The organism is Terrimonas ginsenosidimutans (genome assembly GCF_022012415.1).
GTDB lineage: Bacteria > Bacteroidota > Bacteroidia > Chitinophagales > Chitinophagaceae > Terrimonas_A > Terrimonas_A ginsenosidimutans.
The window spans coordinates 1-115,343 of record NZ_JAKLTR010000008.1; the positions used below are offsets into that span (position 1 = coordinate 1).

Annotated in this window: 75 protein-coding genes (1 of these 75 running past the window's edge); 31 read left to right on the top strand and 44 right to left on the bottom strand. The window is 46.5% G+C overall.

Features of this window, described 5'->3' with window-relative positions:
- Window positions 1-572: 572 nt before the first annotated feature.
- Entirely contained in the window at window positions 573-1,049 is a 477-nt protein-coding gene (locus LZZ85_RS13350) for an FKBP-type peptidyl-prolyl cis-trans isomerase (RefSeq protein WP_237872490.1), read from the bottom strand.
- 80 nt (window positions 1,050-1,129) lie between these two features.
- On the bottom strand, window positions 1,130-1,444 hold the full coding sequence (locus tag LZZ85_RS13355; RefSeq protein ID WP_237872492.1) for a hypothetical protein: 315 nt from the start codon (window positions 1,442-1,444) through the stop codon (window positions 1,130-1,132).
- An 86-nt stretch (window positions 1,445-1,530) separates the two neighbouring features.
- Here LZZ85_RS13355 and LZZ85_RS13360 point away from each other — a divergent pair, with 86 nt between their 5' ends.
- Both LZZ85_RS13360 and LZZ85_RS13365 read left to right on the top strand, forming a co-directional pair.
- Entirely contained in the window at window positions 1,531-2,457 is a 927-nt protein-coding gene (locus LZZ85_RS13360) for a hypothetical protein (protein WP_237872494.1), read from the top strand.
- On the top strand, window positions 2,457-2,966 hold the full coding sequence (locus LZZ85_RS13365; protein WP_237872497.1) for a cupin domain-containing protein: 510 nt from the start codon (window positions 2,457-2,459) through the stop codon (window positions 2,964-2,966). Before LZZ85_RS13360 ends, LZZ85_RS13365 begins: the two co-directional genes overlap by 1 nt.
- A 113-nt stretch (window positions 2,967-3,079) precedes the next feature.
- Here LZZ85_RS13365 and LZZ85_RS13370 read toward each other — a convergent pair whose 3' ends face one another.
- Window positions 3,080-5,623, bottom strand: a complete 2,544-nt coding sequence (locus LZZ85_RS13370; RefSeq protein WP_237872499.1) for a phosphocholine-specific phospholipase C — start codon at window positions 5,621-5,623, stop codon at window positions 3,080-3,082.
- A 359-nt stretch (window positions 5,624-5,982) separates the two neighbouring features.
- Here LZZ85_RS13370 and LZZ85_RS13375 point away from each other — a divergent pair, with 359 nt between their 5' ends.
- From LZZ85_RS13375 to LZZ85_RS13390, 4 genes are read left to right on the top strand one after another with little or no spacing between them, the layout of a single operon-like run.
- Entirely contained in the window at window positions 5,983-6,246 is a 264-nt protein-coding gene (locus LZZ85_RS13375) for a DUF2024 family protein (RefSeq protein WP_237872501.1), read from the top strand.
- Window positions 6,247-6,270: 24 nt separating this feature from the next.
- The gene (locus LZZ85_RS13380; RefSeq protein ID WP_237872503.1) at window positions 6,271-6,525 is read left to right on the top strand and encodes a hypothetical protein; all 255 of its coding nucleotides are present in this window, start codon (window positions 6,271-6,273) and stop codon (window positions 6,523-6,525) included.
- A gap of 3 nt (window positions 6,526-6,528) precedes the next feature.
- Window positions 6,529-6,915 (top strand): group III truncated hemoglobin, encoded by a 387-nt coding sequence (locus tag LZZ85_RS13385; RefSeq protein WP_237872505.1) that lies wholly within the window; start codon window positions 6,529-6,531, stop codon window positions 6,913-6,915.
- 16 nt (window positions 6,916-6,931) lie between these two features.
- Complete coding sequence (locus LZZ85_RS13390; protein ID WP_237872506.1) at window positions 6,932-7,555, top strand: MarR family winged helix-turn-helix transcriptional regulator; 624 nt, start codon at window positions 6,932-6,934, stop codon at window positions 7,553-7,555.
- 132 nt (window positions 7,556-7,687) lie between these two features.
- Here LZZ85_RS13390 and LZZ85_RS13395 read toward each other — a convergent pair whose 3' ends face one another.
- From LZZ85_RS13395 to LZZ85_RS13405, 3 genes are all read right to left on the bottom strand, one after another.
- On the bottom strand, window positions 7,688-8,491 hold the full coding sequence (locus tag LZZ85_RS13395) for a TIGR00266 family protein (RefSeq protein ID WP_237872508.1): 804 nt from the start codon (window positions 8,489-8,491) through the stop codon (window positions 7,688-7,690).
- A gap of 121 nt (window positions 8,492-8,612) precedes the next feature.
- The gene (locus LZZ85_RS13400) at window positions 8,613-14,828 is read right to left on the bottom strand and encodes an alpha-2-macroglobulin family protein (protein ID WP_237872510.1); all 6,216 of its coding nucleotides are present in this window, start codon (window positions 14,826-14,828) and stop codon (window positions 8,613-8,615) included.
- Between the two features lie 133 nt (window positions 14,829-14,961).
- Window positions 14,962-17,325: an ABC transporter permease gene (locus LZZ85_RS13405; protein WP_237872512.1), complete on the bottom strand. Its 2,364-nt coding sequence runs from the start codon at window positions 17,323-17,325 to the stop codon at window positions 14,962-14,964.
- A gap of 310 nt (window positions 17,326-17,635) precedes the next feature.
- On the opposite strand from LZZ85_RS13405, the gene LZZ85_RS13410 reads away from it, so the two are divergent.
- Window positions 17,636-18,511 (top strand): AraC family transcriptional regulator, encoded by an 876-nt coding sequence (locus tag LZZ85_RS13410; protein ID WP_237872514.1) that lies wholly within the window; start codon window positions 17,636-17,638, stop codon window positions 18,509-18,511.
- A 188-nt stretch (window positions 18,512-18,699) separates the two neighbouring features.
- On the opposite strand, the gene LZZ85_RS13415 is transcribed toward LZZ85_RS13410, so the two are convergent.
- Window positions 18,700-20,472 carry a DUF885 family protein gene (locus tag LZZ85_RS13415; protein WP_237872516.1) on the bottom strand — a complete coding sequence of 591 codons (1,773 nt, stop codon included), beginning with the start codon at window positions 20,470-20,472 and terminating at the stop codon, window positions 18,700-18,702.
- 187 nt (window positions 20,473-20,659) lie between these two features.
- On the opposite strand from LZZ85_RS13415, the gene LZZ85_RS13420 reads away from it, so the two are divergent.
- Complete coding sequence (locus tag LZZ85_RS13420) at window positions 20,660-22,333, top strand: M1 family metallopeptidase (RefSeq protein WP_237872517.1); 1,674 nt, start codon at window positions 20,660-20,662, stop codon at window positions 22,331-22,333.
- 150 nt (window positions 22,334-22,483) lie between these two features.
- Here the strand turns inward: LZZ85_RS13420 and LZZ85_RS13425 are convergent, their stop codons facing one another.
- Window positions 22,484-22,927: a hypothetical protein gene (locus LZZ85_RS13425; protein WP_237872519.1), complete on the bottom strand. Its 444-nt coding sequence runs from the start codon at window positions 22,925-22,927 to the stop codon at window positions 22,484-22,486.
- A gap of 251 nt (window positions 22,928-23,178) precedes the next feature.
- Here LZZ85_RS13425 and LZZ85_RS13430 point away from each other — a divergent pair, with 251 nt between their 5' ends.
- On the top strand, window positions 23,179-23,376 hold the full coding sequence (locus LZZ85_RS13430) for a hypothetical protein (protein WP_237872521.1): 198 nt from the start codon (window positions 23,179-23,181) through the stop codon (window positions 23,374-23,376).
- A gap of 51 nt (window positions 23,377-23,427) precedes the next feature.
- On the opposite strand, the gene xth is transcribed toward LZZ85_RS13430, so the two are convergent.
- The 4 genes from xth to LZZ85_RS13450 form a co-directional block, all read right to left on the bottom strand.
- Window positions 23,428-24,204: an exodeoxyribonuclease III gene (gene xth, locus LZZ85_RS13435; RefSeq protein ID WP_237872522.1), complete on the bottom strand. Its 777-nt coding sequence runs from the start codon at window positions 24,202-24,204 to the stop codon at window positions 23,428-23,430.
- Window positions 24,205-24,304: 100 nt separating this feature from the next.
- Window positions 24,305-26,284 (bottom strand): alpha-L-arabinofuranosidase C-terminal domain-containing protein, encoded by a 1,980-nt coding sequence (locus LZZ85_RS13440; RefSeq protein WP_237872524.1) that lies wholly within the window; start codon window positions 26,282-26,284, stop codon window positions 24,305-24,307.
- Between the two features lie 107 nt (window positions 26,285-26,391).
- Window positions 26,392-27,102 (bottom strand): NUDIX hydrolase, encoded by a 711-nt coding sequence (locus LZZ85_RS13445; protein ID WP_237872526.1) that lies wholly within the window; start codon window positions 27,100-27,102, stop codon window positions 26,392-26,394.
- Window positions 27,103-27,358: 256 nt separating this feature from the next.
- Entirely contained in the window at window positions 27,359-28,663 is a 1,305-nt protein-coding gene (locus LZZ85_RS13450) for a hypothetical protein (protein ID WP_237872528.1), read from the bottom strand.
- Window positions 28,664-28,917: 254 nt separating this feature from the next.
- Between LZZ85_RS13450 and LZZ85_RS13455 the strand changes: the two genes are divergently transcribed.
- The gene (locus tag LZZ85_RS13455) at window positions 28,918-29,415 is read left to right on the top strand and encodes a DinB family protein (RefSeq protein WP_237872530.1); all 498 of its coding nucleotides are present in this window, start codon (window positions 28,918-28,920) and stop codon (window positions 29,413-29,415) included.
- 39 nt (window positions 29,416-29,454) lie between these two features.
- Here the strand turns inward: LZZ85_RS13455 and LZZ85_RS13460 are convergent, their stop codons facing one another.
- On the bottom strand, window positions 29,455-30,696 hold the full coding sequence (locus LZZ85_RS13460) for a glycoside hydrolase family 27 protein (RefSeq protein ID WP_237872532.1): 1,242 nt from the start codon (window positions 30,694-30,696) through the stop codon (window positions 29,455-29,457).
- A gap of 170 nt (window positions 30,697-30,866) precedes the next feature.
- On the opposite strand from LZZ85_RS13460, the gene LZZ85_RS13465 reads away from it, so the two are divergent.
- From LZZ85_RS13465 to LZZ85_RS13495, 7 genes are all read left to right on the top strand, one after another.
- Window positions 30,867-31,445 carry a putative glycolipid-binding domain-containing protein gene (locus tag LZZ85_RS13465; protein WP_237872533.1) on the top strand — a complete coding sequence of 193 codons (579 nt, stop codon included), beginning with the start codon at window positions 30,867-30,869 and terminating at the stop codon, window positions 31,443-31,445.
- 286 nt (window positions 31,446-31,731) lie between these two features.
- A complete protein-coding gene (locus tag LZZ85_RS13470; RefSeq protein ID WP_237872535.1) occupies window positions 31,732-34,848 on the top strand; it encodes a SusC/RagA family TonB-linked outer membrane protein in 3,117 nt (1,038 codons plus the stop codon).
- Window positions 34,849-34,851: 3 nt separating this feature from the next.
- Entirely contained in the window at window positions 34,852-36,414 is a 1,563-nt protein-coding gene (locus tag LZZ85_RS13475) for a RagB/SusD family nutrient uptake outer membrane protein (RefSeq protein ID WP_237872537.1), read from the top strand.
- A 200-nt stretch (window positions 36,415-36,614) separates the two neighbouring features.
- Entirely contained in the window at window positions 36,615-37,862 is a 1,248-nt protein-coding gene (locus LZZ85_RS13480; RefSeq protein ID WP_237872539.1) for a ribulose-bisphosphate carboxylase large subunit family protein, read from the top strand.
- Window positions 37,859-39,169, top strand: a complete 1,311-nt coding sequence (locus LZZ85_RS13485) for a four-carbon acid sugar kinase family protein (RefSeq protein ID WP_237872541.1) — start codon at window positions 37,859-37,861, stop codon at window positions 39,167-39,169. The genes LZZ85_RS13480 and LZZ85_RS13485 overlap by 4 nt, the downstream gene beginning before the upstream one ends.
- Window positions 39,170-39,187: 18 nt before the next feature.
- Entirely contained in the window at window positions 39,188-39,847 is a 660-nt protein-coding gene (locus LZZ85_RS13490; RefSeq protein ID WP_237872542.1) for an aspartate/glutamate racemase family protein, read from the top strand.
- 11 nt (window positions 39,848-39,858) lie between these two features.
- Window positions 39,859-41,187, top strand: coding sequence for a bile acid:sodium symporter family protein (locus LZZ85_RS13495; protein WP_237872544.1), 1,329 nt, complete (start codon window positions 39,859-39,861; stop codon window positions 41,185-41,187).
- Window positions 41,188-42,608: 1,421 nt separating this feature from the next.
- Here the strand turns inward: LZZ85_RS13495 and LZZ85_RS13500 are convergent.
- From LZZ85_RS13500 to LZZ85_RS13520, 5 genes are all read right to left on the bottom strand, one after another.
- On the bottom strand, window positions 42,609-44,552 hold the full coding sequence (locus tag LZZ85_RS13500; RefSeq protein ID WP_237872546.1) for a sialate O-acetylesterase: 1,944 nt from the start codon (window positions 44,550-44,552) through the stop codon (window positions 42,609-42,611).
- Window positions 44,553-44,566: 14 nt separating this feature from the next.
- Window positions 44,567-46,435: a heparinase II/III domain-containing protein gene (locus LZZ85_RS13505; RefSeq protein ID WP_237872549.1), complete on the bottom strand. Its 1,869-nt coding sequence runs from the start codon at window positions 46,433-46,435 to the stop codon at window positions 44,567-44,569.
- Between the two features lie 28 nt (window positions 46,436-46,463).
- Window positions 46,464-47,870: a glycoside hydrolase family protein gene (locus tag LZZ85_RS13510; protein ID WP_237872551.1), complete on the bottom strand. Its 1,407-nt coding sequence runs from the start codon at window positions 47,868-47,870 to the stop codon at window positions 46,464-46,466.
- 172 nt (window positions 47,871-48,042) lie between these two features.
- A complete protein-coding gene (locus tag LZZ85_RS13515) occupies window positions 48,043-49,545 on the bottom strand; it encodes a RagB/SusD family nutrient uptake outer membrane protein (protein ID WP_237872553.1) in 1,503 nt (500 codons plus the stop codon).
- An 18-nt stretch (window positions 49,546-49,563) separates the two neighbouring features.
- A complete protein-coding gene (locus LZZ85_RS13520) occupies window positions 49,564-52,710 on the bottom strand; it encodes a SusC/RagA family TonB-linked outer membrane protein (protein ID WP_237872555.1) in 3,147 nt (1,048 codons plus the stop codon).
- A 579-nt stretch (window positions 52,711-53,289) separates the two neighbouring features.
- Here LZZ85_RS13520 and LZZ85_RS13525 point away from each other — a divergent pair.
- Complete coding sequence (locus LZZ85_RS13525; protein WP_237872557.1) at window positions 53,290-57,324, top strand: hybrid sensor histidine kinase/response regulator transcription factor; 4,035 nt, start codon at window positions 53,290-53,292, stop codon at window positions 57,322-57,324.
- A 63-nt stretch (window positions 57,325-57,387) separates the two neighbouring features.
- Here LZZ85_RS13525 and LZZ85_RS13530 read toward each other — a convergent pair whose 3' ends face one another.
- Entirely contained in the window at window positions 57,388-58,248 is an 861-nt protein-coding gene (locus tag LZZ85_RS13530) for a helix-turn-helix domain-containing protein (RefSeq protein ID WP_237872559.1), read from the bottom strand.
- Window positions 58,249-58,374: 126 nt separating this feature from the next.
- On the opposite strand from LZZ85_RS13530, the gene LZZ85_RS13535 reads away from it, so the two are divergent.
- Window positions 58,375-59,310, top strand: a complete 936-nt coding sequence (locus tag LZZ85_RS13535; protein WP_237872561.1) for an NADP-dependent oxidoreductase — start codon at window positions 58,375-58,377, stop codon at window positions 59,308-59,310.
- A 110-nt stretch (window positions 59,311-59,420) separates the two neighbouring features.
- Here LZZ85_RS13535 and LZZ85_RS13540 read toward each other — a convergent pair whose 3' ends face one another.
- Window positions 59,421-59,852: a hypothetical protein gene (locus LZZ85_RS13540; protein ID WP_237872563.1), complete on the bottom strand. Its 432-nt coding sequence runs from the start codon at window positions 59,850-59,852 to the stop codon at window positions 59,421-59,423.
- Window positions 59,853-60,180: 328 nt separating this feature from the next.
- Between LZZ85_RS13540 and LZZ85_RS13545 the strand changes: the two genes are divergently transcribed.
- Window positions 60,181-60,861, top strand: a complete 681-nt coding sequence (locus tag LZZ85_RS13545; protein WP_237872565.1) for a metal-dependent hydrolase — start codon at window positions 60,181-60,183, stop codon at window positions 60,859-60,861.
- A gap of 186 nt (window positions 60,862-61,047) precedes the next feature.
- On the opposite strand, the gene LZZ85_RS13550 is transcribed toward LZZ85_RS13545, so the two are convergent.
- The 20 genes from LZZ85_RS13550 to LZZ85_RS13645 all read right to left on the bottom strand — a co-directional run bounded on the left by LZZ85_RS13550 (window position 61,048) and on the right by LZZ85_RS13645 (window position 90,191).
- The gene (locus tag LZZ85_RS13550; protein ID WP_237872567.1) at window positions 61,048-63,060 is read right to left on the bottom strand and encodes a beta-mannosidase; all 2,013 of its coding nucleotides are present in this window, start codon (window positions 63,058-63,060) and stop codon (window positions 61,048-61,050) included.
- A 2-nt stretch (window positions 63,061-63,062) separates the two neighbouring features.
- Window positions 63,063-64,490, bottom strand: coding sequence for a glycoside hydrolase family 125 protein (locus LZZ85_RS13555; RefSeq protein WP_237872569.1), 1,428 nt, complete (start codon window positions 64,488-64,490; stop codon window positions 63,063-63,065).
- Between the two features lie 90 nt (window positions 64,491-64,580).
- Window positions 64,581-66,848, bottom strand: a complete 2,268-nt coding sequence (locus tag LZZ85_RS13560) for a GH92 family glycosyl hydrolase (RefSeq protein WP_237872571.1) — start codon at window positions 66,846-66,848, stop codon at window positions 64,581-64,583.
- A gap of 32 nt (window positions 66,849-66,880) precedes the next feature.
- Window positions 66,881-69,052: a glycoside hydrolase family 3 C-terminal domain-containing protein gene (locus tag LZZ85_RS13565; RefSeq protein WP_237872573.1), complete on the bottom strand. Its 2,172-nt coding sequence runs from the start codon at window positions 69,050-69,052 to the stop codon at window positions 66,881-66,883.
- Between the two features lie 359 nt (window positions 69,053-69,411).
- Window positions 69,412-70,428 (bottom strand): discoidin domain-containing protein, encoded by a 1,017-nt coding sequence (locus LZZ85_RS13570; protein ID WP_237872575.1) that lies wholly within the window; start codon window positions 70,426-70,428, stop codon window positions 69,412-69,414.
- Between the two features lie 50 nt (window positions 70,429-70,478).
- On the bottom strand, window positions 70,479-71,630 hold the full coding sequence (locus LZZ85_RS13575; protein ID WP_237872577.1) for a DUF1735 and LamG domain-containing protein: 1,152 nt from the start codon (window positions 71,628-71,630) through the stop codon (window positions 70,479-70,481).
- Between the two features lie 40 nt (window positions 71,631-71,670).
- A complete protein-coding gene (locus LZZ85_RS13580) occupies window positions 71,671-72,639 on the bottom strand; it encodes a glycoside hydrolase family 18 (RefSeq protein WP_237872579.1) in 969 nt (322 codons plus the stop codon).
- A 47-nt stretch (window positions 72,640-72,686) separates the two neighbouring features.
- Window positions 72,687-74,306, bottom strand: a complete 1,620-nt coding sequence (locus LZZ85_RS13585; protein WP_237872581.1) for a RagB/SusD family nutrient uptake outer membrane protein — start codon at window positions 74,304-74,306, stop codon at window positions 72,687-72,689.
- 19 nt (window positions 74,307-74,325) lie between these two features.
- Window positions 74,326-77,733, bottom strand: coding sequence for a SusC/RagA family TonB-linked outer membrane protein (locus LZZ85_RS13590; protein WP_237872584.1), 3,408 nt, complete (start codon window positions 77,731-77,733; stop codon window positions 74,326-74,328).
- A 193-nt stretch (window positions 77,734-77,926) separates the two neighbouring features.
- Window positions 77,927-79,117, bottom strand: coding sequence for a FecR family protein (locus LZZ85_RS13595; RefSeq protein WP_237872587.1), 1,191 nt, complete (start codon window positions 79,115-79,117; stop codon window positions 77,927-77,929).
- A 104-nt stretch (window positions 79,118-79,221) separates the two neighbouring features.
- Complete coding sequence (locus tag LZZ85_RS13600; RefSeq protein ID WP_237872589.1) at window positions 79,222-79,815, bottom strand: RNA polymerase sigma factor; 594 nt, start codon at window positions 79,813-79,815, stop codon at window positions 79,222-79,224.
- Window positions 79,816-79,999: 184 nt separating this feature from the next.
- On the bottom strand, window positions 80,000-80,893 hold the full coding sequence (locus LZZ85_RS13605; RefSeq protein WP_237872591.1) for a bestrophin family protein: 894 nt from the start codon (window positions 80,891-80,893) through the stop codon (window positions 80,000-80,002).
- Between the two features lie 148 nt (window positions 80,894-81,041).
- Window positions 81,042-81,743 (bottom strand): sulfite exporter TauE/SafE family protein, encoded by a 702-nt coding sequence (locus LZZ85_RS13610; protein WP_237872593.1) that lies wholly within the window; start codon window positions 81,741-81,743, stop codon window positions 81,042-81,044.
- A gap of 5 nt (window positions 81,744-81,748) precedes the next feature.
- Window positions 81,749-82,186 (bottom strand): FixH family protein, encoded by a 438-nt coding sequence (locus LZZ85_RS13615; RefSeq protein ID WP_237872595.1) that lies wholly within the window; start codon window positions 82,184-82,186, stop codon window positions 81,749-81,751.
- A gap of 54 nt (window positions 82,187-82,240) precedes the next feature.
- Window positions 82,241-83,644, bottom strand: coding sequence for a cytochrome c oxidase accessory protein CcoG (gene ccoG, locus LZZ85_RS13620; RefSeq protein WP_237872597.1), 1,404 nt, complete (start codon window positions 83,642-83,644; stop codon window positions 82,241-82,243).
- 174 nt (window positions 83,645-83,818) lie between these two features.
- Complete coding sequence (locus tag LZZ85_RS13625) at window positions 83,819-84,979, bottom strand: cbb3-type cytochrome c oxidase N-terminal domain-containing protein (RefSeq protein WP_237872599.1); 1,161 nt, start codon at window positions 84,977-84,979, stop codon at window positions 83,819-83,821.
- Between the two features lie 11 nt (window positions 84,980-84,990).
- Complete coding sequence (locus LZZ85_RS13630; RefSeq protein WP_237872601.1) at window positions 84,991-85,152, bottom strand: CcoQ/FixQ family Cbb3-type cytochrome c oxidase assembly chaperone; 162 nt, start codon at window positions 85,150-85,152, stop codon at window positions 84,991-84,993.
- 10 nt (window positions 85,153-85,162) lie between these two features.
- Window positions 85,163-87,301, bottom strand: coding sequence for a cytochrome-c oxidase, cbb3-type subunit I (gene ccoN, locus LZZ85_RS13635; protein WP_237872603.1), 2,139 nt, complete (start codon window positions 87,299-87,301; stop codon window positions 85,163-85,165).
- 12 nt (window positions 87,302-87,313) lie between these two features.
- Entirely contained in the window at window positions 87,314-87,487 is a 174-nt protein-coding gene (gene ccoS, locus LZZ85_RS13640; protein ID WP_237872605.1) for a cbb3-type cytochrome oxidase assembly protein CcoS, read from the bottom strand.
- A gap of 298 nt (window positions 87,488-87,785) precedes the next feature.
- A complete protein-coding gene (locus tag LZZ85_RS13645; RefSeq protein WP_237872607.1) occupies window positions 87,786-90,191 on the bottom strand; it encodes a heavy metal translocating P-type ATPase in 2,406 nt (801 codons plus the stop codon).
- A 300-nt stretch (window positions 90,192-90,491) separates the two neighbouring features.
- Here LZZ85_RS13645 and LZZ85_RS13650 point away from each other — a divergent pair, with 300 nt between their 5' ends.
- Genes LZZ85_RS13650 through LZZ85_RS13660 form a run of 3 tightly spaced genes read left to right on the top strand, consistent with a single transcriptional unit; the run spans window position 90,492 to window position 93,591 of the window.
- Window positions 90,492-91,253 (top strand): DUF542 domain-containing protein, encoded by a 762-nt coding sequence (locus LZZ85_RS13650; RefSeq protein ID WP_237872608.1) that lies wholly within the window; start codon window positions 90,492-90,494, stop codon window positions 91,251-91,253.
- Between the two features lie 40 nt (window positions 91,254-91,293).
- Entirely contained in the window at window positions 91,294-92,532 is a 1,239-nt protein-coding gene (locus tag LZZ85_RS13655) for a PAS domain-containing sensor histidine kinase (protein WP_237872610.1), read from the top strand.
- A gap of 3 nt (window positions 92,533-92,535) precedes the next feature.
- Entirely contained in the window at window positions 92,536-93,591 is a 1,056-nt protein-coding gene (locus LZZ85_RS13660; RefSeq protein ID WP_237872612.1) for a response regulator, read from the top strand.
- Here LZZ85_RS13660 and LZZ85_RS13665 read toward each other — a convergent pair.
- Complete coding sequence (locus LZZ85_RS13665; protein ID WP_237872614.1) at window positions 93,585-94,010, bottom strand: hypothetical protein; 426 nt, start codon at window positions 94,008-94,010, stop codon at window positions 93,585-93,587. The two genes, LZZ85_RS13660 and LZZ85_RS13665, sit on opposite strands and share 7 nt — an antisense overlap.
- Window positions 94,011-94,405: 395 nt before the next feature.
- Here LZZ85_RS13665 and LZZ85_RS13670 point away from each other — a divergent pair, with 395 nt between their 5' ends.
- The gene (locus LZZ85_RS13670; protein ID WP_237872616.1) at window positions 94,406-94,678 is read left to right on the top strand and encodes a CBU_0592 family membrane protein; all 273 of its coding nucleotides are present in this window, start codon (window positions 94,406-94,408) and stop codon (window positions 94,676-94,678) included.
- Here the strand turns inward: LZZ85_RS13670 and LZZ85_RS13675 are convergent.
- Entirely contained in the window at window positions 94,644-95,261 is a 618-nt protein-coding gene (locus LZZ85_RS13675; protein ID WP_237872619.1) for a TetR family transcriptional regulator C-terminal domain-containing protein, read from the bottom strand. The genes LZZ85_RS13670 and LZZ85_RS13675 overlap by 35 nt on opposite strands.
- A 249-nt stretch (window positions 95,262-95,510) precedes the next feature.
- On the opposite strand from LZZ85_RS13675, the gene LZZ85_RS13680 reads away from it, so the two are divergent.
- The 3 genes from LZZ85_RS13680 (at window position 95,511) to LZZ85_RS13690 (ending at window position 101,589) form a co-directional block, all read left to right on the top strand.
- Window positions 95,511-98,621, top strand: a complete 3,111-nt coding sequence (locus tag LZZ85_RS13680; RefSeq protein ID WP_237872620.1) for a SusC/RagA family TonB-linked outer membrane protein — start codon at window positions 95,511-95,513, stop codon at window positions 98,619-98,621.
- Window positions 98,622-98,655: 34 nt separating this feature from the next.
- The gene (locus LZZ85_RS13685; protein WP_237872622.1) at window positions 98,656-100,134 is read left to right on the top strand and encodes a SusD/RagB family nutrient-binding outer membrane lipoprotein; all 1,479 of its coding nucleotides are present in this window, start codon (window positions 98,656-98,658) and stop codon (window positions 100,132-100,134) included.
- Between the two features lie 231 nt (window positions 100,135-100,365).
- Window positions 100,366-101,589 (top strand): alkaline phosphatase family protein, encoded by a 1,224-nt coding sequence (locus LZZ85_RS13690; protein ID WP_237872624.1) that lies wholly within the window; start codon window positions 100,366-100,368, stop codon window positions 101,587-101,589.
- A 52-nt stretch (window positions 101,590-101,641) separates the two neighbouring features.
- Here the strand turns inward: LZZ85_RS13690 and LZZ85_RS13695 are convergent, their stop codons facing one another.
- Entirely contained in the window at window positions 101,642-102,235 is a 594-nt protein-coding gene (locus LZZ85_RS13695) for a hypothetical protein (RefSeq protein ID WP_237872626.1), read from the bottom strand.
- A gap of 342 nt (window positions 102,236-102,577) precedes the next feature.
- On the opposite strand from LZZ85_RS13695, the gene LZZ85_RS13700 reads away from it, so the two are divergent.
- The 3 genes from LZZ85_RS13700 to LZZ85_RS13710 all read left to right on the top strand — a co-directional run bounded on the left by LZZ85_RS13700 (window position 102,578) and on the right by LZZ85_RS13710 (window position 108,808).
- Window positions 102,578-105,118: a cation-translocating P-type ATPase gene (locus tag LZZ85_RS13700; RefSeq protein WP_237872628.1), complete on the top strand. Its 2,541-nt coding sequence runs from the start codon at window positions 102,578-102,580 to the stop codon at window positions 105,116-105,118.
- A 360-nt stretch (window positions 105,119-105,478) separates the two neighbouring features.
- Window positions 105,479-106,894, top strand: a complete 1,416-nt coding sequence (locus tag LZZ85_RS13705) for a hypothetical protein (protein ID WP_237872630.1) — start codon at window positions 105,479-105,481, stop codon at window positions 106,892-106,894.
- A 519-nt stretch (window positions 106,895-107,413) separates the two neighbouring features.
- A complete protein-coding gene (locus LZZ85_RS13710; protein WP_237872632.1) occupies window positions 107,414-108,808 on the top strand; it encodes an alpha/beta fold hydrolase in 1,395 nt (464 codons plus the stop codon).
- Window positions 108,809-108,858: 50 nt separating this feature from the next.
- Here LZZ85_RS13710 and LZZ85_RS13715 read toward each other — a convergent pair whose 3' ends face one another.
- The gene (locus tag LZZ85_RS13715; RefSeq protein WP_237872634.1) at window positions 108,859-113,919 is read right to left on the bottom strand and encodes a DUF8693 domain-containing protein; all 5,061 of its coding nucleotides are present in this window, start codon (window positions 113,917-113,919) and stop codon (window positions 108,859-108,861) included.
- A gap of 351 nt (window positions 113,920-114,270) precedes the next feature.
- Between LZZ85_RS13715 and LZZ85_RS13720 the strand changes: the two genes are divergently transcribed.
- Window positions 114,271-115,343 carry the start of a hypothetical protein gene (locus tag LZZ85_RS13720; protein WP_237872636.1) on the top strand. 1,672 nt of this gene lie beyond the right edge of the window, so 1,073 of the gene's 2,745 nt are visible here — the first part of the coding sequence; the start codon lies at window positions 114,271-114,273; its stop codon lies off the right edge, out of view.

Here is a 115,343-nt window from a genome sequence, read left to right on the forward strand (position 1 = left end):
GTGGGCGACGACAGTCAAACGCAGCAATGCGGTTGCTGTCGTATGCCCATTTCTGGCCTGCGCGCGCGGCGAACGAATGGATAGTAGCGCGCGAAGGGTATATTAGCCCCCCGAACGTCAGAGCTCCCAGGACTTACCAAACCTTTTGCGGGATATCAACCCAATGTCGTTTAGTTTAGTAGCCCCGGCGTACCTCAATACACGTCAGCTTACGGTTTACCCGGTGTATAAGTAACGCGGCGGAAGCAGCGATACGCCGCGGACGCAGCGAAAACAGCTATAGAACGTCTTGTATTGTCGCCGCGTCCACCGAGTTCCTTCGGGACTGCTAAACTAAAGGACATTGGATATCAACCTCTGAAACTTTTAGACTTGTAAACCTTTCAACCTTCGACATCCCTCCCCCTACTTTTACTCCTGGCCCCCTTCGCGCTTCCCGGGCATTCGCGAAAATAAAAAAGCCTTGCACCGAAGTACAAGGCCGTTATGCAGGCGGTATTGGTTGACAGATTTGAAATGCCCGGCTAAAATAGGACAATAGATTAGAATAATCTTAAAATACCTGAAAAGCTTTATTGTACATCAAGCAGGTCAATTTCAAAAATAATGATCGAGTTGGCAGGAATTGAGCCGCTTGCGCGGTTTCCGTACCCAAGGCTTGGGGGAATATACAATACGATACGACCACCGGCTTTAATAGTAGGCAACACGCTTCTCCATCCACTGATCAATTCACCGAGACCGAAGGCGACAGGGTTGACAGCCTGGTCGAATACACTGCCATTCGTCAGATACCCTTTATATTTAATTAATATATTAGAACAGGGAGTTGGATTTTTACCGGTACCGGCAACTTCCACAGTGTAAAATACCCCACTACAATGCCTTTCAGCAGTGATCCCTTTGGAAGTAATGTGACTTTGTACTGCAGCGATCTCGCTTTCCGGCGCAACAATGCCACAAACATCATATTTACATTCGTTATCATCTTTACTACAACCGGCGAATAACAGTGAAAACACAAGAACCAGAGCCAAAATTTTCCTCATATCTGATAGATTAGCGCAAATATATAGGTACTTACGATATAAAGACCACTCAGGCGAATAAATGCTGCGCTGGAATTAAATTAATTCGCATCTTTCTTCCCTTTCAGTTCGTGATATCGCTGTTCATTAAGATCCCACTTATGTTTTGCGGAAAATACCGTGGTAAAGATCACAATGCCGATCGCTGCGATCAGCAAAACAACGATGAGGGAGGAGTTGGAACGGATCTCCATATCTGCCCGCTTGTACCAGCCGGAAAAGAAATTAACGAAGATCGCAACCACCAGTACTACGGCCATCGGTAAACCGACAGATAGCTGGCGGATGAGTTTCTTCTTCCGTAAACGGTCAACTTCCCAGGATGCAATAAATTTCTTTTCGTCTTCTGTCAGCATAATAGGTCAAAATTATAACTTATGGCATTTCAATGCTTGGAACAGCCATTTGAATTATATATATTGTGCAGATAAATCCAAAGGCTGTGAAAATAACATCCTTATTATCCCAATACCTGTACACACATCATCGGCTCGATTTGCCGGGTATTGGCACCTTCTTATTAGATCCTTCCGCCATACAGGCGCTTGAGAATGTCAAGCAGCGTGCTGCTGTACTTGAAGGTATCAGTTTTCAGAACAATCCGTCGATCAAAGAATCGCCTGAACTTGTCGCTTACATCTCTGCCCAAACCGGAAAGATGAAGCCGCTTGCCGCATCCGATCTTGAATCGTTCATCGAAATTGCGCAGCAATTCCTTAATATCGGGAAGCCGTACACGCTCGACGGGATCGGAACACTGGTCAAAACCAATCTCAAAGATTTTGAATTTATTCCTATCGCGATCTCGGCAGAGAAGGTGAAGGAACAACTCGCAACTCCCAAAGAAATAGCGGCCAAAGCTTCCGCAATACGCGAAGAAGCACAGGCATCTGCTGCACCCGCTCCTCAATACGAATCATTTCTCACCGATGCTCCGGCAAAAAAAGGCTGGAAAAAACCGGCGATAGCGTTGGCTCTCATTGCAGGTCTTGGTCTGACGATCTGGGGAGGCTATGCTATCTCTAAAAATATGGCTGCTGAAAAAGCTTCTACTTCCGTTGTACAGGAGGAACCTGCACCACAGGTTGACTCTTCCGCTTTGCTCGCTGTGACACCCGATACGCTTGCAAACGAAACGCCTGTGATCGCGGACAACTATAAGTATGTACTGGAAGAAGCGCCAAAACAACGGATCATCAAACGTTATAACCAGCTTCGCACAAACCTCTGGGATGTCAAACTGGAAACAACAGATTCTGTCCGCTTCAAATTATACCTGATATTACCGGCACATAATGATACTACCCGTGTGCTTGACTCGCTGACCGCAATGACGGGCAGAAGAGTGTATATTGAGCATCAAAACTAATGGCCAATCAAGCTGTAGAAACCTGGATCAAACACCTGCAACTGAACCGCCACGTAGAAGGCGGTTGGTATAGCGAAGTGTACCGTTCTGCATTGACGATCCCGGGTCAAGCGCTGTCACCTGTATTCCCCGGTGACAGATCAGCCTGCACGCATATATACTTCCTGCTGGAAAAAGAAAACTTCTCCGCATTCCACCGCATCAGATCCGATGAGATCTGGCACTTCTATCATGGAGATGCCATCATCGTATATGAGATTGACGGAGCCGGAAGTCTGACGGAACATCTTCTCGGAAATGATCCCTCTAAAGGACATTCGCTTTGCTGCGTCATCAAAGCCGGTAACTGGTTTGCATCAAGAGTTGCAGACGGCGGAGAATACGGGCTTGCCGGATGCACCGTTGCACCCGGATTTGACTTCAATGACTTTGAACTGGCGTTCAAAGAACAACTTTCAAAAGAATATCCTGAACAGAAGGAACTGATCAATTCGATGTGCCGCCAGTGATCCTGCTCAATGCAACCTTGACCATCCATTCTTTTTCTCATTCAATGTGGCAATAATTGATATTTACTTTCGGAGATAAGGAACCACCCGTTGTCTGATCAACTTACGCCAGCTCACAATCCTGCCATTGCAGGATCGGTCTTACTCACCTTCCCCGTTTCAACGTGACCTGCATATCGCTGAATAAAATCAGGTTCGCCTTCCATGGACAGCGTGAGATCATACCAGCCAAAACTGCGTGTAAGATTGATCAGCACTTCTTTTTTCCCCGTATTCAATGAGATCTTTCGTGGCGCTGATCTGTAAGCATTATCGCGGATCACCAGGTTGACGGGCTTACCAGTCTGCAATGATTCAAGTTGAAGTATTACATTCCCTGAAAAGGTATTTCCGGAGTTGAGTTTTTCATAAACAAGCCTCGCTTTGATAGCATGATGTTTTGCACTTCCAGCAAACTCGCGGAAGAAACCGTTTGGCCCATGAACCTTCAGATGATAACGGTCACTCTCAAATTTATCCAATGGCCAGATATCCGCTAATTGATCACCAGCAGCTACGGTGAAGTTCCAGTTGCGTCCTTTCTCCAGCGTATTGGCCTGTTTATCGCCATACCTGCCAGCCGCATACACGGTGAACGGGCTTCCGGATGCAGCTTCTTTGAACATTTTTTTTGCCGCAGAAAATTCAATCCTGAAACCTTTTTTATCATCGGTCAGATGGCCATCAACATATAATTCATAGGGAATTGGACAGGCAGGCCGGACACCTTTCTCCTGCTTCGGCATGATGGATGACTGGCTACGCTGATTGACGGCTTTCTTTTCAGCATCCGTTAAAACTTTATATCCAAACGGGTCTTTAGTGAACTGTGCCTTATGTATGGATTGAATAACCCCTTCCTGTTTCAGGAACGCGGGCAGCTTGATCTTTTCCCCGTTATACGGTTGAAACACGGAACTCAGGTCTCCGCAAACCGTTCTTCGCCATGCACTGATATTTGTTTCCTTTACTTCCTTACCTTTTTTGTGTGTAAAAATATTCTCCAGCAATTGCACGATCGATGTATGATCAAACACTTCCGAACACACGGCGCCTCCCCTGCTCCACGGCGAAGCGATCACCAGTGGCACGCGATATCCCAGTCCGATAGCACTGGCCCTGGCCTGCTCCGGTTTGCGTCCGGCCTGATCCTGCGCAAGCGTGACCTGTTCAACCGAAACATCGATTCCTTCAGAAGCCATCCCCGAGCCCGGCACCGCCGGATCATGCGGGACGAATGGCGGCACGTGATCGAAGTATCCATCATTCTCGTCGTAACACAGGACAAAGATGGTCTTCTTCCACACTTCAGGATTCTTTGTCAGAATATCCATTACCTCTGAAACATACCAGGCACCATACCACGGTGCACCAGGATGATCAGAGAAATTCTCCGGAGCCACCACCCAGGATACAGCAGGCAATTTCCCCTTTCCAACATCTTTTCTGAACTGATCCAGCACATCTCCTTTCGGCATTCTCACTTCACGTGCCACGCCGTTATCATCATAACGCAATGTTTCCAGCTCGCGGTAATGCGGGTCATTCACATTTGTTGTAAAGGCTTTCAGATGAAGATTCTTGTCATGATCAGACAGCTTTGCAAATGTTTCATCATTATACAACTCCTTTTCTTTCTTTGCCATTTCCAGCCAGTCATGCTTGCGGGCAAGCTCCCGCTTCGCCCGTTCCAACGCATCACCTTCCAGTTTACCTTCCTGCAATTGTTTTTCGAGCATTACAATTTGCGCAGGCAATTCGTCAATACTTTTTATCACAAAAGCACGGCGGGTCTTGGAAAAGCGGACCCTGTACTGAGAGAACCATTCAATGGGATTATCTGTAAAATTTGAAAGCCAGGAATCTTCTTCACCTTCCAACCCTGTTGAAAGGCTTATTTCGTTCTGATATATTTTCCAGGAGATCCCATTCTCTTCCAGACGTTCAGGAAAGGTTTTCCAGCTCACTTCCTTATGATAGTCGAGATCTTCGTTTCGCACATTTGCATGCACATCACCACTATCTTTTTCACGGAGTGAACCGGTCCATAGATATAAACGGTTTGGTGTAGTTCCGGTCAATGAAGAACAGAAGTTTTGATCACAGACTGTAAATGCATCAGCCAGTGCATAATAAAAAGGAATGTCTTCGCGGTTATAATATCCCAATGTAAGAGGAGCACTGGCATATGCCTTATTTCCGTGAGGTTTCGCAATGATCCACTTGTCGTATTTACCGTTATTGCGCGCATCTACCTGGTTGGTCCAGGAATGCGGGAGGGAGCCGATCCAGGTCGACTTTGTATTTTTTATATCGAGCCGGAAAGGAACAAAGGCTTCGCCTGCGGCATTCTTCTGCAACCATACAAGATCACCGTCAGGAAGATCAATAGCACGCGGATCATTGAACCCGCGTACACCCTGCAATGCACCGTAGCAATGATCAAAAGACCGGTTTTCCTGCATGAGGATCACAACGTGTTCTGCATCGAGATACGTTGTGCCCGTTACAGGGTCAATGGCAAATGCTTTCTGAATTGACTCAGGTATGGCATAAGCGAATCCCATTCCACCTGCAAGTGTTGTAGCTTTTTTGATAAAGTCTCTTCTTGAATCCATAATGGGGCGTGTTGTGATGACTGCAAACTACGTTAATTCAGGAAAGGGGAAGTTAATTATTCATTATGAATATCGCTGACCGCGGGACTTGCACGCTGCCTATCTGAAGATTGCTCAGCGGGCAGGATCGTGGTCTGTTACGGAAGCGGGCAGTTTTCCCGATGTTAACGTCGAGGACAATGCTGATGGCTTGCGCACACTTCCTCTTTCTTTTGGCGATCACGCCGGGACTATTCTATCAAATCCAGGGCTGCCCTATCCGGCATTCTGGAAAGTTTAACACTGACAAATCAATATAGTTAGGAATCCTAACTATATTTGCTTCAGCAATTAAATAGTTAACCAATAAAAATAGTTTTATGAAAGTAGCGGTTTATGACACATATGTTACACGTAAAGACGGAGGTCTTATGCACTTTGACATTCTTGTTCCTGATTCTCTCAGGGATGAGCAGGCAATTCATTCGTTTGGTAAAACCTATCTCTCCCGGAAAGACCAGGACGGCCAACCGCTAACAACCAGCGAATGCCGTTTCTGCCATATCGAGGAAGCAAGTGAAGAAATTGTTCAGGATATACAACAACAGGGCTTTTCTATCATAGAAATGCAGGGATGTAATTAGTAATGAACCCCGTAATTTTGCAATATGAATACCGACACAAGAGAAACCATTCCGAATGGCGCCAGTTTTTTTACTCAATTGGAAACATTGTTCCAATCGAAACAGACGGCGGGATTACTATATGAAGATCATGGTGTAACACGTGCCAATGGAGTGATCTCGGCGTTGTACAAGGATGACGGCCGGGAGTGGCTCGAACTGGAAGGCGGATTAAAGATCGCCGTAGATACGATCTATGCGTTGAACGGAGTGTTCCGCTCAGACTACTCTGAATGCTGATCTATGACTGAATCGAAACACGATATTGAGAGCAGGGAGGACATCGTCATCATGGTAAACACGTTCTACGAACGCGTCCGTCAGGATGAATTGATCGGCCCTGTATTTGAAAGCCGGATCAACGATAATTGGGCGCCGCATCTTGCAACAATGCACGATTTCTGGTATACCCTGCTATTTGGCAAAGAAGCGTATCGCGGTAATCCATTTGCAAAACATATCGGCTTACCCATCCAGGGAGAACACTTCCAGCAATGGCTCCGCTTATTCAATACAACGCTTGACGAATTATTCGAAGGTAGTCGTAAAGAACTGGCAAAGAAAAAAGCTGCCAGTATAGCAGAGGTGTTTCAGGCCAAGCTCAACGGACGATTGATCGGCGGTAAATAATCTGCCAGAAATAGTGATGAAAAAAATAACCTCTCCCTTCAATATAAACCTGCAGCATGAGTCTGTGGATTCTCAGATCATGGCCGCGCTTGAACGCCTGGGAGAATCACTGCGCATCCTCCTCTCAACCGAAGCGAGAGAACACGGGCTTAGCCCGATCCAGGCGCAGGTCATTATTTTTTTACATACACATTCTCCTGAAAAGAACACGCTCAGCTATCTCGCAAAAGAATTCAGCCTAACCAAGGCGACATTAAGTGATGTGATCAAAGTACTGGTGGAAAAAGATCTTGTACAAAGGAAAGAAAGCCCTTCAGATGCGAGATCCCAGACCCTCGCACTTACACCTGCCGGGAAAAAAATAGCCGTTAAATGCGGGCAGTTCGCTACTCCACTCCTTGCTCCTGTCGGCCAACTGAGTCAGCAGCAAAAACTCACGGTGAAGCATTCCCTCTTTACACTAATCCATTCCCTTTATCAGCAGGGCGTTATTACTATCCAACGTATGTGCTACACCTGTGTGCACTTCTCACCCGCCACACCTTCTCCATTTTGCAATCTGTTGAAGATTGATCTGACAGCGGAGAAGCTGAGGCTTGACTGCCCGGAGCATGAAGAGAAAAAGGAACAGAAAGTTTAAAAGTTTAAGCGTTTGAAGGTTTAATAGTGTAAGGCTGAAGCATTAACACCTGCTATACCTGTAAACTATTTAACCTCTGAAGGTTTTGAACCCTTAAACGCTTAAACTTTTAAACTTCCACACTTTCCCGTCCTATTCCCGTCCATCCAGCAAATTCCCCAACCCGCCGAGAATGCTACCTTCTTCCTTCCGCTTCCAGGTCCCGTACTCTACCATTTTACCGGCAAGCCTGCTGATGGGCAGTGATTGGATCCAGACGCGGCCAGGTCCACGCAACCTGGCGAAGAACAGCCCTTCACCACCAAACACGAAGTTGCGGATACCTCGAACGAATTCGATGTCAAAATCCACTGTGGGAGTATATGCCACCAGGCACCCCGTATCCACTTTCAGCACTTCACCCGGGACCAATACCTTTTCAATGATATAACCACCGGCGTGAAGGAAAGCCATACCATCTCCTTCGATCTTTTCCATAATAAAGCCTTCACCACCGAAGATACCGGTGCCGAGTCTCCGTTGAAAATGAATGCCAACACTAACTCCTTTGGCCGCACAGAGGAAAGCATCTTTTTGTGCAATGACCGTTCCGCCGATCTGCATCAGGTCCATCGGAATGATCTTACCGGTGTACGGTGCGGCAAAGCTGACCTTTCTTTTTCCCTGCCCCGAGTTAGTGAACGCTGTCATAAATAAGCTTTCACCTGTAAGCACGCGTTTACCTGCACTCATCAGTTTTCCAAACAGGCCGGTTCCGTGCGACTGAGAGCCATCACCGAAGATCGTTTGCATGGTAATTCCATCTTCCATCATCATCATAGCCCCGCTTTCCGCGATAGCTGTTTCAGATGGATCGAGTTCGATCTCTACAAACTGCAGTTCTTCTCCATATATTTTGTAGTCGATCTCATGATTTGAACGTTGCGAATAAGACATGGTTTATTTTTCACCAAAGATAAAAAGCGGAAGGATACAGGCTGAAGGTTGTCGGTAAACGGCAACCAGCTACCGGCGAGCGGTCAGGAAACACCCGTCGAACCTTCCCGCTTGAGACGGTCTACTCTACCGGCGTGACCTTTACCACGATGTTCCGGGTGTATGCTTTGACCGAAGGTTCATACATGCATTCCAGGCTACCAATCCCGTTTGAAAAAACGCCCTCTTTCGCGGCAGCGATCTCATATTCTATCTCCGAGATCCCGGACGGAATGTCTGTTGCAAAGAACCGGAACCCCTCATCTGTAACGGATCTGTAATAGGAAAACCATTGCCTGTACTCATACCCGCTTAATGCATTCACTGGCTCGAATGCGGCGGCCCGCTTATCTTCGATATAAACATATTGCAGGCGCCTCGGCGTTTCTACCCTGAGCACCACTTTGAGTTTGTCAGCGATCTTAATAACCTCACCCTCCTTAAAAGGCACCCATTTACCCGAAGGCATATCCAGCTTATACAACGTTTTTGACAGTATCACGCCGCTGTTTCCGGTTGGTGGTGTTGCTGTAAAATAGTAATGATTGATCGCGCCGCGCGTTTGACCGGGCTGTGTTGTATGAACCAAAAGCTTTTCGGGAAAGCCCTTCCCATACACGCCATGAAAATCATATGCCCCGCCGCGAAGCAGATCATCGGTCACATTCATGTCCAACGCAGTTGCTTTTACTTTGATCGTATTCGAAGGATTCTTTTCGAAGACCTTAAGACGACCCATCAAAGCTGCAATATCTCCTGTGGCCTTTGTTGTGCTCCACCGGTTACCGTCCTTTGCCAGCTGCAACCATTGAACAATACCATTCACCACAGCCGGATACCTGCCACTTTCTTCAAAAGCTTCCGCAATCTTCACCAGCCATTCCTCTTGTGTAAAAGAAAGATCATCCGAATCTGACAGGCTTTTCCACCTCACTCCTTTCCCGTCCACGATCGCCTGCTGATATATTGACTCCAACATCTCCGAAGCATTTTTATAATGACCAGATCCTTCAGATATCGTCCGGAATAAAACGCTCAGCAACATACCAGCTGTACCAGTTGCCGTATTTTTTGTACCGGATAAGGACTTGCCGATCATTGAATCAAACTTCCCTTTTAGCTCTGCGGCAGGAGCATACTCTTCCCACCAATAGCTTCTCACATAAGCCCATTGTGCGAATAAATCTCCGGAAAGGTCCCTCCTGAACAGGCTATCACAATACATAATCAATCTCCTGACAAGGGTTGCATATTTACCTTCATCAACGATGTTATCGCCGGCAAGCTGTAGCGAATCCCTTTTTGCCTTCCCCAGCGCTCCAAGCAGATACATTGACATATAAGAGCTGCTTGTACCTCCTTTGAACCAACTCATTCCGCCATCTGAATTCTGATTGTCTGCAATCACATCAAAATAAGAACTGATCTTCTGTTTTGCGTTGATCGTATCAAGCAGGCGGAACAGTTCTCGTTGCTGCTTCTCCTTAGCAAATTCCAGCTGAAGCCATGGCGTACTCTCACCTCTGCCTTCAACCAGGGAGTCGAGCATAACGACTTTCTGCTCAGGAGCATTCAGGCTTAAGGTATAAGACGACTGGATCGATGTATCTGTTCTCATCAGCTTTATCGCAAGAAGGTGAGCAAGCATCTTATTGAACGTCTGCTCCGTACAATTAAACCTGTAGCCCGCCAGGTAAGGCAATGCGTTGATCAGCGATGCCGTTCTTTTAGGTTGAATGAATGCGGAAATACCATAAGGAATGGCATCTTCCGGAAGATCTGGTTTTTGAAGAACGGTGTCTCCTGACAAGATCGTTGTTTGGGTTACAAGGATCCGATTCGACAAAACCGGGATGATATGTTCTTCACCATCTGCTATATTATCGCCTGAAGCAATGATGCGTATCCGCAACGGATTGACCATGGTATCAGGGATAACCAGGTTAAAAGACACCGTACTATTTGAATGGGCATTAACCGCAAATGGCTGCCCGGCGGTTTTCAATAGTCTGCCTGAAAGATCGTCGCCAGTCACCACATCTTCTATAGTACATTTAACCATTCCCTTCTTAGCTGTTGAATCGAGATTGATGATGCGGCTTTTCAGCACAAGCTGATCACCCTGATAAAGAAACCGTGGCATATCGGGCTGTATCATCAGAGGCAATTGACTGAAGATGGATTTTTCTTCATAGGCAAACTGACCTGACTTTGTATGAGCCAGCATTTTCCACTTCCACTCCGTAACGCTCTCCGGAATGGTAAAACTGATCGTGAAGCCTCCCCGCCTGTCCGCTTTTAACCGGGGATAAAAAAATGCAGTTTCGGAAAAATTTTTTCTCACAGGAGGGGGTTCTTGTTTTACGGCCGGAATTTCGACAGGCCCCTTTGTACTTAGCAATAACAAGCCATTTGCCGCCCGGCTACCATAGAGAGCTGTTGCATCTTCGCCACGTAGTACAACCGCTGAGGTTATCAGGTTTGGATCAAGCGTGGAAAGGTTGCCTTCATATATTACACCGTCAAGAACAATAAGCGACTTATTATATGCAGAAAACGATGTGGCACCCCGCAGAGTTATAGAAACAGCACCTGTGATACTGGACTTTTTAGATGTACCATAACCAACTACCACCACTTCTGAAAGACCTTCGCCGCCTGCAATGTTCACTCCTGCCACTACACCCTGCAGAACATTTGAAAACGCTGCGTCAGGTCGTTTGTATTCAAAGTCTCCCAACTTCGTGGAGAAAGTATCATTCATCCACCACACAGGTTTCTCTGTGAAATCGATCTTATCCCAACCATCCACAGAAAAAAAACGTCCGCTGGCAACAACAACTTCGTTTCGCTCCCACGCAGTACGCGGATAGTACCATGCATGTCCCGGATTCACCTGCCAGTTATGCGGCTCGATTTTATCTAACGACGCATCATACATCGTTGTCATGAGCTGAGCGGCAACTCCTGCATCCTGTGTCCGTACAGACACTTTAAAGACTTCCGATTCACCTGGCTTAATTTGAGTCCTGTATTTCTCTACAGCAATCACAGGAGCCAATTTTGTTTCTTGCGCCAGGTAAACGATTGCTTCATTTTTTACAAATTCGTTTTTAACAATGTACTGTTGCGTGATCTTGAGATTACCAACCGCATTTACCGGCACCTTGTATTTCCATTCGAACAAACCTGCGGAATGCTTTATTGTTTCGTAAACGTTCTTTATGCGAACGCTCTTACCATGTTTTTCAAAATAGGTAATGTGAAAAATTGAATAGATCCCAGCTCCTGCATTTCCGGAAAACCAGCTCAGGCTTTTCCCGGGCGAAATGACGTTTACCGGTAAGTAGTGAAAGTTACCAATGGCTGTGGGCAGCTTCTTTTTCTTAGAATCAAACACTGTCAGTTGTTTCTTAAGCACACCAACTATCTTATTATTCTCAAAGGCGGTTATCTCTATGGAGTAATACCCTGCGGGCAAAAGCTCTGCGGGCAATTTGAGTTTATCATCACTCCCGGCTGTCAGCGTTGTTTTGAATAGCAGTTCTTCCTGAACTTCATTCTTATCCCTATCGATCCGAAGATCAGGAAACCATGCTTCCAGTTGTCCTTGCTGATGTACCGATGCATCGGTTTCCGGCCAGTTATTTCTTTCAACCCGCCGCCCCACTGGATTTGATCTCATCAGTTTAACTTCTACCCTTTTCTGTAATTGTCCACCGTACTCAGCGGAAGCCGATATATAATATGGCGTGATACTCTTTTGATCTACGACTGCCGGGATCTGCGCCTTCAGTATCACATGCCTGGTTGAAAGAGATATCCGGATATTTGTTTCATGCGATTCTCCGGTATTATCAATTGCTTCAACTTCTACATAATACCCCATCTGCCAATTCTTACTATCATCAAACAGGTATCTGCTTAAGTTCACACTATCTTCAACATGGATCGCTAACTCACCATTAAGATCTGTTCTTCCCGAGGAAGAAAGAATATTTTCCGATCTTGAAATACTTCCTCTGCCAGCATCCGGTAATGATCCACTGGCAACGATGGTATACTTTACCAGCACATCTTCCAGTTTTGAACCTGAGAAAGACCAGACTTTTACACCAACAGAAAAGTTATTGCCCAGCCGGAGTTCGCCCGCAGGTTTTTGTACCATTAATTCAAAAGAGGGGCGTTTATATTCTTCCACTTTAAAAGAACTATTATTTCCATATTCAACATCCGCATACCCTGTTTCAAAATCCCAATCCCCCGTTGCTGCGTTTTTGGGCAGTACAAATATTCCACTGAATGAACCGAATGCATCCGGCCTGATACGAACACTGTCAGCCACTTTTTTAAAGGGATCCTCTATATAAATCAGTATTCCACCTTCGTTCATTTCTTTATAAAAACTCTTAAAAAGATTTGCACGCACATTCTTCTTGTTAAACACCCGCCACTCTCCTGTGTATGGATGCCTGACCATCAGAATCCCCTTATAGTGCACCGTTTGCCCGGGCCTGTAGATAGACCGGTCAGTAAAAAAGCGAACTGATATATTTTCTTCAAAAAACTCCAGCAGATCGTCGAAATCTTCTTTATTATAAATTTCATCGGGAACATAGTCAGGAAAACTATTCATCTCAACATCCAACGTATCCTCACCCCTCATCACTTTAACGGAGGCTTCTTCATGCTTCACGAACACATACCCATTTGAGCGAATACGTGAAAGCCCGCCATCGATCTTCACTTTTGCATTTTTAACGGGCAATCCTGTTTTCCGGTCGAGCACAAAGAGCTTCCTGTCATTATTGATAGCGATCATTCCTGTTATCCTGAAATCCATCGAGGCAGGTTCACCGTCCGATTCCAGATTTTTGCCAGAAAAGAATGCGACATATTCGCCCGGAGCAAACCCATCGAGTTTGATAAATGTACTGTGCCATTGATGATCCTGAAAATCCTGTAGCCGGTATACAGTATCTCTTATGAAAGAGCCCCGGTAATCAGCATAACTTACGCGAACTTTATTGGGCTCCGGTATTTTTCTCTTTGCGATTCTTACATGTATTGTTTCAATATTCCGGTATTTCAAATAAGTTAATACTGGTTCATGTGGCAATTGGTCCTGATCCGTTTCCCATCTGGCATCTGGCTTCATGAAGTTGTTCCTCAATAGAACAAGACGCTGTTTGATCAGTTGAAAGCTGTCGAGCAATAGCATATGCCTGTCAAGCAGCTCTCCTACTTTTACATAATAGTCCTTGTATCGCCCATCAAAATTTCTGGCGGGAAACCCGGAAACCGCAGCAAGATCATACTGCACTTTGGCATAATCGGGATTGTACATATTCGCTTTCCCCACCCAAAGATAGGCAAGCTGTTCAACGGCTGATGCCCTGACAGGACTGTATGGCGAGGAGACCGACTCTTCCACATACTTTTCGAATAGCTGCCTGCTGGCGGAATCACTGACATAGTGCTTATAGAGGAACTTTCGCGCAGCAAACTCTATACTATAAAAAGCGGCTGGATCTTCTTTGCGATGACTTTCTGCCCAATCATGATACACGCAAAAGATCTCCCTCAATCCGGAGCCGGGTTTTGTTTCAAGAGAAATAGTAGCTAAAAAATCTTCCCTCTTCGCAGCGAACAGCTTCCCTGTACTGTCTGACAATGGATCGGGGTCGACATCACGAAATACAGCAATTTTCTCCGCCCACACGAGATCAGCAAAGCCAGGTTTGAAAGAGAACAGTAATGGATTATAAGAAAGCCACAAGATGTCTGCGACTGGTGTATCCTTAAAGTAAGCAGCATATTGCAGTGCTTTATCCAGCGAGCTGCTACAGGCTGAATCGAGCTGCCGGGGAGCCATCCGGCCATAACTAACATGGTCGGAACCCACGAAAAGATGCCGGTTGACACGGTCGTAATATTTATTCCTGAAATACATCAGCCGTTTTCCTTTCAGAAAATACATGAGCCCCCTGATCCGGGGCGACTGACTGCTGGAGATCAGACTATCAATAAAGGAAGAATTATGAAAGAAAACCGTATCCTCTGTCCTCCGGTCGTCAATATGCATGATCAGATACAGGCTTCTGGCAAGGGCGATATCGTTTTTCTGAGCAACTGCATTTTCTTTGATCTGAAGCAGATTATTCCGGATATCAGTCAGCCTGCTCCCTTCGAGGATATTCTTTTCAAGGCTTTTCCACTCCTTCGGGTTCGGAAGCGACTGAGCAACACAGCTAAGACAAAAGGCAAGTAAGCAGCATAGAATGGCGGACCGCATCATCGGGGATCATTTGAAGGATGATGCGGAAGAGCGCGGGATTACACAATTGGAAAGAAGACGGCGAATAATGGGTGAGCCCCTTATCCGCCGTCTTCTTTATGCAAATGCATCATGCGGGCCTAGTTGCCCAAACTTACTCCGTTCTCAGACTCTTCACCGGATTCGATAGCGCCGCCCTGATCGCCTGATAGCTTACGGTAAATAATGCGATCAACACAGATACCATTCCGGCGGATACAAACACCCACCATTGAATAGGCACCCTGTACGGATAATCCTTCAGCCAGGAATACATCATCCACCAGGAGATCGGTGTGGCCAGAACGAATGCAATGATCACCAGCTTGAGAAAATCCTTCGATAACAAGGCTACCAACCCCGAAACAGATGCTCCCAATACTTTCCGAACGCCAATTTCTTTGATACGTGACTCTGCCATGAATATCGCCAGCCCCAACAATCCCAAACAGGAAATGAAAATGGTAAGTCCGGAGAACAATGCCGCCAGTGTTCCAACACGTTGTTCCGCTTTGAACTTCGCCGCGTATTCCTCATCTACAAAATGATAGGCAAATGGATACTCAGCATTATATTTTTTAAAGATCTTTTCTGCCTGTTCCAGGCTTTGTGCAGTTGTCCGGGATGGATTGAGGCGGAACATGATCACATTGAACCATGATTTTGCACCAGAAATGATCATTGGTTTGGTTGGTGCATACGGAGAGGTCATAATAAAATCCTTGATCACTCCAACAATATGCCAGTCGGTGCCATTGCTTTTCACGATCTTACCGATCGGATCTTTGAATTTCATCACTTTCAATGCCGATTCGTTAATGATCATACCAGTCGAATCTGTCGGAAATTTACGCAGATCAAAATCCCGCCCCTGTGTAAACTCAAGACCAGCGGTTTCTTTCAATCCTTCATCTTCGTTGAACAGATAGAAATCAGTTTTATCATTCGGATCTTTTCCTTCCCACTCCTGGCCCCAGCTATCACTCCAGCTCTCCGTGATCGGCGCGCTGGTTTTTGTAACAGAGCTGGCAATGCCCTGTGTGATCAGGTCATTCTTGATCAATACAAAATTCTTTTCAAGATCACCGGTAAATATGTGATACAAAAGATTGTTCTTGTTATAACCCGTTTGACGGTTTTGCGCAAAGTCGATCTGTTGTTTTACGATAATAGTACAGATGATCAGCACGATCGCGAAAGTGAATTGAAGCACTACAAGCACTTTTCTTGGGGTCACAGGAGCCTGCGATTTTTTGAAGGCCCCTTTCAATACTTTAACCGGTTTGAAAGAGGAAAGGAAAAATGCGGGATAACTTCCGGCCAGAAAACCGGTGAACACCACAAAACCTAATCCGTACAACCAGAATATCGGATCTCCATACGGAACGAAGAGCTGCTTATCAGTAAGCCTGTTGAATCCTGCGAGAGAAAGTTGAACAACGATGATAGCAAAGATTCCTGCTATCAGTGAGATCAGAATGGATTCTCCTATGAACTGGGATATAAGGGAAAAACGCCTGGCGCCAACAACCTTGCGGATCCCTACTTCTTTTGCGCGCTTTTCGCTGCGCGCCGTACCAAGGTTCATGAAGTTGATACAGGCGATCAGCAGAATAAAACCGGCCACGATCGCAAATAACTTTACGAATGTAATGCGTCCACTTGCATCTTCGACACCGTTCTCAAAGTTGGAATACAGGTGCCAGCGCTCCATAGGGTAAAGGAACATTTCCCATTTAGGATCATCCTTATCGTACTTTGGCTTCAGCACTTTCATCTTAGCATTGGCAGAAGCGATGCCTGCATTCGGCTTCAATAATACGTATGTGCGGGTGCTGTTATTTCCCCAGTTCTGATCATCATCACCAACCGATCGTTTATATGCCCAAGGAATCAGGTATTCAAATTTAAATCTCGTGTTGTTGGGAAGATCTTTAAGAATGCCGGTCACCGTAAAACTCTCTTTATTATCGATACGGATCATCTTGCCCATTGCCTCTTCACTACCAAACAGGCTTTCAGCCAGCGATTCAGTGATCACGATGGAATGCATATCCTGCAAAACCTGGCCAGGCTGCCCCTTCAACAACGGGAATCCAAACACCTGAAGAAAATTGGAATCCACAATCGTGCCCCGGATCGTCATTCGTTTTTCGCCAATGCTGAACAGGAAATTGGAGTTCCAGTCGACACGTACCGCCTGCTCCACCTCTGGCAGATCCCGCTCCAGCGCGCGGGCCAGTACTTTGGGTGTTGTATTCCAGCAATGCAATTCTCCGCTGAAGCTGGCCCTGTTCCAAGCTTCATAGATCCGGTCCTTCTTATCATGAAACTGGTCATAGCTCACCTCATTCTGGATCCAGAGCAAAATGAGAATGGCACTCGCCATGCCGACGATAAGACCTGTAATATTAATTACGGTAAAGCCTTTACTACGGAGCATATTCCGCCAGGCTATTTTGAAAAAATTCCTGATCATGAGCAGTGGTTAATTATTCTGAAGTACGATCCCGATCGTAAAAGGTTACACTAAAGTGGAAGTTTTTTTGAAAATGTTGCGTGGGGCGCGGGAGGTTTGGGAGTTTTCAGAGGTTTGGGAGGTTCCACAAGTTCCATAGGTTTGACCTGATAAGCTTCATTGGTTCCATATTAGGGTCAAATCAACATCAGCTAGTATACACAACTGTTTGGAACCTATGGAACCTTTGAAACCTCCCACATATTACCCGAAAAACCCTATATTGCCTCCAGATTTGATAATATAGTGCAAAGCTACCTGGTAGTCGTCTATGAAAGTATTACAATTCACCATACCAGTATCAGCGAATGATACAGTGATCATGCAGCAGGATATTCTCCCGCATTTCTACCCTTATCTGCATCGTCATCCGGAGGTTCAGCTAACCTGGGTGCAAAAGGGAGAAGGTACGTTGCTGGCGGGAAACAGTATGCATACATTCGCTCCGAATGAGATCTATTGGCTTGGGCCAAATCAACCCCATCTGTTTAAAAGTGACGCGTCATATTTTTCGAAGAGAAACAAGAAGACAAGCCAAAGCCTTAGTTTGTTTTTCAAACCGGACGGCAGACTTTCGCCGTTACTGGATCTGCCGGAATTAAAAAACGTACAGAAATTCCTGGCGCAATATCCATCGGGGTTCAAACTACCCGAACAACATGTTGCAGAGATCGCAAGCCTGATGATGCAGGTCGGCAAAAGTTCAGGGATCGAAAGGTTTATTGTATTTATCGAGATCTTCAGAAAACTGTTGAGCTATGGAAAACTCATTCCGCTTTCCTCCACCCCTCCGCCAACACGATACAGCGAGCATGATGGCATCAAGATCGGGCAGGTCTACAATTATATCATACAGTATTATAACAAGTCGATCACGCTTGAAGACGTTGCCAAACAGGCACACATGACGCCACAGGCATTCTGCAGGTATTTTAAAAAACACACAAGGCAAACCTTTGTAGCTTTTCTGAATGAAATGCGGATCAACGAAGCCTGCAAGCAATTGATTGAATCTGATTATGACAGCATCGGCACGATCGCTTACAATTGCGGCTTCAACAGCATTACAAATTTCAACCGTGTTTTCAAGTCGGTAACAAAACTAACTCCATCCAGGTATATGGAAAAAGTGAGAAGTTATAATTAGGACGCTCTTTATTAAAGCCCGATAACAACGAAAGGTCTGGCAGCACAGAAGCAACGCAATAAACGCAAAGGGTTATAGCATCGAGCAGAGATCATTTTTATACGGTACATCTCGTTACGTTCTTTGCAGGCCTTTGTGTTCATTGCGCCACTTCTACGCCTATCAAACCTATACGATTGACAGGACCATTATTTCAGATCATAAAAACGCCAGTTCGTTTTAAAGTCCGCCCTGATCTGCTGATTCGTCAGGATTGCCCTAAGCATTTCAATCGGCATTGCATTCTCGCGGAAGATCGCGTCATGAAACTGTTTCAATGTCATTTTCTTACTGTCTACCAATTCCTTTTTCAAACTGTACAACTGCATTCCTCCGATCATGTACGCTAATTGATATAATGGCGGATAACCGCCAACAAAAGAGCGGCGGACCTCACCTTCCGCGTTTGCACGCTCATGCCCTACCCTGTCAACCAGGAAGTCGATACACTGCTGTGGGGTCCAGTTACCCAAATGATAATTCAGCGAAAAAATAACGCGCGCGCAACGATGCATACGCCAGAACAGCATCCCCATGCGATCCTCCGCATGGCGGGGGAATTTAAGATCCCAAAGAAGAAGCTCCCAGTACAGTGAATTCCCTTCGGTCCAGAACGGAGTTCCAAAATTCCGGTAGGTCTTATTCCGGCTGGTCATATACTGCTGCAGATGATGGCCTGCGATAAGTTCATGGTGCACGGTCGCCCTGGAAAAGAACGGGTTATTCCCGCGCATGCTCATCAACTTATCCTCATATTCCATCGTGTTGGTGGGATAAGAGATGATCAGCGACTCTCCTCCAAGAAAAAATGGCGCAACCAGTTGTCTTTCGGGAGACATCATATAAACCCGCCATGTTTCTTCCGCCAGTTCGGGTATCGTAAGCAAATCGTTCTTCTTCAGAAATTCGACTGATTGATTATAAAGATCAAGCATCGCCTCTGGCTGCTTACCTGCCGGAACATAAGCGTTCTTTAGTTTCTCCTGTGCCGCTTTCCAGTCACTGCCAAAGCCCATCTCTTTTGTTGCTTTCAGCAATTCAGCATCACACCAGGCGAACTCTTTATTTGCGATAGCAACCAGTTCCTCCGGGGAATAGGGGATGAATTCGCGTTTTAACTGGCGGATCAGTTCTTCCCGTCCAACGGGATTTCCATTTATCCCGCTCCCGTCATCCTTTTGAGTGGAAGCTGGCGCCTTTCCTTTGCTGCGCAGATCCCCGGCATAAAGATTCAAAACGCTATCAACGGTCGTATACGTTTTAGGAACCCACCAACTGAACATGGGGTCATATCCGTTATAAAAATTGAAATAATTTTTCAACACTCCCTGCAGATCCCTGACAGCTCCGGAAGCTGCGTTTGCAAGAGAAAGATCGATTGTCGGTTCTTTCTTCAGTTCTGTGCGGGCTGTGACCACCTGGTGAAAAATGCCATTCAGTTCTTTTGCAACCTCTTCACCATTTACATTTAACCCGCGACGGCGTGGTTTTTCAAGTGTTGCAATGCGTGATGCGAATGGAAGATATCGGGTAATCTGATCATACACCTTTCCTTCATCGAGTAATCGCTCTTTCTCATCATCGAGATTTCTCATGAAAAGGATGTAATCGACCTTACCATTGATGTTCATTTTATCAAACCCGGCGCGGCCCGTCATTTTCTGGTAATCATCAATGAGTTTCAATAGACGCAGCCTGCGTTCGGGAGAGCTTGTATTCTGACCGTCGCGGCCAAAACCACGGCCTTCCCCGGCCGTTGCATAAAATCTTGTCAGGCTTCCCCGGTCAGCATTATACTGGACCATTATATTGGTCATTTCGCTTGCCTGAGAATAAAGGTCTGTGCTTATCTGAGCACCACCTGTAGCCGTTATAAAGCAGTATCCGGCTGTTATAATCGCTGTTTTAAGAATTGATCGCATAAGCCCTGGTCTTGTGTTTTGTGGTATACAAGGTATCTATGCTAATGGAGAGAAGATCAACGGATATTAACTGATTCGTGCAGAAAATTAACCAACGTAAAAAACAAGATCATCTTTTCAATACCTTGACGATCATTACCGGAGCTGTCAGGGTTCCGGAACATAAAACAACTCATCAGGAAGCATTATGAAAACAAGGTTTCTATCAGCCGCTGCAGTGAGTTTACTGCTCAGTTCAGCTTGTCCGGCACAGCAGTCAAAAGCCTTTACGCGTGCCGATACGTTAAGAGGAACGATCAATGAAGAAAGATCATGGTGGGACGTACAGCGGTATGATCTTAGCGTGCGCCCGGATTATCCGTCCAAAACGATTGCGGCAACAAGCGTGATCACCTACAAAGTCACGGGAAAGCAGACCGTCAATCGTCTGCAGCTGGACCTGCAGGAGCCTTTGATCATAGACAGCATTTTACTCGATAAAAAGCAAAAGGTCAATTTCACAAAAGATGGTAATGCATGGCATGTCGATGTGCCATCTCAACAAAAGAATAGCGAGCATGCTCTGGCCGTTTTCTATCAGGGTAAAGTGCATGAAGCAAAGCGCGCGCCCTGGGATGGCGGCTGGATCTGGGCAACAGATTCACTGGGGCGGCCATGGATGACCGTTGCCTGCCAGGGCCTCGGAGCCTCTGTCTGGTTTCCTTGCAAAGACCACCAGAGCGATGAGCCTGATAAAGGCGCTAGCCTGACGATGACCGTTCCCGACACACTCACAGCCATCGGCAACGGAAGATTGCAAAGCAAAAAGCAGAATAGTGACGGCACTGCGACTTACACCTACGCTGTAACCAACCCGATCAGCACCTATTGCATCATCCCATATATCGGCAAATACGCCAACTTCAAAGAAACATATAAAGGGGAAAAGGGAAACCTCGACATCAATTATTGGGCGCTTGATTACAATCTTGACATTGCAAGATCATATATGCCTAAAGAAGTACACAACATGCTCAATGCCTTTGAATTCTGGTTCGGCCCCTATCCTTTTTATGAAGATGGCTATCAGCTTATAGAAACCTCCCACACTGGCATGGAACATCAGAGTGCGGTTTCCTACGGCAACTGGTACAAACCGGGTTATCGTGGCCGGGACGGAAGCGGCACCGGCATCGGGATGAAATGGGATTTCATTATCATTCATGAAAGCGGACACGAATGGTTCGGCAACAACATTACTACAAAAGATCTCGCGGACATGTGGGTCCATGAAGGTTTTACCAATTACAGCGAAACCATCTTTGTTGACTATGTCTTCGGCAAGGAATCGGGAGATGCTTATAACAAGGGAACCCGCAGAGGGATCCGCAACGATAAGAATATCATTCCTGAATACAATGTCAATGCCCAGGGAAGCGGCGACATGTATCCCAAAGCAGGAAATATGATCCATTCGATCCGTCACGGACTGAACGATGATACATTGTTCAGAAAGATCCTGAGAGGGTTGAACAGCACATTCTATCATCAAACAGTAACCTCAAAGCAAGTGGAGAACTACGTTTCTAAAACGGCGAAGTTCAATTATGCAAAAGTATTCGATCAGTACCTGCGCACAACACAGATCCCAACACTGGAATTCATTGTCGCTCCCAACAAGGAAACTGTCCGCTTACGTTATACCAATTGCATTGCAGGTTTCAACCTTCCAATTACATTGACAAATGGAAAAGACGAGCTCAGGCTTTTACCGACAGACCAGTGGAAAACCGTAAAACTGAAAACAGGTCAGGCCTCGTTAATTACTTCGGAAAACATAGAGAACATGTTCTATGTAAAACCCGTTCAGGTAAAAGAATAATCCCTGATCAGAACAATATAAACAGACAAGAATACCAGTACGACTTCTTGTCGTCCCTTCCGCTTTTACCCGTTTATTTTATCGGTAACACGGAATCGACGGTAAGAAGTCGTCTAAATTTCAAGCGCCGGCACACCGGGATAATGCTCTTCACCAGTTGAGCACTTTGGAGGGATGTTCATGTAACAACCGTTGCCAGTCGACCGAATCAACAGTCAGCACTCCCTGCTCTTCAATTTTGCTACTTGCGAAGAGCATGGTTGCATCGGCGAGCTCGGCCAGCAGGTCATCATCCTCCGGATCGACAAGCTCCTTTGCCTCCAGTAATACATCATGCCTGCGGGCTTCATTAAGCAGCATTTTCATATTACTTTGAATGATCGCGAGATGACTTGAACTGGCATCCCCGGTTGTGTTAAAACTTTCCGCAGCGTCAAGATCGCTTGGAAAGATGTATCCTTCTTTTGGCGCATCAGCTGCATGAACAAAGAGGGCAACAAGCCTGACCTTACTTTGCAAAGCCCAGCTGATCCCGGCTTCCACGACCTCAAAAGAGTATTGAATTCCATTGAAGAGTATATATGCTTTTTCCATGGCTATAAGATGTGCAAAACCGGGGCCGCAACATCGATGACGCATTACCGAATTGTTACGCCAACGTTACTATCATGTTAGTATGCACATAAAACAACACAAGATTCACATTCTGTTCATACTGGTACACTGCTTATCACCATTCCGGGTTAAATTAATGTTGCGAATGACAGGTGTTGAAGTTTTCCACAAAAGAGCGTTGTAAATTAGTGTACCATGCTTGCCAACCCTATAAAAAAGTGTGGATACCCATGAGCAAATTTCTTACCAAAGCAGGAAACAAACTGGTCATTACACTGGCATTGCTCCTAATGCTGCCCATGTATACCTTATTGTACGTGATCAAGAAAATGGAGATCGTAAAAGACCGGTACAGTGTAAAGCAGCGCTATCTGAAACGCCTGAGGCAGGAACGCGAACTGAACAGGGCTTCATCGGCAATGGCCTGAACAACTGGGATCATACTATTTCGTCTCAATACCAGATCGGCCTTGAGACGACTATTTCGTCTTCAGCTCTATCCAAACCGGAGCATGATCACTGGTTTTATCCCAGCCACGAACATGTTTATCTACACCCACAGCCTTCAGCCGGCTGATCAATTGCGGACTTAACAGAAAATGATCAAGACGCAGACCGGCATCACGCCCCCAGGCATTGCGAAGATAATCCCAGAAGGTATAGATCCTCTTATCGGGGTATTTGTAACGGATCGCATCCGTCCAACCCTGCTTCAGCAGTCGTTGATATGCCGCCCTTGTTTCCTTGCGGAATAATGCATCATCAATGTACTTCTCCGGCTTATAAACATCCAGCTCCGTGGGCATTACATTATAATCGCCCACAAGCATTACCGGCACATCATGCGCCAACAGCTTTTTTGCATGTGCGGATAGCCGTTTGAACCATTTCAGTTTGTAATCGAACTTTGGTCCCGGATAAGGATTTCCATTGGGAAGATAGATACACCCGATCACGATCTGATGCGCAATGGCTTCGATGTACCGGCTATTCGTATCTGTCCGGTCGCCGGGCAGTGAGCGCCGCGTTTCATTCAGAGGCTCTTTCCGTGAAAGGATGGCAACACCATTCCAGCTTTTCTGACCATGCCAGATGGCGGAATAGCCGGCGGCATTGATCGCGTTCAATGGAAATTTATCTGAAGTCGTTTTTAATTCCTGCAGGCACACGATAGCTGGCTTTGCTTCTTTGAGCCAGCGAAGCAACACAGGCAGCCTGCCATTGATCCCATTGACATTATAACTGGCGATCTTCATAATGCTTTTCCTGAATACTATCAAAATGCGAACCAGCTGTATCGCATTCCCATAGAAAACGAAAACAGCTGGTTTAAAAGCAATGAAATATGATAATACCCTATCTGACTTTGATCCGGAGCACAGAAAATGATCGTGCAGGCATTTCAAACTGGATCTTCTTACCGGTGATCTTTATTTCTTTCTCTGCCGGAGCAACGTTCAATGGCTGCTCAAAAGAGTTTTCCGCCTCAGGAACATCATGCCGCAACAGGATCAGTTTTCCCCTTTGATCCACCTTCTTTACACCCTCCAACACAATCGGCTTTATCACTGACCGGGAAGATACGTTCACCAGCTTGATCACCACTTCACCCGCAATTGAATCCAGCGCCGCACTTGCATAAAGACTGTCTTTTCCGGCAAGCGTCTCGTTGTTGAAAAGGATCGACAGCACATGGGTGCCTTTATTGGTTGCAAATAGCTTTTGCACATAATAATTTGGCGTGCCGTACGACTGGAGGTTGTTTACCCAGATCAGATCCGGCTTCCATTGCCAGCCTTCCGCATGTGCGAACAGGGGCGCATACGACGCCATTTCCACCACACCGGCATTCCGTTCAAGGCCAGTCATGAATGCCGCTTCCGCTATTGCGCCACGCCAGTTGTTCGTATTATTCGGGCTCGCTCCACGATCGGTCTGCGCAGCATATTCACCCGCAAAGATCTTAGATCCTTCACGCGGGTACTGATCATAGCGACTTGCATTCTGCAGGAACCATTCAGGCCTCCGGTAATAATGTTCATCAATGATCGATGCATTCATATTGCGCAGTTCCTTATCGAGATAATTGAACCGCTCTCCTTCCGGATCAGTTCCCGAACTGTTCACGATCTTAAAACCAGGATATTTTTTCAGGATAGCATCCGTAAATAGTTTCAGGCGTTCGATATATTGCGGTCCCCAGTTCTCATTTCCAATACCCATCATCTTCAGGTTGAACGGAGCTGGATGTCCCATGTCAGCACGCACTTTTCCCCATACTGTTGTTACATCACCGTTGGCAAACTCGATCAGATCCAGCGCATCCTGGATATACGGATCAAGTTCATCCAGAGAGGCGAACTCGGCGGAATTGTATTGACAGGCCATACCGCAGTTGACGATCGGTAACGGTTCTGCACCTATATCTTCAGAAAGCTGGAAGTATTCAAAGAAGCCTAGCCCGAATGACTGAAAATAATCCGGCGTAAGCCTGTGCGCAAATTCGATATTCCAGCGGTTCATGATCAGCTGACGCTGATCAACCGGACCGATAGTGTTCTTCCAGCGATATCGGTTGGCCAGGTCAAACCCTTCCACGATACAGCCTCCCGGGAATCGCACAAAACCTGGCTTCATGTCAGCAAGCCACTGGATCATGTCGGAACGCATACCGCCGGGCCGCGACTTCCAGGTATCAGTTGGAAATAAAGAAACCATATCCATATCCAGCACACCATCTCCTTCTACCCAGATCTTCAGGCGCGCCTTTAATACTGTAGCGCTTGACTCAAATGAAATGCCTTTGGTTGACCACGCAGCCGAAGTAGTGAGTGGGAGCTCCGCGCGGCCAAGCACTTCTGAAGACGAATCTTCCAGTATCACGTGAAGCTTTGCGGTTCCTGTCAGCCTGTATTGTAAAGAAAAATCATACCGAAGCCCTTTCTTAACGCCCATTCCGCGGAAACCTTCATTGAGCAAACCCATATCACCCACCACGGCCTGCTTTGGTTTCAGTCGGAGAAACCGGGGATTTGAAGGCTTTTCCTTTTCCTGGTGAAGGACGGTCACATCTCCTTCCTTTACTTTCTTACCCTGCACTTTCCATCCCATCAGCGGCTTGAAAAATTCAAAGGAACGATTCTTCACCAGTTCAGCATAAATACCACCATCAGCGCCCATATTGATATCCTCAAAGAAGATCCCCCACATATGCGGTTGAATGGTGGCCACCGGGCGGTTTGCCTTTACAATGATATCCTGGGAATTTGCCGGAAGGCAATAAAGTGAAGTTGCGATAGCTGCCAGAACTATGCGTTTTGCTGCAAATAAATTCATAAGCAATCGAATTTAACGATGACGTAAAGAAAGGGATTATTTAATTGTCAACAAAACATTTAATACCCGTCAACCGGTGAGATCCGCGCTATTGTTACCTCCGTCGATCATTTACCGGTGATCTTCCCCGGGTCAGGTACAAGATTCATAAACGAATGAAAATTCGCCTTATACGTTTTTGCATTCACCTTATAATAAAACGCCCCCTTTTTCGAATTCAGCTTATCCTTATCGGGTAATCTTGTAAGAAGATCTGTCGACAGGATCTTCCTGTTGAAATTGCCTTTATCAAATTTCGCGTTGTAAACACTTTCGTAGAGATGCTGCAATTGAGGGATGGTGAATTTAGCGGGCAGCAATTCAAACAACAACGGATGAAGCGCCGCTTTATAGCGCAGTTTTTCTTTAGCCAGTTCAACCATTTCATTATGATCAAATATCAGGTGCGGCAGGTGATTGATCGGGAACCATGCCGGATGGAAGTCTTCGCTAAGTTGCTGCTTGTATTTCTGCAGATCAAGCAAGGCAAAGTAGGCAATGGATACCGTACGTTCCTCGCTATCACGATCGGTACGGCTGAATGTATGCAGCTGCTCCATATATGGCATATCGATGCCGGTAAGATTTTTCAATACACGCCGGGCAGCTTCCTCCGAGGTTTCCTCCTGTTGTACAAATCCGCCGATCAGGCTCCATTCTCCTTTCCATGGCTGAAAGCCGCGCTGGATCACCAGCAATTTGAGCTCCTGGCCGTCATAGCCAAAAATAATACAATCTACAGCCAGCAGGAAACGGGACTGCCTGGAATAATGCCTCATGCGTTGAGTTTGAAGCATGCAATTTACTGTTTGTAGCGGACTATTGTGGAAGAGGTTTGGGAGGTTGATAAATTTGAAAGTTTAATAGTTTAAGAGTTTAATGCTAAAGAGTTGCCGGACAGGGAGTGCCCTCGCCCCGGCAATCTCACCCCTCCAAACGAAAGAGATCAACTGGGTGGCAAGCATAAACTCTTAAACTATTAAACTATTAAACTTTTAAACTTATCACCTCCCCCCTCCCACTCCCTCCATCAACTCATCCCTGCTTTCTGATCTTGAACCTTCCCGAAATTGATTTCTTCACCGTGCTGTTGCAGAAATCAAACCTGAACATGGTACACGTAAATTCACCTTCAAAGTATTTGCCGGCTGTATGGCCTACTGATTTCAGTACAAAAGCGCCCGGCGAGAAAATTGCCTGTCCGTTACCATTGAAACAATCTTCAGCTCTGTATACAATAAATGACCGCTGATCCTGCCCTACCAGCTCCAATGTTGCACTCCCTGCTACGCCATGCATATTATATGGATAACTTGCAACTGCAGATCCGTACGTATAAGCAGAAAGATTATACCCATTGGGAAATCTCGCCGAAAGCTGCACTCCCATTCCTTCAATAAGCGTTGCACTAAAATCAGCTGCTACCATCTCCTCCCCGTCTTCACTGAGTATAAAATAGTCATCATTCTCCAGAACAACCGGTTGCACAAGTTGCATCAGTCTTACAGGATTTCCCTGGTTATCTTTTCCTATGTCTCCTGTAAGCGTTGCGGTAATAACGATCTCTTCCGTTCTGCTGATCTTTGCAGGAGCCTGATACGATGCAATCCTATCGACACTTATTTGCAAAGAACCCTTCTTTGGAGAAAAATCCCATTGAACCGAACTCATTACGGGATCATACAAAGGAGACAACAACTCGTCTATATCATCCTCACCCTCTGACTTTGGCGAAACGTATACATTCACTTTGACCTTCTCACTTTCCCTGAGAAAAACCCTACCACCTTCTTTCCTTCCTCCGTCAATATTAAGGTCATAACGGGAATAAAATGTCCAGTCACTGAAATGCGTGGTTTCGACGGTCAGTGTATGATTATTGAGATCCCCTTTTGTTTTGTTTGCGGAATAATAGTATCCATCCTTATCCTGAAAGGCAAGAAAAAGCATCCTGGGATCAATGCTGCCAATGTCAATCCCCGCATAGCGGTAAGTGACTGTCAAAGGCTTTTTGAAATTTACACCTTCCGGGCGCAGCCGGTATGATCTTGCCCTTGTTTCCAGTGTATTTGTTACTTCCTGAACACTAAAGGCTGTAGGGACATCCACGGCACCGGCCGGCACTGTGATCTTAATAACACCATCCGGGCTTTGAATCACACCACCTGCGGCACCTATTTCTTTCTGAACAGCGCTGCCGACAGGAGCGCCCAAAGGAAGTTTCAGTTTCTGGGAAAGCTCACCTGGCGGTGGCCCTTCCGGATCTTCTTCAGGCTTATCTTTTTTACAGGATGTTAATACACTTAGTATGAGCGCAAGTGTGTAAAAGATCTTTTTCATAATTGTCGGTTTAATGATTAATGAAAGACACGATCATTGCGGGTATCCCCGACTGGCAGCATCTTTATTTTGTTTGTGTAAAAAATTGCCATGATATTTTTTACCTCGTCAGGCATCAATGGCAGCGCTAAACTATTACGTTACAGACCTGAGCAGAATGATTGATGCACTGAATCAACACAGAAGCCGAATGAATTGCCGGAAAGGAGTATTACAGCTTTGGTATGTTAGTTGCTCCTCTTCCGTAAAAACTTATGGAACCTACCATTCAACCTTTCCTCGGGCTATTGCGCGAGATCTATATAGGCGGCGAAGGAAAAGATACATTTGTAATAGACAGAGATCCCGGCCATGGAGTGATCTCCGCTATCAAAACAGTGTCTGCAAGCGATGCATCGACACCTTCTCATGATGGCGGCACCACCATTGCCGCACATACCGGGCATCTTAAATGGAGTCTGGATTATGCGTTTGAGTTCTATAAAGGAAAGATCCCTGAAGGATGGAATTGGGATGATAGCTGGACGCGCTTCTCCGTCAATGATGAGGAATGGGAAATATTACAGGATGAACTGGCGGCATCTTATGAACGTCTGGTAACGACGATTAACAATGTAAAAGACTGGTCGGAGCCCATGCTGCTTAAAGGTACGCTGGCTTTACTGCCACATGCATCCTATCATCTAGGGGCGATCAAGCAACTGATACTCTCAGTAAAAACACCTGAGAAGACCGCAATGGGTTTGCAGTAGTGATGGCTAACTTTATACATCGCTATGCGCTAAGCTCATTTAGCGCATAGCTTTCAACCTTACCACCATTACATCATGTGGCGGAATGGAGATCTTCAATGGAGTGCTGGTATTACCCAGAGAAATCTTTTTCCAGCAATCGAAAACCGAGTAATTTATTTTCCTTGTATCCAGTGTTCTGTCAGCGACAGAATCTACGATAACTTTCTCCTGCCAATTATGGTTAACTGAAATCGTTTTTCCTTTATTACGATTCAAAAATACAACGCCCCAATCACCGCCATTCAACGGCTTCAACCACGTTTCGACGCTATCTTTTATTGAGTACCTGAATCCCTGTATTCCGAGTGGATCCTGATTAATAGCGATCACCTCCTTATTGGTTAATACCCCGATCGTTTGCTCATCCATATTCCGCAGATCATTACCTGCGATTAAAGGGGCGGCAAGCATGGCCCACATGGAAAAATGTGCACGATCCTCTGCCGGTGTAAGCTGACCATTGCCCACTTCCAGCATATCCGGATCATTCCAGTGACCGGGTCCTGCATATTGCCGGAGACCAGCCTGCTTGTCAAGTATCTGCATCACTCCCCAGGCTTTCCAGGTGCCATGATCTTTCACACAGTCGAAGCAATTATAGATATCACCGGTAGTTCTCCAGAGATGTCCAACATTCTGAGCCCATTTCCAGGGCGCGTCTGTGCCCCATTCGCAAATGCTGAGAACCATTGGCCGGCCGGCCTTCTTCAATGCCGCCGTGATGGTTTTATAAGCCCCTTCAGCTTTCAATCCTTCGGTATTACACCAATCATACTTCAGGTAATCAATTCCCCACTCAGCATATTTCAATGCATCCTGAAATTCATATCCCCGGCTACCCGGTCTGCCTCCGCAGGTTTGAGAACCTGCATCAGAATATATCCCAAGCTTCAGCCCCTTTGAATGAACATAATCCGCCAGGACCTTTATCCCGGAAGGAAATCTTTTTGCATCAGGAAAAATAAACCCGAGGCTGTCGCGGCCGCCATGCCAGCAATCATCTATATTGATGTATTCATACCCGGCATCCCGCATACCGGAGGAAACCATTGCGTCAGCCTGCTGCCTGATCATTGCTTCATCCACATTGCAGGCAAACTTGTTCCAGCTGTTCCACCCCATAGGAGGCGTAAGCGCGAGCCCCTGAAACTTTGTATAATCCTGCACATAGTTATTTCCCTGGCCGAAAATAAAAGATGAACACAAAATGACCGTAGCTAAAAAGAGTATTTTTTTCATGGCGTATAGTAAGATCTTCTTTTCAAAAATAAGTCGTACAGGATTCCCTTTCTGATACTTATTTACCTTATGCAAGTACTTTTTATACTCTTCAGGAGAAAATCCGTTCCGGCATAAAAAGGTACGTATCATTACTGGTATAATTTTGGCAAAAAAGGAGAAAACCCTTTATGCAAACCAATATTGTCTGGGCCGGTCTCGAATATCATTCCATTGAAAACTGTCTGATCAATGGGGGCAAGGGGGAAACAGCTATCGTATCAACCATTATCGGATTATACGAAGGCAAGATCTATAAAATCGATTATGCCATAACGGTCAATAACAAATGGGAAACAAAGGAGGTAAGCATCAAAGCCAGACATAGTGATCAGGAGCAGCAGATCCTTTTGACCAGGAACAAAGAAGACGACTGGATCATGAACAATGAAAAAGCTTACACCTTTACGGGTTGTATCGATGTCGACATTGCATTAACTCCCTTCACCAATACATTACCCATTAACCGCCTGAACATGCGCGAAGGAGAAGATCGCATCATCTCCGTTATCTACTTTGATCTGCTGAATTGGGATGTAAAGCCTGTAAAACAATTATACCGGAAGATCTCGGAGAACATTTATCATTATGAAAACATCCCCAACAACTTCAATGCAGACATAACCGTGGATAAGCAGGGATTGGTTATTGAATATCCCGGATTATTCAACCGAACGGCCATATCAACTTCTCAATATAACATACTATAACTATTCGCTGCTTACAGCTTCATTATTGACCTTAGTAACGCAACGGACATAAAGGACCAGACTTTGATCAGGTATACTTTATACTCTTCGCGATCCCCTTGCTCCTTTTGCACTACGCCTTCTCCGTGAATGCTGAAGAAAAACACCATTTACTCTTAGTAAAATCTTCCATCAATTCAGTAATTAAGAACATTGTTTACCGCTCCTGTCAATGGTAAGTTTATCATGTATAACAATGCTGCACTTCACTGCATGAGGTTATTAACCTAAACTCAACGATTGGCATATGAAATCAAACATGCTCGCCATCGGGATAGGACTCGTATTGTCCGGCCCGGTAATGGCTACTCCTATTTATGATATTCCCGATTTTAACTACAACAGATCAGCCTACCAGTTGATCACTGGTAAGGTCACCGGTGAAAGCGGCGAAGCACTCGTGGGCGTGAATGTATCCGCTAAGGGATCAGGCAAGACCGTCACAACCGGACAGGACGGAAGTTTCAGCATAGATGTGGCAGACAATGAAACGGTGCTGATATTCTCCTATGTGGGTCATACTACGCAGGAAGTGAATATTGCCGGACAAACTAATATTTCCGTTCAGCTGAAAGCAGACGCCAAAGCACTGGAAGATGTTGTAGTGGTCGGATATGGCACGCAACGCAAAGCGAACCTGACAGGCGCCGTAGCCACGGTATCCGGGAATACGCTGACCCAGCGACCGGCTCCGAACGCCGCTACGTTATTACAGGGGCGTATCACTGGCCTTCAGGTTACCCAACCATCCGGCGAACCAGGAAGAGACAACCCCAACTTTCTGATCCGCGGCCGTGGCTCGTTTGGCGGTAATACGGCGCCACTTGTGCTGATCGATGGAGTAACAGGCTCTTTCAACAACCTCTCCCCTGACGATATAGAGAACGTAACTGTATTAAAGGACGCCGCATCAGCCTCCATATATGGCGCCCGTGCGGCAAACGGGGTGATCCTTGTCACAACAAAAAAAGGAAGAACAGGCACACCAACGATCAGCTACCGTCTGAATATTGGCCGTCATTCACCAACAGACCTGCCTGATTTCATTTCGGGGTCAGCGGAATACATGACGATGTTCAACACGGCTGCAGCCCGCTCTGGTGTTGCATTCCGTTATCCGCAGGCAGATATCGACCGGTATGCAAGCGGTACAGATCCGAACCGGTATCCCAACTTCAGTGCAACAGACTACTATTTCAAACCCGCACTGGTAACCAATCACAATATTTCCATTTCAGGGGGAACAGACAAGAGCACCTATAATCTTTCGGTAGGATACCTCAACCAGGATGCGATGCTCGATGAATATAAATTCAAACGCTATAACGCGTTACTCAACTACTCTACTAAACTCAGCAAGGCCGTAACCGTCGGATCTATCGTGAACCTCACGTATAAAGACCGCAAAGAACCGCCCTTCACCGGTGAAAATATGGCATTGCTGGTGTATGCTGCAGGTCCGCTTTACGGGCCATTTCTACCTGATGGCAGCGGCAGGATCGTGTCACGCGGATATGAAGCAGAAGGAAGGAACAGGAACCCGCAGGAAGCATATGCAATGGGCTATCAGAACATGAAGGAATACAACTTCAATGGTCAGGCATACATCGATATCAAATTCCTGAAAAAATTCACCTGGTCATCAAAAGCTGCGATCAACTATGTGGATGAATATTATAAAATGTATCAGCATCCATATGAAGCTTACCTGCTGAACGAGATCAATCCTGCAACCAACTACAACCGGATGTCAACATTCGGACCGGATATAGTTGGGGTGACAGATCAGTATGCAAAAACATTAAATCCTACAATTTACAGTACGGTCACCTATGAGAACCGTATTGGCAATCACAACATCAAAGGGCTGGTAGGTTTTGAACAATTATATAACCGCTACCAGACATTGCGCGGAAGAAGGATCAATACCGTATCACCAGCCCTGACAGAACTTGCTGGCTATACCGCCGCTGGCGAAGCGATCAATTTCACACATCCCCGCCTTCCTTCCCTCGCCGGCCCTTCAGAATGGGGCATGCAATCCGGATTCAGCCGCATCAACTATGATTATGATGGTAAGTATTTACTGGAAGTGAATATGCGTTATGACGGTACGTCAAAAGTTTCACCAGACTATCGATGGGGCTTCTTCCCGTCTGTTTCCGCAGGCTGGCTGGTGACAAGAGAAAGCTTTATGGAAAACATCGACTGGTTGAGCTCTCTTAAACTGCGTGGTTCTTATGGTACACTCGGCAATCAGGACATTGCGACCTATGCTTATCAGAACACACTCACTATCGCCAACATCAACTATCCGTTTGGCAACAGCGGCCTCACTCAGGGAGCGGTGCTGAACAGCTATCGCGATCAGAGTATCCGTTGGGAATCTACACGCGTAGTCGACTTCGGTTTTGATGTCGATATCAAAAAAGGATTATTCAGTGCCACCTTCGACTGGTTCACCAAATCGTCTTACGACATCCTAGCCTCCCAACCCGTACCATTGAGCCTGGGACTGGCGTCTCCTACTACCAATAATGGCAAACTGCGCAGTCGCGGTATCGAGATCGAGGTTCGCCACCGAAATAATATCGGAGAGTTTTCTTATGGTGTGTTCGGACAACTATCCACAGCAAAAAACCGTGTAACGGATATCAGGGTTCCAAGCCTTGGATCTTCGATCCGGCAGGTAGATTATGAATACGATGGCCATTACCTGTACATCTGGGATGGCATCTTTCAGGAAGAAGACATCAATGACCCACGTGTTCCTGTCCACGCACTTAACCCAACACCAAAAGCCGGCGATCTGAAAATGAAAGACCTCACTGGCGATGGTCGTGTTGATGCAGCTGACCGGACCTTTGTAAAGGGCGCATATCCTGACTATATCTACTCATTCGGTTTTAATGCAGACTACAAAGGGTTTTCACTCAGTGCATTCTTCCAGGGCGTGGAAGGCGTACAGAACCGTGTAAATAACTGGGGAATTGATCCGTTCATGCAAGGCACGCCACCTACGACCAAATGGAGAGATGCATGGACACCACAGAACCGCAGCAATACCATTCCGGCAATCTATACAGCGGGATATGCCGGTGTTGCAAACTATGTTGCTTCTACTTATTACCTGATGGACGCATCATACCTGAGATTGAAGAATGTGGTCCTTTCCTACAATCTCCCTAAAGCATGGATCTCACGAATGAAGGCAAAAGACCTGTCTGTATTTATTTCCGCAGACAATCTGATCACTTGGACAAAATATGAAGGTGCCGATCCTGAACGCGCAAGCACAACCGGCAATTTCGCACAGTATCCACAGGCTAAGATCTTCAACGCAGGCGTAAACGTTAAATTCTAAACAATGAGAAACATCGTCTATAATATAAGAACTGTTACGATCGGTATAATGGTATGCGGAACAATGACCGCCTGCACCAAAGGTTTTCTTGACCGCAATCCGCCGGATGCTGTTAGTACAGAAATTTTCTGGGCATCAGAAGCGGACACACGCAGCGCACTCGCTGGTGTATATACCCGTTTACAACAAAACTTCCTCGGATATGAAAGAGTATATCTGGACGGATTATCTGACAATGCCTGGCTCTGGGATAATACCAACCAGGCCCAGATGGCCAATATGACCACCGGCAGCATCTCTGCAACAACAGGCGGAGCACTGAACAACTTGTACAGCTCTCCCTTCAGAGCAATTGCCTCCTGCAATTATTTCCTGGATAATATTGATAAAGCGCCTGTCACCGACGCTTTGAAAAACTCCTACAGGGCACAGGTAAGATTTATCCGCGCACTTTGTTACTTCGATCTTGTACAGGGCTGGGGCGGCGTACCGATCTATGACCGTTTCCCTGCTACCCTCACAGAAGCCAATATTGCAAAAAGCACAAAAGAACAGGTGTATACTTTTATCAATGCTGATCTCGATTTTGCCATCGCAAATCTTCCTGATGAAAAATATAATGGCTACGCCGTAAGAGGAAGCGCGCAGGGATTGAAAGCCCGCGTGCTCGTTACCATGCAAAGCTGGCCGGAAGCTGCTGCACTTTGCCAGCAGATCATGACCGGCGCCGCCGGAAAATTCGCTTTGTCAACTAACTATGCCGCCTTGTTCACTACCGCAGGGCAGAACAACGCCGCTGTGAACACCGAGATCATGTTCTCTACCCAATACCTCGGACCGTCAATACCCCAGCGTACAAGCCCCGGTGCCGGCGGAATGGATATCGAACTCGGCTGGTTCTCCCTGATGCAGCCTTACCAGGACCTGGTAAATGCTTACGAAATGACCGACGGGAAATCAATTACCGAATCCCCACTTTACAACCCGGCACAGCCTTATGCAAACCGTGACCCGAGAATGGATATATCGATAAAAGTTCCGGGTGAAACATGGGTGAACCCATCCACCAGTGTTGCCTGGACAGGTAGCTACTCAAGCTTCACAGGCTTCCTCGTGCAGAAATATGTTGACCTTAGCAGAGCTCCGTTCACCAACGCAACAGCTACCTTAACGGACCAGGACTATATCCATATTCGTTATGCAGATATCCTGCTGATGTTTGCAGAAGCAAAGAATGAAGTAAGCGGACCGGACGAATCAGTTTACAATGCCATTGATGCAGTAAGAGGCAGAACAGGGATCGCTATGCCTGCTACTGACCGCGTAAAATACAACACGAAAGAATTGCTGCGCGATTATATCCGTCACGAACGCAGGGTTGAATTTGCATTCGAGGGCCAGCGATATAATGACCTCAAAAGATGGAATATCGCGCACATCAAGCTACCAACACTGGTAACACCGGCAAATATTCCGTTGAAGTTTTCAACGACCAACTATTTGCTACCGTTCCAGCAAAGCGAATTGGATAATAATCCGCAACTTCGGCAGAACGACGGGTATTGATCCATTGGATTTAACTGAATCCGGCTAAAGTGTTCCCGCAGATTACGCAGGTTAGCGTCCAAAAATGGACGCAGATCTGCATAATCTGCGGAACGCATTAACAGATAAATAAAGCAATAGATCTTTCAGATAGCGTGAACTAAAATCGGCGTGATCTTCAGGACATCAAGCCGCCCGAAGAATCAAGTACAAAAATCAATATGGAAAGAATAACAGCAAGCTATTATATAGAAACACCTTTTGATCCCGAAGACGCGGCAAAAGTGCTGGCCGGAGAACAATCCTCCGGCACGTTCGTATCTGTGCCCGGCGAAACAGAAGAACTAAAAGAACGTTTTGCCGCAAAAGTCGAAAGCGTAGAGCTGCTGGAAACCGTTGCGCAACCAGCCATCCCGGGAGCAACTGACAGAGGACGCGGATTCCAACGCGCCAATGTAAAAGTATCGTGGAGTATAGAAAATACCGGGTACAATATCCCTGTACTGATCTCCACGCTTCAGGGAAACCTTTACGAGATCACCCAATTCACAGGTTTGCGATTGATGGATATCCAACTGCCTGCATCGTTCGGCAAACACTATAAAGGCCCTGCGTTCGGAGTAAATGGCTGCAGGGAACTGACTTCCGTAACAGACCGGCCATTGATCGGCACGATCATCAAACCTTCGATCGGGTTAACACCGGAAGACACCGCTTCGCTTGCCGGTACACTTGCAACAGCAGGAATCGACTTTATCAAAGATGACGAATTGCTTTCCAGCTCAGCCAATTCCCCTTTTGAATCCCGCGTGGACGCGATCATGAATGTGATCAACCGGCATGCAGACAAAACGGGAAAGAAGGTAATGTACGCTTTCAACATCACCGGGGAGATTGATGAGATGCTCCGCCGTTATGAAAAGATCGTCAATGCCGGCGGCACCTGTGCGATGCTCAGCGTCAACAGTATTGGATACCCTGGCGTTAAAAAGATCTGTGACCAGCGCGCACTGGCTATCCATGCACATCGTAACGGATGGGGAATGCTTACGCGCCACCCCCTGCTGGGTATTGAATTCAAGGCATACCAGCAATTCTGGCGACTGGCCGGTGTGGATCAGTTACACGTTAATGGCATACAGAATAAATTCTGGGAAACAGATGACAGCGTGGTCAATTCGATCAAAGCATGTCAGCAACAACTGTTTGATCACAAAACGATATTACCGGTCGTTTCATCCGGCCAATGGGGTGGACAGGCTTTTGAAACATGGAGACGTACACAGACCACCGACCTGCTTTATATGGCGGGTGGAGGCATTATGGCGCATCCTATGGGGCCGCAGGCCGGTGTAGTAGCGCTGCAACAAGCCTGGCAGGCTGCAACAGATGGACTGACCCTGCAGCAGGCCGCTACACAGTATAAAGAATTTGCAAAGGCAGTTGAAAAATTCGGAACGAAAAATTGATACAACACAAAAACATACTATTAGCCTTCTACGGAGATGATTTCACCGGATCTACTGATGCGCTGGAATTTATCAGCAATGCCGGCGCAACAGCGATGCTGTTCATAAAACCTCCGACGGCAGCGCAACTGGCGCAGTATCCATCGTTGAATGTGATCGGCATTGCCGGAGCTACACGATCATTGGCTACGCCCGAAATGAAAGATGAATTGCTTCCCGCTTTAGTACAATTAAAAGCTACCGGAGCAAAGCATGTGCATTACAAAGTGTGCTCCACTTTCGACTCATCACCTGCCACAGGAAGTATTGGGAAAGCAATGGACATTGCACAGCAGCTGTTTCCTGACAAGCCAATCCCTGTACTCGGCGGTATGCCTGCCCTGGGAAGATACTGCGTATTCGGAAATCTGTTCGCAAGGATGGGGATCGGAAGCAATGGCACCATCTACAGGCTTGACCGGCATCCATCCATGATGAATCACCCCGTCACACCGGCAGACGAAAGCGACCTTATTCTTCATTTGCAAAAACAAACCAGCAACAGAGGTTGTCTCATCGATATTATACAACAGACCAACCCTGTAAAGGAATGGATGCCGGCGACTGCAGCAGAGTGCGACTTCGTTCTGCTTGATGCATTGCGCGATGATGATCTTGAAAGAACAGGTGAATGGCTAGAGCAGCAGGCACAGCAAAGATCAACATTATTCTCCATCGGATCCTCAGGTATCGAAATGGCTTTAGGGAAGTACTGGAACGCCACGGGAAAGCTGCGGCGGGTACAACAATGGGCTGATCCGGGAATCGCGGATCCGCTGCTCGTGGTATCGGGAAGTTGCTCACCCATTACTACCGGGCAAATCGAATACGCTACACGATCGGGCTTTCAATTAGTGGAACTGAATGCATCAGCCGCTATTGACAGTACGATCGATCTGAAGAAAGTGATTCACCAGGTAAATGATCTCTTGAAAGACAGAAAGCATGTACTCGTACATACCGGTACCCGGAAGGCAAAAAATCTGCCGTCGAAGATACTTGGATCAACGCTTGGCCTGATCGCCAAAGCAGCAGCAGAAGCGGGTGCAACTAAACGCATCATTATCGCAGGGGGTGACACAAGCAGCTATGCCGCCAGGGCAATGGAAATTGATGCAGTATCGATGATCGCTCCGCTTGTAAGCGGAGCTCCGTTGTGCAGGGCATATTCTGCAAATAAAGCGATAGACGGATTAGAAGTAAATTTCAAAGGCGGGCAGGTTGGAGCAGATGATTATTTCGCTCTATGCGTTCGTGGTAAAAAATAATCTTTATAAAAAAACACAATGACACAGAAGACCATCGGCCTCGTTCACACTTCCGCTACACTCGTCCCCGTGTTTGCGGAGCTTTGCAATAAATATCTTCCGCAGGTGAAAGTGTTCAACATTGTTGATGACAGCCTGATCAAGAACACGATCGCCTGTGGTGAACTCACACCATCCACCTCAAAACGCGTGGTGAATTATGCTGATTCTGCACAGGAAGCGGGCGCAGACCTGATCCTGTTCACCTGTTCGTCTATCGGCCCGGCAGTTGAAACGGCAGCCACCCTCAGTAATGTACCTGTACTAAGAGTTGACCAGCCCATGGCAGATATAGCGGTGCAAACGGGAAAACGTATCGGAGTCATCGCAACACTTTCAACTACACTTCAGCCAACCAGCGATCTTGTCAGAAGAAGAGCAATGGTTGCGGGCAAAGAGATCGTCCTGTTATCAAAGCTTTGCGAGGGTGCATTTGACGCGTTGATGAGTGGAGATGCCGCAACACATGATAAGAAAGTTGGTGAAGCGTTGATAGAACTATCAAAAGAAGTGGACGTGATATTGCTGGCACAGGCTTCAATGGCCCGGGTAGTGGATACGCTGGATGAAAAAGACAAGCGCGTACCCATTCTCGCCAGCCCGACGATCGCCATAAAACACATCGCATCCATTCTTTAACCGTTTGCCATATGAAAAGTCTCAACCGGATCAGCCTGCTTATTTCCGGCATTGCCGTGATCACTGTGATTGCAGGTATCGTCTTGCAGAACGCAAACATCTTTCAGCCCGCTTCATTGATCGCAGCCGTTACGCTGGCAATAGGACTGGGCTCTGTTGAATCAATGAAAGGGTACCGGTATACAGCCTGGATCATTGCGGCAGTGGTAGCGGGGATGATGTATCCGCAGGCATTTCTTCGTTGGGGAGATATCAATTTGCGTGACAAAACCCTGATCCTTGTCATTATCCAATTGGTGATGTTTGGTATGGGCACGCACATGAGCCTCCGGGATTTCAAAGGCTTTGCTGCTACAGGAAAAGGCGTATTGATCGGGTTATTCTGTCACTTTTCCATAATGCCGTTAATGGGTTTGCTGCTTATCAACGTCTTTGATTTTGAACCGGAGATAGCCGCCGGAATTATCCTGATCGGTAGTTGCAGCAGTGGTCTGGCCTCTAATGTGATGGTATACCTGGCCCGGGCAAATCTTGTATTATCAGTGATCGTCACCGCCATGGCAACACTTGTTGCTCCATTCCTTACACCCTTGCTGATGAAATTGCTGGCAGGCACCCTGGTGGAAGTAAATTTCATCGAGATGATGATGGAGATCATTAAGATCGTACTGGTGCCGATCGGTGCGGCATTGCTGCATGATTTTCTTAAAACCGCTTCCTCTTCACAAAAGAAAAAGATCTACACCGCAGGTCTTGCCTGTGCAGTCTGGTTAGCGATCCTGCTATCTGGTTTATCAGGCTGGATATCTGCCAATGCATCTGTTCCCATGCAGCAAAGCCTGAGCATGCTTTCTTTCTTTGCCGGAGCCATCATTGCCGGCATCTTATATCACCAGCTTTATAGGCGCTTCCCAAAGATAGACAGCCTGATGCCCTACTTGTCGATGTTCGGGATCATCTACTTCACCACCGTCACCACTGCCGCTGGCAGGGACAACCTGCTCAGAGTCGGTTTCCTTTTATTTGTCGCATCTGTGATCCATAATGCCGCCGGATATTTCTTCGGGTACTGGCTTAGCCGTTTATTTGGAATGGATAAAAATTCCAGCAGAACAATCGCTTTTGAAGTCGGGTTACAAAATGGCGGCATGGCAAGCGGGCTTGCCGGTGCAATGGGAAAACTTGGAACAGTAGGATTGGCGGCGGCAGTCTTCAGTCCGTGGATGAACATCAGCGGAAGCTTGCTGGCAAACTACTGGAGGAAAAGGCCGGTGAAAGAAGAGGAGCTCTTTCATAGCGAAGGGAAGGTGGCGTCAGCGGGTGACGCTGTGAGCGTTTGAGGGAAGTTTGGGGTGTTTTCGACGGGAGCGTCGAAGGGCTCTGTTTTTTTGCCGGGCGGGCAAGGGCGCTTTTTTTCGACGGGAGTGTCGAAAGACTCCGTTTACAATTTTTGCCGGGCAGGCAAGGCGTTTTTTTCGACGGGAGGTCGAAAGACTCCGTTTACTTTTTTTGCCTTGATGCAAAAAAAGTAACAAAAAAAGATCAAGGCTACGCGCAAATGGCTAAAAATTATGGGCTGCACCTGGCACTAAAATAAACTCGCCGGAGGAGGGTTTTGGATTGATTGGCGTGCCGGCTCAGACAATATTTTAGCGCCCTCGCCTTCGGCTCGTCGGTTACGGCCATAATTTTTTTAACGCCATTTGCGCTAGGCCGCCCCCTCTTAAAGCGGGCAGAAGGCCTTGTCATAAATGTAGCTTTACGGTTCTTGCAAGTGTTGTTGTCTTTTATCAGAATAGCAACACGTCAATTTGTGATACCGCAACTGATATACAACGAATCTTCCTCGCAACCGACTCCTCCTCTCTCAACGCCCCCGGCCTTGGAAAAAATGGCGTTAAGAAAATGGGAGGCTGGCACCGTCTGAGCCACACCGCAGGTGTGCGAAGGCGCCAAAAACTGTCTGAGCCAGCACGCCAATCAATTCATCATACTTTCCCGGCGAGTTTTTTTTGGTGCAGGTGACATCCTGCCATTTTTAGCCATTTTTTCCCAGCCTTGATTTTTTTTTGTTACTTTTTTTGCATCAAGGCAAAAAAAGTAAACAGAGTCTTCGAGGCAACCCCTCGAAAAAAAAGCGCCCTTGCCCGCCCGGCAAAATCCGTAAACAACGCCCTCGACCACCATCGAAAAAAGCCCCTTGCCCGCCCGGGCAAACATCCCCTTATCAAAATAATATTGAGGTAGTCCAAACTACCCCAGTATTATTTTTTCCCCCGCAGGCAACGTCCCCTCATAGCCCGCTGTCAGGCAAAGAAAAAGGAATACAGTGCTTGCTTTTGCAAAACAGATTTCTATGCAGGCCTTTATGAAGACCGGGCTGTTTTCGAGATCCGTCTCACAGCCATTATCTGCGATGGCATCAATATAATTTATGATCAGAACGGTAAAGAATTATTCCATTCCGGCAACCGGGATTAGTATGATCAATACAGTGCTAACGTGAATAATTCAACCGTGATCTGGAGCTGCTCAAAGCCAGGTGGCGGACAATAGATCAAAGAAGTTTAGGGTGAGTTGAAGTATACCTCGGGGCTGTGGCGAACAGCCCCTTTTTATTTCCCTTAGCTAAGACGGTGGAGATTTAGGATTACAATGGACACAGTCTATCGTCATAAAATAAAAAAGGAAGGGTAGAAACCCCTCCCGGAACGATTGCTTTTTCGAATTGCAATCTAACTGTAAGTCGCTCAAATATTTTTTAGTTATCCCAGTTATCTGTCCTGAACGGTACCGCAGGTAGACCTTCGACATTATAAAAATTCGCACCTTGCGGATTGTCTGCCCATGCATAACGCACTGCTACCGGAACTTTTACCTTTTCACTCCACACGATCACCTTTCCATTTCTGATCCCGGCCCTGGCCCAGTGAAATACCCTGTCGGCGCCTGCCGTCGCAAAATACATTAATTCGCCGTTTTTGCCTGTTAAACCTTTGCCTTTGTGATCAAATTCCAGCACAACTTTTCCATTTTCCACGGTCATCGATTTATAAACGGGCCCTGAATAAACGGTTTTCTTATCACCATAAACGAGATGGCGAGCCGTAAGCGCCAGCCTTTCGCCGACATCTTTTTTGTTAGCGGGATGAATATCAAATTCTTCTCCGAGATCTATCGCCACGGCCAGGCCTGCATTGGGAATGCTATCCGCGACTTTCGCCTGCGATTCACGCAGCATGGCCCAATTGCTTTTTACAGGCTCAACCGGTGGTTTCATATAATTCGCCAGCTGAACGATCAAAAAAGGAAAATTTCCCTGCCCCCACCGGGTACGCCAGTCATTGATCATTGCCGGAAGCAATGTCCTGTACTCGATCGCCTTTCCTGTATTGGCTTCGCCCTGGTACCAGAGTACGCCTTTGATCCCATAGCCGATCAACGGTTCGATACGCGAATGATACATGATCTCTGGCAGGTATTCGATCCGCGTAAAACTCCCAACCGGCATCGGTCGCATTACGACCCCTGTTTTCAAATTCCATTCTCCTGAAAGATCTATACTGGTTGTACCATTTGTCAGGCGATACCTGCGACCGGCGATCACGCCACCTCTCCCCTCTTTATCCACTATCCTGATCGTGATCATATTCCTTCCCGCACGGATGATCGAATCCGGAATGCGATACCGACGCTCCAGGTATCTGTTATCTTTTGAACCCACCCAATATCCATTAAAGTAAGTACTATCCACATCATCGATCATTCCCAGCTCCAGGTACTTTTCTCCCGGAAGAAATGACGCATCAACCTCAATTTCTTTTTTGATCCATATCACGCCATCCTGCTGCATTCCCTGGTCTTCCCAATAACCCGGCACACTATATTTCCCCCAACCGGAAAGATCAGTGTTATTACTTCCCCATTGCTTCGCAAGCCCTGTATCACCCCGGCGTTGCTCATTCATCCACTCATCGTTTACCCGCTTGTCCCTTGCTTTTACGCTATCGGAATAGCGCTCATTCCTGAAAGGCTTCGCTTTCTCCAAATAATGAGGGAATTGCGCAAGCCCTTCTTCACTCATCCATCCTTCTGCAGCGGTGCCGGGATAGCTTGCATGAATGATCCCTATGGGTATAGTATACTTTTCATAAAGACTTCTCGCGAAGAAATAACCAACCGCACTATACATTAGTACATTGTCAGGAGTAGCGGGCTTCCAGCTCCCGGTTGCGTTTTCGCTTTTCTGAAAACCGTACGGATTCTTTACCGCAAACTCCCTGATCTGATAATTACCTGCGTCTGCAATCTCTTTCGGATACGATTGCTTTGCCTTATACAGCTGATAATCCATGTTCGACTGACCGGAGCATAACCACACATCACCAACCAGGATGTTGCGAACAGTTGTTGTTCTGCCTTCACTGGTGAATGACATTTCAACCGGCACACCCGGCTTTAATGCTGATAATCTGAATTTCCATTTACCGTCTGCAGCTGCGATCGTTTCTGCGGATTTTCCCTGAAATAAAAAATGAACTGTAGCGCCCGGTGTCGCCCATCCCCATAAAGTAAGCGGAAGATCCCGCTGTAACACCATGTTATCACTGATCAGGTTGGGCAGCTTCAGTTGCGCAAAGGATGTTTTCTGCAGCAGCAATCCAACCAGCATTGTTTGCAAAAAATAGGATAATGATCTATTCATTCTGTTTGAAAGATTTACCACTGCGCAAGCGGCAGCAATTTTGTTGCATCGAATTTACCGTTATTGCTTTCGGGAATCAAAGAAACATTGAATGCTATGTTGCTTTTAGCCGGCACAGTGATCTCAAACCCTACCAATACAGTCCCCTTATTCGTCGCATCATAAGGCTTGGGAGGATCGGTTGACCATGTTTTGATCTTTACCTTATCGATTCCTGTAACCTGCATTTTTAATTTATGTTTACCATTGGTCAAAACAGCATCCCCTTCTTTCGTTATTTCAACCGATGCGGGTGTAAGCATTACCCAGCGGATGGTTGCCTGCTGAGCTGAAGTCTCGATCTCATCTCTGACCGTGACTGTCCTGCCATCAAGTATTGCAAGACCGCGATGTACACTTTTCAACTGCCCTTCATAAGCGGAACTGATATCCATCACAGCACGGCGATTCAGACTATCATCAGAAAATTTCACCAATCGTCCGTTGCCTTTTACGTTCTGCAGCTGATCATTCACCGTCAATGTACTATGTGAATAGTTGGCATAACGGAAGACTTTCCAGCGTTGTGATGCCTGCGACATATCCCAGATCTGCAGTCCCGCAGACTCAAGCGAATTGTATTGTTGCATACCGAGATCAGCCGACCAACGAACACCATCTATATCCAGCACAAAAGAACCAACGTCCATGTGTGCATGACTTGTAGCAGGCGACCCGCCTTTAAAGCCTGCATAAATTCCCTTCCCTTTTTCCCAGCTTGTCCGCATGATGGCAACCTGGTGATCTTCTTTTGCGATCCAGATCTTTTTATCGGGCGCCACTACCTTATCCAATGGAAGATCTTTACCCCAGATCACGGCCGCCGGTAAAAAACGACTCGTCTTTACATCGAACAACTGATCCTGTAAATACTGCTTCTCCTGGAATAAAAGCGACGCGTCTTTATTCTTCTGCGCAAACCAGAACATAGCTGGCTGCAACCCTTCATGACCACCACAATCAGAATAATTGAATGGCTTTCCTGACGACTGACTTACCAGGTTCTCATAAAACAAACCGGTCTGCAAAAAGCCCTGCTGAGCAGACAAGCCATGATCGGTTCCAAATATTTTTTCTATCGCATCAATAAAGAATACATTGAAGGATGTTCCGTAACCCCAATAACTATACCCTTCCATGTAATTTCCATCCGGCGCATAGTGCTTCATGGGGATCCTGATGCTCGTCAGGGCACGTTCTATGACCTGCCTCGCAACAACGGGATCATCTTCATAGATCGCGAGAGCACCAAAGCTGATCCCCGCATTACAGACCTGGTTCCAGTTATTGCTGCTTCTCAACCAGCCATTATATTGAGGATCCAGGGAAGTGGCGATCCCCTTTTGCCTGATCGCATCACTGATCGTTTTTTTTGATGCAGGAGACAGACGAGCAAATAACCAGTCGTACCCGATCGCAACCGCCATTGTCATTTCTGCAACGTCCAAAAAATGAGCGGGATTCCAATCTGCGAAAGCCGCTACAGCCAGCATCTCTTTTTCGCAGCGGGTGGCATATTTTTCCTGGCCTGTCATTCTAAAAGCATAAGAAAGGTAGAAGATCCTTCTTAACGCTTCGCGGGAGACCTGCAGCAAACGGCGCCCGATCATTGTACGTTCAACGGGTACAATAGAAATAATCGCATCACATTCCTGCAGTATTTTGAGGTGATAATTATTCCATGAAGAATTCGTTTTCATCTGCGAAAGGATCCCTTTTTCTTCGCCGTCCATCAGCAGAAGACGAGGATGTGCCTTGATCTTCGCGGTGTCGATCTGCTGAGCATAAAGAACATTACTCACAAAAAAGATGGTGGTAATAAAAAGAAAAGAAAGTTTTTTCATAAAGTAAGGCAATGCGTTTTGAACACGCTTATTTACGTTTATCAAAATAATCAGCCAGGTCATATACCTGAGTATTAAGTTCCTTCATCTTATCCAGCAGGGGCTGATAGTTGGAAAAATCCCACCTGACAACGCCCTTGTTTGCATCAAGATTGCTCGGATCAACAGCCGTGTATGTAGGATCGTTGTCCTGGTATTTGAACCAGTGAAACCCCACACAACGTTGTGATTCGATCAAACCAAGCAGGAAATGCTGGTAAAAGATACCACGATCTTCCTGTGTTTTCACATTCCATCCTGCACCCGAATAATTGGGCATCCCGGAGTCTTCTCCTTTCACATAATATTCGGTTATGATAAAAGGCTTGCCCGACCATTTCTCCCAGTTGGCCATATCCGCCTGAACAGGTGTCCAGTGCCTGTAATAATTGATCGCGATCACATCTACATACTTACTCATCGCATTGAATACCTGGCGCACCTTCAATTCATAATTATGCAAACGGCTCCCCAGGTACATGTGATTGGGATCATACTTCTTTATAGCCTTTGCCACTGCGGAATAATATTTCTCTGCTACAAGCCCGAGAAACTCATGCCGGATGCTGTCTGTGATCCCGGCGATCGTCAATCCCCGTTCTTGCAGCCATTTCTTTGCTGCTACCTTTCCGGGATCAGTTGAATCCTTTTTACCAAGATAACGATCAAGCGTCAATCGTTCAAGCGGCAGCTCATTGTCGGAGAAATAGCCGAAAAGATTGGCGTCATCCTTTGTAGCGGTGAGTTGTTTGGCATATTCATCACAAAAGCTTTCCCATTGGGGATCAAATACAAAAGTTGTACGATCCGGATAACCGGTATGCCCGCTTTCCTGGTATGTTCCACCACGCTTCTTACCATAATCACTCATAAAGCTTTTGATAATGGTATAAGAAAATGGTGATTGCAGCCGGGCAGAAGCCGGCTGCATTAGCTTGTTATCCGTCCATGCACCAAATGCGTTGAATCCATAGTCGCGTAATTGCCTGACCGTCGCATCGGCCCAGCCTTCCCTGCTTTTGAATTTTTGCTGCAATGCGGCAACGCTTCTATCCGAACGTCCGGGAGAGATCTCTACCATACCTACGTTGATATAAGGATGTCCCTGCGGATCGATCGTGTACCAGCGGCTGCCGATCTTCTTTGCATAGAAAAAACCGGTAGGTTTTTCTTTAAGATCGTTGCGGCCTCCGTAGCTATCCAGTGCAACAGGTTTGCCCGGTTTGAATCCGTTCAGTGTGGCGATGGATCTTGTCGGATAGTCTTTCCATTCGCTGAAGGTCTTCTTTTCACTGTTGGCAACTCTGACAGGAATGGTAATGGAATACTCGTCAGTTTGGGCAAAGACGCAAACACTTAATAACAAAGCGGAGACTGTGTACGGAATTTTGATCATACTTGTAAAATGTTTTGCGTAGGGTTCCCGCAGAGTACGCAGATTTAGATTCGGATATCCGAAAAGGCGACAGCTTTTTATACTTCTCACAGATCTTGCGGATTTCGGAGATCAGTGTCCGATAGCCTGGGTGTATCTGCGCTATCTGCGGGAACCTTATGCCAGTCCATCATCAATTATATCCCGGGTTTTGTGTTAAGATCGGGTTCGTATTGATCTCATTGATGGGGATCGGGAAAATCAGTTGGAAGGCCTGGATCTGAACGATCGGAGAAGTAGTCGTCACCCTGATCGCATATTTAGTAAAGTGATTGTTCATCACTTCAACCGCTCTCCCCGTTCTCACGAGATCAAACCATCTGTGTCCTTCAAGATTCAGCTCAATGCGTCTTTCCTTTTCAATTGCCAAACGCAGTTGACCTTGCGTTACCGTCAATGGATCAAGCAGCGCGGCGCCGGTAAAGCCTGCCCTTGTACGGATGCGGTTCACAAATGGTACAGCCGTTGCTACGTTCGCTGCACTTTGTTCATTCAGCGCCTCTGCATACAACAGCAGAATGTCTGCATGGCGCAAGACGATCCAGTCGCAGTCTGCATCAAGATCCTGCGCGGGAGTATCACGATACTTGCGTGTGATCCATGCACCGGTGCCGGATGCAACAAATGAGACAGCTGTTCTTTTATCTGCAGCACCCTGTGCTGTCATCGTATCCACCAGGTCTTTCCGGAGCGTATTGAACTGATAACCGGTGCCAACGCCACCCGCTTCAGCAGTTGTGCGGGAGAAATGATTAGGGAATGGACTGCCGGTTGAAGGAACATTTCCTTTTGTGTAGCGGACAGCAAATACGATCTCCGCATTCATTTCATTGGTCGTAAGGAATATGTCTGAATAGTTCGGTAGTAATGAATGGATCGTATTATCATAGGCCGAAACATAACCGCCGAGTTCAGTCACGGCTTCATTGTATTTCTTCTCCGTCAGGTAAACTTTACCCAGCAACCCGCGTACCGCCGCTTTTGTCACACGTCCGAGATCCGCAGGAGCAGCATACCTGTCGGGCAGATTCACATCTGCTTTTGCTTCGTTCAGGTCCTGTTCTATCTGGATATACACTTCTTCAACGGAAGCGCGACCATACTCATACGCTTCTTCGATCGTCCTGATCTCTTTAGTTACAACGGGTACACCACCAAACGTTCTAACCAGGTTGAAATATGTGAGGGCACGGATGAACTTCACTTCGGATTTGTATCTTTCTTTCACTACCGCATTCATGGCAACCGCATCGATCCTTGACAATACAAGATTACATCTTGCGATCACCCGGTAGTTGTAAGTCCATTGTGTTTGCAAGACCTGGTTTGATGAAGTGGCCTGGAAAAACTCAAAATCACCCACACCGCTTCCTTCTACCACTGCTGTTGTGTTATCAGAAGCGATCTCCGCAATAGGATAGATCCCGCGGCTGCCGCTTGCTTTGCCATACACTTCCTGCAATCCCGCATATGCGGCGATCACTGCCGTGGAAATACTGGCCGAATCATTATAGTACCCGTCCGTTTCGATCCGTGTAGGATCCGTAAGGTCGATAAAGTCTTTGGAGCAACCCGCAATAATGAGCGATAGTCCAAGTGTAAACAGGAAGATATATTTATTGATAGTCTGTTTCATAATTCACAATCGTTAAGGTTAAAAACTGATATTGGCTCCAAGTGTAATGGTACGGTTCAGCGGATAAGCACCCTGGTCAACCCCGTAGGTAGGGTTGGTGGAGTTACCATACAGATTTGCTTCCGGGTTATAACCGAAATAGCTGGAGAACGTGTGCAGATTTTGCGCCATTACGTATACGCTTGCATAGCTCAACCCCATTTTCTTCACGAACGGAGAAGGCAGGGTATAACGCACCTGTACATTCCGGATCCGAAGGAAAGACGCATCAAACAACTGGTATGTAGAGAATGCATTGAGCCATGACTGAGCGCCATTCAACACACGCGGCGTCATGCCATCACCCGGTTCATCCTCTGATCGCCAGCGGTTGAGCGCATTCTCACGGGCATTCACACGACCGTAGAAATTATATACATATCGATCTGTACCATTCAGGATCTTACCGCCGTAGCTTCCCTGGATGCTGAAACTGAAGGTGAACTTCTTATAGGTAAAACTGTTTTGTAACCCATAAGAGAACTTAGGGAACGGATTGCCCAGGGGCTGAATATCCGCCGCATCTATCTTCTTATCGTCATTAACATCTTCATATTTGATATCGCCGGGTCTTGAACCGCCCGCAGCCCAGACAGCACTGTTCGCCACATCATTTTCATTCATGTATACACCAACCTGTTTGTAGCCAAAGAAAGTCCCCATAGGCATTCCCGGCACTACACGGATGGCGGATGTATAACCGAATACCGGATCAAACAGGATCTGATCACTTGCGCTTGTCAGCGCGATCACTTTATTATTCATCCAGAAGATATTCGCATTGGTTGTCCACTTGAAATCTTTCTGGTTGATATTGGTCGTTTGCAATTGTATATCCAGACCACGGTTCCTTACTTTACCGACATTGTTCAGCACACGGTTGGCAAAACCAACGAGTGCAGGCACGTTGCGGTTGAGCAGCAGATTGGTTGTATTCCGTTCGTATGCTTCAACAACGAGATAGATCCGGTTGCGCAGCAATCCTAACTCAAGAGCGAGATCTGTCTGCTTATTTGTTTCCCAGGTAAGATTTTTGATCGCCACAGAATTAGGCACAAATCCATAGACACGGTTACCTGCATTGGGTCCGAATATATAATTCGCGGCGGCTCCGTAAGCCTGCCAGTTATAATCACCGATATTGTTATTGCCGGTGATACCATAGCTTGCACGCAGTTTCAGTTCACTGATCTGTTCAAACTTCTTCATAAATTTCTCATCGGCAACACGCCATGCAACAGATACTGAAGGGAATGTCGCATACCGGTTATCAGATCCGAAACGGGAAGAGCCATCTGAACGTACGGATGCCGATACGATATACCTGTCTTTAAAGCTGTAGTTCAATCTTCCGAACACAGACACCAGCGCGTTCGCAGAATAACCTGCCGTGCCAAGTATATTACCGGCCCCTGTAACATACTCCACATCTGTGTTGGTATAAGAGGAAGCCTGGCCACTGACAGAAGAGTTCTCTGTTGTGTTCCGCTGAGCGCCGTAGCCGGCAAGTGCATCTATGCGATGCTCGCCAAACAATGTTCTTGAATAGTTCAGCGTATTCTCCCATACCCAGTTGTAGGTCGTGCTGTTACGTTGCTGTGCATTGATGCCTGCGAGGATGGGGTTGTTAAGATTTGCCGTTGGCGCACTGCCGTTTGCAAGAGTAGCTGGTACATAGAAATTACGGCGATCGGAAAGCATTTCACCTCCGAGGGTTGTTTTAAAGGTCAGATTGCGGATGATCTCATATTCAAGATTACTGATCATCATTCCCTTGAATGAATTGGATTTGTCACGGTAAAGATCCAGTGTAGCGATCGGGTTATACAGACCACCTACGTTCACGGCATTACCGAAGAGCGTGAGCGGTTGTCCATAATTACCATTGTCCGTAAACACCGGAATGATCGGTGGCATCAGCAAAGCCGTGGTCACCACAGCGCCGATATTCGCCTGTCCGCCATTGCTGATAGTGGAGTTATTGAAATTACCCTGGATCGGTTTTGTATCAGTACGGCTGAAGTTCGGTGCGAGTGTAAGGCTGAAGCGCAGTTTTTTCGAAAGCTTTGCTTCATAGTTCGCGCGTAGCAGGATCCTGTCGAAACCTGTATTGTCCACCACTCCGGTTTGCTTGAAATAGTTACCGGTGATATAGAATTTTGCATTCTCGGTTCCGCCGGAAGCTGAGATCTGGTAGTTGCTTTGATAGCCGGTTCTGAAGATCTCATCCTGCCAGTCCGTATTTGCCAGTGCGGAAGGATCTGTGATGCCCGCCGGTGGAGTGAGGCCTGAATTCTTATAGGCTTCCAGCGTATAATCCATGTACTGATCTTTATCCAGCAGCTTGATGGTTTTGCTTACGTTCGAAATACCGCCGTAAACATTCGCCGAGAATTTCGTTTTACCAATCGCGCCCCGTTTTGTTGTAACGAGTACGATCCCGTTACCGCCACGGGAACCATAAATAGCGCAGGCGGCCGCGTCTTTAAGGATCTGGATCGACTGGATATCGGCCGAGTTGATGTTATAAAAGTTGTCATTATTATTAAGCGGGTAACCATCCACCACGAACAGTGGGTTATTCCCGGCACCGATGGAACCCAGTCCACGGATCCTGATGTACGGATTCTGGCCCGGTTCACCACTTGGCGTGGAGATATTGGCTCCCGCTACCTGGCCCACCATCGCTTCTGCCGGAGATGCGACCGGAAGATCTTCCACATCCTTTGCGGTGAGGGTTACAACGGAATTAGATACGAGTTTTTTGGACGTCTTCCCGTAAGCGATCACCACTACATCTTCCATACTCACGCTGCTATCAGCCATAATAACGGAAATATCAGCGCGGGGAGAAGTAAGGGCCAGTTCCTGCGGGATCTTTCCAACAAAGCTGAACACAAGGGTCAGCGCACTGTCTTTACTGGTAATATTGAAGGAGCCGTCTGCCTTCGACTGAACCGTGTTATTGGTACCTTTTTTAGTAACAGTAACGCCTTCTAATGGCTTCAGCGAAGCATCCCTGATGGTGCCCCTGAAGGCAAAAGGATTGGCGGGGTTCTGGGCAGTGGCGGAGAGGCAGAGCAGGTAAAAGACGGATAAAAAGGATAGTCTTTTCAAACAAATCATAGCAATCGTTTTAGGAGTTTGGGAGTGCGGCCGGCTTGTGAACGACGCTGCCGCAACACGTGTAAAGTTTAGAAAGACAGGGGAAAACCGGGGCGGATATCCTAAAAGATAAGCCGGAAATCTTAAAAATTTAGACCACATAAAATGTACAAGATTATGATTGTCAATCAAATTTAAAATTGCCGGCTTTAAAATCGGATATAGGACAGCTCTTTTTTGTCCAGTGTTGGAAGGGTGACAGAGGAACAACGGAGGATGAGTGTAGAAAGGAGCCTTAGATCAGGGTTAATGACAGGATAGTGAAGCCCCGGAGATCTGAGTGGCGTAGGAGCTACGCAAAGGGCGCAAGAGATTCCGCTAAGAGCGAAAAGAAAACTTAAGATTGACTGGCAGACCTGCTGATAACCTCTGAACCGGCACCAATCTGCGCACCTGCACCTGTATCCGCGCAAATCTGCGGGAAACTACTGCGGGCACTATAAGAACATGACATGGGCATCACGCAAGGCAACCAAAGAGCTGAGCGAAGCAGCTTACAATTAATGCACTATTTTCACCGGACGAACGAATTCCCGAAACATGTTAAGGCTTCTCGCATATCTGTTCCTGCTGATAACACCGGTCTGGTCGCTGGCCCAATCCGCGCACTTCCGCCAGTTGACGGTCGACAACGGCCTTTCCAATAATTCCATCCTCAGCATTACCGAAGACCGCCAGGGCTTTATGTGGTATGGAACAAGGTATGGTCTAAACCGCTATGACGGCAGCCGGTTCAAAAGTTATAAGAACATATATGCCGACACCACCAGCATCAGCGATAATATCATCAATGCACTGCTGACTGACAAAAATGGCGTGCTGTGGATCGGCTCCTCGCTCGGATTACTCAAATACAACCCGGAAACCGACTCCTTTGAACGGATGAAATTTGAGGGGCTGAAAACCTGCTATGTAAGCACGCTTTACGAAGACCTGAATGGTGACCTGCTGGCAGGAACGTATCATGGTCTGTTCAAGCCATCCAAAGATTCGGTCAACTATTTCAAAAAAGCATATCCGAAAGTGCCGATGCTGAATACCAGCGGAAACATGGTAAGATCTATTTACAGAGGAAAAGACGGCAAACTCTGGATCGGGAGCTATGCGGGACTTGTTTGCTTCGACCGGAATGAAAAGGTAAAAACGTACAACAAGCAGTCGACACCTAATATTCTTCCCGAAGATTATATCACCAGCGTTGCCGGTGACTCCCGGGGAAACCTATGGATCGGCACTTTTCATGGCGGCCTGCATATAATGGATAGTCTCGGCAATAGCCGCCCCTACCGGACGTCCACCGGAAATGCGCTGAACAATATCCGCAAGATCATCACTACGCGCGACGGAAAGCTCTGGGTAGGATCACAGGATGGTGTACTGGTCGTTGATCCCGTTACGCTGGAATCCACCTTACACAAGCATGATCCGCTTGATCCCTCGAGCCTAAGCAATAATTCGATCCACTCCATCTACCAGGATGCAACAGGCACGGTCTGGATAGGCACCTATCATGGCGGACTGAACTTTATTTATTCAAGAAGCACACCGTTTGAAACGATCGCGGCAAACAGCGCGATCCATATCAGTAACAATATTGTCAGTACGATCTCAAAAGATAAAGACAACCGTCTCTGGATCGGTACAGAAGGTGGCGGCCTGAATTGCCTTGACCCTAGGGCAAATCAGTACACGAACTATAAGAACAACCCGGCTGACCCGCATTCGATCAGCTCCAACCTGATCAAGGTCGTTTATCGCGACCGCCAGGACCGGATCTGGATCGGTCCATCTTATGGCGAAGACCTCAACCTCTATGATGAAAAAACAAACTCCTTCAGAAGATATGCCTTAAGCAGGCAAAACAGGGATGTCATCAACTTTGATGAGATCTTGTGTTTGCTCCAAACCAGCGACAGCACTTTATGGGTGGGAGCGCAAAGCGGGCTTACCATTCTCAAACCGGAAAACGGCAGCCTTCCATCGAAAACATCCAGAACGCCTGTAAACGCGAGACTACCCAATAAAAATATCCGTGTCCTGTTTGAAGATTCACGGAAGTACCTGTGGATCGGAACGAGTGCCGGGCTATGCAGGTATGACCGAAAAACAGATGAACTCAAGGTATTCCGTCGAAAGGACAATGATCCGGCAAGCCTGCAGGGCGACGCGATCAATTCGATCACAGAAGATCATTCAGGAAATATCTGGATCGGCACTTACTATGGGGGGCTAAGCCGATATGATGTAAAAACAGGGAACTTCACAACGTACCTTCTAAAACATGGTCTTCCTAACAACAATATCCTGAGTGTTGCGGAAGATACGGAAGGAAATATCTGGTGTGGAACAGACAAGGGACTGGTAAGATATGATCCGCAGCACGACCGCTTTCTTACTTACACGACCAGCGATGGCGTTGCCAGTAATAAATTCAATGCGAATGCTATTTATAAAGATGCGCTGGGCAAATTGTATCTCGGCGGAAGCAACGGCATCACCACATTCACACCGGGAAACCTCCAGGTCAACGGAGAACGTTCAGCAGTACGATTTACCGGGTTCCGGCTTTTTGGAAATCCGGTACCGATCAACCTGGATAAAGGCATATTAAAAAAAGATATCGACTTTCAGCGGCAGATCACGCTGAACCACGATCAGCAAAACTTTACGATCGAATACGCGTTGCTGAATTTCATCAAGCCTGAAAAAAATGCATACGCATACAAACTGGAAGGCGCTGAAAAAGAATGGAACCATACTACCGCCACCAGCGTAACGTACAACAACCTGTCACCTGGCAGATATACGCTACTGGTAAAGGGCGCTAACAATGATGGCATCTGGATGGATGAACCGGCAAGGCTGGAAATAACCGTTCTGCCGCCTGTCTGGCAGACCTGGTATGCCTATACAGCATACGCACTCATTCTCGCTGCGATCATATTCTTCCTCCTTCGTTTTTTCTGGCTTCGCGAGTTGTTCAAGAAAGAACGGGAGCTGCAGCAGTTCAAACTGAATTTCTTCACAAATGTATCACATGAGATCAGGACACTACTGACACTGATCGGCGGACCTGTTGAAAGATTGCTGCAATTAAACCAGGAGCAGTTGCAACAGCGCCAACTGCAACAGGTAAAAACAAACACAGACCGTCTCTCTCACCTGGTAGAAGAATTGATGGACTTCAGAAAAGCGGAAAGCAATAACCTCCAGCTACAGGTGAGTGAAGAGAATATTGTTGAATTCGCCAGCCATATCTTTCAGGCATTTCAATCGCTGGCGGAAGAAAAAAATATCACGCTTTCATTGACCAGTAGTCAGCCGGATATCAAAGCGTATATCGACAAGCGGCAGATGGAAAAAGTGATCTTCAATCTTCTAACGAACGCGATCAAGTTCACGCCTGCGAATGGTAACGTAAGCCTGCGAATCACCGGGAATAAATCGGATGTACAAATTGATGTGGAGGATAACGGCAAAGGCATTGCGCCGGCATATCTGCCACGGCTGTTTGAGAACTTCTTCCAGGTGAGCGAACATACATCGCAAAATACGGGTTATGGTATTGGCCTCGCTTTGTCAAAAAGTATAGTAGAATTGCACAAAGGGGAATTAAAGGTAGTGAGTGAACGTTCAGAGAATGACAAGCCGGGGAGAACCTGCTTTACGGTATTATTGCGGAAAGGCAACCGTCATTTCAGTGAAGAGCAGTTGGTAGCTCATTCACCGGTAACAACCATGCATTCGAAAGTTTTACCGGATCTGCAGATCACAGTTCCCGATACAAGTGCAGACAGCATACTACCAACGATACTGCTGGTGGAAGACAATGCAGAGCTGAGTGCATTTATCCGGGAGTCGCTTGCGCCGCTGTTCAATATAGTCACTTGTGAAAATGGTTTACTGGGCTGGGAAGCCGCCACACAACAGATCCCTGATCTTGTGATCAGCGATGTGATGATGCCTGAAATGGACGGATTTACGTTATGCCGCCAATTGAAACAGGATCTCCGGACAAGTCATATACCCGTTATCCTGCTGACTGCAAAAGCGGATCATGAGAACCAACTGGAAGGGCTGACCAATGGTGCTGATGCATATGTAACAAAACCGTTCAGCATCCAGTTACTGGAGCTGCAAACCAAAAACCTTGTAGCAGGGCGCGAGGCGATGCGCCGGCAACTGGCCAGACAGCTATCCGCAATCACACAGGAAGCGGAACCCCTGAAACAAGAACCGCTGGCTACGATAAGCGAAGCAGACCGGCAGTTCGTTGAAAAGGCACTGCTTGTTATTGATGAATTAATGGATGACCCGGAGTTCAATGTTAGTACGCTTGCGTATAAAATGAACATGAGTGCTCCTATTCTTTATAAAAAGATAAAAGCACTCACCGGGTTAACGGTTAACGATTTTATTAAATCACTACGATTAAAAAAGGCTGCGGAATTGCTGCTTCAGAAAGACAGGAACGTAGCTGAAGTGGCCTACATGGTTGGCTTCAACAGAAAGCATTTTACAGAGGAGTTTAAAAAAACTTATGGGAAAACTCCTTCGGAGTTTATTAAACAGTAAAGGAGGGCCCGCTCTAAATCTCTCCCTTCGAGGAGATTTAGAGCGGGCCTTACGCAACTCAATTCAAACGCTCTCCCTTCTCGCCCCACCAGGCATTTGTCTCCTGTACTCTCCCGGCGTTTGCCCGAACTGCGCTTTGAAGTACTTATTAAAATGGCTTTCGTCCGTGAAGTTGAATTCGCTCGCAATTTCATTGATACGTTTATCGCTGTGCTGCAGCCTGTGCTGAATGAGCTTTGTTTTGTACCCGGCAATATATTGCTGCATGGTTTCGCCGGTATGCTGCTTGAAGTAGCGGCTCAGATAAGCCGATGAGATGTTAAACTCGCGACTGATATTCTCTCCTCTCAGTTTATTGGGGTCATAAATGTTTGCCTGGATATAATGCAGAATATCCATTGCTTTTTCTTCTGTCTGTTCCGTGACATCCAACTGCTGATAGAGTGCAATATTCCGCGCAACAACGATGATCATTGTATTTACCAGTTGCTGGATCAGTTCCCGGTTGTAGATGTCACGATTAACATACTCCCTGATGATGGCTTCCACCATGGGACGGACAAGCTGCTTGTCTACCTGGTTGCGAAGAATACAACCCGGGCGGTGATTTGCATTCTGTAAAATGAATTCAAGCCGCTGGATATTATCTTTTATCAGCCCGGCATCTTTGAGATAGATATTATTGAAGCGCAGATAAAAGAAAGTAGTAGGCTCGTGCACTTTGAAAGAATGACAATCTTCCGGAGTGATCAGGAACATGTGACCTTCCCGGTAATCAAAATTATTCTTATTGATACATTGCACCCCTTTACCCGAAACGATATACACCAGTTCAAAAAAACTGTGCTGATGCGCGCGCTCGGGACCCTCATTCAGCGTTTCATATGCCACGGAAAAAGGCTCGTAAAGATTTTCTTTCTGCATGTTTTTTGATTGAACAGATGACTATCCGGAAAGATCTGCAATACGCGAAAATACCATTTTTTGTCAAAGTTATACCATAAAATAAACCAATAGACAGTATAATTTTGACCTTATAACTTAATCATCATGAAAGCAATTGTTTTAACAGAACCAGGAGGGACAGACCGTCTCCGCATTGAAGAAATAGCAAAGCCCGCGTTAAATACAGACGAAGTACTAGTGCAGGTGAAAGCCATCAGCATAAATCCGGTTGACGTAAAATCCCGCAGTGGCAAAGGTGTATACGGCCGTATAAAGGAACAGCAACCGCTGATACTTGGCTGGGATATTTCCGGCATTGTAACGGAAAGTCAATCGTCAAAATTCAAGGAAGGTGATGAAGTATTCGGGATGGTCAATTTTCCCGGCCATGGTAAAGCGTATGCCGAATTTGTTGCAGCACCTGCGTCACATCTGGCAATAAAACCGGCAAATATTCCACACGAACAGGCTGCTGCCGCTACACTTGCTGCATTGACGGCCTACCAGGCGCTTACGCATAAGGCAAATGTTCAGGCGGGACAAAAGGTGTTGATCCATGCGGCGGCGGGTGGTGTCGGTCATTTCGCTGTTCAGCTCGCCAAACTTATCGGTGCTCATGTAACGGGCACATCTTCTGCAAAAAACAAATCATTTGTAGTAGGATTGGGGGCAGATGATCATATCGATTATCACGGTTATGACTGGAAGAACAGCGATAAAGAATTTGACTTTATTCTTGACGCTGTTGGCGGCAATAATATTGACAACTCACTGGAAGTTGCAAAACCAGGCGGCATACTCATCAGCATTCCATCCGGACTAAGCGAAGATGTGACTTCAAAAGCAAAGGCGAAAGGGGTGAATGGTTTCTTTTTTATGGTGGAATCAAATGGCGACGACATGAAGGCTATTGCAGGATTACTTGAAACCGGAAAAATCAAAGCACATGTACCGCAAACATTTTCATTTGAGGAAATCGGAAAAGCACATGACCTGGTCGAGTCCGGAAGAACAGTTGGGAAAGTGGTGGTCACTTTGTAACTGAAAATTCAAAAGTAAAAAGTAAAAAAATCAGTTGCGCTGATCGAAACAGATCTCCTGCTTTTAAACCTGATCTTTTCACTTTTTACTTTTGAGCTTTTACTTTTCACTCATTCGCTTCCATTCTGATTACTATCATCCGCCGTATGTTCTCTCGGCTTTTTTTCGACGGTGTTTTCCGGGTTGATCTCGCTTCTGATGGGCAATCCTTCCTTTACATCCTCTGTATCTTCAGCTTTACGCGCATCGCCGGAAGCGTTCTGTCTTTTTTCAGCAAGGGCGGCAAGTTCATCCGACAATTTTTTCTGGGTATTTGTTTTCAGGAGATGTTGTTGCAAAGCCTCATCCCATTTCTGCAAAGCAATTTCCGGCGTGTCGCCACTACCCGAGATCTCCGCTCCCATCTCCGTAGTCCAGGAAGCCAGATAATGGTTCTCCTGCTTCGTCAGCACCGGATGCAACGATTCAGCTGTGGATGGCACACCTGGTCTTGAAAAATCAAAATCCAGTATTTCACCGGATGTATCTGTAGCATGTTTCATGAGATCGTTTTTTTTGTGAATAATCTGCAGATGATCGATACCTACAGGAATACCTGACAAAGTGTACAAAAAGAAGGCCGTTACATTAACGGTATGATTACTGCTCCTTAGTCAGTTTATGATACACTTTATGTGGCGGGAAGTGAATAATATAAGCACGAAGAGGATTTATTTCCACATTAGTGGCGGGCAGATCCGCAGGAACGGATCTGACAAGTTTTTGCACGAACAAAACAACGATCCGCTGCTTTAGCGTAAGAAAGTTTGCTTTATTTGCATCTGCACAAAATTCTCTGAAAGATATCATCTCTAACCTAAAACAGACATTATGCAACTCTCTTATTTTGGCCATTCCTGCTTCTCCGTAAAAGCCGGCGGCAAAACAATCTTATTCGACCCATTCATTACCGGCAACGAACTGGCAAAGGATATAGACATTAATAACATTGAGGCTGATTATATTTTTGTATCTCACGGCCACTTTGATCATATACTGGACGTTGTTGCTATCGCAAAAAGAACGGGCGCACTTGTATTGGGGGTTTGGGAAGTATATGATTATTTCAGTAAACAGGGCTTGCAGAACGTTCAGCCGATCAATCCTGGTGGCATGGCTCAATTTGATTTCGGCAAAGTAAAATGCGTGACCGCCGTTCATTCCAGCAGCTTTCCTGACGGCAGTTATGCCGGTATTGCCTGCGGATACGTGTTTGAAACCAAAGACGGGAGCTTTTACTATAGCGGTGATACGGGACTTACAATGGACATGAAGCTGATCCCTGAATTTATTCAACCCGACTTTGCTGTCTTCCCCATCGGCGACCGTCTGACGATGGGCATACAGGAAGCGATCACAGCCGCAGGTTTCGTAAAAGTGAAGAAAGTGGTTGGTGTACACTATGACACATTCGGCTTCATTAAACTGGATCCTGCAAAAGCAAAACAGGCTTTTGAAAATGCAGGACTGCAACTGTCTCTGCCTGGAATCGGAGAAACTATTGAGATCTGATCGGTCTCCTGCAATTAAAAAAAAGAAAGCTCCTTCAAGAGCTTTCTTTTTTTTAATGTGACGCTTCTCTTTTGGGATCAGAACTCCCTTAAAACAATAAAGACCCCCACGGGGTCTCTATTGTACAATCACGAAGTCGCTTATATGGCACCCTCAAAAGGGTTTATCGCTTCCAAAATCAGCCTGCTACTTCTTCAGCTTTGAAGCCGCTGCACGGACATCATACAGGGTTTTGATCCTGACCGCGGAAGGCTTCGCAGACACTGCACCTTCTACCCGGACCCTCTTTTCAACTCCCGGTTCAAGATCAAAGTAGTTATCGCTCAGCTTTCCTTTCAATCCAGGTATATCCACGAACACATATTTTGCAAATGAAGAGGCCGTCAGCACTAACTCACTACCCACCCATCTCCACTTTACTGCCGGATCTTTAAGCTCAAGATCTTTCGGATAGCCTTTATCTCTTGCTGGCAGATTTGCATCATCATACGTGTGTTTCACCGCATACCATGCAGCTTTGGGTTTACGGTCGTAGTAGTTCGTAATACTCCAACTGGCAACCGGCCAGCAATCATTCAATTGCCAAAGCAGCGTACCCATATTGTAAGGAGACTTGCTGCGGTGCATCAGGATCATATTCTTGAAGCCATAATACTGCACACACTGGGTGAGATACACATAATCTTCTACGCTGAGATGATTGATCACTGCAGAATCGATCATATATTTTTTCAGATACCCTTCCAGTTTTTTGAATCCATTACCGGCGCGTTGATGATTCCGTAACACATCAGAGAAGAGATAACGGTCCTGAGGTTGCGTGATCGCCTCAATACTGCTATAGTCCGGCATGGCCTGCATACCATATTCGCTGATAAAACGCCCCGTATTCTTCTCGAACACTTCAAAGTCTTCACCTCCCCACCAGGTACCCCAGTAATGACTGTCTCCTTCTGTCAGACTCTGAGACTGACTCCAGTGATAGCGGGGCGAGCTGCTGATGTATGGACGGCTCGGATCTACTTCTTTTAACCATTTCGGTATGCTATCCCGGAACATTCTTGTATAATCTTTCCATAATTTCACTGAGTCCGACTTTGAAATGCGGAATGAGCTATGCCATCCCCATTTGAAAAAGGCTTCTTCATCTTCATTATTCCCACACCACAGGACAATGGATTTATGATGACGCAGACGCTTCACCTGTTGAAATACTTCTTCTTTCACATTTTTGAAAAAAGCTTCGTCTCCGGGTATCATTGTTCCGGCAAACATAAAATCCTGCCAGACATAGATCCCTAATGAGTCGCAAAGGTCATAGAAATAATCATTTTCGTAGATACCCCCGCCCCAAACACGCAGCATATTCATGTTGGCATCTTTCGCCATCATCAGCATCTTACGATAGTCATCCCTGGTCATTCTTGTAACAAAAGCGTCAGAAGGAATATAGTTAGCCCCCTTCATATACACAGGCTTACCATCTATTGCAAAATAGAAGGACGTTCCTTTCTCATCCGGCTTTTCCACCAGCTCAACTTTTACTGGAGGAACGAATGGCTTTTCTGCCGGCTTTTCATCAAAGTATTCGAGACGCACATCTTTCCAGATGCCGCAGGTCGTGAACTTTGGTCCCCAATCCCAGCCAAAATGAAACTGGGCTTTACGTACATAAGCGCGGGGATTATCCGGGATCACGTAAGGCAGGTCAGCCTTTGCAAATGAATCGACAATATTCTGTGCGGATCTGAAAACAACACGAAGGTCATTTGCGCCTGCTTTTAATAATGATCTCGCATCAACGCGCCACTGGCGGAACATATTATCCGCAGAAAGAGCCAGCTTTCCGTTAACATACACATCTGCATAGGTATCCAGCCCGTCAAAGACGAGCTCAGCTTGCTTTTTAGACAAAGCAGCCGGAGGCACAACGAACGATGTTTTATACTCCCAGTCCTCCCGCTCTATCCATTGCAATTTCTTTTCATTATCCCTGTAAAAAGGATCGCCGATCAGTTTATTGGCTAAAAGATCTGTGTGTACTTCGCCGGGCACTTTAGCGGGATACCAGCGGGCCTCATCTGCTTCCCGGAATTGCCAGCCTTTTGTGATGGCTATGGAATTTACCTGTGCCGCAGCGGTCAATGCCAGGAAGGTTCCAGCAACAGCAGCGGCTATATTTTTAAGATCAGCTTTCATCCTTATTTATTTAACAGTTGTGGGTGTTTCTGATAGACATTCATGATCAGTTCTCCGAATAATGTATTTGCCCAGGCAAACCATTTACGGGTAAATTTCGCCGGGTCATTTTTATGAAATGATTCATGCATAAATCCTGTTCCGCCATGCGTTGCCTGCAACCAGGTAATGCACTGTTTGATCTCCGCGGGATTGGTAGTTGTCAGCCCGCGCATGATGATGCTCATTGGCCAGATCATGTCCATCCCTGCATGCGGCCCACCGATCCCTTCGCCTGCGCTTCCTTTAAAGAAGAAAGGATTTTCAGATGACCACACATAGCGTCGCGTATTCTGGTAGACCGGATCGCTGGAATTTACTGAACCCAGATAAGGCATCGATAATAATGAAGGAACGTTCGCGTCATCCATCAGGTTAAAACTCCCGTATCCGTTCACTTCAAAGGCGTATATTTTACCAAACTTCGGATGCGTTGCAGTGGCATATTGTTTCAGTGCTGCAGACACTTCTTGCGCCAGTGCAGTGCATTCTTTTGCCAATGCCTGGTCTTTATGGATAGCGTTCAACATTTCTGCCGCTTGTTTCAGGGACACTACCGCAAAGAAATTGGATGGGATCAGGAAGGGAAAGATCGTCGCATCATCACTTGGGCGGAAAATAGAACAGATCAATCCAACCGGCTTCACCGGGTAACCATAGCCACTCAACGGCACACCGTCTGTAGCCCAGAAAGTAGTCCGTTGAAAAGTGTATGGACCATTGCCGTCTTTCCGTTGCTGTTCTTTAAATGTCTTCACCGTTAATACGATCGATTCCTTCCACGCAGCATCGAACGGAATAGTATCGCCTGTGATCTTCCAGTAGTGATATGCCAGGCGGATCGGATAACAAAGTGAATCGATCTCCCACTTGCGCTCATGTACACCCGGCTTCATATCCGTGATATCGGTATGCTTCCATTCACTCACCTGCGAGCCATCTTTATAAAACGCATTGGTGTACGGATCAAGGTGGATATTCTTTACCTGGCGGTTGATCACTCCTGCGACCAACTGCTGCAACTTCGGATCAGTTTTCATCAATGGCAGGTAAGGCCACACCTGCGCCGTGCTGTCGCGCAGCCACATCGCATCTATATCTCCGGTGATAACATACGTATCAGGCTTGCCGTTCTGTACAGAAAAATCAACTGTTGTATCCAATGTATTGGGAAAACAGTTTTCAAACAACCAACCCAGTTCGGGGTTGCTGATCCCCGATTTGATCTTTTTGATCATTGCCTCCACCGCTTCGCTCGTAAAATGTCTTTGTGCAAGCGGTGGTCGTTTTGATTCGAATTCATTGGAAGCCGCCCACAGCTTTGACGGTTGCGCTACTGCTACGGTAGTCAGCAACCCCATCTGCTGAATAAATGTTTTTCTTGTAGTCATATGAACAATTGATGTGGTTGTTAAGTCGGTTTTGTTTGTAACTATAGGGTTCGCTCCTTAGGTTCCTCTCAAACTTCCCCCATCTCCCGCCTACTCAACAGACGAAGTAGGCCAGTAAGACGGAGCAACACCCCAAACCGTGGAAGGTGTCGGCCCCATTTCTATGACCAGCTTTCCGCCATTCATCATGTCGCGGTAGCTCATCCAGGAACGTTCATAAGGTTTGTCATTCCACTGGATCGACTGAATATATTTATTGACCGGGCTATTGTTCTTCACTTCGATCCGGAGAGTAGTATTCTTTCCTGTCTGAATGATCGCTTCGTCCATTACCGGGCTACCAAATACAAACTTTCCATTGGAAGGATTCACCTGGTAAAAGCCAAGAGAAGATAACACATACCATGCAGACATTTGGCCAACGTCTTCATTACCGCAAAGACCATCGTATTTATCAGAATAGAGACTGTCGACAATATACCTGATACGATCAGCCGTTTTCCATGGCTGGCCGGTGTACATTGACAGATAAGCAACATGATGACTTGGTTCATTACCATGCGCATACTGGCCGATCAGGCCTGTGATATCTGCGGAAGCATGTTGCCCCATGTCTCCTTTAAGCGTGAACAGGGAATCAAGCTTGTTATTGAACGCGTCTACACCGCCCATCAGGCGGACCAGTCCTTCCACATCATGCGGGATCATCCAGGAATACTGCCAGGAGTTTCCCTCTGCAAAATCATCACGCATGTGGCGGGCTTCCAGCGGGCTGAATGGCGTACGCCATTTATCTGCAGAAACACGGCCTCTTACAAAACGGATCGATGTATCAAAATACTTCTCATAGTTCAATGCACGTATGCTGAAGTATTGATAATCTTTTTCGAGGCCCATTTTCTTTGCCATTTGTGCAACACCCCAATCACTGATCGCATATTCGAGTCCCATTGCGACAGATTCAACAATGCTGTCTGCCGGGATGTATCCATTCTTTTTCACAAATGACATTCCGCGGGCGTCCTGCATTTGCGTTGCTTTCACCGCCTCCCATGCGAGCATTGTATCAAATCCCCGGAACCCTTTCAGATAGGCATCAGCCACTACCTGCACGGAACTGTTTCCGGGCATAGTATTCGTTTCATTTCCCACCAGATGCCATACCGGCAATCGCCCCTGCTGCTGATAGATCGCAAGCATGGAACTGATCATATCATTTACCCGGTCAGGCTGCATCAATGTATACAAAGGATTTGCCGCGCGATAGGTATCCCACAAAGAAAAGGTAGTAAGGTTAGTAAAACCAGCCGCTTTATAGATCTTACCATCGGTCCCCCTGTAATCACCATTATGATCATTGAAGGTAGACGGTGCGATCATTGTATGATACAAAGACGTATAGAAAGTACGAAGGCGTGCAGTGTCTTTTGTCTTTACTTTTATCCTTGCCAGTTCATTTTCCCATTGCTGGTTTGCCTGTTTCCTGGTAGCAGCAAAATCCCAACCGGGTAATTCTGCCTGGATATTACCGGCAGCATTTTCTATAGAAACGGGAGAAATACCCACTTTCACTTTTACCGCATCAGTTACCTGACCAAACTGAAGCACGGCTCTCAGCTTCCTTCCTGAAGCAGTACTGCCGGTCAACGCCTCAGTACTGTCATACAAAGAGATCTTTTTTACAGGCGCGGATAGATGCGCAGTAAAAAAGATCTGCTGATCCACCGCCCAGCCTTTGGAGCGGCGTGTGCCGGTAATGGTGGTGTCATTCACCAGGGTAAGAGAAGTTGCCACCGGCATATCCCAACCAATGCCGGATTCAAGATCTACCACGATACTGGCTGTATCTTTCTGAGGGAAATGATACTGGTGAAAACCGACACGTTGAGTGGTGGTCATTTCCGCCAGCACATTATAGCGTTTCAGTTTTACGGAATAGTAACCCGGTTCCGCTTTTTCCTCATCATGTGAGTAAAGAGAGAAGTATCCGGGACGCGGCCTTACTCTTCCGTAAGAGTAAAGAGAATCTATGGAGCCAGACACAGGCATCAGCATGATATCGCCAAGATCCCCGATACCCGTTCCGCTAAGATGTGTGTGTGAAAAACCTATCACGACTGAATCGGCATAGTTATAACCAGAGCACCAGTCCCACCCTTCTGTCATATTCACAGGGCCGAGTTGTACGGCGCCAAACGGCACATTTGCTCCCAGGAATACGTGTCCATGCGAGGCCGTTCCGATAAACGGATCAACATAACGGACATATTCGCCAGCAGCTTCGGTACTCACTTCTTTTTGCTGACAGGAAGAGAAAGCCGCAGCAATGGTGGTCATAAAAAAGAAAAATCGTTTCATATTTATTCGTTCGATCTTGGGGGAATTGCTTGTTATTTAATACCAGCTTTAACGTTCAGGGAAGCGCTCAGTTTTTTATCCTGTGCGTGGCTGCCGATCGTGATCGTGTAATTCCCTGGATAGAGTTTCCAGTTCCTGGTTGGCGTATCCCATTTCTGCAGTTCAGCCACCGGCACACGGAATTGTACTGTTTGTTCTCCACCCGCATTTACCGTTATTTTTTTGAAAGCCTTCAATTCTTTTACAGGCATATCCGGAAGGTTAGGATAACTGATATAGACCTGCGCCACTTCATCGGCATTGATCTTTCCGGTATTTATTACTGATACAGAAAAAGAGATCGTATCCTTTGTTGATCTGATCGCAGCAGGCTGCTGTTTCCATTCGTAGCTGAAGCTTGTATAGGACAATCCGTATCCGAAAGGATACTGAACTTTGCCATCAAAATAACGATAAGTGCGGCCTTTCATCGCATAGCCGGCATAGTCGGGCAGATCAGAGAAGGATTCATAAAACGTAACCGGCAGACGTCCGCCGGGAGATGTTTTGCCAAACAAAACATCAGCCAGTGCATTACCGCCCTGCTCTCCCGGATACCAGGCGAACAGAATGGCGTCTACATAAGGTTCAATCGATGTCAGATCTACAGCGCTACCGCCCGTCACCACCGCAACGATCGGCTTTTTATTATTCTTGCGTAATGCCTTGATGTAAGCGATATGCGAAGCGGGCAGGCTGATATCTTTACGATCGCCTTTCCCCGGTGCAAGGAATGCATCTCCCTCCTCTCCTTCATACACCGGTGTAAAACCAACAAATGCAATGGTAATGTCTGCATTACCGGCTGCCCAGGTACCTCCGAAATTAGTTGTATCGGTAAAGTCTGATCCCTGATCATATTCGACACGGGTTCCCGGATCAACCGCCGCCGTGATCCCTTCTACAAAATTCACCGCCTTCGCCGACACTCCATGGTAATTGCCAAGTAATGCATCGAGCGATGCAGCAACCGGTCCTGCGACCATGATGGCAGGGTACTGATCTTTCCCAAGCGGAAGAATATTTTTATCATTCTTTAATAATACAATAGATCCCGCCGCCATTTTGCGCGCAAGGGCCATGTGATAGGCATTCGAAATACTGTCGGCTCCAAAAGAGCTAAAAGGGATCTTCTCTTTCGGATCATAGAAGCCAAGCTTCAATTGTGTACGAAGCTGAGGCAATAAGGCATCATTGATCTCTTTCTCTGTCAGCAGTTTTTGTTCGATCGCTTTCATGACATCATCCTGCAGGAGATTACTGCAATCGAGGTTGACACCTGCTTTGATCGCTTCTGCAGCAGTTACCACACTATTCGGAAGAACTTTATGCCGAAGCCAGATATCCTCCAGTGCCCAGCAGTCAGTGACCACATGACCTTTGAACTTCCATTCATTCCGCAGGATATCTTTCAGCAATGTATTGCCGGTACAGCATGGCTGATCATTTACCCGGTTGTATGCACACATGACGGACTCCACACCGGAATCAACGAGGCGTTTGAATGCGTAGAGATAGGTCTCGCGCATGTCTTTATCACTTACGATCGCATTGAAGGTATGGCGACCAGCTTCAGGTCCGCTGTGTACGGCGAAGTGTTTGGCGCAGGCAGATGTTTTGAGATAAACCGGGTCGCTTCCCTGTAAACCCTTCACAAAAGCGGTACCCATAGATGCTGTGAGAAACGGGTCTTCGCCATAGGTCTCCTGGCCGCGGCCCCACCGTGGGTCACGGAAGATATTGATATTGGGAGACCAGAAAGTGAGGCCCATGTATTGCAACCGTCTGTCTTTAGCCACCGCAAGGTTGTACTTGGCGCGGGCTTCCGTGGAGATGACATCTGCTACTTCTTTCATCAGCTCATTATCGAAACTTGCGGCCATTCCGATGGCCTGTGGAAATACCGTTGCCTGGCCGGCACGCGCCACACCATGAAGAGCTTCATTCCACCAGTTATAGGCTGGTATACCCAGCCGTTCAACCGGCTTGCTCTGGTAGCCCAGCAATGCAATTTTTTCTTCAAGTGTCAGCTGCGACAAAAGGTTTGCTGCACGCTGTTCGATCGTTGCGCGACCATCCCGGAACACTGGTGTCACCTGCGCATTCAACGAATTATACGATAATGCTACTGATAAAAGGCCTGTGGCAAGAATTTGTTTCTTCATTTCTATAAAAATTCAATGATCATTTCTGCGGGTATAAACTTACTATTGAAATCGCAAACCACCCTACTATTTCGCGCAAGGTATTCATATACCCTGTAACTAAAAAAAAGGGTTAACCGGCACTGCTGGAACAGGCGAGTTAACCCGAGAAACTGCACATGAGAACGATTGATCTAATCTTATCCTGTTAATGAACTACAGTTGTTAGATGGCTGATGACCGATGGCAGATGGCCGAAAAAGGTGTCCTACAGTTGAAAAAATGATTAATTAATTTCAGGAGGGCCAGATGCGAAAAGGCACCCCGGTCATCGAGAATCTGTTTCGGCCATCTGCCATCGGTCATCAGCCATCGTCTCTTTACTGCACTACATTCAACTCCCCAATCCCCACTCTGTTCCCACTTGTCTGCGCGTTAATATCCAGCCGGAAGTAACGGGCAGCAACCGGCGACGCGAAATTCACGCCCTTAAGATCGGGGTTGGTAGCCGATGATGTGGTGGCAGGACCTGTGCCATTCCATACACCCTGGACGGTCCAGGTGATATTATCATTGCTGGTGGATACGGTCATGCGGGTTGCATTTTCCGCGACAGCAGCGTAGTTCGGCACAAGCTGAAAACCTTTCATGGTACGCTGTGCACCGAGATCAACCTGTACCCATTTAAGCGCTGTAGCACTATTGCTGGAGCGCCATGCAGTCGCATTGTTCCCATCAACCATTGCAGGTCCGAGAGCACCGGAAGTCGTATTGCTTACGGTCAATACCCAACCTGTACGGGAAAGCAGCGTTCCGCCAGTCAAAGGAGCTTGGGTTCTTGCGATGTTATTGAACTCATACGTAACCCGAACGTAAACGGTCGCATGCGTACTGCTCACAGCAACTCCTTTATCGGAACTGCTGATACTTTGAATAGTCAGCGGCAACAGGTAACCTCCGGGATTTTGCAATTGCCCGGGATTCAGGATCTCGATCGCGATCGGATCGGACTGAGAAGAACCCGCTGCAATTGAATATTTATTTCCATTTACCAACCGGTAATTTGCATCGGGAAGGATAATACAATTCGCCGCATAAAGTGTGTTGTATTCAGCCAGCTTAGAAGGATCTGCCGCAAGCTGGATCTCTACGTTTGCAGGCACTTCACGTGAAGTGTAAGCAAATACTTCCGCATTCGTTGATCCGATCACCTCAACCGGATTATGAACGAATGCGACAGTCTGGGTTCTGGTTGGAATACCAGCCTTATCAGGTTGAAGAAAAACAAGCATTTCCCTAGAAGAAAGCTCATCTTTTTTACACGACGTGACAAGCGAGGCTAGGAGAAAACATCCTGCCAGGCCTGATACTATATTTTTTGAAAACATCTTTTTCATGTAGTGGTTTTGACAATTACAAAAATGCGTGACCAGTTCTTATGGATCAGTTAAGGACAACGAACTCCGGGGATCCAGGTAATGGTATTATTCGCGATAGCAGAATAACCATGACCTGTCAAATCAGGAACTTCATTGCCGGCGATATCACCATTAAAACGCCAGTAGGCGAGCAAGCCGGGAGAATCAGGACTTACATAACACAGATTGTTTTGCAATTCTGTTGGTGTAAGCGCGCGGGTCCAGACCCGTGCTTCACTGATAGCTCCATTCAGATAACGTGAACCGGCGGAACGGCCGATCAGAAATCCGTCAGAATAGGTATCTGTCAGATTTACGCCGCCTGGCTGCGCATCCGTATAGTTATCCAGAACACCATTTACATAAAGCGCGATAGTAGATCCGTTATAAACAACAGCCACATGTATCCACTGATTGGTAGCGAATGAACCTTTACTTGTTACAGGAAATTTACGGCCACTGATCAGACCACCGGCAAGTTGCAACTGGCTGTTCAGAATACTCACATCACCAAAACGGAGAAGGAAATTCTCCTCAATACCCATTACAGAGCTGATAAAAGGATTCGCTGTTTGGAAGGCGTTTACACTGATACGGCATTCCATGGTCAATGCAGCCACACTTGCCAGATTTGCATCAGCAGCAAAACCCGGCACACGGAAATAGCGGCTTGAGGCCAGCGATGCCGCCTGTGTGATGATCGTTCTTTTGATGATCAGGTACATAGTACGGGAAGACTCCAGCACATCTATACCGCCATCAACACTGGTAATACTCACAGGGAGGCAATAGGTAACACCTTCTTCAAACTGATCGAGTGAAAGAATGGAGAAATTCGCCACATCAGACCTGTTAGTGCCATTCGAAATGGTGATCGAACCGTTGTTTGTATTCAATGCATAGCTCCCTTCAGGCAATGGCTCATAGTGAGTATTGTTCTGGGCGTTATAAGATTCAACCATGTTCGGTTTTGTCTCGATCGATACGCGGATATCGCGATCAACCTTGACCGAAGACGTAATTGAAAGGCCAACGGTAGCCGGACCGTCAACGGTCAGCGTCTTTTCAGGGAACTGCTCTGTATCTGTGAAATACAGTTTAGGTGCATACTCCGGCTCTTTTTTGCATGCTACCGCAATGGAAAGCAGAAGCAGCGCGGAGAATATATAGCTAAGTTTCATTAGTGCTTGTTTTGATTGACTGTAATGATTTTACGGTTGCTTACTTGACGGCAGGGTTTGCTACCTGTATCGCACGGCGCATGTATTTATAAGGCGGATTACTGTTGTAATCGCGGCCGAAATAAAATGCCCCAAAGCCGGCTTTTGTACCCTGCGTCGGGTTCCATCTTGCCATTCCTTCCAGCGAATACATTCTCAGGCCATCAACCGGGCTGATCGTGTTTCCATTCACTTCAGTAAATGGCGAACCACCGTTCTGCCACCAGTCACCAATGTTTTCTGTCACAATAAACTTATTCGGCGGGCACCATGCTGCAACTCTGTTATACCGGGTCTGCAGGTTTGCTCCTGAATTGGAAGTTGTACCCTGCGTATATGCCTGGTTCACCAAATAATCAAGATATGGCTCGATAGTAGTCGGCAATGTATGATTATAATAATCCACGATCAGCAACTTACCTGTTCCTGATTTTGGTCCGAGTTTCTGACTAACCATTACCACAAGTTTCGCAAAGTTTTCCGCGTTGTTGAGATATGTTCCGCTAACAGGCTCCCAGTCCATATCCAGACCATCAAGATCATTGTCGGTTACGATCTTAACCAGATAATCTGCATACATCTGTAATCCCTCATCATTGATAGGCATGTTATTACCTTCCAGCTGAACGATAACGGGAGCTACGAGCCTCATGCCCTTCACATCACGAACGAAGCGTAATTCTTCCCAAACTGAAGGGTTGTCTTCTTTTTTAGGAATACCTCCCCAGAGGCTGAGGATATCGATACTGTCCGGCAGGCCTTTAAAGTGCATACCATAAGAGAATGTTTGTGAATAATCAGCAAACCAGCCGAAGCAGATCTGGTGGTCTGACTTTTTGTATGCACGCAGGTTTGCGTAGTACTCATCTGAATATTCGAAAGGTTTTTGGATCTCTATGTTCTCCTTTTTACAGGCGACAAAAGAGGCCGAAACGATGATCACAAAAGCGATAAGCAGTTTTGTTTTCATGTTGTATTGTTTAATAGTGTCTTTAAAATATTTCCTGTCAATAACGGTTATGGAGTTCTATCCCACCAGAGCGATGTCGCAATATTATCGGGGCCCCCAAGTACGCTCACACCTGTAGCAACACCAGCAGAATTGCTCTGGTATTCTGTTTGCGGGAAAGGCAAACGTTTGATATGGGCCGGAGGCGCGATCAGACCACCACTTTGATTAAACACGACCGGGAAGATCTTCGGATAAGCAGTGCGGCGGAATTCGCTCCAGGCTTCCTGCCCATCAGGATAGACCGCGATCCATTTTTGTGTATGGATACGTTCCAGCTTAACGGCAGTAGTAGCCGCTTCCTGCCATTGAATAGTGATAGTGCTGAGTGCTGCGCTGTTTGCAGCGATATTGTTTCCGGTCCCAGGTGCCGCAACGTCCGTATAAGGCGCCGGTACGTTCGTTGAGTTATTGATATACGCAGCGGCGTTACTTGCCCCCCATTGGGCAAAGGAAGTTGTGATACCCTGCTCATATAATTGCTGGGCTGTGCCATTCATATTCCAGCCACGCATTGCACCCTCGGAACGCAGAAAATAGATCTCTGCGGCAGACATCCAGCGAACCGGTGTATTAGCAGCGACATTCAACGTAGAGAAAGGCGCAGTATAAGCTGCCTTATTCGCAATCGAAATACCATTCCGGATACCATGGAACTGACCGTCGGGAGCCTTGTTGAACATAAAATCAGCCCTTGGATCATTATAACCTCTCAGGAATGATTCCATGTTTGCGCCCATCCTGATATCATCAAAATTGAAACAGATGATATAAAGTGGATTATTAAAGTTCACACCACCGGCACCGCTCACCAGCATGGCATTATCAGCGTTATCAGTGATCACTCCTACAGGATGGCTTACCGCTTCTTCCGCGTATTGCCGCGCTTTCGCCGGATTTGCATCTACAATACGCATCGCGAGACGAAGCTTTAATGAATTGGCAAACTTGATCCATTTCACATAATCACCACCGTAAACAAGGTCATACTTCTGCATGGGACGCTGACCCGGATAAAGCGAAACATATTCAGTGAGCGTTCTGATACCATAGTTCAGTGCGCTAAAAAGAGAATCATACACCACTTCCTGGTTATCATACCGCGTTGTAAAGCCTCCATTACCAAAATCGGTTACAGGTAACGGGCCATACATATCTGTCGTACGGTGCAATGACATTGCTTTCAGGATCTGCGCCAAAGCATACACATGCGGGTTAGCAAACTCAGACTTTCTTTTGATGGACAACCATGCCGGCATTACTCCAAGAAAAGAACGGCCAAACGCCGCATTGTACCATGTCGGTATCATTGCATACGTAGTATTATTTGCATTACCAAACCAGTTATTCGAAGCACCCATATACCCGGAATACACATCACCTGCAAGGTTCTGGGTTATCTGGTACATCTCATCACCGAAATTGGGTTGCTGGGCAACAGGGAAAATATTCTGTTGCATCTGCGGGAAGAATACACCGGTCGACAGGTAATCATACTCCATCATTTCTGAAGTTGCCGTACCCGGATTTGTATTGAACTCCTCGAACTTCTTTGTACATGATTGCAGCATCATCACTGCCGTCAGGCAATAAAGTGCGCTTTTTATAAGGAGAATATTTTTTTTCATTTGTTGATACTTTAAAGGATCAGAACTGGATTCTTGTACTAAAACCAAAGCTTCTCAGGCTGGGTTGGATGAAGTAATCAATACCCTGGTAATAGGTGCCTGTGCTGGCAGCTGTTTCAGGATCGAATGGCGCTTTTGTCAGCAGGAAAAGATTGCGGCCATTGACACCGATCGTGATGCCTTTGATCTTATTATTGAAAAGAGTACCCGGGAAAGTATAGCTTAATGAAGCTTCTGCAAGGCGAAGGTTTGATGCACTGTAAACATACATTGAACCAACACCGGCAACACCACCACCGGTCACTGAATAGTATGGTTGCGCAGGGATCCGCTCGCCATTGATCACCACACCCCCTGCATCTCTGGCATCCGCAGAGGTTTTTGACACACCAAACCTGTCCATAATAGCCTGTGTAATGGAAACCACTTCGCCACCAAGACGCGCATTGATAAGGAAATCAAAATTGAAATTCTTATAAGCAAATCCATTTCTGAAACCGATATTATACCTTGGGTTAGAGTTACCGGCTTTTAAGAATCGGCTATTGTCTGCAGTCACAGTCTGCGATACAAGACCGACATTAATATAACCATGTTCATCAACAGCAAGTGAGTTTACATAGATATCACCCATTGAGCCACCTTTTACCAATGCGGTCGTGAAGCTACCAGTGCCACCCATATTAAGGCTATCCAATCCTTTTACCGGTGTATTGGTGATCGGATCAATATAATCATTCAGCAGCTGCTCGATCCTGTTACGGTTCATACCAAACGTAACGGTAGAAGTCCAGTCGAGCTTGCCTATTTTAAGATTAGCACCCAGCGACGCCTCTATACCTCTGTTCAACACTTCTCCGGCATTAATATACGCACTAAGAAAACCTGTACTGGAAGCAAGTGCTGGATTGAAGAGTTGATTGAACGTTCTGGACTGATATGCCGAAACATCGAAATTGATCTTGTTTTTCAGGAAACGGAGATTAAGTCCCGCTTCAAAAGATTTTGTTCTTTCCGGACGCAGGGTTGCGATAGGCATAAAAGTGATCGGCGTCGGATAGCTTCCGACGATCTGGTTAGTAGCACGTGACACAAACCGTTCTGGCGCATTACCCACTTCACTGTAAGTGCCTCTTACTTTAACAAACGAAACAATGTTTGAACGAAGATTGAAAAGATCGCTCAGAATTCCTGATACACCTACTGATGGGTAGAATACCGATTTTGCTGTAGTGTTTGCCAATGCTGAAGCCCAATCATTACGAGCTGTAACATCAACAAAAAGCATATTTCGGTAACCGATCTGTGCTGTACCAAATACTGCCTGTAACTGATCGCGGAAACGATTCTGCGTAACAGTCGATTGTAGCAGGTTCACATTCTGATAGGCGAACAAATTCGGCACTCCCAACAGATTACCACCATAGCCTTCCTGGTCATACCTTGTATCAAGCAAGCTCGAACCTATTGTGGCATTCAGCGTGTAGTCAGTACCAAAATTCTTATTCGCATTCAGCAATACATCGGCGTAAAGCTGTTTTGTTACTGCGGTATTTTTATTATAAGCTCCGGCATCAGAAGCAAACAGACCAGAAGTGGATGCATAGAACTTGCGCTCATTAACGGATGTATTGTGATCCAGTTTCACGCGGCCTGCGATATTCAGCCAGCTATTGATATTGTATTTCAAACCAGTACTTAGCACAAACCGGTCTTTTGCATTCTCAAACAGGTTACGGTTAATGATCCAGTATGGATTCTGCATCTGGAAACCAAGATCACCGTAAGGCCAGAACTGCGTATTGAAGTTACGGGCCGGGTTATAACGTTCGAAGACCTTATAGCGCTCGATATCATCTCCTAAGGGGAACAGATAGATCGGAACCAATGGGTTGAAGTATTGCCCCTGGGAAAGCATATTATCCTCATTCACCTTAATGTACATTCCACTGACATCCAGAGTCATCCTGTCATCAAGGAAAGATGAAGTATTTCGCACTGAAAAGTTGTAACGCGCCAGGCCATTATTTGGAACAATACCTTCAGCATTCACCGTGGCTGCAGAAAGATAAGTTTGATTCTTATCAGAACCGGTTGCCAGAGAAACGGAATTGGTCACGTTATAACCAGTCTGAAAAAAGTCAGACGGCTTATACGTGCTCGGCGTATTCAGCTTTGGCCCCCAACTGTAGTAGTCACCAGGGGCAGAACCATAAGTATTCTGAAATTCCGGAAGGATCAGCGGATTGAAGAAGTTAGTATTATTGGCAACGGTAACGCTGGTCTTATTTGCTACGCCTCTTTTGGTAGTGATCAACACCACACCATTCGCAGCCTGGCTTCCGTACAGCGCGGCAGCAGCAGAACCGGTAAGAACAGACATTGACGCTATATCATCCGGGTTGAGGTTCGAAATACCATCTCCGCTTGCACCAGAACCAGTAAAGATATCGCTGGCTTGTGTGGTAGTAAGATTAGGCAATGGAATACCATCGATTACATAGAGCGCATTGTTATTTCCAAAAAGAGATTTTGTACCACGCATCACCACTCTTGCAGAACCACCGATACCGGCAGCAGAGTTATTGATCGTAATACCAGCCACTTTACCCACAAGGCTGTTTACAAAGTTGGCGTCTTTTACACGCACCACTTCATCTCCTTTTATTTCCTGTACGCTATAGCTAAGCGCTTTTGTTTTACGCGTGATACCTAGAGCTGTAACCACTACCTGCTCCATTTCAGCCACCTGCTTTTTGAGAATGATCTCAACATTGGTGCGGCCATTCAACGGAAGTTCCTGCACCTGGTATCCGATGAAAGAGATCACGAGGGTCTGATTCGGCTCGGCTTCGATCCGGAACTGTCCGGCATCATTGGTGGTGGCGGAAATATTGGTCCCTTTGATCGTAATCGAAGCGCCGGCGAGCGGAGCACCGGAAGAATCGACGATCGTACCAGTGATAGTCTGGAATGCAGCCCGTTGCTCCTCCCCTTTTACAGTGGAAGCAGGCGCGAGCACCTTTTTCTTCAGGAAAATGGTCTTGTTGTTGATCTCATAGCTCACAGGCTGATCCCTGAAAATAATATCCAGGAATTCTTTCAGCGGCATATTCTTTACTGATATGGACACGGACCGTGTTTCCTTCAGCAAATTCTTATTAGCAAACACAGAATAGCCGGTTTGAGATTCTACGACCTCGAAAACCTTTGTCAACCCAACTTTCCTCCCGGAGAAATTGACAGTCTGCGAAAATCCTTCTGCCTGAGCTTGCAGCAGGGTCAGCAGGATAAAGAAAAGAGTGAATTTCATCTTCAGCATCGTTTTGGTGGTCAACCAGGGGGAATGGCTGTCGGTGCTTGGTGGTTGGTCGGCCCCGATCGGAACAGACATAGCCTCCCGGTTGCGTAAAGCAGTTTTTAACATAACTTCGCACTAGTTTGGTTAATGAATAAATGAAAGCTTGCAGAGCTTTTTAAATCAACTGAACTGTTTTAAGTGCCGCCGGAATGCCAGTTCCGGACGGCATTTTTTTATAAATGATTGTCTTTTTCGTTGTCGTTCACCGTTGTCCGTTGCCCGGAATACATATTCCATTCACGAATACTCCGGTGAAAGGTCAACGGACAACGATTCTTCTTCCTTCCACTTTAAAATTCACTTCGTTCATTTCAAGACCGCGAAGAACTTCCTGCAGAGAAAGATCGCGGCCCATTTTGCCGAAGAATTCATAGTTCTGAACGCCTTTATCATATTCTACTTCGATGTCGTACCAGCGTTCGAGCTGGCGCATGACTTCGAACAGGGATGCGTTTTCGAAATTGAAGACGCCATCTTTCCAGGCGGTGATCTTACTGGTGTTGACTTCATTCAGCACTTTCACAATGTCTGCTCCGGCGAATACCTGCGCCTGCTGGCCGGGGACGATCCGCGTTTTGCCGTTACGGTTATTGATCTGCACAGAGCCTTCGAGAAGTGTTGTATTGATGCTGCCTTCGTTTGCATAGGCATTGACATTGAATTGCGTGCCCAGCACTTCGATCTCGGTCTGATCATTCAACTTCACATGAAAAGGTCTTTTCTGATCTTTGGCCACCTCAAAATAGGCTTCCCCCGTTATTTCCACACGGCGGTCGCTACCCGTAAAAGAAGCTGGATATTTCAGGGATGAGGCTGCGTTCAGCCACACTCTCGTGCCATCCTCCAATTGCAAACGGAACTGACGGCCCTTTGGGGTGCTGATCGTATTGAAAGCGATTTCAGTGGAAGGGTTACCATTATTGTTATAGGAAAGCTGACCATTTTCCAGAACGACCTTGCTGCCGCTCTGCGTAGTAAGAATGCCATTGCCGAGACTATCAAGAACCATGGTGCGTCCATCAGCCAGCGTCAGGATGGCCCCATCTTTACCAGGTTCGATAATAGCCGGGGAATTGGGTTGGAATGCAATCGGCTGGTCCGTTTTGCCGGATCTGATCTGCCAGAAATAGACCCCGGTAGATACGACGGCAAGTATGACCGCCGCAACAGCCAATCGTTTCCAGCGCCGCACCTGTATGATGGGCACAACCGGTGAAGGCTTTTGTTTTGCAGCAGAGATTTTAGCAGCGATCGCTGCTGTGATTTTTTCAGTAACGCCGGGGAAATCTTCCGCCGTTGCCGTGTTCAACTCTAACTGCCGGTCCATGATCCCCGAGAGCAATCTTTCATCGCCCTCCGAGATCAATGCAGCAAGCAGTTGCATCTCCTCCGGTGAGCACCGGTCGGAAATGTAGCGGTCTATCAGCTCCTGCAATCGTTGTTCTTCCATAATTAAAAATCATTGAGGTATAAACAGGCAAAGGTTTCCCACATATAATATGACGCAGGAAAAACGGCGTACATCAGGTCGGTCCGAAAAAAAATAATAATAATTTATTTTGCCGCGTTCATGAATAACAGCAGACAGCCTGTTGCTGTGATCATGCGATTGCCAAGATAGGCGCGTAGAAAGAGAAGTGCTTCTACTATATGTTGGTTTACAGCACTTTTGGAAACGTTGAGTGTGCGGGCGATCTCTTCGTGACTTTTCCCTTCCAGCCGGCTCATGCAAAAAACCTGTTTGCGGCGCTGCGGCAAACGATCGATACCTTTCATGAGAAGATCTGAAAGCTGGCGGTATTCAAGTTCTCCGGCCGGGGTGAGCGCAGTACTTTCCAGCTCATCCTTCGGCGCCTCCTCCCAACTGACCATTTTCTGCCGGAAAGCCGAAATGGTAATATTTCTTACCATCGTAAAAAGATAAGCCTGAAAATTTTCTATCTGCGGAAGCTGGTGACGATTATTCCAGATCTTAATAAAGATGTCTTGCGTAAGTTCTTCCGCGCGCGGAGAATTCTTGACATAGGTCAAGATATGGCCATAGACTTTAGGGGTGAACCAGCTAACCAGGGCAACGAATGCTTTCTCATCGTCCCGGGCAATGCGGTCTAATACGTCATGAACGTTATATTGGCAATCGTTGGTCACAAGAGTAGTTAGTTAGGGCAAACATAAGGGTTTTATCCATTTTTATGACCGTTTTTGATCATTCTTGATGTTTGCGTACTAAATGAGACGCCGGAGGGCCGGAAAACTTGTTCTTTCAGGCGGCACACCATCACCCGTAGCACGACATCTGCTGCCCCCGTGGTCCGGCATCTTCCGTGCATCCTCACATCACATACTCCCCATTGATCGGCTTCACCGGTTCAGGAATGTTCTTTTCTCCCATCATTTCCAGCAGATTGATCTCGATGGTCCGGGTGATCTGGTTCAACGGAACACCCGCAGAATTGTTCTCGAAAGGATTGACGAGGCTCATTCCGTTGATCTGTGTGGATACAAATACGAAACCGATCAGCCATCCAAGGAAGATCGCATAGATGCCGGCAGTCTGGCTGATCACCAACGTAAATGTGACTACAAATAACCAGATAAAGACTTTAGTGAGATAACTGTATGTCGTCGGAAAAACGGTATTCTTGATCCGTTCACACATCCCCATCGAGTCGCAAAAGCGAACAAGCATTTCATTGATCTCTAAAAAACGAAACCCGTCGATCGTGCCGTTTTCAGAAAGTTTCTGAAGATCGCGCGACTGGATGCTGATAATGGCGTTATGCCGGTTGGTTTGAGCATCAACTTCCCGGAGTTCTTCTTCTGTGAGGAAACTATTCCCATAGCTATCATTCGCCGCATTCCGCAGATTTGCCTTGAGGGCATATAAGAAAGCGAGGTGACGGTTGATCATCCGTACAGCCGTAGCACGATCGTTGCCGGCATAACTCAGCAAGGCACGTGCAAACGAACGGGAATCATTCACGAGTGCACCCCAGATCTTGCGTGCTTCCCACCAGCGATCATAGGCCTGGTTATTATTAAATCCGATAAAAAATGCAATGGCCGTACCCAGTAAGGTCGGGATGATCCCCGGAATTTCAAAATGGTACGCAATAAGATAAGAGCGCACCAGGTAGGCGATCGTGCATGAAATGATCATGATGATATCTACCTGCCATGTGTTTCTTAAGATCCTCGTTAACCTGATATTTTGCGCCAGCAGCATACAACTTGTTTAGTGTTTGAATTTACTGAAAGTGAATGACACGGCGAGAAGTAAACAAGTTTTGGGCCGCTCTTAAAAAGTCATTGAAGAGGTAACGCTGAAGCGGCGGCAGAAACACGAACAATGTCAACCCGGTACAGGTATTTTACTAATGGCACGAGATCACCTCCTCCGGTGATCCTATCAATGAAGGACTCAGATATGGAATTCCCCAATTCAATCCCCGGATCAACAACAAAACTCCCATCAGCACCATCACAAAAGGACTGACACGGCTTAACCACCGATATCTCCCTATTGCCAGGCGGCGGCCTGCAAATCCAAGCAGCAACATAGCAGGAAGCGTTCCGAGGCCGAAGAATAACATAAACAGAGCAGCGTAGTAAACACTGCCAAAGGACAGTGAACCTGCTGCGGCGAGATAGACCATTCCACAGGGCAGCAACCCATTTGCCATACCGAACATGAACGCTCCGCGTGGATCGGCGGCCTTCCTGATCAGCCGGGCGATCAATTGATTAATATACAGGTAAAAACCCCGTAAAAAAGAGACGCGTTTTGCTTTTCTTCCTGCATAATACCCTATCGCGGCGATCAGAATGATCAGTCCCATTACAACAGACAATGCCTGCTGATAACCGGCAAGCAAAATACCTCTTCCAAGCAAACCGGCAATTACACCGATCATAACGTACGTTGATACCCGACCCAGCTGGTACATGAGCAGGTTCAGGTAGCGCTTGCCACCGGTCAAATTACCGGCCGGCATCGCGAGACTGAGCGGTCCGCACATACCAACACAATGCAGACTGCTCGCCAGTCCCAGTACAATCGCAGGTAGCAGGATCACGTGGGTCAATTAATCGTTAAGAAGATCTCCTGGTAATAACTGTCGGTCCCATCCTTCCAACTGATCCTGGCCAGATACCGTCCCGGCAAAAGCAAACTGACGGGCAACACCTGAACACCCTCTTCATCCGTCTTCAAAGAAAGCCTTTTATCTTTTTTTGAATCATACGCACAGTAGAACCAGATCTCCCCTTCGATCTTTTTACCTTTCATTTCCGCAGGCAGCAGTAACCGCATCTCCTCTCCCGTCTTTGTAAGCTTCACTGCTGAATTGAGCGCCGCTGATCTTTTCGATGCATCGATCACTTCCTGGTACGCCAGCTCATTCTTGTAATAATCCTTTTCCACCAACTCAAACTCAGTATTCATGCAACGGTAAACGAGATAGATCATCCCGGACCCGAAAACGATGAATGTGATCAGTAACCTGTTTCCCCAACTCATATCAAGTGTTTTAAAGATTGAAATTCTGACTCATTATTGATGTCTGTCTTCTCTTCAGAACCGTACGAAAGGTCCCATAAAATTCGTTTCTACTTTTGTGATCAACTGATCGCCGTCGAATAATCCGATCTGTAACGGGATCTTTCTTTTGCTTACATAATCGCCTGGTAACACAATAAAGAAGGAGCTTTTCCCCTGATCTTCTTTCCTCACAAGTATTTCTTTGCCTTCGGCCGAAAGAACTCTGCCGGGAGCGTCCATCAGCTTTAAGGTAAGCGCAATGTCTTTTAATGTTTTATTGACCACTTTGATGGTGTAAAGATTTGAAAGGCTGTCATTACTCCTCTCCTGGTAAAGCTGACCTGGTGCCCGAACGATCGTGCCATCCACGTCTTTCCGACTGATCAATAACAGGCTCAATACTCCGGCCAGCACGATCAGCAATGCCGAATACAATTTCATCCGCAGGGTAAACTTCAACCGCTCTCCGTTAGCAATTCCATTCTCGGAGGTATAGCTGATCAGACCTCGTGGTTTGCTGATGGCATCCATCATTTTATCACAGGCATCGATACAGGCGGTGCAACCAACGCATTCCATCTGTATGCCATTGCGGATATCAATGCCTGTTGGACAAACCTTCACGCATTGAAAGCAATCGATACAATCTCCCTGCACTTCGATCGTTGCCTTCTTTTTGAACTTTCCTCTTGGCTCGCCACGATGATAGTTATAAGCGACGGCCATTGAATTCTTATCCAGCAATACGCTTTGCAAACGACCATAAGGACAAACAACTGTACACGCCTGTTCTCTGAACCATGCATATACGGCATAGAAGACAGCGGAGAAGACGATCATACCAAGAAGGCTTCCCGAATGCTGACTGACCGGCTCGCGGATGGTGGCGATCAACTCATCCATGCCGATAATATAAGACAGAAAGAAATTGGCGATGATGAATGAGAGGAGAAAGAATACCGAGTGCTTCAGGAGCTTCTTCCTGATCTTTTTATTCGTCCAGCCACCCGCATTCAGCAATCGCTGCTCCGCAGCGTCTCCTTCTATCAGGTATTCAATTTTACGGAATACCATCTCCATAAAAATGGTTTGCGGGCAAACCCATCCGCAGAATAAACGACCAAATGCCGCGGTGAACAATACGATGAAAATAATGAACGCCACCATCGCTAACCCGAAGATGAAGAAATCCTGTGGCCAGAATATTTTTCCAAAAATGATGAACTTTGCTTCCGGGATATTGAACAGGAATAGAGGACGGCCGTTTACTTTTATAAATGGCAGAGAAAGAAATATTGCAAAGAAGAATACACTGACCAGTGTACGTGATCTGTAAAATCTTCCTGATGGCCTTTTTGCGTAAACCCATTTTCGCTTACCCTTTTCATCCAGGGTAGCAAGCTTGTCCCGGAAAGAACTATCTGCTTCTTGTGTCATGCGCTTCTGTTTGCGTGCAGTATTAATATTTGTTCTGCGTGTTTGGAACGCGGCAAGCGCGGCGATACGCGGCGAGCGCGGCGAAATACATTATTTACACCCGGCTGTTTTCGCCGCATCCGCTGCGGTTCGCCGCGCTCGCCGCGTTCCAAATACACAAGCCGATATTCCTGATTATTCCTTTGTGACTACGGCCTGCGTAGAGTCAACCACCGCTTCGTCCTTGATCTCAACACCCTGTGGCGGTTTTGCAGCGGGTGGATTTGTACCATGCAACGACTTCACATAGCTAGCCACCTGCGCGATCTGTTTATTCGAATACTGGTTCTGCCACTGCGGCATCGCGTTTACGCCATAACGGATCGTTTTGAATACACTTTTTATATCGTTACCATGCATCCAGAAATCATCGGTGAGGTTAGGACCTACATCTCCGCCACCACTTTCTTTATGACAGCTGGCACAAGACTTCTGGAAAATCGACTTCCCTTCTGAAAGATCATCTGAGGACGACAGCAGCGTCACGGTATTTTCATCCACGGCATCGCCTTTCTTTTTCAGGTATTCCCTGATCTCCATATCCGCTTTTGTGACAGAGGCAATGTATTCTTCCTCGCTTGATGGAGCGGTATGTGATACGTGAAAACGCCAGAGATAGATCACCGCAAATACGATCGTCATGTAAAATCCATACAGCCACCATGGCGGAAGGCGGTTATCCAGCTCCCGTATTCCATCATATTCATGATGCAATACGATATCGGCTTCCTGGCTCATCGGTTTCATCCTGTTCATCTTATCCCACCAGTTGAGCTTTGTCTTCTTCAACTCACGAACTTCTTCCACAGACAGACCGGCCTCAAGGAGCTTAGCCTGCTCCTTCTTGATCAGGATACGGATATTGACCAGCAATACCATGATGATCAGGAACTCCAACAAGATCACTCCATTCATTACATAAAACGAAGTGGCATCCAAACCACCAATGGAAGCAGCGGCTGCAGTCGCAGACTCAGTCGTTTCTTCCTGTGCGAATACAGTTGGCGCAATTGTGAGAAATAATAACAGAAGGACAGCCGGAACGGTCGCACCTGTTTCCTTGCTTTTCTTACGTTCCTGCAGCCGCATATCTGCCACACCAAGTAATACATAGGCCAACACACCGATAACGATAGCCAGCAGGGCCATCACCGCCAGCATTGCAAGTGCCAGCGGGTTGCCGAAAATTGAATCGGAAGGACCATCCGCGGCAAGTGCAGGCTGGATACCAGCCATAAGAAATACAGCGGCAAATGCAATGCGATAATTGATCCGTTTATTGAATAAAGAAAACATAGTAGTTAGTTTCAGTGATCTAAAGGGATTCGACCGATTTCTTTTAGTTTTTGTTTGTTTGCCCTGAACACCCAGGTAAGCATGATGGCGAAGAACAGGAAGAAGATAGACAGTGAGATCAGGCCGAGCAGATCTACATTCTTTATTTTCTCCAGGTAGTGAATAAATTTCATAGCTCTTTTTTTATGGATTAACGGTGGCAGCTTCAGCTTTTGCCGGATCTGTTTTGATATCTGTACCAAGCCTTTGCAGATACGCGATCAAGGCAATGATCTCCACATTGGATGGTGTTTTGATCTTATCCCTCTTCAGGCTCGCAGCGATACTGTCTGCCTGTTGCATCAGATCCCTGTTGGCGATCTTGTCATAACCATCAGGATAAGGAACGCCAAGCGTACGCATGGCCCTGATCTTTGCAGGCGTGGAAGCTGTATCGAGTGCATCATCCAGCAACCAGGGATATTGAGGCATTACTGATCCGGGAGACATAGACCGCGGATCATACATGTGATTGTAGTGCCAGCTGTCAGGATATTTGCCGCCTTCCCGCGCCAGATCCGGGCCGGTACGTTTACTACCCCACTGGAACGGGTGATCATATACAAACTCACCGGCTTTGGAATATTCGCCATAACGGGCTACCTCATCACGGAAAGGCCGTACCATTTGCGAGTGACAGGTATAACAACCTTCGCGCAGGTAGATATCCCGCCCCTGCAACTCAAGCGGCGTATATGGTTTCACACTCGCTATAGTTGGTACGTTTGATTTAACGAGAAAGGTTGGCAGGAACTCGATCGCGCCACCTATTGCAACTACGATCAAGCTTAACACAAGCAGTGTTACCGGTCTTCTTTCAATTACGCGGTGCCAGTATTCCTTCTTCGCATGTGTTTCTTTGATCATTGGCGCAGCTTCTGCGGCTTCATTGGGAATGAAAGTACCTTTCACCATTGTCTTGTAAAGGTTGTACACCATCATCAGGGCTCCGACGAGATAAAGGCCTCCGCCGACACTGCGGGAAACATACATCGGAATGATATTGGTAACGGTTTCCATGAACTGGAACCGCAACTGCCCTTCCGGTGTAAATGACTTCCACATCAGGCTTTGTTCAAACCCTGCCCAGTAAAGGGGAACAGCATACAGGATGATGCCGATCGTCCCCAACCAGAAGTGATTCTGCGCAAGCTTCTTTGAATATAATTCAGTCCCCCACATTTTCGGGATCATATAATACAGGATCGCGAAGGCAAGAAATCCGTTCCAGCCAAGACCACCGATATGCACGTGTGCAATGGTCCAGTCGCTGAAGTGAGAGATCGCATTCACATTTTTCAGACTCAACAGCGGTCCTTCGAATGTGGCCATACCATAACAGGTGATCGCCACGACCATGAACTTAAGTACTGGGTCTTCTTTCACCTTATCCCATGCTCCGCGGAGAGTGAATAGGCCATTAAGCATACCACCCCAGCTTGGCGCGATCAGCATGATGGAGAATACAACACCGAGAGATTGCGCCCAATCAGGCAGCGCGGTATACAAAAGATGGTGAGGTCCGGCCCAGATATAAATAAAGATCAGCGCCCAGAAGTGAATGATGGATAAGCGATAGGAATACACCGGGCGGTTTGCCGCTTTTGGCAGGAAGTAATACATCAACCCAAGAACCGGCGTAGTAAGAAAAAATGCCACGGCATTGTGACCATACCACCACTGAACCAGGGCATCCTGCACGCCTGCATACCAGCTGTAACTTTTCATAAAAGAAACCGGGATCTCAACAGAGTTAACAATATGCAGCAGGGCAACAGTCACCCAGGTGGCGATATAAAACCAGATCGCTACATAAAGATGCTTTTCTCTTCTTTTGATGATCGTCCCAAACATGTTGATGCCGAAGATGACCCACACCAGTGTGATGGCGATATCGATCGGCCATTCGAGTTCAGCATATTCTTTACCCGTGGTCTTACCCATGAGCAGCGTGATCGCAGCAGCCGCAATGATCAGCTGCCATCCCCAGAAATGCACCCAGCTTAATTTATCACTGAACATTCTTGCCTTACACAAGCGTTGCAGCGAGTAATAGATCCCGGCAAAGGAAGCGTTTCCAACAAACGCAAAGATGATAGCGTTTGTATGCAGCGGACGCATGCGCCCGAAGGTGGTCGCAGGCAGATTCAAACTACTGGCGGGGTAATAGATCTGTATGGCGGCCCATAAGCCAGCGAGCATACCGACGATACCAAAAACGATCGTAGCCAGGCCAAAGGCTTTAACGATCTTGTTGTCATAATAGAATTTCTCGATTTGCATAAGCAGGGAGATTTATCGCTTTTTGTTATTCGCAGGTTGTTCAGAAGAGGCATCGTCAAAGAGGATCCGTGACGCGGGAGAATAATCATCTTCAAACTGACCGCCGCGAACACCCCAGAGAAATGCGAAGAGAAAAAAACCAGCGACGGTAACACTTACAATCAGAAGAATAAATATGACGCTCATGACCTTTTTTGATGCTGTAAAAATATTCGCCGGACGCGTGAGGATAGATAAGGTGGATCAGGCAAGAATATGATCTTTGTCATGTGAAGGTCAGGAGGCCCCCTCTAAATCCCCCCGAAGGGTTACCGTGTGCCCACAAATTTGAGTTGCGTAGGTTCCCGCGGATTTCGCAGATTTTATTAGTCCTGGTATCGAAACAACAGTGGATAAAACGAAAATCCGCGGGATCATACGCCAGTCAAATTGCTTAAAAGATGTGGGTACACGGTAGCCTGAAGGGGGAGATTTAGAGCGGGCCTCAAAGCTTCAATCTCTTCGCTGCAAAACCACTTCCCCCATAAGTCAGAAACAGTATACTCAGCGAACTCGCCGGCATCAGTATCGCTGCTACCAGCGGAGAAAGGTCTCCCTGCACCGCATAATAAAGCCCGACGATATTATATAGAATAGAAAGGATAAAACTTGCTACAACGATCTGCTTATTCGCCTTACACAAACGGATAAATTTTGTCAGAAGGGAAAGCTTCCCCGCATCAATGATCGCATCACTGGAAGGGGTGAAATTATTTGCCTTTTCCGCCACCGCAATCCCTACATCACTTTGCCTGAGTGCCGCACCATCATTAAGCCCATCTCCCACCATCATCACTTTCTCGCCGTCTGCCTGCAGACCTTTTACATAGTCGCGCTTATCATCCGGGCGCTGATCAAACAACATCACGGCCTGCTCATCCAGCAACTGACGCAAACGGCTCCTTTCGCCGGCAGAATCTCCGGTCAGAACTGATAATCGAAAGCGAAGAGATAATTGTTTCAGCAACCGGTCTGTATCATCACGGTAATGATTCGCGAATTGAAAGTATCCAATCGGTGCTCCGTTTATTGCGAGATATACCGCAGCCCCTTCATACGCGATCTTCTCAGACCTGGTATAGGCTGCACTTCCCAGTTTGAGTAACATGCCATCGACAAACCCTTCTATCCCCGCTCCTACTGATTCATAAAAATCATTTACGCGGATCAATTGTCTCCGCTCATTGCCTGCGAGGTGATCTACGATCGCCCTGCTCAAAGGGTGTGAAGAGTTGACCGCCAGTGCAGCTACTGCTTTCTTCATCTTCGCTGTCAATGTCTTTCCTGAATATGATACATCCTGCATTTCCGCGACCGTCAGCGTGCCGGTCTTATCTAATACAACATGATCGATCGATGCAATTTTTTCGATCACCGAAGCATCACGCAGATACAGGCCCTTTTTCCCAAGGATCCGAATGATATTTCCATTGGTGAATGTGTGGGATAATAACAATGCACAGGGGCAGGCGATGATAAAGATCGCCGTTACCGCCGGCCAGCACCTGGAAGGATCGGTCACCTGCCAGTAAATACCTGTAATCAATGCGATCGTCATCAACACTATTGTAAAATAGCGGCTCACTAAATGGACGAAAGAACCCTGATCACGATCCCCGGGCTGCTTTTTCGCATCATTCCATAGCCGGGTAAGATAGCTTTGCTCCACCTCCCTGATCACGAGCAACTCTAACCGCTCGCCTGTTTGCTTGCCCCCGGCATAAAGCAGCTCACCCATATTTTTCAACACCGGAACGGCCTCGCCTGTTACAAAACTGTAGTCAATAAATGCAGTCCCCCTGGTAAGAATACCATCAGCCGGCACCAGTTCGCCATGATGCACCGCAATCGTATCACCCGGCTTTATGGCAGGCAGCATCGTCGGAATTTCCCTGCCGTCTTTAACAACCGGTACAGATACAGGAAAATAAGAGGTATAGTCGCGGTCAAACGACAACTGCTCATATGTCTTATCCTGTAGCAATCTTCCGGCAAGCATAAAAAACACGATCCCGGTCATGGAATCAAAGTATCCTCCACCAGTTCCGCTTAACACTTCATACACGCTCCGGATGAACGTAATGGTAATTGCGAGAGCGATCGGCGCATCGATATTGAGGAACCGGTGGCGAAGGCTTTTAACAGATGAATCAAAAAAAGGATAGGCTGAATACAATAGTACCGGTAATGACAAGGCCAGGTTGAACCACCGGAACAAATCCCTTAACGCCTCATCAGCGGATTCAATTCCCAGGTATTCCGGGAAGCTGGTAAGCATGATATTCCCAAAACAGAATCCGGCCACTCCCAGCCGGAACACCGTGCTTTTGCTGGTACCCTGCTTCTTTTGCTTAATATCACTTAAACTGATATAGGGTTCGTAGCCGATACTGGCCAGGGTTTCCACCAACTCACGCAGGCTGCAACGGTCATCTGAAAAAACAATTTCAATCTCTTTTCTTCCAAAATTCACGACACCTGACACCACGCCGACATGGATCCTCGGGAGATTCTCCAGCAGGTACAAACAGGAGCTACAATGGATCTGCGGAAGATAAAAACGAACCCGGCACTGATGCCCTTCTTTGAAATGCAGCAGTTTTGTTTCCACAGCCACATCATCGAGGAACGCAAATTTATCTTTTCTGACCTTCACCCGTTGGGAGGCACCTGGATGCTGGTTCAGGGAATAGTAATTACAAAGGGAATGTTCATTAAGAATGGAAAAAACCATCCGGCAACCTTCGCAGCAGAATGTTTTTTCTTCGATCATGATCTCTTCTGTTGTACATCGCTCGCCGCAGTGATAACAAAGGGAAGTTTCAGCGTGTCTGGTTTCAGTGCGTAGCATCAGAACAATTTTTGAGGAGTGAATTCAATAGACAGGTGTGGAAGGAGTATCGCAGGAAACGCAAAGAAACGCGAAGGTTTTAATTTAAGCGGAAACAAGTTTTCGGCCTGGCGAGTCCACTGCGTCATTTGCGATAATCCAACACCCGGATCAAAAGTATTTGCAAGGCTTAAAGTGATACATGACCAACTTCAGCCTTTCGCCTGACTTCCATCAATTGTTGCGGGAAACGCCCTGGCTACATTTGTAAAAGAGGCTGGAAAGCCCGGTGCTTCTATTTATTTTAAACAAAGGGATCATATGTTTCTCAATCAGCTTGATATAAATCCGGCATCAAAAGCCCGGGAGATCGTTGAACTTGACTACCGAACGGCAGTGGTTTTTGACGACTACGGCATCCGCTACTGCTGCGGTATCCAGCGGCCGCTGGGCGAGGTCTGCGCAGATCAGAACGTCAACATCGATCAGCTGATCGCAGCACTGAATAAAGCTATCCGGCCTATCAATATCTCCAACCAGACGGCGTTTGAAAAATGGCCTGTTGAATTTCTGATAGACTATATCGTAAATATTCACCATCATTACCTGAACGAAACGCTTCCCGTCCTCGCCGAAGGGCTTTCGGCATTTACAAAAGAGCATAAAGACCGGTTTCCGGCGATCAATGAACTGAATAGAGTGTTCAATAAATTTGCCGCTGCAAACCCCGCCCACCTGATCCAGGAAGAAGAAAACATCTTCCCTTATCTCCGCCAGGTTGCACATGCTTACGAGGATGAAGACACCAGCTCTTTTGCACCCCTCATGATCAAAACATTGCGAAAACCACTCGCTTCCTTTATGGAACAGGATCACCAGGTACTGCAGGATTCAATCCTGCAATTCAGACAACTGACCAATAACTACACCCCACTCACCGGAATATGCCCAAGCCACAAAGTGCTGCTGGCGAAACTGAGAGAGCTCGATAATGACATGACACAACACTTTTACCTGGAAAATGATATTCTCATACCAAAAGTGCTCAGGATGGAACAGGAATTGCTGCAACGAAACAACTGAGAACACTGATCTTTTTAATACCTTACCGGAAATTTGTGGCATGACGATAGACGCAACGCACCTGACCTCGCTTTTTGAAAACGCAACTGAAGGGATCATACTTACCAATGGGCAGGGCAGCATCGTCATGGTCAATCCTGCCGCAGAACGGATCTTTGAATATGAAGCAGATGAACTGATCGGAAATACGATCGAGATCCTTATTCCTGACAGTATGCGTGCACATCATCATACACTGCGCCAGGATTTCTACAAAAAGCCGGGCAACCGCCAGATGGGGCATGGCCGCGATCTTTATGCAAGAAAAAAAGATGGCTCAGGCATTCCCGTGGAAGTAAGCCTTAGCTTCTACAAAAAGAATGAAGAACTTTTTGTGATCGCTTTCATTGTCGACATCACTGAACGTAAAAAAAGCGAAGTAAACATACGCACCCAGCAACAGGAGCTTGAACACATGGCCCGCCGCATGCAGAGACTCAATGCTCAGCTGGAAACAAAAGTTGAGGAACGAACACTCATCCTCAAAGAGGCACTGAAAAAACTGGAAGAATCCCAGAAAGATCTGAGCGATGCACTGGATAAGGAAAAACAGCTGAACGAGATCAAGACGCGATTTGTATCAATGGCGTCACACGAATTCAGAACACCATTAAGTACAGTCCTTTCTTCCGCAGCACTCATATCTAAATACACTGAAGGAGATCAGCAGGATCAGCGTAACAGGCACGTAGACAAGATCAGGAACTCCGTAAAACACCTGAACGATCTGCTTGAAGACTTTCTTTCACTTGGAAAACTCGATGAAGGAAAAGTAGAAACACACCCCTCTGAATTCAACGCAAAGGAAGCAATACTGGATATCTTTGACGACCTTAAAGGTCTGCTCAAGCCAGGGCAGGAATTTGCATACGAGCATACAGGAAGTGAAGAATTATTCTCTGATAGAAAAATGATCAAGAATATATTTGTGAACCTCCTGACCAATGCCATTAAGTTTTCAGATGAAGGTAAAGTGATCGAGATCAAAAGCCATGTAAATGAGGAAGGATTGCAGTTCTCTGTTAAAGATCACGGCATAGGCATTCCCGAGGAAGATCAGCAACACCTGTTCAGCAGTTTTTTCCGCGGGAAAAATGTGTTGAATATCCAGGGGACCGGCCTCGGCCTTCATATCATCAAACGCTATCTCTCCATTATCAATGGAACGATACAACTCGAAAGCAAATTGAATAAAGGAACAAAGTTTGACGTTTTTATTCCCAACCAACTATCAAATTGAGTTATGAAAAAAATTCTCGTCATAGACGATAATACCGATATCCGCGAAAACACTGCCGAGATCCTTGAGCTGGCCGGCTATAAAGCATTTACCGCAGAAAATGGAAAACGTGGTGTTGAAGTTGCACTTCGTGAAAAACCTGATGTGATCGTTTGTGACATCATGATGCCAGAACTGGACGGCTATGGCGTTCTGCATCTCGTAAAGAAAAACACAGACACCCAAAACATACCTTTCATTTTTCTTACAGCCAAAACTGAAAGAGCTGATTTCCGGAAAGGTATGGAAATGGGCGCGGACGACTATATCACCAAACCATTTGAAGAGATCGAATTGCTGACCGCGATCGAAAGCCGCCTGAAAAAACTGGAGATACTGAACCAGCAATACTCCTCTGATCCTGCCGGGCTGAATGCTTTCACCAAAGATATCAGTGAAGCCGGGCTGATCAAACATGTTTCCGAAAAATATGACACTGTCAACTTTCATAAAAAACAGGTACTGTACCAGGAAGCAAAACACCCCCGCTTCATGTATTACATAGTAAAAGGAAAAGTGAAAGCGATCAGAAACCATGAGGACGGAAAGGAATATATCAACGATCTCTATAACGCCGGTGATTTTCTTGGATACACGGCCATCATCGAAGACCGGACCTATGACGATACGGCCATCGTAGTTGAAGATGCAGAGATCATCCAGATCAGAAAAGAAGACTTTCTCCAGATGCTGAATGCAGACGTCAGCATTGCCACAAAATTCATCAAACTCATCACCCGTAACGTCAAAGAAAAAGAAGATCGCCTGCTGCGGCTTGCATATAGCTCATTACGTAAACGCGTTGCAGGAGGCTTATGCGAGATCTATGCAAAACTTAATCCTGGCACGGAGAAAAAACCGATCGAACTGTCACGCGAAGAGATCGCACAATATGTTGGAACCGCAACAGAATCATTGATCAGAACGCTGAGTGATTTCAAATCAGAGAAGCTGCTGGAGATCAAAGAAGGCAAGATCATTATACCCGATCCGTCAAAATTAAAAGAGCTCCGTTACTGATCACACCATTTATGCTTTGACAGGATTTCCTGAGCGGGGTCTTTAGATAGGTGAAAGCCTCCGCTCAACTCGCGGCCATGTTCGTTTTGCTGAAACAAAGTCCAGTCATCTGTCATGGTCGTTTCCAGCCAGACAGTACCTGACTGGCGTACGACCTGGGCAAGTATTCCGAATTTCTTCAGGAAAAAACCTTCCAGTACAGCAACAGTTATTTCATCACCGGATTCAACTGCCGCTGTTTCCATTACTCCAAGATCTCTGAACAGCATCGTTTTAGGAATGAGCTGCTTTGCAGCCGCTGCAGCCTCATTACCTGGTCGCCTGTAGAATTCAAGCCGAAGATGAGGAAAGATCGAACTGAACTCCTGCTGCAGCTCATAAACATATTTTGACGGGGAGATGTGTAATATTGCCTGCATGTTGATTGATTGATTGAATAACCAAATGTAGGCTTAGGAAGTGAGGTGAAATATGACGAAAGGAGGCTGTTTGGGTGATTTTTCTCAATAGTCAGCGTAGGAGTATCGCAGAGGACGCCAAGCTAACGCAAAGTATGCAAAGGAATATCTTAGCGTACTTTGCGGAGCCTTAGCGCCCTTTGCGATACTCCTACGCCATGCAACGGAAAGAACTGCCACGACAGATACCCTGGGAGTATCGCAGAGAACGCCAAGCAAACGCAAAGTGCGCAAAGGAATATCTTAGCGTACTTTGCTAGCCTTAGCGCCATTTGCGATACTCCTACGCCATGCAACGGAAAGAACTGGCGCGACAGATGCTCTATTTCCCCTACTTTTGACTCTCACCTACACCTATGCCAGGAGAAATCATCTTTATCGGGAAAAACTTAGCTACAGCACTCGGCTGGACCGGCTCGATCGCCTATTTAACAGGCTATCTCCTGTTAAGCATGAACAAACTAAAGCCCGGACATAAAGCCTATCATGCATTAAACATCGGTGGCGCGATCGGACTCACCGCAAACGCATTGTTCCTCCAGGATTATCCCAATGTGATCGTAAATTTATCATGGGGATTGATCGCCATTGCAGCTATCGCGACAATTGTGCGGACGAAACGAAATTAAGCTGCGCCAGCGCCTGCTTTTTATACAACGCAAGCCTTTTTTCATACTCCTTTTTATCAGTGACAAGGCTAAGATAATAGTACGCCCCATCCACCATTACAAATATCATATCCGCGGTAGACGCTGGGTCTTTCACGTCAAGTATCCCCTGTGCTTTACATTCTGTGATCAGCACGGCCAGGTTATGACGCAAGGTATCCAGCAGTGTTTTATATTTCTCCTTGATCGTCTTATTACGGAATGCTAATGCATAACAGCTATAAGAAACACTGTCATCAAATAAGGCATTCCATTTCTGGGAGAATACGTTATCGATCACTTTCAACAGAGACTTACGTGGACTATCCGCATACTCTTCGGGAAGCTGATAAATAAGCAGGTATTTATCAAGAATGTATTCTATCAGGCCATATATCAGCGATTCTCTGGTCTGGAAGTAATGCATAACCAGGCTTGGATTTACATCCAGCAATGCCGCAACTTTCGCAATGGAAGCATTTTCCAATCCCTCCTTTTTTGCAAGCTTATAAAACGCCTTGATGAATTCACGCTGACGCGATTCTTTGAGACTTTTCCTTCCCATACAGTTGATGAACACTTTTGTTGCCGGCAAATATAGGCAGTTAACCGAATGTTAATGCAGCAAAACATCCGTATAAATCACCTGTCAAGCCTGATGCAATATCCATATTAAGGAATTGTAAAATTATTATTAGTAAATAAACAAATTAATTGAATGACCATTCAATCTATTTTTTACGCCCTCATATTTGCTCCGGCAATCACATCTGACTGTCCAAACAGAAATCATCATTCCAAAACACTTTCAATCATGAAAAAAGCTGCTTTCACTGCATTTCTTTTTTTCGTGCTCATCACAGCCGGCCTGGCACAGAACATATCGGTGACGGGCCAGATCCGTTCAGGCGCAGACAGCTCTGCACTGACCGGTGTTTCGATCATTTTAAAAGGAACATCCCTGGGAACTACGACAGATGCTTCCGGGAACTTCACCCTGTCAGCACCACGCAATGGCGTGCTGTTGATCTCATCTCTTGGCTTTACCCAACAAGAGTTCACTTTGAATGGACAAAACACCGTCAGCATCTATCTCCTGCAAAACAGCGGTAGCGAACTAGGCGAGGTGGTAGTAACTACAGCACTTGGCATCAAAAAACGTCAAAAAGCGATCGGTTACGCCGTTCAGGAAGTAAGCGGTGAAACTTTAGCGAAAGTAAAACAGCCAACTGCCGTCGGCGCACTTACAGGTAAAGTTGCCGGTCTGAACGTGATCAATACAACTGACCTGTTCCAAAATCCAACGATCTCATTAAGAGGCGCAACACCTCTGATCGTGATCGATGGTATTCCTGACCCGAATGCTGACCCCTATAAACTGAATGCTGACGATATCGAAAATATTTCCGTTTTAAAAGGCCCTGCCGCAGGCGCACTTTATGGTTCACTAGGCATCAACGGCGCCATCCTCTACACCACCAAAAAAGGTAAAAAAGGAAAGCTGAATGTTGAATTGAATTCTTCCACCATGTTCCAAACCAGCTATACAGTTGTTCCAAAAGTGCAGACACAGTATGGCAATGGTGACGCTGGCCGCTATGCATATGTGAACGGCTCCGGTAACGGAACAGAAGGCGGCGGTTGGATCTGGGGACCAAAACTTGATCAGCCAGACCCAAGCACACCAAGCGGTTTTTATGAAACCACACAATACAACAGCCCGGTTGATCCGGTTACAGGCCGGCTGATCCCGCTTCCGTGGATTTCAAGAGGCAGCAACAATATTAAAAATTTCTTCCGCACAGGTATCCTGTCAACCAACAGCGTATCTGCCTCAATGGGAACTGATAAGGGGTCTTTCAGAATTTCCTCTTCCCATATCGCCCAAAAAGGCGTTACTCCCAATACAGGCGTTAACAACTCCTCTTTCTCTGTAGGCGGAAATTATATGCTCAGTTCCAAACTTAATGTGGACGCGAAGCTGACCTTCAATAAAGAATATTCCGACAACTACCCTACCGTTGGTTATGGTCCGCCCAACATTCTCTACAACCTGTTATTGTGGATCGGACCCGATGTCGACATCCGCGATCTGAAAAACTACTGGATGCCCGGTCGTGAAGGCCTGCAACAGCGCAATTATAACCTGTCATGGTACAATAACCCATACTTTGTTGCAAACGAACTGCTGAATGGTTACAAGAGAAATAACAACTTCGGACAGGTTACATTTGACTACCAGTTCAGCAAAGACTTCACGGCTAAATTACGTACCGGCTTTAACCAGTTTTCCGTTGACCGGGACGTAAAAGAACCGTACAGTTATATCGCTTACTCTTACATTTCAAGAGGCAACTATTCAGTAACAAATTCCAATTACTTCGATCTTACAACCGACCTGATCCTGAACTATAAGCATAAGTTCAGCGAAAACTTCAACATCAATATTACTGCTGGTGGCGCAAACGCCTACAGGAACGAAAAGCAGGCTTCTGCATCAACCGATGGGTTAACAGTTCCCGGATTTTACAACCTCAGCAATTCTATCAACGCACCGGTTGTTTCTAACTTCCTCCGCGAAAGAAGAACCAGCAGCGTATACGGTATGGCTGATATTGAAACACTTGGGTTTCTGTACCTGAACTTTACCGGCCGGTACGACAAAACATCCACTCTGCCTGTAAAGAACAATGGGTATTTCTATCCTTCAGCCGGTGTATCAGCGGTATTGTCAGACGTGATCACTTTACCGTCTGCCGTTTCTTTCCTTAAGCTGAGAGCATCATGGGCGAAGGTGAATACCGGCTTTATCGGATCCGGTGCCGATCCATATGCACACTTACAGACCTATTCGATTGGCTCGAAATGGAACAACGTCCCGTCCTTATCATGGCCTGCGACAGCCATTTCACCAGACCTTACTCCGGCGACAGTGATGTCCGGCGAATATGGGATCTCCGCATCATTCCTGAAAAACCGCATCAATGTTGATGCAACTTATTTCCACAATAAAGACTACAATAACCTTGTAAGCGTACCTCAATCACAAGGGAGTGGCTACACTTCAATGCTGAAAAACGCGAACGTGTATGTACGCAAAGGATGGGAATTCATGATCAGCGGCACTCCGTTAAAGAACCGTGAGCTGAAATGGGAAACAAGCTTCAACTTCAGCAGTGTTCACCGCTGGTTGAAAGAAGCCACAGACAGCCCTGACGGGTATATCAACAACATCAAAGAGGGTGACAGAACCGACAGGATCTTTATCACAGAATCACGTGCTCCGGACGGACAGGCGATCTACAACAGTAATGGTATGCAAGCTTATGCTCCATACGGCCAGTACTTTGGCGACAGGGATGCCGACTGGATCTATGGCTGGCAGAATACTTTTGCTTACAAAAACTTCGCATTGAGCTTCTCCGTCGACGGACGTCTCGGCGGCCTGATGTACTCGACAACAAACCAGAAAATGTGGTGGGGCGGCACAGCACCTGGCACAGTGAACCAGTTCCGCGATGACGCGAATGCAGGACAAAGCACTTATGTTGGACCCGGCGTGGTCGTTACCTCAGGGACTGTTGAATATGATTCCCGCGGAAATATCACTTCCGACACAAGAAAGTTCGCACCAAACACAACTCCTGTCAATTATATCGGATTCATGCAAACAACAAGCGGCGCTATGCTGAACAACTATTTCTACTATAGCGGCACTTACATTAAAATGCGTGAAGTATCTGTAACATACACACTCCCGGGTAAATGGACGAAGGGTATCTTCAGTTCAGCATCAGTTTCACTGATCGGCAACAACCTCTTCCTCCTGTCTAAAATGCCGAACGTTGATCCGGACGCGGAAGCCGACAACCTGCAAACCCCTTCTATGCGTAGCATGGGTATCAATATCAATCTTAAATTCTAAGGCAGACCGTCAACGTACATAAAAGACTAAACAAATGAAACAATTACATATCATCGCCGCAATTGCACTTGCCATTTCGGTCTCTTCCTGCAAGAAGTTTGAAGACTTCCAGGAGAACCCCAACAATCCAACGGTTTCAGACCCATCATTGCTGCTGCCCAATATCCAGATGTCTGCGTTCTCTACCATCTCCGCAGACGCGGCTCTTGCAAGCCGTCAGCTGGTGTATACACAATCATCCAGCAATGCACAGTATTATGGATGGCAGAGAGGAAGCATGAACTACAACCGTATCAGCCAGGTGATCCGCATGGACCAGGAAGCGATGCGCGTGGGAAAAACCAACTACCGGTATATCGGAAAATTTCTCAAATCATATTTCCTTACGGAGATGACATTGCGCCTGGGAGATATCCCCTACTCGCAAATGATGCAGTCGCTCATTAGCAACAACTTTGACTCATCAGCCGCCCGTCCGGTATATGACAAGCAGGAAGATGTATTCAAAGGTATCCTGGACGAATTGAAGATCGCCAGCGATTCTCTTGCTACGGGACAGGTTGTCATCAGCGGAGACCTGATCTATAGCGGGAACATCGACAAATGGAAAAGACTGATCAACTCATACACCCTGCGCATATTGATGGGGCTTTCGAGGAAAGAAAACAGCACAGTGCTGAATATCAAACAGCGCTTCACAGAGATCGTTTCTAATCCAACCAAGTACCCGTTGATGAGCTCAAACGCTGACAATGGCCAATTGAATTATTACAATATCACCGGCAACCAGTATCCGTATTTCAACAACAACTCGATGAAAACGGATTACTATCTCGATAGTTCCTTTGTGCGTATGCTGAAGTCCTACAATGATCCACGCCTGTTTGTATATGGACAGCCAACCACCGCAAGCGGGTTACCAGAGGGAAACTTCAATGGCTACGACGGTCTGGTAGGAAGTGCCCCTCTTGCCTACAATACCGCAAAACGCGGTCAGGGAAGGGCATCTCAGATCAACCGCAGATATGCTTATGAAGCGATCAACGAACCAAGCATGCTGATGGGTTTCGCAGAACTGCAGTTCATTCTCGCTGAGGCAACAGTCAGAGGCTGGATCACGGGCAACGCCGAAACTTTCTATAAAAAAGGAATTGAATCGGCCATGCAGTTCTCCAATTTCGGCAGCCGCTTCTCCGCCACGGATATCACCAACTACCTGGCGCAACCTGTAATCGCACTGCAAACGGCAACAGCGATCCAGCAGATCATCACCCAGAAATATATTAGCCAGTTCATGAACTCGGGCTGGCAGATCTTCTTCGAGCAGCGCCGCACTGGCTTCCCTGAATTTGAAACCAGAGGAACAGGCGTACTGAATGGTGGAAAGGTCCCCAAAAGATGGATGTATCCCAATGATGAATACAACAACAACGCCACTAACGTACAAAACGCCGTGAAGAACCAATACACGCAGGGAGATGATATCAATGGGGTGATGTGGCTGGCGCAGTAGGGTTTGAGAGGGAAGGGTTAAAAGTTTAATAGTTTAAAGGTTTAATAGTTTTTAAAAGGGTAAAGATTTTGGGAAACCTGAGATTTAGTCTGCATTACAGTTTTAAACCTTTCGAAACTTCCAGCTAACTTTAAACTATTAAACTATTAAACTTTTAAACTATTAAACTTCCAAACCCTTCCCTTTCCACCTTTTACCCTTAACTTCCTTTCCTTTTCACAAACAGTTTACATGAAAAAACAAAGTATAACATTGCTGGTAATGATGCTGGCAATGCTGGTAGCAGGACAGAAAAAGAAGGCGATCTTTGTTATTGTTGACGGGATCGCGGCGGATGTAATTGAAAAACAACCCACTCCTTTTCTGGATAAGATCGCGAAAGTGGGTGGATATACGAGGGCACATGTCGGTGGTGAAAAAGGCGGCTACTCTCAAACGCCGACCATCTCGGCCGTAGGCTATAATTCTCTGCTGACAGGCACCTGGGTGAATAAACACAATGTCTGGGACAATGATATCAAAGCTCCAAATTATAATTACTGGACGATCTTCCGTTTTTTAAAAGAGCAATATCCGGAAAAGAAGACAGCCGTATTTTCAAGCTGGATTGATAACCGTACGAAGCTCGTTGGCGAAAGCTTATCGCAAACCAACAATCTTAAGCTGAGTTATCATTTTGACGGACTTGAATTGGATACCGTTAATTACCCGCACGACAAGAAGCGTGATTTCATGCATCGCATTGACGAAGCAGTTGTGAACAACGCAACAGATCACATTAAAAAAGAAGCACCGGACCTTTCCTGGGTTTATCTTGAATACACGGATGATATGGGTCACATGTTTGGCGACAGTCCTGAATTCTTCCGTGCAGTAGCATTAATGGATCAGCAGATGGGCCGCCTCTGGGAAGCTATCGAGTATCGTCAGAAAGAATTCAGGGAAGACTGGGTGATCTATATCACAACAGACCATGGCCGTGATGCAAAAACGGGCAAAGGACATGGCGGCCAGTCAGACCGTGAACGCAGCACCTGGATCGTCACCAATGCGAAAGGGCTGAATGATTATTTCAAAAATGGAAATCCGGGTGTAGTCGACATCATGCCATCAATGGCAAAACATATCGGGCTGCAGATCCCGAAAGAAAGGCTGATGGAGATTGACGGGATTTCTCTTACAGGCAAGCTTTCCGCCACCGATGCGCAGGCATCACTTAGCGAAGGTAAACTGACCGTATCCTGGAAGGCTACTGGCAAGGGAGACGCAAAGATCTGGCTTACTACTACCAATAATTTTAAAGAAGGCGGAAATGATGAATATAAGCTTGTTAAAACCGTTCCCGTTTCAGCTAAAGAGGCTGTGATCGATGTTAGTTCTATGAACAGTAACTTTTACAAAGTGGTGATTGAAACAAAAGAAAACTACCTGAACCGCTGGGTCATCGTGAAATAAATCTTTCAGATTGAATGAAGCAAAGCGCGTCCTCGAAAGTTGACGCGCTTTTTTAGCGCTTTACTTTTGAATAAAAGTGTTTTGAACGGATCATGCGGCCAGTATTTCCCGCCGACACATTTTCTGCAATCGGATAGATCTTCTTTCCTTTCATGATAAATCTTTGCCGATCCATAAAACAATAATTATCCAGCTCTTCAACGGTGATATCTAAATAAGAAAGAACTACACCTGTAAATCCTTCCGGAAGAGAATACCATCTTGTACGGGTGTCATTTCCCAAATCAAATTTTATCGAACGAATTTCCCGCGGCGCAAAAGCCCGGTCATCTACGCCCATGATGTAACTGAATGCAGAATCATAATTGAACATGACTTTTGAATATACCAGCTCTCTCCCGGAAACATCTTTGAGCATTGCTATCCTGAGGCTGTCATGCGACGGTCCTTTTTTAAAAGAAAGACGTATCTGCACATCGTTCACTTGAAGATCACTGTGCAGGAACAATGTATCTTTCACACGGCTCCAGGTTCCACCTGACCTCCTCCTGCTGACACAATCCCAGGATTCGAAAGTAAACCGGCTGCTTTTCTTCAAAACAATGGAAGAACCTGCATACTCCAACGAAAGCTGGTAATATGACATAACGCTATCTCTTGTGGAAATTGCAGGCTTAAGTTGCGCGTCAGCTCCCTTCTGTACGGTGCATGCAAACAGACTAACAACAACTAAGCAGAATAGCAACCATTTCATACAACCTTCATTATAAGTGTTCCGGTAAAAGCAGAAATACTAATATACCCCAAAAATCCGGTCAACAAGACTTCTGCTACAACCGGATCGTTTCTTTATTTTTTACATATCAAAACGTGATATAGCCAACAAATAACAATTCCGGTTGCGCCAAATCCGGCATGATATTATATACTTTTACTATTAATAATCACTATATATTTTACTACTTCACACCTATCCCTGATACCAAATATGGACAAAAGTACCTCCTGGCATTCGCTCAGCATAGACAAAGTACTGCAAGAAACCGGCAGTAACAGCAATGGCCTTTCGGATGATGCCGTCCAAAAAAAGCAGGCAGAGTTTGGTAAGAACGAACTGAAAGCAAAAAAGAAGAAAACGGCCATCACCATCTTTCTTAGACAGTTCTTAGATGTGATGGTACTGGTTCTCATCGTCGCAGCTGTCATTTCCGCATTTCTTGGAGAGCTGTCGGATACTATTGTGATCGTCATCATCCTTATATTAAATGCGATCATCGGCTTTGTCCAGGAATACCGGGCAGAAAAGGCAATGGAGGCGCTGCAGAAGATGTCCGCACCATCCACTAACGTATTGCGAAACGGCCAAACTTCCAAAGTTGAGTCCGTGGAGCTCGTGCCCGGCGACATAGTATCCCTCACTGCCGGCGACACTGTCCCCGCGGATCTCCGCATCATGGAATCAGATGCGCTGAAAATAAATGAGGCAAGCCTGACCGGCGAATCCAATACCGTGGATAAAAATCCCGACACACTTGAAGAACAGGATCCGCCCCTGGGTGACAGATTTAATATGGCCTTCAAAGGAACAGCCATCACCAGCGGAAAAGCAAAAGGCGTGGTGATAGCCACCGGCATGCAAACAGAACTCGGCAAGATCGCCGGCATGCTCGATGATGCCGAAAGCAGCACGCCTCTGCAGAAACGGCTGTCAGCATTCAGCAGAAGGCTCACCGTCATCATCATCATACTTTGCGCAATCCTCTTCGCAGTCGGGTTCATCCGGAATGAACCCTGGGAGCAATTACTACTGACAACCTTATCCCTCGCCGTTGCGGCCATTCCTGAAGCTTTACCGGCCGTCGTATCCGTTTCCCTGGCACTTGGCGCACGCCGGCTCATGAAACAACAGGTACTCATCAGGAAACTGTACGCCGTGGAAGCACTGGGATCTGTCACATATATCTGCACAGACAAAACAGGAACACTCACGAAAAATGAAATGGAAGTAAAATCCATTTGGACTGCAGACAAGGAAGGGGAAGACATGCTGCTTTCAGCAATGCGATCAAGCCATGATTCCGAAGAGAAAGATGGAAAATGGACCGGCGATCCAACGGAGGTAGCCATGCTGGCCTATGCGAAAGATCAGGAAGAGCTAAAACGGCTGAAGGAGATCCCGTTCGATTCGGAAAGAAAAGCGATGACGACCATTCATGAGAAAGAGGGCAAATACTGGATGATCACAAAAGGCGCCACCGAATCCATACAGGGAATGCTCGCAGACAAAAACTTCTCTGATGAAATAAAAAAGCAGGAAGAGCAGATGGCAAAAGAAGGCATGCGTGTGATCGGTTTCGCAGGCAAAATGCTTGACCAGCTTCCCGATAAACCAGTTGCAGAAGAACTGGAAAAAGAGCTTGCATTCATTGGCCTCGCCGGAATGATCGATCCGCCACGCAAGGAAGCAAAGGACGCCATCGGTGAATGTAAACGTGCAGGCATCGTACCCGTGATGATCACCGGCGATCACCCTTTAACTGCGGCAGCGATCGGCAAAGAACTCGGCATCGTAGAAAAAGAAGAACAGGTGATCACTGGCAAAGAACTGGAAGCTCTTTCTGATCAGCAGCTTGATGAAAAAGTGGAAGCTCTTCGCGTATATGCCCGCGTGTCTCCCGAACAAAAACTGAAGATCGTAAAGGCTTTGCAAAATCACCATCAGTTTGTCTCTATGACAGGTGATGGAGTAAACGACGCGCCCTCATTAAAGCAGGCAAACATCGGCGTTGCAATGGGTATAACCGGCACAGATGTCACCAAAGAATCATCCAGCATGATACTGCTGGATGACAACTTCGCCACTATCGTAAAAGCAGTCAGGGAAGGACGGCGTATTTATGACAACATCAGGAAGTTCATAAAATATATCCTTACCGGTAATGCCGCCGAGATCTGGACGATCGTCCTCGCCCCTATCGTAGGATTACCGATCCCCCTATTACCGGTTCATATCCTTTGGGTAAACCTGGTTACTGACGGACTTCCCGCACTTGCGTTAGCGACGGAAGCAGAAGAAAAGAGTATTATGGAAAGACCGCCAAGAAGTCCAAAAGAAAGCATCTTTGCACAGGGGCTTGGCATACACATTCTTTGGGTAGGTTTATTTATCGGCTTATTAACGGTCGGCACACAATGGTATTCGATCAATCATACAGAAACGCATTGGCAGACCATCGTATTCACCGTGCTCTGTCTGGCACAGCTTTGGCATGTGATGGCGATCCGGAGCGAAAAAAGATCACTGTTCTCCATCGGCTTATTTACCAACACACCCTTGCTGCTCGCTGTAGGCGGAACCGTTCTGCTGCAATTAGCCGTGATCTATGTTCCGATTCTGAACGGATTCTTTCATACGCAACCATTGACCGCCGGTGAACTGGGGCTTGCATTCGGCGCTTCCGCAATCGTGTTTGTAGTCGTAGAGATCGAAAAGCTAATAAAGAGATCAATGGATAAGAAAAAGAAATGATCATCGCAGAATGCTTTCTGCAGGCGCTTTCACTCAATAAAAACGATGGCCGCCTGCATAAGCCTGAGGCGTAGAAGTATCGCAATGAACGCAAAGAGATTCGTTTGGAACAAGAATTTTCATTGCGATCTTTGCGATCCTTTGCGTCCATTGCGATACTTCTACGCCAACTGAATCAATAATACTATCCCTCAGATCACTCAGCCTGGCAGAGTTACTTAAACACGCGCCAATCTATCTCAAGCCTCTGTCCTCAAACACTTAAACGTTTAACCTTTAAACCTCAGCTCCCTCCTAATCTGGCAACATTCTTGCACCCGCGCCAATACCCTTTCGCCACACACACAAAACCTTATAATCATGAAAACATCATTGATTGTACTTAGCCTTTGTTTGTCATTACTTACCCTGAATACCGGATGTCAGTCGCAGTCTGTTGGCGGTGTTTATTCAGGTGTCATTTTAAGCATCAGCCCGATGATCGGAGGAGGAATGGACCGGGAAGATCTGACACTCTATCTCCGGCCGGATAAAACATTCTCTCAAAGCATGGAGAAAGCTGACTGGAAAACACATGTTGAAGGAAAATGGAGCGTGCAGGGGAAAGATGTAGTGCTCAACTATAGTGATCCCAAACGTAAACCCCGGACCTTTTCGATCGTCAGCCCGGAAAAACTTAAAAGTGGTGGCGGCTATATCCTGTTTAAAATGGTGATGGCGAACAGCATCCCCAAAGGTCTGTATGAATTCAAATACGCTAGCGGAGGTGGCGGCATCGGATCAAACCTGCCCTATGTTGGTGTAAGCGGGAACAGGTATATCTATTTTGATGGAAAGGGGAACTTCTCACAGGACGCATCTAAAGTTGTGGCGGTGATCGGCGACAATATCGGCGGCGGAACCAACAGCAGTGACAATACTGCCGGCACCTATACAATAAAGGATGGTGTACTTACCCTGACCACCGCGGATGGAAAGAAAGCTGTATCCAGCATCTTTACACATAAAGATGCTAAAGGAGAAACCATGGCTACGATCAATGGCGACCTGTACTTCGAAATGACACAGGAAGAGATTACGAAAAAGTTGAAGAACAAAAAGCCTGAAACCAACACCAGTGCGCGGAGCAAAACAGACGATAACAATACAGCAACCGGTTCAACGGCCACTGATGTGTCAGCATCCTCCCTGACCGAAAAGATGCGCTCCGCTCATGGTGCGGCTGCGATCGATCAGCTAAAAAGCGTAACTGTTGAAGCTACGCTTCAGGGGCTGGCACTGAAAGCTGTAACAGATTATAGCCGTGAATGGACACGTCTTGAAACAAGACAAAACGGAAAACTTATCATGGTTGAACAACTGGAAGGAAATTCCGGATGGCAATGGTTAAAAGGCAAAAAGACCACACTGAATGACCAGCGTGTGAAAGAACTGAAAGCAGGGTTTTCTGCCGGACTTGCGGGTCTCCGAAAATCAAAAATCCAACAGCTTAATACAGGCACCGTGAAGAAACAAAAATCCGGCTTCAGCCTTACTTACTCTTCCGATGGTGTGGAGATGGTTTTGATATGCACAGATGATTTCCGGATAATCGGCGAAGCAAAACAAACCGCAACAGTATTTCAGGGGATTACTTACGAAGATTTCAGGGATGTAAACGGAGTACTCCTGCCTTTTACGGAGAAACACACTGACGGCAAAACAACAATGACCGTTCGCATTTCCAAAATAGAAGTGAACAAAGCAAGCGTTACAGATTTCTCATCTGATCTGTAACAGAATGAAATTATACCGATTCATGAGAGGCTTATTCCTGAAGGAATGGCCTCTTCTATTTTATCTCTTGAAAGGAAAGGTTCCTTCCCCGAGATGCCGGCTACCGACCACAGTAAGGCTCTCCCTTCAACTCAAACTCACGCAATAAAAAGACCCCGTCAGGAATGAAAGGGTCGCTAAACTAACTGCTTAGAGAATTCTTTTGCCTGAAATCAAATTCTTTTTGAACGCTCTGGCGCAAAGGTATTTCAAACGATTGTACCGTCTTGCACTAACAGGAAAAATGATTTACGAAAGAAGAAACATCATTCTTCAACACCTGCATACATTCCATCCGGCGTAATAATCTCTTTAGATCAATAAATCGTAATAAATACGAAGACTTTCGTTATTTATTACGATTTAATTATATTCGTACTTATGAACCAGCCATTACCAACATTTCTCTTTTGCCTGCTGAGCCTTTGTTGTTCGGCTCAAAAGCTCCCCCTTATTCAGCCGTGTAATTGCAATTTTAAAATGGATAGTGTCTATCTCGGCTCTGTTCCGCCGACACTTCGCAGCGATTCAGTCTTTCTCAATAAAATAGATTCAGGCTTCAAAACCGATTGCGGCTATCTTATTGTTCCGGAAAACCGCCGTAAAAAAAATAGCCGGCCGATCCGTCTTCCTTATATTATTGTCAGAAGCAAAAGTCCGGACAAGAAAAAAGATCCGGTCCTCTTTACCAGTGGTGGGCCAGGCAACAGTTCACTGAGCTGGGCGCAGGGCATTACCCGAAGTTCAATTATCGAAACCCGTGATTGCATTGCATTCGAGCAACGCGGAACGAAATACGCCATCCCTTATCTCCGAAATACGGAGCTTGACAGCGCCTGGCATGAAGCGTATCGCTACAACCTCTCCATAGACAGCATGACGATCGTTGGTGTAAATCGTTATAAACAGCGACTTGAAAAACGCGGGATCGATCTTGCTGGATACAATAGCGCAGAAACGGTTGATGATATTATCGACCTGTTGAAACTTTTACGAATTGATTCGATCAATCTGTCCGGAGGCTCTTACAGCGGTGGGTTGATGACGGCCGTTGCCCGGAAAGCACCGGACCGTGTCAGATCGATGGTACTGGACTCTCCCCTGCCTACGTTCTCCCCAATAGATGAAGACGAACCCGTTCACTTCATGGAAGCAATGCGCACACTTTCCAGCTATTGCGAAAAGGATTCGGCAGATAAAGCTTCTTACGGGGATCTCTACAACCGTTTTATTAATTACTTTAATTCTATCGTAGACAAAAAATTCTACCAGCCGGTTCCGGACGGTACAGTTACCAGGCAGGTGGCGTACACGAAGAATGAACTGCTTCAGATCATTGTGTCAGCGATCCTTGATAATAACAGGATCAAAGAAGTTCCCTTTATTGTAAACAAACTCATCTCCGGTGATCATGAAACGTATATCCGTCCTTATCTCGAACGGATGATGAAGCGCTACCCGGCCCCCGATGGCATGCGCATGGCTGTTTACTGTGCCGACCAGGCCAGCTATCATAACCCGGAAAGAATACAGCAGGTCTACAAACTTTATCCTTTCCTTCGCGACTACAGGATCAATGATGTATACAAAGCAATGTGCGATTGCTTCGGAGTTCCACCAGTCAGCAGGAATACCAAAGAAGCTTTTTACAGCATAGTGCCCGCGCTCATTGCCGACGGCGAAATGGATGCCGCCTGCAGTCCATTATATGTATGGCAACTCCGTCATTATTTCCCTAACAGCCAGTGTTTTCTTTTTCTGAAAAAAGGGCACGGCGTCGGCTCTCCCGAATTCCGCCTGCTCACGCAAAAGTTCCTTGATGATCCATATCAAAAACTTGAAGCGCCCGGCGGATCAATAAAAAAAATGGAGTAGCTCGTCATCAGGATATTAAAAAAGGCTGGTTATTCACCAGCCTCGTTTTATTAGTTCCTTATCATCACCTGCCGAAGGAATATCGTCCCATCCGCTAGTGTAATGCGTGTTATATAAACACCATCCGGCAAATTAATGTTCATCATTGCCGAACCTCCGGCAACGGAAAGAGTTCCTTTCAACACACTTCTGCCTCCCATATCCCACCATTCAATAGATGCCTTCTGTTCATTAAGTGCAAAGCCATTAAAGCGGATCTGTTTGCTGGCAGGGTTGGGATAGAAGCTCAGCGATCCATCCTGCCTGCGGTCAACCTTCACCTGTTTTCCGTAAGTTGATTGCCCGTTCCTGTCGGTTTGTTTCAGGCGATAATAGCTTACCCCGGAAAGCGGTGTTGCATCTATTGATCCGTAATTCAATGTCACGCTGCTATTTCCTCCGGCAGCCAGTGAAGTAACCTGTTTCAGGCCATGGAAGGAAGTTCCGTCCGCGCTGCGCTCGATCGTGAAATAACTGTTGTTCTGCTCTGACGCTGTTGCCCAGTTAAGTAAAACATTGTTACCCGCGGACACCGCCTGGAAATCGACGATCGTTGCCGGCAGAGGATTCATTCCCCCTACTATATTGCCGAGGGCAAACGTAGAAAAAGAGTTGAATGCAGAAGGGCTGGAGGTAGAACGGAGGCTACCCGTGAGATTGTTACCCGCGTCATAAGCAGGCCCACCAGCACCGCCAATATTTATCCATGATGTTGGTGCTGTATGCAGGTTCTTTACGATCGTTACTTTAGACCCGTCTTTCACGACATCCTGTTCCCCGAAAAATATTTCTATGAATTGGTTACCTGAAAGATCGGCTGTTGGCTGATTCACCATAGAGGAATTGTAGCGGTCTATTGTGTAGTAACGGCGTTCTGAAACATTTGATACGGAAAAAGGCAGCGTATAGTTCAGAGCCCTGGCACTCGAATTATGCATTTGAGCCTGGTAAGTATACAACGCTCCATTGGTATGGTTCACAGTCAATACGACCGGTCTGCTATAACCGCCGCCACCGATCGGGAAGTTTAGTATGGTGGAGCCTGAAGCTGATTTCTGATAACGCATCGGGCCATCCACATAGCTTGTCGACAATGCCGTGCCGGCTGTTGTCGTAGAATTATTCAGCATCGTTAATATTGCAGCAGAGGTAGTATGCAATAAGCCCCGGCTGAGTGCAAGCGTACGGCTTATGTTGACATTACTATTCAGTGTCAAACCTGCGGCGGTATTATCAAGGACCATTCTTGAAATGACCGGCACTGCAGATCCTGCTGTCACATTAAACGCCTGCGCCCCGGTTCCTGTAAAGCTGGCAGTCCCGTTACCGGCGCCAAACGTGATCGCAAGACCTGAAGAGGATGTGACGTTCACATTTCCGAGGTAATCCACATTCGCATTATAGTTTGGATACATCCTTCCGGTAGATAGCTGAATAAAGGTGGCATCACCAACATGTCTGTCGGGATTGGTATAAGCCAGTGCAAGATTTCCGGTACCTGTGGTCGTAAATGAGGAAGTCGATTGGAAGATATTACTACCGGCACAGTTATCATTCGAAGCCCCTGTTTTTGTAAAGCTTGCAGCGCTTTCAAACACTGTACTGTTCAACGTTAAGGCACTGCTGTTCGTTACAATCTCCCCGCCAAAAAGAGAGGAAGGTCCGAAGGCCAGTGTCCCCCCTGCCAGGGTAAGGCTTTGAGCCGTTGTGCCAACTTGTGTGAATTGTCTCAACAACAGCCGTCCCGCCGTAAAGCCTGCACTGCCAACCCTGATCGTATGCCCCGCGGTAAGCGTTGCAGAAGCAATGCTGTTACCGCAGAATTCTATCCCTCCACCATTGATTGATGTTACAAGAACATTATTGTCAAAAACTGTCGAGGGACTATTGCCCGAAATGTAGATCGCTGAATTATTCAAAGGCAGGTTATTGATATAGGTCACGCCTTTGAAAGTATTTCCGGTTGAATTATTGGCCATATGCATATTGGCCGTCCCGGTGTTATTGAAGGTCGTCGTAGCATTAAAAAGGTCCGGTGCGTTTTGTCCGAATACAATAGAGCTGGAACCAGCGTTCGTGATCACTGTTTCATCATTGAATATATTTCCACCGTTGCTATAGTCTGTATTCGCGCCGGTTTTTGTGAAATTCACTTTGCCGTTGAATGTGGAAGAGTGAACGAACAAACCAGGAGTCGAAGAAGTTACATCTCCATCAAATACAGATGAAGGGCCATACTGTACATAGCTTGCCGTACTGGCGAAGGAGAGGTTAATGGGAGCTGAACCAAGTTTGGTGAACTGCCGCAGTTGCAGATAGCCGGATGTAAACCCGTCTGCTCCCACTGCAAGCGTTTTACCTGCTGCAATTGTAGCCGTGGCTGTGGTATTACCTCCGCAGAAACGAACACCTGTTGCAGTGCCTGTAGAATTCACATAAACATTTCCATTGAACATATTCCCCGGAGTACTCCACGCCACCAAAGCCCGTTCAGTTCCGGCAGTGGTAAAATGAGCATCATCATACCAGGTGTCTGCATACCTGTCTCCTAACAAATAATAGCCAGCACCGCTATTCCGGATACGACTAACCCCGCGGAATATATTGCCACCCTCACTGCTTTCACTTGATGCTCCCGTTTTCGTAAAGTCAGTTGTGCCCGAATATTCCGCACCATTCAGATAAAAACCCGGAGCGGAGACTGTTATGTCCCCTCCTAATAACACACCGGGTCCGACTGTCAGTTGGGAAGTACCAGACATATTAAGTGTTACCGGTGCATTTCCTTCCTGCGTAAACCGGCGGATCGCCAATGATCCTATAATAAAACTATCCAGTTGTACACTGATCGAATGACCGGCTTTTAATGTTGCTGAACTGGTAACCGCATTATTGGTAAAATAAATCCCCCTTGATGACCCCGTACTTGCCACCACAATATCATCACCAAAATAAGTGCCGGCAGTATTCCAACCCAAACCAACATAAGACGTACCGTCACTGTGAAAGCTGCTCCTGGCAAAAAATGAATCTGGCCTTGAACCTCCTAATATAAGATAGCCGGTTCCGCTATTCAGCAAAGACACGTCACCATTGAATATATTACCACCATTTGAGTAATCACTATTGGTACCGGTTTTAACCGAATTCACTTTGCTCCTGAAAACACCTCCATTAAAATATATGCCCGGTGTATTCGTAATAAGATCTCCACCAATAATGGATGTATCGGAGATCGCAAGCGCTGCTGTACCGGTGAAGTCGAGTCTTATCGGTTCATTGCCCTGCTGTATAAAATGTTTGAGATAAAGATATCCTGCTGAAAACCCTGTGGCGCCAACCCTGATTGTTTTGCCCGCCGCTAATTCTGGAGCGCTACCATAAGCATTATTACCAAGATAAATAGATGCAGTACCTGAGTTATTTACAATTATATCATCTTTGAACAGATCATTCGATCGATGTCCAAGCGTGAAATATCCCGTATTACTCTGCTGATCTATCTCACAGGTGGACTCAAATATGTTCTGATAACCATTGTTGGCATTGCCGCCGCCGCCTGTTTTTACAAACCGTACAGGCGCATGATAGATTGCACCCTGTGCATAAATATTCGGTGCGGTAATAGTTACCGGTGCTTCAAAATCACTGTTGGGACCAAGGTAAACCGAGCCATTTACTGTTGCTGTAATAACAACAGGCGTATTCCCCTGCTGAAAGAACTGGCGCAGATAAACATATCCTGAAGTAATGCCAGTTGCCCCTTCCCTGATCGTCTTTCCAGCAGCAAGATAAGTCCGGGCGGAGGTATCTCCTCCGCAGAACTGAATACCTCTTGCCGTATCATTTGAATTCAGAAAAATGTTACCATTGAACCATGTCTGCCCTCTCCAGCCGGGTAAGATCCTGTCAGCTCCATTGGCGGTGAACGTTACATCTTCGTTCCATACATCCGAAGCATAATTGCCAAGAACAAGAAAACTTTCCCCACTGTTCGTGATCGAACACTGGCCATTGAAAGTATTTCCTCCACTACTCCAATCTCCGTTTGCCCCTGTTTTCAGAAAAGAAGTAACGCCATTGAATGTTGCGCCGTTGAGAAGCAAACCGGGACTGCTGCTGGTAATATTTCCGTCAAAAGTTGACAGTGGTCCGAAACGCAAAGTTGCCGTTGAAGTGAGCGTAATATTTTGCGGCGTTGCACCCGATTGATTGAATTGCCGCAGGGAAAGAGATCCAGCACTAAACCCATCTGTCCCGATCAAAATCCTGTATCCGGCTGCCAGAGTTGCCTGGGCCGAACTGTTTCCATGACAGAAAAAGATCCCCTGGCCAGTATTATTCACCGTGATGTCTGCATTAAAAATGGTTGAGGTGGAAGTATTCGAAACATAGATCGCGCTACTGCTGGAAGCCATATTATTAAAAGTTACGGGAGCATTAAATACATGCCCGCTCGCGCCCGATGCTACATACAGGTTTCCTACACCTGTATTGGTGAACACGGACGGCGCATTGAACTGATCCGCCATAGACGTACCTAACATCAATGTACCCGAACCCGAACAAAGAACATTCAAAGGCGCATTAAATATATTGTTGCCATGATTACCATCACCCGTTGTTCCCGTCTTATGCAGGTATACAGAATCTTCAAAGCGCGTATTCCTCACGATCATCGTTGCAGCAGTGATGCTTGTTTTGCAATTGAACACTAATGGACCGTTTCCAAAGGAAACATTATTCGCCCCGGCTACAACTAACTTCCCGGGTTGAATGGTACCTGCTGTACACGTAAAGTTTGTTCCGTTCACGGTGATTGCAAATCCTGACAGGTTAAAAGTGCCGCTGGTAAGTGTCAGGTTATTGACTGAAACATCTCCGTTCAAACGGCAACTGTTTGCAGTATTCACGATGATAACATTGTCAGTTGAAGTGGGAACGCCCGCGGGCGTCCAGTTCGCAGGAGCTGACCAGTCTGACGAAACTGACCCGTTCCAGGTAAAAGTTGTCTGACCCGATACGGCTGAGGCGCAAAAGGGTAACAAGAAGAAAAGTAGAAACTTTCTCATAGCAATTCGGTGGATAATGGATTATGGTTGTTTTCCGTCTTTTGCCTGACTTTCAAGCATGGACAACCTGTGATTTCACTTAATGAAACTAAGGGTAAATACCTAACGGTGGACTATTACGAATATTGCCCCGATCCGGGTTTTATTTACTTTTCTTATCATTTGTCAAGAAAAAGCTGGCCGCTCCTCATTGCTTAACCGTCCTCCAGACCTTTTTTCCGCATGCGCGCCTGTAAGACGAGAATATTTCCCGATACTGCTTCTTATATTAATATATACCAAGACCGGTTCTCGCATTTGCGGTTTATCTTCATAGCCATCACCAACAATAACGCCGCGAAAATTAGCCAGATGAAAAACATTCGTTCAAGTCATTTCTTTCCACCGGTTCTTTTCTTATTGCTCATCAGTCTTTTCCTGACCTCAATTCCTGCATTTTCACAGGATAAAAACATATTCGCTTTTTCTTCGCTGGCAGAGAAGATCTACATTCAGACTGACAGCCGCGTTTACACTAACAACAAGACCATCTGGTTCCGGGCTGTCGTAACCGACGCAGTAGAGCATTTCCCTACAAAACTAAGCGGCGTACTATACGTAGAACTGGTCGATCCTTCCGAAAAAATAATGGAGAAAAAACTGATCCGCATCACTGAAGGAGTTGGCGATGGTTTTATTGAACTGAGTGCGGACTATCCCGAAGGACTTTACCAGCTCCGCGCCTACACTGAATGGAATAAGAACTTTGGTGCTGATTTTATATTCCGCGAGTATCTCCAGGTCTTCGCATCCGGTAATGTGGTGAAAGTAAATCCGATCAGGGACATTACCCTGGTGAACGAGGACAATCAACACCAATACATCAACGCATTGTTTGACCCTCTTGTAATAGACAGCGCTCATACCAAAAACCTTACCCTGTTTGTTACACTGGATGATAAAAAAGATACGCTGGTGATCGGCAAAAATGACAAGGGGAATTACCTGTTAAAATATCCCCTGCCGCAAGATGGGCAGTTGGTCACACTTCAACTGCAAACGAAAAACCTGAGGACTTATTCGAGAACCATTCTTTTCGCAAAGAACTACCTGGACCTTCAGTTCTTTCCTGAAAGCGGTGAACTGATCCACGGATTGCCTGCTGTTCTCGGAGTAAAGGCATTGGACAGCTCTGGCAAAGGGAAAGTCATTCAGGGGGATATCGTCAATGGCAAAGGAGAGGCAGTCGCCCATTTCAAAACCAATACCTTCGGCATGGGAACCGTTACTCTTCCTTTCGCCGATAGCACCGAGCGATACACTGCCAAAGTTCTTAACACCGGAGAGTCTGCTTCACCTGCAAGAAGCTTCACACTGCCACGTGTTTCTGCAAACGGATATGTATTAAACATCAGTAAACCTGCAGATCGCATTCTCATAAGAGC

What these genes read in the sequence shown, in the direction of transcription:
- LZZ85_RS13350 (WP_237872490.1), bottom strand. Translation starts at nt 1,049, where the DNA reads ATGAGGAAAATTTTGGCTCTGGTTCTTGTGTTTTCACTGTTATTCGCC.
- LZZ85_RS13355 (WP_237872492.1), bottom strand. Translation starts at nt 1,444, where the DNA reads ATGCTGACAGAAGACGAAAAGAAATTTATTGCATCCTGGGAAGTTGAC.
- LZZ85_RS13365 (WP_237872497.1), top strand. Translation starts at nt 2,457, where the DNA reads ATGGCCAATCAAGCTGTAGAAACCTGGATCAAACACCTGCAACTGAAC.
- LZZ85_RS13370 (WP_237872499.1), bottom strand. Translation starts at nt 5,623, where the DNA reads ATGGATTCAAGAAGAGACTTTATCAAAAAAGCTACAACACTTGCAGGT.
- LZZ85_RS13375 (WP_237872501.1), top strand. Translation starts at nt 5,983, where the DNA reads ATGAAAGTAGCGGTTTATGACACATATGTTACACGTAAAGACGGAGGT.
- LZZ85_RS13380 (WP_237872503.1), top strand. Translation starts at nt 6,271, where the DNA reads ATGAATACCGACACAAGAGAAACCATTCCGAATGGCGCCAGTTTTTTT.
- LZZ85_RS13385 (WP_237872505.1), top strand. Translation starts at nt 6,529, where the DNA reads ATGACTGAATCGAAACACGATATTGAGAGCAGGGAGGACATCGTCATC.
- LZZ85_RS13390 (WP_237872506.1), top strand. Translation starts at nt 6,932, where the DNA reads ATGAAAAAAATAACCTCTCCCTTCAATATAAACCTGCAGCATGAGTCT.
- LZZ85_RS13395 (WP_237872508.1), bottom strand. Translation starts at nt 8,491, where the DNA reads ATGTCTTATTCGCAACGTTCAAATCATGAGATCGACTACAAAATATAT.
- LZZ85_RS13400 (WP_237872510.1), bottom strand. Translation starts at nt 14,828, where the DNA reads ATGATGCGGTCCGCCATTCTATGCTGCTTACTTGCCTTTTGTCTTAGC.
- LZZ85_RS13405 (WP_237872512.1), bottom strand. Translation starts at nt 17,325, where the DNA reads ATGATCAGGAATTTTTTCAAAATAGCCTGGCGGAATATGCTCCGTAGT.
- LZZ85_RS13410 (WP_237872514.1), top strand. Translation starts at nt 17,636, where the DNA reads ATGAAAGTATTACAATTCACCATACCAGTATCAGCGAATGATACAGTG.
- LZZ85_RS13415 (WP_237872516.1), bottom strand. Translation starts at nt 20,472, where the DNA reads ATGCGATCAATTCTTAAAACAGCGATTATAACAGCCGGATACTGCTTT.
- LZZ85_RS13420 (WP_237872517.1), top strand. Translation starts at nt 20,660, where the DNA reads ATGAAAACAAGGTTTCTATCAGCCGCTGCAGTGAGTTTACTGCTCAGT.
- LZZ85_RS13425 (WP_237872519.1), bottom strand. Translation starts at nt 22,927, where the DNA reads ATGGAAAAAGCATATATACTCTTCAATGGAATTCAATACTCTTTTGAG.
- LZZ85_RS13430 (WP_237872521.1), top strand. Translation starts at nt 23,179, where the DNA reads ATGAGCAAATTTCTTACCAAAGCAGGAAACAAACTGGTCATTACACTG.
- xth (WP_237872522.1), bottom strand. Translation starts at nt 24,204, where the DNA reads ATGAAGATCGCCAGTTATAATGTCAATGGGATCAATGGCAGGCTGCCT.
- LZZ85_RS13440 (WP_237872524.1), bottom strand. Translation starts at nt 26,284, where the DNA reads ATGAATTTATTTGCAGCAAAACGCATAGTTCTGGCAGCTATCGCAACT.
- LZZ85_RS13445 (WP_237872526.1), bottom strand. Translation starts at nt 27,102, where the DNA reads ATGAGGCATTATTCCAGGCAGTCCCGTTTCCTGCTGGCTGTAGATTGT.
- LZZ85_RS13450 (WP_237872528.1), bottom strand. Translation starts at nt 28,663, where the DNA reads ATGAAAAAGATCTTTTACACACTTGCGCTCATACTAAGTGTATTAACA.
- LZZ85_RS13455 (WP_237872530.1), top strand. Translation starts at nt 28,918, where the DNA reads ATGGAACCTACCATTCAACCTTTCCTCGGGCTATTGCGCGAGATCTAT.
- LZZ85_RS13460 (WP_237872532.1), bottom strand. Translation starts at nt 30,696, where the DNA reads ATGAAAAAAATACTCTTTTTAGCTACGGTCATTTTGTGTTCATCTTTT.
- LZZ85_RS13465 (WP_237872533.1), top strand. Translation starts at nt 30,867, where the DNA reads ATGCAAACCAATATTGTCTGGGCCGGTCTCGAATATCATTCCATTGAA.
- LZZ85_RS13470 (WP_237872535.1), top strand. Translation starts at nt 31,732, where the DNA reads ATGAAATCAAACATGCTCGCCATCGGGATAGGACTCGTATTGTCCGGC.
- LZZ85_RS13475 (WP_237872537.1), top strand. Translation starts at nt 34,852, where the DNA reads ATGAGAAACATCGTCTATAATATAAGAACTGTTACGATCGGTATAATG.
- LZZ85_RS13480 (WP_237872539.1), top strand. Translation starts at nt 36,615, where the DNA reads ATGGAAAGAATAACAGCAAGCTATTATATAGAAACACCTTTTGATCCC.
- LZZ85_RS13490 (WP_237872542.1), top strand. Translation starts at nt 39,188, where the DNA reads ATGACACAGAAGACCATCGGCCTCGTTCACACTTCCGCTACACTCGTC.
- LZZ85_RS13495 (WP_237872544.1), top strand. Translation starts at nt 39,859, where the DNA reads ATGAAAAGTCTCAACCGGATCAGCCTGCTTATTTCCGGCATTGCCGTG.
- LZZ85_RS13500 (WP_237872546.1), bottom strand. Translation starts at nt 44,552, where the DNA reads ATGAATAGATCATTATCCTATTTTTTGCAAACAATGCTGGTTGGATTG.
- LZZ85_RS13505 (WP_237872549.1), bottom strand. Translation starts at nt 46,435, where the DNA reads ATGAAAAAACTTTCTTTTCTTTTTATTACCACCATCTTTTTTGTGAGT.
- LZZ85_RS13510 (WP_237872551.1), bottom strand. Translation starts at nt 47,870, where the DNA reads ATGATCAAAATTCCGTACACAGTCTCCGCTTTGTTATTAAGTGTTTGC.
- LZZ85_RS13515 (WP_237872553.1), bottom strand. Translation starts at nt 49,545, where the DNA reads ATGAAACAGACTATCAATAAATATATCTTCCTGTTTACACTTGGACTA.
- LZZ85_RS13520 (WP_237872555.1), bottom strand. Translation starts at nt 52,710, where the DNA reads ATGATTTGTTTGAAAAGACTATCCTTTTTATCCGTCTTTTACCTGCTC.
- LZZ85_RS13525 (WP_237872557.1), top strand. Translation starts at nt 53,290, where the DNA reads ATGTTAAGGCTTCTCGCATATCTGTTCCTGCTGATAACACCGGTCTGG.
- LZZ85_RS13530 (WP_237872559.1), bottom strand. Translation starts at nt 58,248, where the DNA reads ATGCAGAAAGAAAATCTTTACGAGCCTTTTTCCGTGGCATATGAAACG.
- LZZ85_RS13535 (WP_237872561.1), top strand. Translation starts at nt 58,375, where the DNA reads ATGAAAGCAATTGTTTTAACAGAACCAGGAGGGACAGACCGTCTCCGC.
- LZZ85_RS13540 (WP_237872563.1), bottom strand. Translation starts at nt 59,852, where the DNA reads ATGAAACATGCTACAGATACATCCGGTGAAATACTGGATTTTGATTTT.
- LZZ85_RS13545 (WP_237872565.1), top strand. Translation starts at nt 60,181, where the DNA reads ATGCAACTCTCTTATTTTGGCCATTCCTGCTTCTCCGTAAAAGCCGGC.
- LZZ85_RS13550 (WP_237872567.1), bottom strand. Translation starts at nt 63,060, where the DNA reads ATGAAAGCTGATCTTAAAAATATAGCCGCTGCTGTTGCTGGAACCTTC.
- LZZ85_RS13555 (WP_237872569.1), bottom strand. Translation starts at nt 64,490, where the DNA reads ATGACTACAAGAAAAACATTTATTCAGCAGATGGGGTTGCTGACTACC.
- LZZ85_RS13560 (WP_237872571.1), bottom strand. Translation starts at nt 66,848, where the DNA reads ATGAAACGATTTTTCTTTTTTATGACCACCATTGCTGCGGCTTTCTCT.
- LZZ85_RS13565 (WP_237872573.1), bottom strand. Translation starts at nt 69,052, where the DNA reads ATGAAGAAACAAATTCTTGCCACAGGCCTTTTATCAGTAGCATTATCG.
- LZZ85_RS13570 (WP_237872575.1), bottom strand. Translation starts at nt 70,428, where the DNA reads ATGAAAAAGATGTTTTCAAAAAATATAGTATCAGGCCTGGCAGGATGT.
- LZZ85_RS13575 (WP_237872577.1), bottom strand. Translation starts at nt 71,630, where the DNA reads ATGAAACTTAGCTATATATTCTCCGCGCTGCTTCTGCTTTCCATTGCG.
- LZZ85_RS13580 (WP_237872579.1), bottom strand. Translation starts at nt 72,639, where the DNA reads ATGAAAACAAAACTGCTTATCGCTTTTGTGATCATCGTTTCGGCCTCT.
- LZZ85_RS13585 (WP_237872581.1), bottom strand. Translation starts at nt 74,306, where the DNA reads ATGAAAAAAAATATTCTCCTTATAAAAAGCGCACTTTATTGCCTGACG.
- LZZ85_RS13590 (WP_237872584.1), bottom strand. Translation starts at nt 77,733, where the DNA reads ATGTTAAAAACTGCTTTACGCAACCGGGAGGCTATGTCTGTTCCGATC.
- LZZ85_RS13595 (WP_237872587.1), bottom strand. Translation starts at nt 79,117, where the DNA reads ATGGAAGAACAACGATTGCAGGAGCTGATAGACCGCTACATTTCCGAC.
- LZZ85_RS13605 (WP_237872591.1), bottom strand. Translation starts at nt 80,893, where the DNA reads ATGCTGCTGGCGCAAAATATCAGGTTAACGAGGATCTTAAGAAACACA.
- LZZ85_RS13615 (WP_237872595.1), bottom strand. Translation starts at nt 82,186, where the DNA reads ATGAGTTGGGGAAACAGGTTACTGATCACATTCATCGTTTTCGGGTCC.
- ccoG (WP_237872597.1), bottom strand. Translation starts at nt 83,644, where the DNA reads ATGACACAAGAAGCAGATAGTTCTTTCCGGGACAAGCTTGCTACCCTG.
- LZZ85_RS13625 (WP_237872599.1), bottom strand. Translation starts at nt 84,979, where the DNA reads ATGTTTTCTTTATTCAATAAACGGATCAATTATCGCATTGCATTTGCC.
- LZZ85_RS13630 (WP_237872601.1), bottom strand. Translation starts at nt 85,152, where the DNA reads ATGAAATTTATTCACTACCTGGAGAAAATAAAGAATGTAGATCTGCTC.
- ccoN (WP_237872603.1), bottom strand. Translation starts at nt 87,301, where the DNA reads ATGCAAATCGAGAAATTCTATTATGACAACAAGATCGTTAAAGCCTTT.
- ccoS (WP_237872605.1), bottom strand. Translation starts at nt 87,487, where the DNA reads ATGAGCGTCATATTTATTCTTCTGATTGTAAGTGTTACCGTCGCTGGT.
- LZZ85_RS13645 (WP_237872607.1), bottom strand. Translation starts at nt 90,191, where the DNA reads ATGCTACGCACTGAAACCAGACACGCTGAAACTTCCCTTTGTTATCAC.
- LZZ85_RS13650 (WP_237872608.1), top strand. Translation starts at nt 90,492, where the DNA reads ATGTTTCTCAATCAGCTTGATATAAATCCGGCATCAAAAGCCCGGGAG.
- LZZ85_RS13655 (WP_237872610.1), top strand. Translation starts at nt 91,294, where the DNA reads ATGACGATAGACGCAACGCACCTGACCTCGCTTTTTGAAAACGCAACT.
- LZZ85_RS13660 (WP_237872612.1), top strand. Translation starts at nt 92,536, where the DNA reads ATGAAAAAAATTCTCGTCATAGACGATAATACCGATATCCGCGAAAAC.
- LZZ85_RS13665 (WP_237872614.1), bottom strand. Translation starts at nt 94,010, where the DNA reads ATGCAGGCAATATTACACATCTCCCCGTCAAAATATGTTTATGAGCTG.
- LZZ85_RS13670 (WP_237872616.1), top strand. Translation starts at nt 94,406, where the DNA reads ATGCCAGGAGAAATCATCTTTATCGGGAAAAACTTAGCTACAGCACTC.
- LZZ85_RS13675 (WP_237872619.1), bottom strand. Translation starts at nt 95,261, where the DNA reads ATGGGAAGGAAAAGTCTCAAAGAATCGCGTCAGCGTGAATTCATCAAG.
- LZZ85_RS13680 (WP_237872620.1), top strand. Translation starts at nt 95,511, where the DNA reads ATGAAAAAAGCTGCTTTCACTGCATTTCTTTTTTTCGTGCTCATCACA.
- LZZ85_RS13685 (WP_237872622.1), top strand. Translation starts at nt 98,656, where the DNA reads ATGAAACAATTACATATCATCGCCGCAATTGCACTTGCCATTTCGGTC.
- LZZ85_RS13690 (WP_237872624.1), top strand. Translation starts at nt 100,366, where the DNA reads ATGAAAAAACAAAGTATAACATTGCTGGTAATGATGCTGGCAATGCTG.
- LZZ85_RS13695 (WP_237872626.1), bottom strand. Translation starts at nt 102,235, where the DNA reads ATGTCATATTACCAGCTTTCGTTGGAGTATGCAGGTTCTTCCATTGTT.
- LZZ85_RS13700 (WP_237872628.1), top strand. Translation starts at nt 102,578, where the DNA reads ATGGACAAAAGTACCTCCTGGCATTCGCTCAGCATAGACAAAGTACTG.
- LZZ85_RS13705 (WP_237872630.1), top strand. Translation starts at nt 105,479, where the DNA reads ATGAAAACATCATTGATTGTACTTAGCCTTTGTTTGTCATTACTTACC.
- LZZ85_RS13710 (WP_237872632.1), top strand. Translation starts at nt 107,414, where the DNA reads ATGGATAGTGTCTATCTCGGCTCTGTTCCGCCGACACTTCGCAGCGAT.
- LZZ85_RS13715 (WP_237872634.1), bottom strand. Translation starts at nt 113,919, where the DNA reads ATGAGAAAGTTTCTACTTTTCTTCTTGTTACCCTTTTGCGCCTCAGCC.